The organism is Peribacillus butanolivorans (assembly GCF_001273755.1).
Classification (GTDB): Bacteria; Bacillota; Bacilli; order Bacillales; family DSM-1321; genus Peribacillus; species Peribacillus butanolivorans.
The window spans coordinates 4151171-4266513 of the sequence record NZ_LGYA01000001.1; the positions used below are offsets into that span (position 1 = coordinate 4151171).

At 37.1% G+C, this 115343-nt stretch carries 115 protein-coding genes, 3 pseudogenes and 3 riboswitches (1 of these 121 cut by a window edge); of the genes and pseudogenes, 28 read left to right on the forward strand and 90 right to left on the reverse strand.

What is annotated here, in order from left to right; translation table 11 throughout:
- Positions 1-661: 661 nt before the first annotated feature.
- Positions 662-1150: a hypothetical protein gene (locus AKG34_RS19130; protein ID WP_053347561.1), complete on the reverse strand. Its 489-nt coding sequence runs from the start codon at positions 1148-1150 to the stop codon at positions 662-664.
- Positions 1151-1412: 262 nt separating this feature from the next.
- Between AKG34_RS19130 and AKG34_RS19135 the strand changes: the two genes are divergently transcribed.
- Positions 1413-1805: a thiol-disulfide oxidoreductase DCC family protein gene (locus tag AKG34_RS19135; protein ID WP_053347562.1), complete on the forward strand. Its 393-nt coding sequence runs from the start codon at positions 1413-1415 to the stop codon at positions 1803-1805.
- A gap of 350 nt (positions 1806-2155) precedes the next feature.
- Here AKG34_RS19135 and AKG34_RS19145 read toward each other — a convergent pair whose 3' ends face one another.
- From AKG34_RS19145 to AKG34_RS19155, 3 genes are all read right to left on the reverse strand, one after another.
- A complete protein-coding gene (locus AKG34_RS19145) occupies positions 2156-2317 on the reverse strand; it encodes a YvrJ family protein (RefSeq protein WP_053347564.1) in 162 nt (53 codons plus the stop codon).
- 88 nt (positions 2318-2405) lie between these two features.
- Positions 2406-2624, reverse strand: a complete 219-nt coding sequence (locus tag AKG34_RS19150; RefSeq protein ID WP_053347565.1) for a DUF2922 domain-containing protein — start codon at positions 2622-2624, stop codon at positions 2406-2408.
- Positions 2625-2668: 44 nt separating this feature from the next.
- A complete protein-coding gene (locus tag AKG34_RS19155) occupies positions 2669-2887 on the reverse strand; it encodes a DUF1659 domain-containing protein (RefSeq protein ID WP_053347566.1) in 219 nt (72 codons plus the stop codon).
- Between the two features lie 601 nt (positions 2888-3488).
- Between AKG34_RS19155 and AKG34_RS19160 the strand changes: the two genes are divergently transcribed.
- On the forward strand, positions 3489-4127 hold the full coding sequence (locus tag AKG34_RS19160) for a hypothetical protein (protein WP_053347567.1): 639 nt from the start codon (positions 3489-3491) through the stop codon (positions 4125-4127).
- A gap of 48 nt (positions 4128-4175) precedes the next feature.
- On the opposite strand, the gene AKG34_RS19165 is transcribed toward AKG34_RS19160, so the two are convergent.
- From AKG34_RS19165 to AKG34_RS19175, 3 genes are all read right to left on the reverse strand, one after another.
- Positions 4176-4433, reverse strand: a complete 258-nt coding sequence (locus AKG34_RS19165; protein ID WP_223305450.1) for a sigma-G-dependent sporulation-specific acid-soluble spore protein CsgA — start codon at positions 4431-4433, stop codon at positions 4176-4178.
- 121 nt (positions 4434-4554) lie between these two features.
- The gene (locus AKG34_RS19170; protein WP_053347568.1) at positions 4555-4761 is read right to left on the reverse strand and encodes a helix-turn-helix transcriptional regulator; all 207 of its coding nucleotides are present in this window, start codon (positions 4759-4761) and stop codon (positions 4555-4557) included.
- A 10-nt stretch (positions 4762-4771) separates the two neighbouring features.
- Positions 4772-5275 carry a DUF6773 family protein gene (locus AKG34_RS19175; RefSeq protein WP_053347569.1) on the reverse strand — a complete coding sequence of 168 codons (504 nt, stop codon included), beginning with the start codon at positions 5273-5275 and terminating at the stop codon, positions 4772-4774.
- Positions 5276-5630: 355 nt separating this feature from the next.
- Positions 5631-5734: riboswitch (purine riboswitch) on the forward strand.
- Positions 5735-6076: 342 nt separating this feature from the next.
- Between AKG34_RS19175 and AKG34_RS19180 the strand changes: the two genes are divergently transcribed.
- Complete coding sequence (locus tag AKG34_RS19180; protein WP_053347570.1) at positions 6077-6958, forward strand: 5'-methylthioadenosine/S-adenosylhomocysteine nucleosidase; 882 nt, start codon at positions 6077-6079, stop codon at positions 6956-6958.
- Between the two features lie 395 nt (positions 6959-7353).
- Here AKG34_RS19180 and AKG34_RS19185 read toward each other — a convergent pair whose 3' ends face one another.
- Positions 7354-7692, reverse strand: a complete 339-nt coding sequence (locus tag AKG34_RS19185; RefSeq protein WP_053347571.1) for a hypothetical protein — start codon at positions 7690-7692, stop codon at positions 7354-7356.
- 235 nt (positions 7693-7927) lie between these two features.
- Entirely contained in the window at positions 7928-8284 is a 357-nt protein-coding gene (locus AKG34_RS19190) for a hypothetical protein (protein WP_053347572.1), read from the reverse strand.
- A 230-nt stretch (positions 8285-8514) separates the two neighbouring features.
- On the opposite strand from AKG34_RS19190, the gene AKG34_RS19195 reads away from it, so the two are divergent.
- On the forward strand, positions 8515-8721 hold the full coding sequence (locus AKG34_RS19195; RefSeq protein ID WP_236694973.1) for a hypothetical protein: 207 nt from the start codon (positions 8515-8517) through the stop codon (positions 8719-8721).
- Between the two features lie 31 nt (positions 8722-8752).
- Here AKG34_RS19195 and AKG34_RS29340 read toward each other — a convergent pair whose 3' ends face one another.
- Both AKG34_RS29340 and AKG34_RS19200 read right to left on the reverse strand, forming a co-directional pair.
- Complete coding sequence (locus AKG34_RS29340; protein WP_269083744.1) at positions 8753-8881, reverse strand: hypothetical protein; 129 nt, start codon at positions 8879-8881, stop codon at positions 8753-8755.
- 478 nt (positions 8882-9359) lie between these two features.
- The gene (locus tag AKG34_RS19200; protein ID WP_053347574.1) at positions 9360-10556 is read right to left on the reverse strand and encodes a M14 family zinc carboxypeptidase; all 1197 of its coding nucleotides are present in this window, start codon (positions 10554-10556) and stop codon (positions 9360-9362) included.
- 905 nt (positions 10557-11461) lie between these two features.
- On the opposite strand from AKG34_RS19200, the gene AKG34_RS19205 reads away from it, so the two are divergent.
- A complete protein-coding gene (locus tag AKG34_RS19205) occupies positions 11462-12379 on the forward strand; it encodes an aldo/keto reductase (RefSeq protein ID WP_053347575.1) in 918 nt (305 codons plus the stop codon).
- A gap of 274 nt (positions 12380-12653) precedes the next feature.
- On the opposite strand, the pseudogene AKG34_RS19210 reads toward AKG34_RS19205, so the two are convergent.
- Positions 12654-12874 (reverse strand): annotated as a pseudogene (locus AKG34_RS19210) (ZIP family metal transporter); the annotation flags it as partial.
- A gap of 150 nt (positions 12875-13024) precedes the next feature.
- Between AKG34_RS19210 and AKG34_RS19215 the strand changes: the two are divergent.
- Entirely contained in the window at positions 13025-13438 is a 414-nt protein-coding gene (locus AKG34_RS19215; RefSeq protein WP_053347577.1) for a (deoxy)nucleoside triphosphate pyrophosphohydrolase, read from the forward strand.
- Positions 13439-13443: 5 nt separating this feature from the next.
- Here the strand turns inward: AKG34_RS19215 and AKG34_RS27160 are convergent, their stop codons facing one another.
- The 7 genes from AKG34_RS27160 to AKG34_RS19245 all read right to left on the reverse strand — a co-directional run bounded on the left by AKG34_RS27160 (position 13444) and on the right by AKG34_RS19245 (position 19158).
- Positions 13444-13710, reverse strand: a complete 267-nt coding sequence (locus tag AKG34_RS27160; protein ID WP_083450851.1) for a DUF3427 domain-containing protein — start codon at positions 13708-13710, stop codon at positions 13444-13446.
- Positions 13711-13808: 98 nt separating this feature from the next.
- Positions 13809-14078, reverse strand: coding sequence for an excalibur calcium-binding domain-containing protein (locus tag AKG34_RS19220; protein ID WP_053347578.1), 270 nt, complete (start codon positions 14076-14078; stop codon positions 13809-13811).
- 531 nt (positions 14079-14609) lie between these two features.
- On the reverse strand, positions 14610-15023 hold the full coding sequence (locus AKG34_RS19225; RefSeq protein ID WP_053347579.1) for an SDR family NAD(P)-dependent oxidoreductase: 414 nt from the start codon (positions 15021-15023) through the stop codon (positions 14610-14612).
- Between the two features lie 397 nt (positions 15024-15420).
- Positions 15421-15876, reverse strand: a complete 456-nt coding sequence (locus AKG34_RS19230; RefSeq protein ID WP_053347580.1) for an SMI1/KNR4 family protein — start codon at positions 15874-15876, stop codon at positions 15421-15423.
- Positions 15877-16261: 385 nt separating this feature from the next.
- Positions 16262-16606 carry a hypothetical protein gene (locus AKG34_RS19235; protein WP_053347581.1) on the reverse strand — a complete coding sequence of 115 codons (345 nt, stop codon included), beginning with the start codon at positions 16604-16606 and terminating at the stop codon, positions 16262-16264.
- A gap of 2 nt (positions 16607-16608) precedes the next feature.
- Positions 16609-18342, reverse strand: coding sequence for a T7SS effector LXG polymorphic toxin (locus AKG34_RS19240; RefSeq protein ID WP_053347582.1), 1734 nt, complete (start codon positions 18340-18342; stop codon positions 16609-16611).
- A 303-nt stretch (positions 18343-18645) separates the two neighbouring features.
- Entirely contained in the window at positions 18646-19158 is a 513-nt protein-coding gene (locus AKG34_RS19245) for a helix-turn-helix domain-containing protein (RefSeq protein ID WP_053347583.1), read from the reverse strand.
- 173 nt (positions 19159-19331) lie between these two features.
- Here AKG34_RS19245 and AKG34_RS19250 point away from each other — a divergent pair, with 173 nt between their 5' ends.
- The 3 genes from AKG34_RS19250 (at position 19332) to AKG34_RS28090 (ending at position 21990) form a co-directional block, all read left to right on the forward strand.
- The gene (locus AKG34_RS19250) at positions 19332-20630 is read left to right on the forward strand and encodes an MFS transporter (protein ID WP_053347584.1); all 1299 of its coding nucleotides are present in this window, start codon (positions 19332-19334) and stop codon (positions 20628-20630) included.
- Between the two features lie 34 nt (positions 20631-20664).
- On the forward strand, positions 20665-21648 hold the full coding sequence (locus tag AKG34_RS19255; RefSeq protein ID WP_053347585.1) for an ornithine cyclodeaminase family protein: 984 nt from the start codon (positions 20665-20667) through the stop codon (positions 21646-21648).
- A gap of 174 nt (positions 21649-21822) precedes the next feature.
- Entirely contained in the window at positions 21823-21990 is a 168-nt protein-coding gene (locus AKG34_RS28090; RefSeq protein WP_161804954.1) for a hypothetical protein, read from the forward strand.
- 13 nt (positions 21991-22003) lie between these two features.
- On the opposite strand, the gene AKG34_RS19265 is transcribed toward AKG34_RS28090, so the two are convergent.
- The 8 genes from AKG34_RS19265 to AKG34_RS19300 form a co-directional block, all read right to left on the reverse strand.
- Positions 22004-22459, reverse strand: coding sequence for an SRPBCC family protein (locus AKG34_RS19265; RefSeq protein ID WP_053347587.1), 456 nt, complete (start codon positions 22457-22459; stop codon positions 22004-22006).
- A gap of 174 nt (positions 22460-22633) precedes the next feature.
- Complete coding sequence (locus AKG34_RS19270; protein WP_053347588.1) at positions 22634-25804, reverse strand: ATP-binding cassette domain-containing protein; 3171 nt, start codon at positions 25802-25804, stop codon at positions 22634-22636.
- Between the two features lie 270 nt (positions 25805-26074).
- Positions 26075-26209 (reverse strand): small, acid-soluble spore protein L, encoded by a 135-nt coding sequence (gene sspL, locus AKG34_RS19275; RefSeq protein ID WP_053347589.1) that lies wholly within the window; start codon positions 26207-26209, stop codon positions 26075-26077.
- A gap of 182 nt (positions 26210-26391) precedes the next feature.
- Positions 26392-28731 (reverse strand): RNA polymerase recycling motor HelD, encoded by a 2340-nt coding sequence (helD, locus tag AKG34_RS19280; protein WP_053347590.1) that lies wholly within the window; start codon positions 28729-28731, stop codon positions 26392-26394.
- A gap of 924 nt (positions 28732-29655) precedes the next feature.
- On the reverse strand, positions 29656-31197 hold the full coding sequence (locus AKG34_RS19285; RefSeq protein ID WP_053347591.1) for a malate:quinone oxidoreductase: 1542 nt from the start codon (positions 31195-31197) through the stop codon (positions 29656-29658).
- A 765-nt stretch (positions 31198-31962) separates the two neighbouring features.
- Complete coding sequence (locus AKG34_RS19290) at positions 31963-32718, reverse strand: 3-hydroxybutyrate dehydrogenase (RefSeq protein ID WP_053347592.1); 756 nt, start codon at positions 32716-32718, stop codon at positions 31963-31965.
- 38 nt (positions 32719-32756) lie between these two features.
- On the reverse strand, positions 32757-33188 hold the full coding sequence (locus AKG34_RS19295; protein ID WP_053347593.1) for a lipocalin-like domain-containing protein: 432 nt from the start codon (positions 33186-33188) through the stop codon (positions 32757-32759).
- A gap of 110 nt (positions 33189-33298) precedes the next feature.
- Positions 33299-34612: a GntP family permease gene (locus AKG34_RS19300; protein WP_053347594.1), complete on the reverse strand. Its 1314-nt coding sequence runs from the start codon at positions 34610-34612 to the stop codon at positions 33299-33301.
- 429 nt (positions 34613-35041) lie between these two features.
- Here AKG34_RS19300 and AKG34_RS19305 point away from each other — a divergent pair, with 429 nt between their 5' ends.
- Positions 35042-35947, forward strand: a complete 906-nt coding sequence (locus tag AKG34_RS19305; protein ID WP_053347595.1) for a LysR family transcriptional regulator — start codon at positions 35042-35044, stop codon at positions 35945-35947.
- Positions 35948-36000: 53 nt separating this feature from the next.
- Here AKG34_RS19305 and AKG34_RS19310 read toward each other — a convergent pair whose 3' ends face one another.
- From AKG34_RS19310 to AKG34_RS19325, 4 genes are all read right to left on the reverse strand, one after another.
- The gene (locus tag AKG34_RS19310; RefSeq protein ID WP_053347596.1) at positions 36001-36561 is read right to left on the reverse strand and encodes a competence protein ComK; all 561 of its coding nucleotides are present in this window, start codon (positions 36559-36561) and stop codon (positions 36001-36003) included.
- Between the two features lie 849 nt (positions 36562-37410).
- Positions 37411-38289 carry a phosphatidylinositol-specific phospholipase C/glycerophosphodiester phosphodiesterase family protein gene (locus tag AKG34_RS19315; protein ID WP_053347597.1) on the reverse strand — a complete coding sequence of 293 codons (879 nt, stop codon included), beginning with the start codon at positions 38287-38289 and terminating at the stop codon, positions 37411-37413.
- Between the two features lie 227 nt (positions 38290-38516).
- On the reverse strand, positions 38517-38834 hold the full coding sequence (locus AKG34_RS19320) for a protealysin inhibitor emfourin (RefSeq protein WP_053347598.1): 318 nt from the start codon (positions 38832-38834) through the stop codon (positions 38517-38519).
- Between the two features lie 32 nt (positions 38835-38866).
- A complete protein-coding gene (locus tag AKG34_RS19325) occupies positions 38867-39928 on the reverse strand; it encodes a M4 family metallopeptidase (RefSeq protein ID WP_053347599.1) in 1062 nt (353 codons plus the stop codon).
- Between the two features lie 928 nt (positions 39929-40856).
- On the opposite strand from AKG34_RS19325, the gene AKG34_RS19330 reads away from it, so the two are divergent.
- Positions 40857-41381, forward strand: coding sequence for a DUF4309 domain-containing protein (locus tag AKG34_RS19330; RefSeq protein ID WP_236695025.1), 525 nt, complete (start codon positions 40857-40859; stop codon positions 41379-41381).
- Between the two features lie 255 nt (positions 41382-41636).
- Positions 41637-42056 (forward strand): VOC family protein, encoded by a 420-nt coding sequence (locus AKG34_RS19335; RefSeq protein WP_098175535.1) that lies wholly within the window; start codon positions 41637-41639, stop codon positions 42054-42056.
- Positions 42057-42359: 303 nt separating this feature from the next.
- Here the strand turns inward: AKG34_RS19335 and AKG34_RS19340 are convergent, their stop codons facing one another.
- From AKG34_RS19340 to AKG34_RS19400, 13 genes are all read right to left on the reverse strand, one after another.
- A complete protein-coding gene (locus AKG34_RS19340) occupies positions 42360-43559 on the reverse strand; it encodes a phosphoglycerate dehydrogenase (protein WP_053347601.1) in 1200 nt (399 codons plus the stop codon).
- A 172-nt stretch (positions 43560-43731) separates the two neighbouring features.
- A riboswitch (ZMP/ZTP riboswitch) is annotated at positions 43732-43810 on the reverse strand.
- 203 nt (positions 43811-44013) lie between these two features.
- Complete coding sequence (locus tag AKG34_RS19345; protein WP_200964801.1) at positions 44014-45354, reverse strand: sugar porter family MFS transporter; 1341 nt, start codon at positions 45352-45354, stop codon at positions 44014-44016.
- A 27-nt stretch (positions 45355-45381) separates the two neighbouring features.
- Positions 45382-45807, reverse strand: coding sequence for an L-fucose mutarotase (gene fucU, locus AKG34_RS19350; protein ID WP_053347602.1), 426 nt, complete (start codon positions 45805-45807; stop codon positions 45382-45384).
- Positions 45800-46714: a fumarylacetoacetate hydrolase family protein gene (locus tag AKG34_RS19355; RefSeq protein WP_053347603.1), complete on the reverse strand. Its 915-nt coding sequence runs from the start codon at positions 46712-46714 to the stop codon at positions 45800-45802. Before AKG34_RS19355 ends, fucU begins: the two co-directional genes overlap by 8 nt.
- Before the next feature lie 15 nt (positions 46715-46729).
- Positions 46730-47503, reverse strand: coding sequence for an SDR family NAD(P)-dependent oxidoreductase (locus tag AKG34_RS19360; RefSeq protein WP_053347604.1), 774 nt, complete (start codon positions 47501-47503; stop codon positions 46730-46732).
- Complete coding sequence (locus AKG34_RS19365; protein ID WP_053347605.1) at positions 47500-48315, reverse strand: SDR family NAD(P)-dependent oxidoreductase; 816 nt, start codon at positions 48313-48315, stop codon at positions 47500-47502. The genes AKG34_RS19360 and AKG34_RS19365 overlap by 4 nt, the downstream gene beginning before the upstream one ends.
- A gap of 29 nt (positions 48316-48344) precedes the next feature.
- Positions 48345-49508 (reverse strand): UxaA family hydrolase, encoded by a 1164-nt coding sequence (locus tag AKG34_RS19370; protein WP_053347606.1) that lies wholly within the window; start codon positions 49506-49508, stop codon positions 48345-48347.
- A complete protein-coding gene (locus AKG34_RS19375; RefSeq protein ID WP_053347607.1) occupies positions 49505-49834 on the reverse strand; it encodes a UxaA family hydrolase in 330 nt (109 codons plus the stop codon). Before AKG34_RS19375 ends, AKG34_RS19370 begins: the two co-directional genes overlap by 4 nt.
- Positions 49827-50681, reverse strand: a complete 855-nt coding sequence (locus AKG34_RS19380; protein ID WP_053347608.1) for an amidohydrolase family protein — start codon at positions 50679-50681, stop codon at positions 49827-49829. The genes AKG34_RS19375 and AKG34_RS19380 overlap by 8 nt, the downstream gene beginning before the upstream one ends.
- 284 nt (positions 50682-50965) lie before the next feature.
- Entirely contained in the window at positions 50966-51466 is a 501-nt protein-coding gene (locus AKG34_RS19385) for a VOC family protein (RefSeq protein WP_053347609.1), read from the reverse strand.
- Between the two features lie 325 nt (positions 51467-51791).
- Positions 51792-52247 carry a DUF3574 domain-containing protein gene (locus AKG34_RS19390; protein WP_236694975.1) on the reverse strand — a complete coding sequence of 152 codons (456 nt, stop codon included), beginning with the start codon at positions 52245-52247 and terminating at the stop codon, positions 51792-51794.
- A gap of 299 nt (positions 52248-52546) precedes the next feature.
- Positions 52547-53065 carry a DinB family protein gene (locus AKG34_RS19395; RefSeq protein WP_053347610.1) on the reverse strand — a complete coding sequence of 173 codons (519 nt, stop codon included), beginning with the start codon at positions 53063-53065 and terminating at the stop codon, positions 52547-52549.
- A 195-nt stretch (positions 53066-53260) separates the two neighbouring features.
- Positions 53261-53704, reverse strand: a complete 444-nt coding sequence (locus AKG34_RS19400; protein ID WP_053347611.1) for a hypothetical protein — start codon at positions 53702-53704, stop codon at positions 53261-53263.
- A gap of 444 nt (positions 53705-54148) precedes the next feature.
- Positions 54149-54235: riboswitch (cyclic di-GMP riboswitch) on the forward strand.
- An 18-nt stretch (positions 54236-54253) separates the two neighbouring features.
- Here AKG34_RS19400 and AKG34_RS29345 point away from each other — a divergent pair.
- Both AKG34_RS29345 and AKG34_RS19405 read left to right on the forward strand, forming a co-directional pair.
- Complete coding sequence (locus AKG34_RS29345) at positions 54254-54382, forward strand: hypothetical protein (RefSeq protein WP_255264000.1); 129 nt, start codon at positions 54254-54256, stop codon at positions 54380-54382.
- Positions 54383-54685: 303 nt separating this feature from the next.
- Positions 54686-55078 (forward strand): YybH family protein, encoded by a 393-nt coding sequence (locus tag AKG34_RS19405; protein ID WP_053347612.1) that lies wholly within the window; start codon positions 54686-54688, stop codon positions 55076-55078.
- A gap of 123 nt (positions 55079-55201) precedes the next feature.
- Here the strand turns inward: AKG34_RS19405 and AKG34_RS19410 are convergent, their stop codons facing one another.
- The 5 genes from AKG34_RS19410 to AKG34_RS19430 form a co-directional block, all read right to left on the reverse strand.
- The gene (locus AKG34_RS19410; protein ID WP_053347613.1) at positions 55202-56218 is read right to left on the reverse strand and encodes a LacI family DNA-binding transcriptional regulator; all 1017 of its coding nucleotides are present in this window, start codon (positions 56216-56218) and stop codon (positions 55202-55204) included.
- A gap of 157 nt (positions 56219-56375) precedes the next feature.
- On the reverse strand, positions 56376-56792 hold the full coding sequence (locus AKG34_RS19415; protein WP_053347614.1) for a VOC family protein: 417 nt from the start codon (positions 56790-56792) through the stop codon (positions 56376-56378).
- 453 nt (positions 56793-57245) lie between these two features.
- The gene (gene hmpA / locus AKG34_RS19420) at positions 57246-58466 is read right to left on the reverse strand and encodes an NO-inducible flavohemoprotein (RefSeq protein ID WP_053347615.1); all 1221 of its coding nucleotides are present in this window, start codon (positions 58464-58466) and stop codon (positions 57246-57248) included.
- 322 nt (positions 58467-58788) lie between these two features.
- Positions 58789-59772 (reverse strand): ketoacyl-ACP synthase III, encoded by a 984-nt coding sequence (locus tag AKG34_RS19425; protein ID WP_053347616.1) that lies wholly within the window; start codon positions 59770-59772, stop codon positions 58789-58791.
- Between the two features lie 216 nt (positions 59773-59988).
- Positions 59989-60492 (reverse strand): DinB family protein, encoded by a 504-nt coding sequence (locus tag AKG34_RS19430; RefSeq protein WP_053347617.1) that lies wholly within the window; start codon positions 60490-60492, stop codon positions 59989-59991.
- A 177-nt stretch (positions 60493-60669) separates the two neighbouring features.
- Between AKG34_RS19430 and AKG34_RS29350 the strand changes: the two genes are divergently transcribed.
- Positions 60670-60795 (forward strand): hypothetical protein, encoded by a 126-nt coding sequence (locus AKG34_RS29350; RefSeq protein ID WP_255263999.1) that lies wholly within the window; start codon positions 60670-60672, stop codon positions 60793-60795.
- A 367-nt stretch (positions 60796-61162) separates the two neighbouring features.
- On the opposite strand, the gene AKG34_RS19435 is transcribed toward AKG34_RS29350, so the two are convergent.
- The gene (locus AKG34_RS19435) at positions 61163-61702 is read right to left on the reverse strand and encodes a hypothetical protein (RefSeq protein WP_152952316.1); all 540 of its coding nucleotides are present in this window, start codon (positions 61700-61702) and stop codon (positions 61163-61165) included.
- A 369-nt stretch (positions 61703-62071) separates the two neighbouring features.
- Between AKG34_RS19435 and brnQ the strand changes: the two genes are divergently transcribed.
- Positions 62072-63406 carry a branched-chain amino acid transport system II carrier protein gene (gene brnQ / locus AKG34_RS19440; RefSeq protein WP_053347618.1) on the forward strand — a complete coding sequence of 445 codons (1335 nt, stop codon included), beginning with the start codon at positions 62072-62074 and terminating at the stop codon, positions 63404-63406.
- A 199-nt stretch (positions 63407-63605) separates the two neighbouring features.
- Here the strand turns inward: brnQ and AKG34_RS19445 are convergent, their stop codons facing one another.
- From AKG34_RS19445 to AKG34_RS19480, 8 genes are all read right to left on the reverse strand, one after another.
- Positions 63606-65000: an amino acid permease gene (locus AKG34_RS19445; protein ID WP_053347619.1), complete on the reverse strand. Its 1395-nt coding sequence runs from the start codon at positions 64998-65000 to the stop codon at positions 63606-63608.
- A 206-nt stretch (positions 65001-65206) separates the two neighbouring features.
- On the reverse strand, positions 65207-66166 hold the full coding sequence (locus AKG34_RS19450; protein WP_053347620.1) for an L-threonine 3-dehydrogenase: 960 nt from the start codon (positions 66164-66166) through the stop codon (positions 65207-65209).
- 41 nt (positions 66167-66207) lie between these two features.
- On the reverse strand, positions 66208-67398 hold the full coding sequence (locus AKG34_RS19455) for a glycine C-acetyltransferase (protein WP_053347621.1): 1191 nt from the start codon (positions 67396-67398) through the stop codon (positions 66208-66210).
- Positions 67399-67923: 525 nt separating this feature from the next.
- Complete coding sequence (fabZ, locus tag AKG34_RS19460) at positions 67924-68349, reverse strand: 3-hydroxyacyl-ACP dehydratase FabZ (protein WP_053347622.1); 426 nt, start codon at positions 68347-68349, stop codon at positions 67924-67926.
- Positions 68350-68536: 187 nt separating this feature from the next.
- Positions 68537-69166, reverse strand: coding sequence for a LysE family translocator (locus tag AKG34_RS19465; protein WP_053347623.1), 630 nt, complete (start codon positions 69164-69166; stop codon positions 68537-68539).
- Between the two features lie 167 nt (positions 69167-69333).
- Positions 69334-69873 (reverse strand): DUF1697 domain-containing protein, encoded by a 540-nt coding sequence (locus AKG34_RS19470; protein ID WP_053347624.1) that lies wholly within the window; start codon positions 69871-69873, stop codon positions 69334-69336.
- A gap of 84 nt (positions 69874-69957) precedes the next feature.
- Positions 69958-70473, reverse strand: a complete 516-nt coding sequence (locus tag AKG34_RS19475) for a histidine phosphatase family protein (protein ID WP_053347625.1) — start codon at positions 70471-70473, stop codon at positions 69958-69960.
- 108 nt (positions 70474-70581) lie between these two features.
- On the reverse strand, positions 70582-70911 hold the full coding sequence (locus AKG34_RS19480) for a MazG nucleotide pyrophosphohydrolase domain-containing protein (RefSeq protein WP_053347626.1): 330 nt from the start codon (positions 70909-70911) through the stop codon (positions 70582-70584).
- Positions 70912-71008: 97 nt separating this feature from the next.
- Here AKG34_RS19480 and AKG34_RS19485 point away from each other — a divergent pair, with 97 nt between their 5' ends.
- Positions 71009-71590, forward strand: coding sequence for an LOG family protein (locus AKG34_RS19485; protein WP_053347627.1), 582 nt, complete (start codon positions 71009-71011; stop codon positions 71588-71590).
- 336 nt (positions 71591-71926) lie between these two features.
- Here AKG34_RS19485 and AKG34_RS19490 read toward each other — a convergent pair whose 3' ends face one another.
- On the reverse strand, positions 71927-72511 hold the full coding sequence (locus AKG34_RS19490; protein WP_053347628.1) for a LysE family transporter: 585 nt from the start codon (positions 72509-72511) through the stop codon (positions 71927-71929).
- 110 nt (positions 72512-72621) lie between these two features.
- On the opposite strand from AKG34_RS19490, the gene AKG34_RS19495 reads away from it, so the two are divergent.
- Together AKG34_RS19495 and AKG34_RS19500 are read left to right on the forward strand one after the other, a co-directional pair.
- Entirely contained in the window at positions 72622-73176 is a 555-nt protein-coding gene (locus AKG34_RS19495; RefSeq protein WP_053347629.1) for a helix-turn-helix domain-containing protein, read from the forward strand.
- A gap of 309 nt (positions 73177-73485) precedes the next feature.
- Positions 73486-73632: pseudogene (locus AKG34_RS19500) on the forward strand (IS5/IS1182 family transposase); the annotation flags it as partial.
- A 135-nt stretch (positions 73633-73767) separates the two neighbouring features.
- On the opposite strand, the gene AKG34_RS19505 reads toward AKG34_RS19500, so the two are convergent.
- The 3 genes from AKG34_RS19505 to AKG34_RS19515 all read right to left on the reverse strand — a co-directional run bounded on the left by AKG34_RS19505 (position 73768) and on the right by AKG34_RS19515 (position 77391).
- Entirely contained in the window at positions 73768-75534 is a 1767-nt protein-coding gene (locus AKG34_RS19505; protein WP_053347631.1) for a GMC family oxidoreductase, read from the reverse strand.
- Between the two features lie 165 nt (positions 75535-75699).
- Entirely contained in the window at positions 75700-75972 is a 273-nt protein-coding gene (locus AKG34_RS19510) for a hypothetical protein (protein ID WP_053347632.1), read from the reverse strand.
- 183 nt (positions 75973-76155) lie between these two features.
- Positions 76156-77391 carry a chloride channel protein gene (locus AKG34_RS19515; RefSeq protein WP_053347633.1) on the reverse strand — a complete coding sequence of 412 codons (1236 nt, stop codon included), beginning with the start codon at positions 77389-77391 and terminating at the stop codon, positions 76156-76158.
- Positions 77392-77903: 512 nt separating this feature from the next.
- Between AKG34_RS19515 and AKG34_RS19520 the strand changes: the two genes are divergently transcribed.
- The 4 genes from AKG34_RS19520 to AKG34_RS19535 all read left to right on the forward strand — a co-directional run bounded on the left by AKG34_RS19520 (position 77904) and on the right by AKG34_RS19535 (position 84040).
- Positions 77904-79400, forward strand: coding sequence for a helix-turn-helix domain-containing protein (locus tag AKG34_RS19520; protein WP_053347634.1), 1497 nt, complete (start codon positions 77904-77906; stop codon positions 79398-79400).
- Positions 79401-79573: 173 nt separating this feature from the next.
- Positions 79574-80938, forward strand: coding sequence for an MFS transporter (locus AKG34_RS19525; protein WP_053347635.1), 1365 nt, complete (start codon positions 79574-79576; stop codon positions 80936-80938).
- A 130-nt stretch (positions 80939-81068) separates the two neighbouring features.
- Positions 81069-82601 carry a histidine ammonia-lyase gene (gene hutH / locus AKG34_RS19530; RefSeq protein ID WP_053347636.1) on the forward strand — a complete coding sequence of 511 codons (1533 nt, stop codon included), beginning with the start codon at positions 81069-81071 and terminating at the stop codon, positions 82599-82601.
- A gap of 539 nt (positions 82602-83140) precedes the next feature.
- Positions 83141-84040 carry a DMT family transporter gene (locus AKG34_RS19535; RefSeq protein ID WP_053347637.1) on the forward strand — a complete coding sequence of 300 codons (900 nt, stop codon included), beginning with the start codon at positions 83141-83143 and terminating at the stop codon, positions 84038-84040.
- A 158-nt stretch (positions 84041-84198) separates the two neighbouring features.
- Here AKG34_RS19535 and AKG34_RS19540 read toward each other — a convergent pair whose 3' ends face one another.
- From AKG34_RS19540 to AKG34_RS19565, 6 genes are all read right to left on the reverse strand, one after another.
- On the reverse strand, positions 84199-84378 hold the full coding sequence (locus tag AKG34_RS19540; protein ID WP_053347638.1) for a helix-turn-helix domain-containing protein: 180 nt from the start codon (positions 84376-84378) through the stop codon (positions 84199-84201).
- A 209-nt stretch (positions 84379-84587) separates the two neighbouring features.
- A complete protein-coding gene (locus AKG34_RS19545; protein ID WP_053347639.1) occupies positions 84588-84854 on the reverse strand; it encodes a CPCC family cysteine-rich protein in 267 nt (88 codons plus the stop codon).
- Between the two features lie 273 nt (positions 84855-85127).
- Entirely contained in the window at positions 85128-85565 is a 438-nt protein-coding gene (locus AKG34_RS19550; RefSeq protein ID WP_053347640.1) for a hypothetical protein, read from the reverse strand.
- Positions 85566-85867: 302 nt separating this feature from the next.
- Positions 85868-86686, reverse strand: a complete 819-nt coding sequence (locus tag AKG34_RS19555) for a class I SAM-dependent methyltransferase (protein WP_053347641.1) — start codon at positions 86684-86686, stop codon at positions 85868-85870.
- A gap of 147 nt (positions 86687-86833) precedes the next feature.
- Positions 86834-87268 carry a MarR family winged helix-turn-helix transcriptional regulator gene (locus AKG34_RS19560; RefSeq protein WP_053347642.1) on the reverse strand — a complete coding sequence of 145 codons (435 nt, stop codon included), beginning with the start codon at positions 87266-87268 and terminating at the stop codon, positions 86834-86836.
- A gap of 358 nt (positions 87269-87626) precedes the next feature.
- Entirely contained in the window at positions 87627-88049 is a 423-nt protein-coding gene (locus AKG34_RS19565) for a UPF0715 family protein (RefSeq protein WP_083450853.1), read from the reverse strand.
- Positions 88050-88435: 386 nt separating this feature from the next.
- Here AKG34_RS19565 and AKG34_RS19570 point away from each other — a divergent pair, with 386 nt between their 5' ends.
- Both AKG34_RS19570 and AKG34_RS19575 read left to right on the forward strand, forming a co-directional pair.
- The gene (locus tag AKG34_RS19570) at positions 88436-89617 is read left to right on the forward strand and encodes a YhgE/Pip domain-containing protein (RefSeq protein ID WP_053347644.1); all 1182 of its coding nucleotides are present in this window, start codon (positions 88436-88438) and stop codon (positions 89615-89617) included.
- A 46-nt stretch (positions 89618-89663) separates the two neighbouring features.
- A complete protein-coding gene (locus AKG34_RS19575; protein WP_053347645.1) occupies positions 89664-90194 on the forward strand; it encodes a PadR family transcriptional regulator in 531 nt (176 codons plus the stop codon).
- Positions 90195-90693: 499 nt separating this feature from the next.
- Here AKG34_RS19575 and AKG34_RS19580 read toward each other — a convergent pair whose 3' ends face one another.
- From AKG34_RS19580 to AKG34_RS19605, 7 genes and pseudogenes are all read right to left on the reverse strand, one after another.
- Positions 90694-91437, reverse strand: a complete 744-nt coding sequence (locus AKG34_RS19580; protein WP_053347646.1) for an amidohydrolase family protein — start codon at positions 91435-91437, stop codon at positions 90694-90696.
- A gap of 188 nt (positions 91438-91625) precedes the next feature.
- A complete protein-coding gene (locus tag AKG34_RS19585) occupies positions 91626-92129 on the reverse strand; it encodes a DUF2716 domain-containing protein (RefSeq protein WP_053347647.1) in 504 nt (167 codons plus the stop codon).
- Positions 92130-92867: 738 nt separating this feature from the next.
- A complete protein-coding gene (locus AKG34_RS19590) occupies positions 92868-93512 on the reverse strand; it encodes a formylglycine-generating enzyme family protein (RefSeq protein WP_180320483.1) in 645 nt (214 codons plus the stop codon).
- Between the two features lie 432 nt (positions 93513-93944).
- Positions 93945-94085 (reverse strand): hypothetical protein, encoded by a 141-nt coding sequence (locus AKG34_RS28390; protein ID WP_157444055.1) that lies wholly within the window; start codon positions 94083-94085, stop codon positions 93945-93947.
- 457 nt (positions 94086-94542) lie between these two features.
- The gene (locus AKG34_RS19595) at positions 94543-95133 is read right to left on the reverse strand and encodes a hypothetical protein (protein ID WP_053347649.1); all 591 of its coding nucleotides are present in this window, start codon (positions 95131-95133) and stop codon (positions 94543-94545) included.
- Between the two features lie 332 nt (positions 95134-95465).
- Positions 95466-95927, reverse strand: a complete 462-nt coding sequence (locus tag AKG34_RS19600; protein ID WP_053347650.1) for a putative iron-sulfur cluster-binding metallochaperone — start codon at positions 95925-95927, stop codon at positions 95466-95468.
- 207 nt (positions 95928-96134) lie between these two features.
- Positions 96135-96422 (reverse strand): annotated as a pseudogene (locus AKG34_RS19605) (beta-propeller fold lactonase family protein); the annotation flags it as partial.
- A gap of 322 nt (positions 96423-96744) precedes the next feature.
- On the opposite strand from AKG34_RS19605, the gene AKG34_RS19610 reads away from it, so the two are divergent.
- Entirely contained in the window at positions 96745-97542 is a 798-nt protein-coding gene (locus tag AKG34_RS19610) for a Cof-type HAD-IIB family hydrolase (protein WP_053347652.1), read from the forward strand.
- Positions 97543-97801: 259 nt separating this feature from the next.
- Here AKG34_RS19610 and AKG34_RS19615 read toward each other — a convergent pair whose 3' ends face one another.
- From AKG34_RS19615 to AKG34_RS19660, 11 genes are all read right to left on the reverse strand, one after another.
- Positions 97802-98032 carry a hypothetical protein gene (locus tag AKG34_RS19615; RefSeq protein ID WP_053347653.1) on the reverse strand — a complete coding sequence of 77 codons (231 nt, stop codon included), beginning with the start codon at positions 98030-98032 and terminating at the stop codon, positions 97802-97804.
- Between the two features lie 628 nt (positions 98033-98660).
- Positions 98661-99656, reverse strand: coding sequence for a D-cysteate sulfo-lyase (gene cuyA / locus AKG34_RS19620; protein ID WP_053347654.1), 996 nt, complete (start codon positions 99654-99656; stop codon positions 98661-98663).
- A gap of 105 nt (positions 99657-99761) precedes the next feature.
- Positions 99762-100139: a RidA family protein gene (locus AKG34_RS19625; RefSeq protein ID WP_053347655.1), complete on the reverse strand. Its 378-nt coding sequence runs from the start codon at positions 100137-100139 to the stop codon at positions 99762-99764.
- Between the two features lie 97 nt (positions 100140-100236).
- Entirely contained in the window at positions 100237-101715 is a 1479-nt protein-coding gene (locus tag AKG34_RS19630; protein WP_053347656.1) for an amino acid permease, read from the reverse strand.
- A gap of 240 nt (positions 101716-101955) precedes the next feature.
- A complete protein-coding gene (locus AKG34_RS19635) occupies positions 101956-103401 on the reverse strand; it encodes a sigma-54 interaction domain-containing protein (RefSeq protein WP_053347657.1) in 1446 nt (481 codons plus the stop codon).
- Positions 103402-103464: 63 nt separating this feature from the next.
- Complete coding sequence (locus AKG34_RS19640; RefSeq protein ID WP_053347658.1) at positions 103465-104646, reverse strand: MalY/PatB family protein; 1182 nt, start codon at positions 104644-104646, stop codon at positions 103465-103467.
- A 227-nt stretch (positions 104647-104873) separates the two neighbouring features.
- Positions 104874-106307 (reverse strand): MBL fold metallo-hydrolase, encoded by a 1434-nt coding sequence (locus tag AKG34_RS19645; RefSeq protein ID WP_053347659.1) that lies wholly within the window; start codon positions 106305-106307, stop codon positions 104874-104876.
- Between the two features lie 62 nt (positions 106308-106369).
- Complete coding sequence (locus AKG34_RS19650) at positions 106370-107569, reverse strand: FAD/NAD(P)-binding oxidoreductase (RefSeq protein WP_053348172.1); 1200 nt, start codon at positions 107567-107569, stop codon at positions 106370-106372.
- A gap of 42 nt (positions 107570-107611) precedes the next feature.
- Positions 107612-108394 carry a sulfite exporter TauE/SafE family protein gene (locus tag AKG34_RS19655; RefSeq protein WP_053347660.1) on the reverse strand — a complete coding sequence of 261 codons (783 nt, stop codon included), beginning with the start codon at positions 108392-108394 and terminating at the stop codon, positions 107612-107614.
- A gap of 544 nt (positions 108395-108938) precedes the next feature.
- Positions 108939-109079, reverse strand: coding sequence for a hypothetical protein (locus AKG34_RS28095; protein ID WP_161804955.1), 141 nt, complete (start codon positions 109077-109079; stop codon positions 108939-108941).
- A gap of 159 nt (positions 109080-109238) precedes the next feature.
- Entirely contained in the window at positions 109239-109826 is a 588-nt protein-coding gene (locus AKG34_RS19660) for a cysteine dioxygenase family protein (protein ID WP_053347661.1), read from the reverse strand.
- An 871-nt stretch (positions 109827-110697) separates the two neighbouring features.
- Here AKG34_RS19660 and AKG34_RS27675 point away from each other — a divergent pair.
- Positions 110698-110835: an SRPBCC domain-containing protein gene (locus tag AKG34_RS27675; RefSeq protein WP_407946267.1), complete on the forward strand. Its 138-nt coding sequence runs from the start codon at positions 110698-110700 to the stop codon at positions 110833-110835.
- A gap of 226 nt (positions 110836-111061) precedes the next feature.
- Here the strand turns inward: AKG34_RS27675 and AKG34_RS29740 are convergent, their stop codons facing one another.
- The 3 genes from AKG34_RS29740 to AKG34_RS19675 form a co-directional block, all read right to left on the reverse strand.
- On the reverse strand, positions 111062-111166 hold the full coding sequence (locus tag AKG34_RS29740) for an IS3 family transposase (protein WP_152952318.1): 105 nt from the start codon (positions 111164-111166) through the stop codon (positions 111062-111064).
- Positions 111167-111207: 41 nt separating this feature from the next.
- The gene (locus tag AKG34_RS27685; RefSeq protein WP_161804956.1) at positions 111208-111510 is read right to left on the reverse strand and encodes a DDE-type integrase/transposase/recombinase; all 303 of its coding nucleotides are present in this window, start codon (positions 111508-111510) and stop codon (positions 111208-111210) included.
- A gap of 250 nt (positions 111511-111760) precedes the next feature.
- The gene (locus AKG34_RS19675; RefSeq protein WP_053347663.1) at positions 111761-112417 is read right to left on the reverse strand and encodes a DUF2238 domain-containing protein; all 657 of its coding nucleotides are present in this window, start codon (positions 112415-112417) and stop codon (positions 111761-111763) included.
- Positions 112418-113014: 597 nt separating this feature from the next.
- Between AKG34_RS19675 and AKG34_RS19680 the strand changes: the two genes are divergently transcribed.
- Positions 113015-113725, forward strand: a complete 711-nt coding sequence (locus AKG34_RS19680) for a DUF421 domain-containing protein (protein ID WP_053347664.1) — start codon at positions 113015-113017, stop codon at positions 113723-113725.
- Between the two features lie 376 nt (positions 113726-114101).
- Here AKG34_RS19680 and AKG34_RS19685 read toward each other — a convergent pair whose 3' ends face one another.
- Positions 114102-115343 carry the 3' portion of a 6-phospho-beta-glucosidase gene (locus AKG34_RS19685; protein WP_053347665.1) on the reverse strand. The gene runs 186 nt beyond the window's last position, so the window shows 1242 of its 1428 coding nt (coding positions 187-1428); the start codon falls outside the window, past its right edge — the gene reads right to left on this strand; the stop codon is at positions 114102-114104.

Genomic DNA, 115343 nt, shown 5'->3' on the forward strand with positions numbered 1-115343 from the left:
GAATTGAATTAAATAGTGTATAGGACGAATTATCTCTCTGTAGGTCGAATTATTTTGTGTGTAGGACGGATTATTCGATGTAGGACTAATTAATTTGTGTGTAGGACGGATTATCGTAGGACGAATTNTTATCTCCCTGTAGGACGAATTATTTCGTTTGTAAGACGGAATATCCCCTGTAGGACGGAATAATTAGTGTGTAGGACGAATTAGCTCTCTGTAGGACGAATTAATTTGTGTGTAGGACGGATTATCTCCCTGTGAATTAATTTGTGTGTAGGACGGATTATCTCCCTGTAGGACGAATTAATTTGTGTGTAGGACGGATTATTCGATGTAGGACGAATTATTTGGTGTGTAGGACGGATTATCTCCCCGTAGGACGAATTATTTGGTGTGTAGGACGGATTATCTCCCTGTAGGACGAATTATTTGATTTGTGCGTCGAATTATTCCGTTTTAAGTCGATTTGATCCAATCCACCCATCATTCACCATTCACATTAGAGGTTATTGGTCTCATTCTTTATCAAGCAAACAATTCATTCCATGTTTCTTTGCCTGCTTCCTTATCTGCAGAAATCTTTCGTACCTTGTGGTATTTAAATAAGCCCTTTCAAGGTCATTAATGAGTTAATTTAGTTGTTCCTTCAAATAACATTTCATTTCCAAGTATAACTAGCATTATATTCTTCTGGAGTCATTTCTGTTTCTTTGAAAGTAACTGGTTTTTCGTTTGGTAATGTAATAGTCAATTCCGTTTTATCTTCGCTTAATTCTAACGTAAATAATGAAGTTCTATTTTGTTTCTCAACACTATAAAGTACACCAGTAATCTTGTTATCGGTTGGTTCAATTATTTCAAAGTGCCTAATTGTTCCTATGTCATCTTTTGTGATCCTCTGCATTGTAAATGTGCTAATTTCATCTCTTAGAATAACAAGGAACGAACCTTCCGCTACCCAATAGCTATACAAATATTTCCCCAAATACTTCGGTGCATTGTAAGATGGGAGATTACTGGAGGATGTATCTTGCACTTCTGTTTTCTTTTGTATCTGAATCATTTCTTTTTTGATGATTTGTTGTTCGTCGCAAGCAGCAAGGCAACATACCACTAGGAATCCTACAGTCATTTTTTGAAAAAGCAAAGGTTACTCCCCCTAAAAATTACTTCAACCCTTTTGATCATTTAGTAAACAAACCTATTATTTGTAATTATATCGACATTTCCTTTTTTTAACTACTAAAAAAGCTATTCCTTAACCTTAATTACTCCTTATTAAACATGACATAATATAGAAGAGACAGTTAATACCCCAAGCAATGTTCCATACGTCTTCGCCTTACCAAAACGGGTAGTGTATGATAGAAGCATGAGTATGATAACGTCTCTCTTTAGGAGGAATGTTCATGAATACGGTCATTTTATTTGATGGTGAATGCAATTTTTGCGATTCGAGTGTACAGTTCATTATAAAGCGGGATCCGAAAGGGCTTTTTCATTTCGCTTCGCTTCAAAGTGAAGCTGGACAAGAGTTGCTGAAAAAGTACGATGTTCCTGCAAATATTGATAGTATAGTGCTGATCGAAAAGGATAAGGCCTACTATAAATCGACTGCAGCTCTGAGGATTTGCCGTCGCTTACAAGGGGCATGGAAACTGTTTTACGGTTTTACCATCGTTCCAAGCTTCATTCGGAACATCGCTTATGACTTTATTGCCAAGAACCGTTACAAATGGTTTGGGAAAAAAGAAGAAAGCTGTATGCTGCCATCGCCAAGTGTTCGAAAGCGATTTTTATAAAAAAAGAAAAAAGGACGATAAGCTGCCATGGCTTTTCGTCCTTTTCATTTTGCAAAAGTAGAATACCTCCATAAATGATTGGCCGTAGGGTGGGCCATCATTTCGAGTCCTTTGTTTTTTTGCTTGGTAAAGGGTTTGCCAGCTTGGGTCATCTAACTCTTTTAAATAGACTTCATGATGTGGTGCTTGATCATGATACCCTGCTATATTGATTGATTTCCCCATTTCTATGAAAGGTTCATTTTACCTTATATTCCACAGCAGGAGAAACGATAATAGGATTTCCTACAGAGTGTGTCAGCTGAATTGTCTTTTTCTCATTGGTCGATAACATCCATAATGCTCCCTACCTATCCTCTGAACTGACTTTGGAATCCCTCTTGCAAACGATCCGGCAGCTCAACAAGGGTTCCGTTCAATGTATCCAATTTTGTTTCAATCCGATGAAGCAAATAAAGGGTAACAATAATCGGAAATCCGATATCACTGATAAATGGCAGGATTTGATCCACTTTTGTTCACCTCTCTTCTGGTATGGTGAAAAACAGGCTCACCCATTTCAGGACACGTCCTTCAAAGATGAGCCTGCCTGCTGACAAGTTAGATAAGTTCAACATCCTCGACATTACGCTCGACAAGGCGTGCTCCTTTAATACTGACAAAGTCGCCCGATGATGCAACGAAGGCATTCCCCGCAATCATTTGCTCCATTGCCGATTTGACTGTATTCGCATCAACCGGCTCCTTCGGATTTTCAACGGAAATCGTCGCAGACTTTCCTTCCTCTGTTACGAAAATCATTTCCAATACTCTAGCCATTTTGTATCACCTCCTGTTTTTCCAACCTTTTGCTAAAATCCGATTTAGCTTATCAATGAATTCGTATCCACTCGGGTCACTTCACCCATTGGATAATTCTGCACGCTTGCAATCGCTGTAGCTGCCGAAAACAACTGATCCGCCGTCGCCTCAACCTTGATGTTCGAAAATGACCTACGCTTGAAAACAATAGACCCCTTTTCATTTAACCCCGTCTCAAAATCAATCCGTAACGTACTTGATACTGGAATTTGGTTTGCCATGTCGCTCACCTCCTTTCACACTCTATATAAACTTTTACGAGGTGAAAGTAGCATGGTGGTGAAAGTTTTTTTATTTTCTTTGGTAAACGTAAAAAAACTGCCCAAGTATATTACTTGAACAGGTTTATTCAATTTTCTTGAGATAGTCTTTCTTATGTTAAAGGGCACAAAGGTTTATTTATATGAAACAAATTTTTCTGCTGCCATATGCGGCCAGCCGGAGTTACAGAGAAGGCCGCCTTCAATAACTAAATAAGAAAAATCTAATAGGTAGTTTACGAACTAAATATTGATTAGAGTAAATTGTATTTCTACCCTGATATGTGCGGAAAATCCTGTTTAACTATTCCTGACTTCTAGGAGATATATCAGTATTTAATTTTCCTTTAAATCATTTTTTTTATGACTAATCAGCTCGAATTTTTTCATTTTATTTTACCCTAGATTTTAACTCCATCTAACCACCAATAATCCTCTTCCATTAAGCTTCAACCTTAAGAAACCCTAACTTAACGACGAGACAAAATGCATCTGGCTTTAAATGGAATGACAGGTTCGCTTTTTCTGGGAAATAATAATCATGAAAGGATGTGGATGTTGGATGTCTTTAGAATGGTTCGACAGAGTAAGCGGGGAATTACAGGATCATCTTAAATCAATTTGTGAAAAATACGATCGAAATGGCAGTTTGATCGTGGAGCGAGGAGCTAAACATCCACGTATCGAATTTTATACAGAGTTGGATGACAATGAGAGGGATTATTTTTCCACTCTGTTTTTCGATCCGCATAATGAAGAATTTTATATGGAATCCTTTGATCCGGATTTAGGCCAAGTTAGCAAGGTGATCTTATCTGATATTGAAGATATCGTTGATGCTGTCCATGAAAGCTTCCATAACTATTTAGAAGGGGATGGCATCGAATATGAATATGATCTCGATGATGAATATTACGATGAAAATGAACTAACCGAAGAGACTGAGATGTACGAAATCGATGTGGAATGGGAAACGCCTGAAGTGACAGCCTATATTCAAGAAAATGAAGTGGAGGTCACCTATCAATTTGGAGTTGTTCAGGAAACTGGTGATGGAGTGCTAAAACGGATTAACCGCATTCGGACAGCAGATGATGATCTGATAAAAGATGAAACAAACTTTATATTCAGTAAGGAAGAAGCTAGCACAATCATCGCTATGATAGCGAGTCATATGGATTCCCTCAGCGAAATGGATTAATAAAAAAATCTAAAAACCTTGTCCATGTTGATCATGGACAAGGTTTTATTAAACAAGAATAAGTTCGTATACCTCCGATAATTGAGTGACCCGTTCTGTATCACTAGCTTCCTTTGCATGCTCAATTTCCTGAGGCAGAATTCGATTAAGGAGTCTCGACTCTTTGACGGTAAGCTTATTGATGAGTTCTTCTTCAGAATGAAAGTGTCCATCCTTGATTTTATTATAAATTTCCTGCGCTTGGGGATATTGATCCGTATAGTTAGACAATATCTCACGTAAGTAACCAATCGTACGATCCATCATACCATCCCTCTCAACTATTAGGTTAAAGCTAACAAACTGCCTTTATACCTTCCCCCATTTTGTGATGAGAAATTCCTTGTTTTTTTGCCTTGAAATGAAGAAGGGGTATCCAAATCAATGATTAATCTTTTATTTCCTCATCCCAAAACAAATCATTTAACGTACGTGATAATGCTATACAAATACCAATGCACAAACTTAATGAGGGATTATACTTTCCGGATTCAATCAATCCTATCGTTTGTCTGGAAACACCGACAATCTTGGCTAGCTCATCTTGTGACAAATCCTTTTCCACTCTTGCAAGCTTCAGTTTTATATTTTTCAAAGGAACGCACCTACAATTTCTTATTATCTTCGCTATTTTTCATTCCAATTTTCTTCGCTAGCAAGTATATACCACCAAAAAACAGAAGTAAAATCGGCAAGTAGATCATAACCGAAACACACCATACCAATACAAAATACCACAACCCTTGAGAACTGCCATCCGCATAGGATACAGCACTATTCACCCCCATGATCGTAGCGATGATAAGAGCTAAACCAACCGTACCAAAAATGGTCTTCTTGCTCATCTGTGTTTTACTCGTACGGTCATGCATTTCTACTTCATCCCAGAATACGCCTAAGAAAATGGAACGAGCTAAATAATACACCCCTGATGCCAAAAGGATCACCAATTCCAGATATAATTCCCCGCTGCCTACACCATATTTATATATTTTAAAAAGTACGCTCAATAGACAAATGGCCATAATGACATGATACATTTCTTTATAAATTTTATTTCTTACATTCTCGATTCGTTCATCCGTGATTTTTTTAAATACTTTCATCATTAATCATCCTCCATTCACTCTTATTATATGATTTATTTTACATTTTGCAACATATATATTACATTTAACACTGTATAAATTGCAAAGTGTATAAAAAAAGGGACCTATACTTATGTATGGGTCCCTTTTTTAGGGGTTTACTCGTGAGTTTTGAGGATTTACTCGTAAGTTTCGGACTTTTACTCGTGAGTTTTCACCATTTACTCGTGAATTCATCATTTAAACAATACCAAAGCAAAAACCCCATTTTTCCTTTATCCTCCCCTTCCCAAACACGAACATTAAATCATATTCCTAATTTAATATTCACCTTTTTGTTGATTATCTATGATAAGTTTGCTATATTAACAAAGTAATAATCTTAAATATCATTACTCGTATATCCTCAGTAATATGGTCTGAGTGTCTCTACCTGGTTCCCATTGAAAGAACTAGACTACGAGTTAAAGTATTCGGCTGTTCGGCTTTTTTAGCAGCTTATGATTTAGCATTAGCTTCATTTTTGCTTTATCTATACTTTGACTTTTGTAGGTCTAGAAGGTAGAAATCATTCTACAGTTTCTAGACTTTTTTCTTTTGACCAAAACTACGAGGATAACAAACAACAGGGAGGAAAACATAAAGCAACAGTTTTAATAAAGGAAAGAAGCAAAGGAATATGTAGCATTATTAAACCAATTTTTAATATTCGTGTTAAATAATAATAATAATAGTATTGATATGTAGGAAGACATAGCTTTAGCTATTTGGCACTTTTCAATTTTTTATGTTAGAGAAAAACTATCACTAAGGAGAATATTTATGAAAAACAATATGTTAAAAAAATACTCTTTATTAGGCATTATTACTTTACTGTTATTATCAGTAGTTGCAGGTTGTAATTCTACTTCAAAAACTGCAACTGAACAAAAAACTGCTCAAAGGCCTATTATAATTCAAGGTCCAATGCCAATCGAAGCAGAAAATTTCGCAAAAAGATTAGAAAATGTTAAAGAAGAAAAATCAGGAGATTTTGTATTTTACATTGGAACGTTAGACAATTATCCTGTAATAGTTGCAAAAACAGGCAAGGGAATGGAAAACACAGCAGCCGCTACAGCAGTTGCTATTGAAAAATTTAACCCTATAGCAATAATCAATCAAGGAACATCAGGGGGACATGATCCAAGTTTAAACGTTTTTGATATTGTTTTAGGAAAAAGAACGGTAAACATTGGTTCATTAAAAACAGCAGATAAGGCTGAAAACCAAGGAATTGATCCAACTATATGGAAACCTATGGACCTAATGGCTTCTGAAGGAAGTGCAGGAGAAGATCCTAATGCTGAAAAACCCCGTTTCTATGAGGGAGATAAGGATTTACTAGCAGCTGCTAATGCAGTTAAAGATAAATACACTAAGGGTAAGGTTGTCGAGGGTACTATAGGTTCTGCAGACGTTTGGAATAATGAAGTTGATAGAATTAAATGGTTCCATACTAAATACGGTACATCTGTAGAAGAAATGGAAGGTGCCTCCGCAGCACAAATTGCCAAAGCTTATGATGTACCATTCTTGGGTATTAGAGTACTATCTAATAATAAAGTGAATGGTGGTAAATACAACCCAAATACAGCAGCAGCAAATCAAGAATATGTTTATGAAGTAGTTAAAAAATATATCTCTACAATGCCAAGCAAATAATAGCTTTAATTGAATAAAAGAAGAGCACATATTGTACATGACAATATGTGCTCTTCTTTATTTAGGCCAATAGTAGAGTCGTTACGATTATCATAGCTCCACTTATTATTAAATAGCGGGTACTATTCATTTCTTTTTTCTCATCTATTTCAATGGGGGTTTGTCATATATTTTCCTAAAATTCTCTTTCATCCCTGGTAATCACTCCATATTTAGAGCCAATAATTCATGCAATCGATTAAAAGACTCTTGATCTTTAAAAGTTCATGAAGTCTAAGGTTTGCAAATTTACAGGACAATACGATAAAGCGAAGCAAAAAAACACCACAAATATCGATTTGCTTGTCTGCAAAAACGGATTGTGGCTCTACCATGCTAACAATTCCCACTATTTCTTATATTACGGATATATGAGGTTTTCCTTCCTCTTTTTCACTGACCTTTTCAATTTTCTCAACAAACATTTGGAAAACTTTTCTCTTTTCTTCCAGTTCTTTTATTAATCCTTTCAATTCGTTCACTTTTTGTTCAAAAGGTTTATGATAGAGCTCGCGAATGTTTCGAATAATTTCATCATTAATAGTGGATTGTACAACTTGTTTGGTGATATTGAATTTGTAGGAATAAACCTTAAGCTCAAGTTTAACTTCTTCATATTCTTTTTCTATAGCATTTAATAATTCACTAATTTCTTCTTTCCATTCACCTAAAGACTTTTTCACATGTTCCTCCAACTTTACTCCCCCTCTTTCACTGTAAAAAAACTTCTCCATAAAAACTCATTTTACCAATTCTTCATTTCGGTTTCTTTTCTGGTTAATTACTTAACAAATAAATTTTCATTAAAAAAAGATAACAGCACACCCCAGTCTTTAAGAAAATGGAAAATGTTGAAATCCTTTTTATTTAAAATAGTACCTGCCATTTCATTGGGTACATTTGGGGGGATTTTTTATATAGAGGGACACCTTATTCCTCCTTGCTAAATGTTAAGCTGAGGCTATTTAATGTGTAAAGTCTAGCGGTAAAAATGAATAAATCATTGTAGTTATTTTCTACGTACTCTTCTATAATGCTCATCCCTTTTCTAAATCTATCAACTAATAAATGAGTGTAGTTTTCATCCCAGGTAAACCGATTGATTCTCAGAAGTTCATCTGCTAATACTTGAAACTTATACTCCTCAACAAGAAGTTTTAATTGATACACTTTATCTGTATTTAAACAAAAGATATTGTTTTTATTTTCATAATGTTTATGAACAAATTTAATGAAACCTTTTATATTTTTAGCCAACATATTCGCTATTTGCATCTCGAAGTTCATTTCTCCATCTCCTCACTGTCTAAAATCTAATACATTATTATGAAGAGTGTATGTTTTGAGATGATATTTTAACACCAACAATAGGAAAGTAGCAGTTTATGAACTGACCAGTTGAAACTATTTGGAGTTGAAAAAATCGATTCTAAAAAATTTAAAGCTGTGACAAAAAAAAAGAATAAGAATTTAATAGAGTGGATAGACTAATAAAAAAGGAGTGGGAGATTATGGAGATGAAAACTAAAGAAGCAACGAAAGAAATGTGGAGTGAAATTAATGATTGTATAACTCGAATAATTGATGAAAAACATGATTTATCTTTTCAGAAGAAGAGCAATGATAATTATATGAATCTATATATTCAAACAGCCGTATTACACACCTTATTTGGACTTTTAGATGAACTTAGGAAAATTGAAAGGAAATATACCGAATTGTGATGTTTCTTGAAAAGTCATGGCTAAATTTAACTTAATGGTGGATTAGGATAAAAAACTCCCCAAGGGAGCCTTTAATACCAAAACAAAATCCTTTCTTTCCTAATCCACGTTTTCTTTTCGTCCCTATATATACCTCTTTGTTATCCCATCCAAAATCCATTTTAATTTCCTCCCCTTTAATTTATTAAGTGCAGTATATGCTTTTAAACGAAACCAAAAAGGCCCTTATTTTTTCCCTTAAAACCGATGTTTTTGGTAATATCTTATGAACAAAAAAAAGAACCCCTCAACAGAGTTGTGTGAGATTCATGAACATTAGTATTTATTGCTGCCAACTAAACTTTTTTAGGTTTTCCTTTTCCAAACGAACACTCCTTTCTGCATATATTGAATCAATATATTCTAGTGAGGCCTATATATAAATCCAGATCTGCACGAACTCGTTCGGGTTTTTTCGGATAAACTAACCGATTCTCTTTAGAGTTTGCATAGCGATTTCCTGAAACATTTCGTATTGTGCATCTCTAGATGCAAGAAGCTAAGAATCTTCGTTAAGCTGTAAGTACGATAACAAGGGCTGTCTCAAAAGTTCATTTATCTTTTGAGACAGCCCCCTTTAAAATTAGGTTTCAACGTGATTAGATTCCCGGTGTAGATGAACTTTCAGGAATATTTTCATAGTCTGATGGATTAAGATTATGAACCGATCCATCTGTTACACCATTGATAATGCCCATTAGACCCGTTTCAACTGTTTTTACTAGCTGGCCTTTCTTTTTTTGCCCAAAGTTTTGTGTTTGTCCACTAACTTCAAATAGAACCGTACCACTTCCGTTTAAAGCAAACGTTCCTAAAGCAGTACCTGGCAGGTCAATAGATTGATCGTACAATGAAATATTTGTAAACACGGAATTCCCTTTTGCTTGTAGTGCGTTATAAGCAGTAAGTGTCAACTGACGGGAGAAATCATATTTAAAATTATCTGCATACTCTGCATATTTAGCCCCTGCAGGAGTGCTTGGGTTGGCAACAAATTTTCCGGAAATTGACATCGTTACACGATCATCAGTTCCTTCGATATATGGGAACCCTTGGTGATGAAGGTCGATAAAAACATCCACTTTACCGAATTTCGATTTTAACCCTTTATATATGTCACGTACCGTTTGCGATTCAGGTGTAATAAACCAGCCCGGCTTTTCAGATGCCCCCGGGAAGTCTTGAGGCTTTGGTACATAGTTTAGGTTTGGATTAAAGTCACGATTAACATCAAATCCCGGTTTGCTAGCATAGTCGTCTCCAGACCTAGGAGTCGTGTAATAGTTCCAAGCTGGTTTCACATTTGAAAGTTGTGGGAATTTCCCTACAACCTCTGACCATGTCATCTCATTTCCACGACGATCAAGCTCTGAGGCGTCTACGTTCATCATTGGTATAGCAACAATTGTTAATTCATCAAGCATTTTCTTTACCTCAGGTGAGTTACTTTGACCAAGGTTTTCAAGAATGTTCAATAACGCAACAGTTCCTGTTTTTTCATTTCCGTGAATTTCACTTTGAATAAGAACGACTTTGTCACCATGACCGACCGTTACTTTGTGAATGGAACGACCCTGATTTGTTTGTCCAGCCACTTCTACTTTTACTTTCCCCTTACTCACTTGCTCAAGTTGATTTAATTTTTTTACAAGCTCGTCATAATTAAGGAATGCTTCGGTAGAAAGATTCGTTCCACCTGTCGGATTTGGTCCTCGTTCAGCGAAGCTGACATTTGGGCCAAGTAATGCTGCGGCTATTACTGTTGAACTTAAAACCTTTAAAAATTTCTTTTTCACATTCATTCTCCTATTCTAAAAATATTCAATATTCAGATAAATTCCTCGTTTTCCTCATTTTCCCTACTTAATTATTTAAAATACCTAAAAAGGCCTACAAATTTTAGCATCACTCTACATCTTTTTTCACAGAAACCAAAACTATTCGGCATCATTCTACACCCTAATTTCCCGTTATTATAAAGAGACCTTTGTTCCAAAACTCTGAGAAAAAAGAGCAAAAAAATCAAATAATTGTTTTTCTATAGGGGTTTATGCCTGGAGAACTGGCTGGATACTCATACCAGGTTGGTGGTAAGAAAACTGAGGAACTTGAAGAGTTTATCAAAGATTCTAAATAAGCTAGAAAAGAAGCTAGTGAAGCAGCTATCACTCCAGAACTCAAAGAAGTGGTTAAAGATAATTTCGAGTATTTTGACAAGATTATCAATAACGATTACTTCTACAAATCTCGAAATGCTGAAGATCCAAATGACCCGATGTTTGACGAAGTAAAAGAAGATGATTGGGTAACTGAAGAAATCAAAACAGTAATAGTGGTGATTCAGCAACACCCATAACAACACGGTTCCTGTTATATGACTAGATCTTTAGATAGCATGGTCTGTTACTTCTAAATATAACTATCAACTCTAGATATTTTTCGTAAACTTCTATTAAACTTCGTGAGATTTAAAAAGCAACTGCTTGCTGCGTGCAACGGAGGACAAGGTTATTAACAAATTTAGTAAATCTTGAAAACTACTATGATTGTGTGTCACAATCAAAAAGAGATACGCAGATTTACTTGTGATGTTAAGACAGACCTGGGCAACCCGCTGATATGAAAGGTTGAACCATTTCTTCTCTGTAGGTGACGGACACACACACCATGTACTCAATTACAAATAAGGGGGACATAATTAATGAGGACAATGAAACTTGGAAACAGCATATTAGAGGTGCCGGTCGTATCAGTCGGCTGCATGCGAATCAATTCGCTGGACAAAGCGGAGGCTGAGCACTTTGTCCAAACGGCGATGGAAGAGGGTGCGAATTTCTTCGACCATGCTGATATTTATGGCAGTGGCGAATGTGAGGAAATATTCGCGGACGCCATCGGAATGAACGCGGGCATTCGTGAAAAGATCATCCTGCAATCCAAGTGCGGCATACGTAAGGGGATGTTTGACTTTTCCAAAGAACATATCCTCGAATCGGTGGACGCAAGCTTGAAGCGGCTGAATACGGATTATCTGGATATTCTGCTTCTCCACCGTCCGGATACGTTAGTAGAGCCGGAAGAAGTAGCGGAGGCCTTCGATATTCTTGAAAGCTCAGGAAAAGTGCGCCATTTTGGCGTTTCCAACCAGAATCCGATGCAGATCCAGTTGCTGAAGAAGTCAGTGAAACAGACGATTGTTGCAAACCAACTGCAGTTAAGCATTACCAACGCCAACATGATCTCTAGTGGATTTAATGTGAATATGGAAAATGATCTCGCTGTGAACCGGGACGGCAGTGTGCTTGATTATTGCAGACTGAACGATATCACCATTCAGCCTTGGTCACCTTTCCAATACGGATTCTTTGAGGGAGTATTCCTTGGAAACGACAAGTTCCCTGAATTGAATCAAAAGATTAATGAAATTGCGGACAAGTATGAGGTTAGCAACACGACTATCGTCATCGCATGGCTTTTACGCCATCCCGCACACATGCAACCAGTCATCGGTACGATGAATGAAGACCGCCTAAAGGATTGTTGCAAGGCAAGCGATATTCATCTTACACGCGAAGAATGGTATGGTATCTATCGTGAGGCAGGCAATGTGCTGCCTTAAACACGCAGACTAAACTTTATTCTGTGCTATGAAGATCAAATCTAAGCCCCGTCAAGGCCACATAACAAAGCACCCTCAAGTCTTCATTGACCAAAGGGTGCTTTATTTTGACTAGACTTAGCTGAACAATCGATCATTAGAGAATTCCGTGTTCCAGTAATCACTTGGAGCCCACATATCTGGAAACAGTCATCATATGCTCTTATATGACTTAATCCTTGATATCGTTAAAACCAAGTCTTGGTTTGTCCGACACAGGTATGAAACCGTTTTTAATGGCGGCCCCTGCTATAAAACCTATCGACGTTGCCCAGATTCCTCCATCTCGTACCGAATCAACAGGCAATTCATAAGCTGCCGCACCAATCAATACGCCCGTTCCAAATGCCATAATATAGCCAATGTTATTTTTCTTTATCGAATAAAGATGGCAGCAAGGGCACCGAGCAAGACCGCAGAACCCGAAACCCCTCCCCAAAAGACCGCATTACACATCTTTCTCCATCATTTCCTTTTTACGGATAGTACCCAGGTTGTTCTTGGGGTAAAGAGAGGAGGAAGTGTTTAACCTTACTCTGTAATGTATTACACCTCTTAATCATGATATTATTTAATCATAGCAAACCAAACCTATAGGAGGATAACATGGAAAAGCAAGTTAAAGTAGTTGCAGCTGTCATTGAAAATGAAAAAGATGAAATACTATGTGCGTTACGCTCTCCAGAAATGAGCATCCCTAACATGTGGGAGTTCCCAGGTGGAAAAGTAGAAAAAGGCGAAGATATTTTTACAGCTTTAAAAAGAGAGATTAATGAAGAATTGCAATGTAAAGTTGAAACGGAAGCTTCAACATTTAATGATAATACGCATGAATATGAAACCTTCATTATTAACTTACTGTCTATAAAATGTAAGATCATTGAAGGTACCCCAACTGCTAATGAACATTCTAAACTGATATGGTTAAAGCGAGAGAATTTAAGATCTCTAAAATGGGCACCTGCTGACATTCCAGCTGTGGAACAATTAATAAATGAAAAAAATAGTCTTCTAAAATGAGAAGACTATACTCTTTTAGTGAACTCTGTACATAAACTAGCTAGGACATCATTCTCTAATTCCATTGTAACGGTAATCAGCTTTTCCCCTTCATATTCCACCGTGTTACCCTTCCCTATATAGATATAGGGTTCTGTCTTTCCATCCATTTCTTTATACTTCCTAATAAATAAATGTAAATGTATCCCTCTATCCTGGTTGAATACAATATTCTTTCCTCTCTCAGAACCTGGGGCTGTACTATTTGGAGTCTGCCATTGAAAATAAGTTATTACCCCATAGTTCTATTAATAGCAACATTGAATATTAAAAATAAAAAAAGACCCTTCTTTCGAAAGGTCTTTGCAAAAATAACTTAGAAAAACAAGTTTTATCTTTCACAGGCGATCAAGTCTTTATCACGATCGCTTTTTTTATTTGCATCATATAGTGCTTTTGAAACATAAGGTTTGTATTTCGTTTTTCCTCCTTTGTTTTTAACGGAAGATGAACGAGCTACGCCCCCTTTATAATCTTTATTCAATGCCGTACAGTTTTTATAGGTTTTAACCTTTGTTTTTGCACCTGCAACCTCATTTGATCCAAGAGAAAGACCAAAAACTAGTCCTAAAGATAGTAAAATAGTAAATAAATGTTTCATAACATGTAATTCCTTTCCTAAAAATTAACTTTTACTAATCATAATGTATCATTCCATTTTTTACAATAACAATATTTCCACATTAATTATATTTTTATGTATTTATATTAAAATTCAAATACTATTCTGCAGCCAAATCCCGCTCGAAGTAGACATCTTGCATTATAATAAAACTGCATAAGGGAAAACCACCGGGGGCCGGTGGCTTTTTTTATTGGTGGTTGGATATTATAAGGAGTGAAAACAAATAGAGTGTGAAGACGACAAACCGTTTAGCCATGCGAGGCGAAACTATTTATATTTATAATAACGAAGGAATTTATAAAACAAAGTTATCGGGAATAAAGTGAAGAATGGGCCCTAGAGTGGGATGGTAAAATAGTGAATCCTGGTTTAAGTAACATTTCTGATTGGTCAGCCCCTTAGATTTCCCTTTACTAAAAATAGCCAAAGAGCATGATTTCAATAGAGATCATGCTCTTTTTTCTATATTGGGGATAGCCCCAAATAATTACATTCCGTCTGTAACGCTTATTTCTTCACCAGTGATGGCTGCTGCACCGTCACTATGCATACTGCTGTACAATCAATTTCTGATGGTTCTAGTAGTTTGATTCCTAGTTCGGCTAGGATGTGGTGGTTTAGTGCTTCTTCTACTGTTGTTCCATCTTGTTCTACTCGTACTGGCAGTTGTTTTTCGATTAATTCTGTACGTACTAGTCCAGGCATGATTGTGTTACATGTGATGCCATTCAGTGCATTTTCCAGTGCGGTTACTTTCGTAAAGCCACCTTGGCCAAATTTTGCGGCACAATGGGCGGATTTGTATGCATCCGGGTTCTTGCCGTGTGCAGACGAAATATTGATGATTCGTCCTTTTTTGTTTTTGTATGACTGGCACTCCTGCAGGGGTAGCGTTTCTAATTTTTTTATTGATTGGAACATTTCGATTCTATAATGATTTCATTTCAGGCTATGATATTTTAATCGGAGCTATTATTTCAAGTTTGTTGGTTTTTATGATTTCTCAGATTGTTCAACGTTTTGCAAACTAATCCAATTTTTTACAAGTTCCACATTAAAACAACAAGCTGTTCATTTTTTATTAATACCAAGTTAGTGAAATCATTTCACATCATCTAAAGGTTAATTGTGATGTACTTGCCATCCTTTAGGGTTTAGATCATCCTTCATTCTCGCTATATCATCTTCACCTAAGCCAACTTTTCTAAAAAAAATGGATAGTCCCTTTGATTTTCGAAAGGCTCTATCCACTTCTTTTTATATAAAATTATTTCTTTCTTTATAACAAAGCAAGATAAATAACTATTACCATCAGCTTTTACCAATCTTCTTCATCTTCATCCCATTCTTCTTTTGCCAATTCAAGGCGTTCAATAAAATAGTCTAAAAAATTATCAGCAAGCTTTCGACCATAGCCTTCTTGATTATCCCACATTATAACTGGACATTCTCCATCTTTCATTTTATTAGTATCTAGGCAATAGGCAAATTCATCAATATCTTCTATAACTACAATTCCATCTATTAAATCATAATACTTTTGATGATCTTTGGTAGCATCTACTACTGCTGGACCCGTAAAGCCATATCCAATTATCTCCACACCAAACAGTCCACCATAGCCATAATTTCTTAAAAACCACTTGTAACTTTCCGGTAATGAGACCTGTAATTTTTGTTCAGTCTCTTTTACTTTGTCTTCACTTACTCCACCTGTAAAATCATCATCTTCGCCATACTGCTTAATAAATTCCTGTAAAGCTGAATATTTCACCAAAATCACCTACTAATCTTGAGTTTCGTATCGCACGGGCAAGTATGAAGAATACACTAAGGTAATAATCCTTAAAATTCCAAAGCTAATTTATCGGGCATTGATGACTTCATTTAATTTTATGTAAGAAGGCCCTAAATAACCCCTAACACCAAAGGTGCCAAGGGTTTGAAAGATTAACACATTGACATATAATGTTCGCGTTCCCATGGGTGAACTTATGTGGAAATATTCTTCGATCTTATTCACTAAAACACATATATGGCTTCACATAACCTTTATAGTATTACTTTTAAGTTTTTTCGTCTTAAAATCTTTTATGTGGTCAGTTAGTGATTAATTTTTTTTCTTCATTTCAACAAATAATTAAATTAAAAACATAAATTCAATTCTCATTTTTCTTGAATCTTTCTGGAATTTTACTTTTCCATATTAACATAAGTTCTTTAAATTCTTTAGTCTCCATTTCGTTTTCATAAGGCTCTTCATATCTAAAAAAATGTTCAAGTACTGTCATATCTTTTTTTATTAGCACACTTGTGGCATTAAGTTGAATTTCAAACTTTTCGTGTAAACCATTTAATACATTATCAACTATCTCAATATATTCATCTGCTTCTTCCTCTGTAGGGATGTCTTCAATAAAATCAGCGAATAATTTTATTTCATCCGATAATTTTATTCTCAATGTCCCAAAAGGGTCTCTAAAAAACTCGTATAAATATTTCATACTCAACCTCCTTCATAAATTGGATAAGCAGTGGCAACTGATCCGTCTGTTTTAAGATACATATCTATTTGTAATCCAGAAGAAGTTAAACCGGAATATTTATTTTCACCAATTTGCGTTTTGTTTTTAAAAGCCTCATCAATAGCTTTTAATACTTGTACCCGGTCCCATTCTTTTGGGAAAAAACTTGATTTTGCTCTCTTTTCTACTCCATCTATTACCACCTTAGCTCTATATACTCCATTTCTATCAGGCCTTGTTTCTGTACCTGGAACTATTTTACCACCCATCATACTCTCGTGATGATAACCAACAGCTTTCCCACGTCGATTAATCTCTCCATGATAAACATGCCTCATAGTATCTATAGTAAACTTTTTCCCACCATCTCCATTGACTTGAGACTCCACTCTCGCCATAGAAATCAACTGATCCTTCAACCCCACACCATTAATCGTATTATAAGGTACTCCACCTGCCAACGACAGTTGGTTTTTAGGATTGTATGGCAATAGGTTAGGGATAGAGACTAGTTCTTTTGCCTTCGTAACGCCTTTTACTGCAGCAGCTTTTGTAGTGGCTACCCCAGTCTTCGTTACGGCTCCCGCGCCTTTTGTTCCTACTACTGATGTGACGATTGTTCCGAGGGCATAAGTTACCCAATGAGACCGCGAATAGGCATCACCATTTACCATATCCCGTTCATATGAATCAGATATTGCCTTTGAAATATATTTATAGGTTTTTATCGGGTGCATGATTGAATTTGCTACACCTTCAATCGTTTCCCCAGGGTCTGTGACAAGATCCCAAATGCCTGTGACAAAGTCTTTTCCCACATCAAAAAGTCCTACGCCGATTCCCTTTGCAATTTCTGCCGTTTGCTTGGACGATTCTAGCTGCATAACATATTGCTGCTGGGTGGGCGCTAGGTTTTCGTATCCGATTTGCTTGGCGATTTTGAGGAATTCATCTGGATCGGTTACATGATCGAGTTGTGCCTTCAAATCCTTGATCCGGCGATTCTCTGCTTCCTCTTTCTTAACCTTCAGATATTGCGCGGTCTCTTTTTTCCTAACTTCTAGGTTTTTATAGGCTTCACTATTTTTATAAGCTGTTGCATTAAAATAGAGAGGGGATACTTCTCCTCCCCTTGTACTGGATACTTTCAATTGCTCCATGAGTGCCGCCACTGCCGCTTGGTCCGCTTCGGATTTAGCATATTCAGCCGTCCACTTATGGTCGATTTCGTTTACTTTGTTTATCGTTTGGGTCCGTTTCTTTTCAGCTTTCTCCATATTCTCAAAGAACCCATCATCGGAAAAAGGCTCTAACTGAATGATATCATCAATTTCAGCAAATATTTTTTTCAGGTCATTTTTTTGGGCTGTGACCATTTCCTTGGAATTTCGGCTGGCGTTTTCCAGCTCTCCCTCTAAAAAAGGGACCGTGACCTCGGTTTCACTAAGGTTCGCTTCGATTGTATCTCCTTGAATTCCACTTAAAAAGGCAACATGTCGATTGATCAGACGCAGCCAAGTATCCACGACATCGATCTGTGCTTTGTAAAACCCTTTAATGGCCTCTGCGCCTTGACCCTGTAGCTCATCATCCAAATTAACGATACTCTCAAATCCTTTTTTTAATTCCGTGAGCTGTTCTTTTAGGTCTTTATATTGTCCGACACGCGTTTGCATGGCCGAAACTAGTGTTTGAGATTCGTAAATCATAGACATTATTGAAAGTCCTTTCAACTACTTTTCTTTTAAAATATATCAGATTTCTTTTTATGTAATATTTTTATCTACTGTAAAATTATGACTAAATATATTTTAGAAGAGTTTCTTCATTTATTCAAGAATTGAAGGGGTTTTCACTAAACAATTACCCTCAAATACCCAGGATTTAATGTCACACATTTTATAAGGTAAAAAGAAAGGATGGATGAACAGTGAGGAATACCTGTTTACATCCACCCTTTTGTACGACATTTTTCGTTAACTGGTTTACTTGAAAATTTCATTGATTCTTTACTTCCGTTATTTCGACGACACCACCAAAAACCGGACAATTTGACCCGAGAAGTTAAACCAGTAATGGGCTTTTCTAGCATCGAACATGAACGACTGCTGTTCATGGAGTTCTATTCTTTCTCCCTCTATTTCCACTGTTAACTTCCCTTCGATAATGAATAAAAATTCATGTCCGCTATGAGAAAAAGCGCTTCCTTTATTTTCCCCTGGCTTTAACGTGACAAGAATAGGCGAAAAAACAGCATCACGAATGTCGCTGGATAAATTCTGATAATGAAATTGTTCATGATTCGAATCTGAATTTTCTTGGGAGCGGTCCTCAGAAAAAAAGAAACTTGGGCTGACATCTAATGTATCAGCGATTTTTTTTAATGACTCTAATGTGACGCTTGATTTTCCCCGTTCTACTTGTGATAAAAAGCTGATCGAAACGCCTGTTTGTTCGGCCAGACTCTTTAATGTTAGTTTTCGCTCTTTCCTCAATAATCTTAGTTTTTTCCCGATTGAATCAAAAGGCATACAGATGCCCCCTTTTTTACATAATATTTAGCTTCATTATACATGACAAATTTTGATGAATGCCCCGTCATTAATAACTTATTAAAAAAATATTGACAGAAAATTTCTAATTATTTAAAATGAAGGAAATAATAAATTGAAGTGATACTTCAATTTTGAAGAGGTGACTAAAGATGGAAAAGAAACAAATGCGGCGAATATTAATTGCGAGTTTAGTCGGAAGTTCGATTGAGTGGTTTGACTATTTTTTATATGGGACCGTTGCAGCACTCGTGTTTAACCAGTTGTTCTTCGTGAATGAGGATCCGACAATAGGGCTGTTGCTTTCCTATGCATCCTTTGCGTTAGCATTCTTCATCCGCCCTTTTGGTGGAGTGATCTTTAGCCATATTGGCGATCGTATTGGGAGAAAGAAAACACTTGTTTTAACACTTAGTTTAATGGGGGTCGCAACATTTGGGATGGGGCTTCTTCCTACGTATCAAGCCGTTGGCATTTGGGCGCCGATTTTATTAATCACATTGCGCTTAGTTCAAGGTCTAGGAATTGGCGGTGAATGGGGAGGCGCGCTTTTATTGGCCGTTGAATATGCCCCCGCTGAAAAACGGGGCTTGTTCGGAGCTATTCCTCAGATGGGTGTTACTATAGGAATGCTGCTTGGAACCATTGCCTTATCTATTATGACACTGCTTCCTGAAAGCGCATTCATGACTTGGGGATGGCGTTTACCATTCATTTTTAGTGCTTTGCTTGTATTTTTCGGCCTATGGATTCGTAAAGGAATTGATGAAACACCGTCTTTCAAAAAAGTAAAGGAATCAGGAGAAGTTCCAAAGCTACCGATTGTAGAAACTCTTAAGAATTATTGGCGTGAAGTGCTTATCGCCGTGGAAGCCAAAGTGGTAGAAACAGCACCATTTTATATTTTTAGCACATTTGTCGTATCATATGCTACCTCAACTCTCGGTTTCTCACGGACAGCTACATTGACTGCAGTCATGATTGCAACAATTATAACGACGATTTTAATACCATTCATGGGGATGTTATCTGATAAAATTGGCCGCAAAAAGCTGTTTATAGGCGGAACGATTGGGATGGCACTGTTTGCATTCCCTTACTTCTGGATGCTGCAGCAAAAATCGGTACTCTTATTAATCATTGCAACAGTGATAGGCTTAGGGGTTATTTGGGCTCCCATCACAGCTGTTCTTGGAACGATGTTCTCGGAAATTTTCGATGCAAGGATTCGTTATACCGGCATCACGCTTGGATATCAAATCGGGGCAGCTCTGGCAGGAGGAACGGCGCCGCTAGTTGCAACGGCTTTACTTAATAGGTTTAATAACTCCTATGTTCCTGTCGCCATTTATATTATTTTTGCATCTCTCGTGTCATTAGCAGCGATTTGGGCAGTTAAGGAACGTAGCAATCAGAAATTAGATGAAACGCATAATAGTAGAGCCATGTAATCTATGGTTCTTTTACTTTAAGGAGGACAATTGAATGTTGGTTATAAGTGAGAAGGAAATTCAACAATCATATGGAATGAAAGACGCAATATCGGATGTAAAAGCCGTATTACGTGCACATGGTGCTCGAAGAATAGACAACCCTCATCGTACAGTTCTTGATTTCCCTCAACACGAGGCATCAGCACTTTACATGCCAAGCGCTGATTTATCTGAAGAAGTTTCGGCGGTCAAAATTGTTACCATTTTTCCAAAGAATCCTTCAAGGGGGATGGCAACAACACAAGGAGTCATCTTGCTGTCAGATGCAGAAAATGGCGAACATTTAGCATTGTTGAATGCCTCATATTTAACACGTCTCAGAACGGGGGCATTGAGCGGCATTGCCACAGACTTTCTTGCTCGTAAAGACGCCCGGGTTCTCACGATTATTGGAACAGGAGCTATGGGATTTGAACAAGCAATTGGTGTGTTAGCCGTAAGGGACATTGAGCGTATTTTATTAGTAAATCGTACACCAGAGAAAGCGCAGAAATTCGGTGAAAAGCTGCGGGCATTCGGAGTAACCATTCCTTTTGAAGTTTTCGAAGATGTTTCAGCAGCTGTTCGTCAAGCAGATATTATTTGCTGTGCAACCCGCTCGAACGAGCCTGTATTTAACGGGATGGATTTAAAGCCGGGCACACACATTAACGGGGTCGGGTCTTATTTGCCGCATATGAAAGAAGTGGATAATACCACGGTATCACGCGCTGCTAAAATTATCGTCGACGATTTGGCGGGCGTGAAGGATGAAGCAGGAGAACTCATTCATGCAGCCAAGCGGGGAAATTGGTCGTTCAATGATGTTCATGGGGAGCTTTATGAACTTGTTATGCTGACCAAAACAGGCAGGGAAAATGAAGAGGAAATTACCTTCTTTAAATCAGTCGGTGCTGCTTACTTTGACCTCGCTGTGGCAAAAGGTGTTTACTGCCAATCGAAAGAACGGAACATCGGGATGGAGATTGAGGTATAACAGAAGCCAATACATTTTGCTATCGCTGAATGAAATAACAACCCGATTTTTAAAAAAACAGGAGACGTTCAGCATGGACCTAACGCGTTTTTTTGTTTTAGGGATAATCATTTGCCTTAACTTGCAGTAACATTTCACCTTTAAAAAAAGAGACCCTTCTTGCGGAAGGGTCTTTTGAATAATCCTTATCTTTCACAAGCGATCAAGTCTTTATCAGGTCGCTTTTTTTATTGGCATCATATAGTGCCTTTGAAACATGGGCTTGTATTTCAGTCTGAATCCATCTTGAAAAAAGATGGATCATTTTCTATCTGTGTTATTGTGTCGATTGCGGAAGATTGACTTAACAAAATCATTATCTACTTGTTTCTGCTTCAGCTACATTTTTGACACGTTCTAAAAATTCAACTACCACTTTATCGGTAGCAAACAATAAAAATAATTTCACAAACCACTTTAAAGGGCGATTGGTGACTGTATATGTAAAGGAAGTCTTATTATCATTGATTTTATTTAGTTCATAAAAAGCTGTAATTTCAAACATTTTAGCAAGTGTAAAGCCTACTTTTAGCTTTTTCTCATTCGTTGCATTCGAATATTCTAATGTTTCTATATCATACTCTTCTGTTCGTTTTCCTTCTCTATATTTTTGGCGATATACACTTCCAACCACTTCTTCCGTTATTTTAATGGGCTTCTGTTCAACTACTTGAGGCATGATTTGTTGCATATTTTCTACAGAACCATCAAGAAACTTCCAAACCTGTTCAATTGGAGCGTTTATTTCTATTTCTTTTGTCCATTGTTTCAATGAGAATCACCTCTACCTATATTATATTTACTTTACTATGTAAAACCAAATTAACAACTGAACTTATATATTCTTGGGTCCATTTGAATAATCTAGGATCACCTGAGCTTCTAAAAAAAGTCCGCCATTATCGGCGGACTTTTTATCAATAGAGTGCTGCTAAGTCAGTAAAATTTATTTATTCTGTTCAAGGCATTGATAAACCGCCATCATATCTCGTTTGTTCAATTCACGGATCCGAGCGAAAATGGGAATATCGGCAACGGCGTCAGTACGTTCACTTTCAGCCACGGCATCTTTTACTTTTCCCGTCAGCCAGGTCTGCACGTTGATGTCCTCGACGATTGCTTTACGACCTTCATCATCGATGCCACTGGCATGACAACTCACACAGGGTATCGTTAATTTATACACACCGTCATGGATGTTATCTTCTGAAATGACTTTCTTGCCATTACAGAATGGGCATTTATGACTTGCTTTAATTTTATTGATTTGGGTAACGATTTTTTTGTAGCCAAATGCTTCATAGACATAGGTTAGTTTTTTGTATTTGCCATTGGTGAAATATTTATCAATAATGGTTTCTCTTGTTTCGTTAATATTGGCAAAGTCACAGATGGTGATTTGGTTTTTGCTGCTGATTGCTTCGATATTGCCTTTAATGCTGCCCCAGAATGGCAGGGTATTTTGTAAAACCACTTCATACCCGACGAAGCTTGCCAGTTCCAGTTCGAGCATTTTCAACTCAGCTTTTGTTTCCCGAGGAAGGAATGAGACATCATCTGTAAGTGCGATATCGCCGCCCACAATCGTTTTTAGTTTTTCCAGTTCTGGCAGCTTCCCTACAATTTTGATGACTTGATCAATCGGCTGTTGGATGATCTCGCGAATGTCTGTATCACCAAACGTTAGTTTTTTATGATGGTTCAGGACCGTTCCTTGACAGACAGGACAGGCGATCATCTCTTTTGATGCTTTCATCTGCTCTTTAATGATCGATTTCGATATGAACATATAACGTCCAATGATGAAATTGAATCCTTCCCATGTCCTTGATGCCTTGCCTACTTTATCGTAAAAGGACTTTTCCCAATACCCATATAAGAAGGTCTGCTTTTCGGCATCTGTCATCTCATTATAGCTTTTACTAATGTCGTGACCGAGTTCATTCTTGATCTCATCAAACAGGAATTGCAGCTTTGAATGTTGATAAAACTTTAGTACTTCCATCACGTCTGGATGTAATAAGCCATCCCAGAATGGCACGTTTTTGTCTTGAATGACGACATCAAAGTCAAATTTTTCAATGACCCTGCGGCCAGAACAGCTTGGACAATGATTTTCTGCAGAATAGAAATCGAAGCTTCTTGTATCTTTATTGGTCGGATGTGCTGCCACTAGATGGTTGATCATTCCGCCCAATTCATAAAGAAACGTATATTGACTGTACAAGTGCCGTTCAAGATCGATGGCAATCACAGGTGCGATCGTGTCTGACTCGTATTCACCATAAATCACACGAGCAATTGGTGATAAGCTTTTTAAAATGCCGCCCTTATAGACGTTCTCTGCCTTTTTAAAATAGTCCAGATGATTTTCCTGTAAATAATTGATGCCATTTTTTGACCGAAGTGTGGAAGAGATTTGCAATGGCTCCACTCGATCTTCACTGTTTTTGTGTCGATAATGCTCATCATGACTGACAACGTCAAGATGCTGGACAGGCGCAAGCTGTCTTTTACCAAAATCAACGATATAATCTGAGCTTTCCAGCATATAACCATTATGTTCAATCATGATGATGGAGACTGATTCATCCTCCAGGATGACCCTGACACTATCAATGAATTGGTTTAAAATATTTTGCGATAACCCTTTTGAAGGCTCGTCAAAAATAAACAGCGTGTGTGGGTTTCTTGTCTTCGCGAAAAGCTCGGAAACTAAGTGGACACATTGAAATTCACCAGTCGATAGTGTTTGTGTTTTTCTTTCTAACGTCAAATAACCAAGTCCAAGTTTGATCAATAAGCTCAAGCGTTTATGAGCGATGTCTTCCTTTGGCAATTCTTCGATAATATCTTCAATCGAACGCTGAAAGATATCATCAATTTCATCACTGTATTTGGTAAGTTTCTTTTTAATATCAAGAAACGTCGCAACGGTTGATCGACTGGTAATCGATTTGTTTCGGTCCTGCCCGACCATGACCAGCTTATCCTTTGGATACCGCTTCTGAAAATCCTTGGAGATACATTCATTGACAAGTGTAGATTTACCGCAGCCTGACTCACCCGTAAAGGTAACGAGCCTATTATTAGGAATCCGGATTTCTTCCATTTGAATATTACGGCAGTAAAGATCCTGAAATTGATAGTATTCCGTTGGCGTTGCTTCATTTCGTTCCCAGCTGATTGGTTTGGGACGTGGTGATTCCTCAACAATTTTCCCGCCATATTTCCCGCTGCCAGGTCCAAAGAACAATTGTTCATCTGTGCTATCTAACACCGTGTCTGAGTGATCAATGAGCCAAATTTGATTTTTATAACCTAATTGCTTAATCTGTTCTAAAATCTTCAAAAGGGTTTGATGATCAAGACCGACGGAGATCTCATCAATGATGATCACGGTATTTTCACTTGTTGCCATGAATTCGGCCAAATAAAGCCGTGTTAATTCTCCCCCTGAAACTGTCCCCATAATACGATTTAAGCCTAAATAACCAATATTCATATTGATTATATTTTGGAGAATATGCTGTTTAGCTTCACTAATATGTAATGTCTCTGCAAGTGAAAGGATCGTTTCAATGCTTAAGTTGTTAATATCGGAAATAGTATGCGGACGATCTAATAATTCAATGGTATATTGCTCGACTTCTTGATTGTAGCGCTTCCCCTCACACTTTGGACATTCGACATTTTTCGTTGTACCGCGTCCTTTACAAGTGGGGCACCAGCCTAAGGCATTATTAAATGAAAAAACTTCCGGAGAAAGATTGAATTTTTCTGCAAGACAAACACGAATCTCTTTAAACACACCAGTATGTGTGCCAATGGTTGAACGGGGATTGGCTGAAATGGATGATTTGCCGAGAAAAAGGACCAGCGGCATTTCTTCCATCTTGATGGCGCTGAAGTTGGTTTCCATAATATTAGGAAATAAATACTGATATTCAGACTTGGGCAATAAGGAAACGAGACGCTTCTTGGATTCTTCCCCAATGGTTTGACAAAAAGTCGTTTTCCCGGAACCGGATAACCCAGCAATTCCTAATGATTGGTCGTCTGGTAGTGATGAATCTAAATGGTTTATATTGTTCGCTATTAATCGATTTATTTTCATTTGTAACTCCTCTCCATTTTATTAAGCTCAGTCTTTCATATTAGCACAGCGACAAATGTATTTGGTGTTTTTTTAACGGTAGCATCCTTCTATTCTTTCACATTCCACTGCTCCAAAAACGTATGATTCATCGACAAAAATCGTAGACTTAGGATAGGGGTTTTTTCCATAATCAATAAAATGATTAGAGCCTTCTTAGATTATAAAAGCCCCTCTCGATTAAGAGAAGGGCATTCTTTACGAAGTATGACCATATTTTTCCCAATACACTTATTTTGTATTGGACTTTTTTGCCTTGTTTTCAAGCTCACTTTTGGGCTCAGTGGCGAATTCGACATCTTTTCCATGTCCCTGCGGGTTAGCACTTGGTGCGATTTGGCCTCTTCCTGCTGTCTTTTTACTCATTTCCTTCACCTCCAAGTATATTATGTCCGAACTGTTGTAAATTAAAATGGAGGTCGTTTCTTTCTGTGAACGTATCCCTGCAATCAGGAACTTATAAAGTTTTATCCCAATAAAAAACCTGCATAGAACTAAAGTCTACACAGGTTTCAAAAAGCTGTTTTCCATATTTGGGGCCCTCTTTGTTAATCCAATGTCAGAAGTAAACTATCCGTTGCAGCGTTGAACAAGAAAGGACTGGGTTCGCCCACAGTATAAATCTGCAAGTTATGCATAGCCCTGGTACATGCGGTGTAGAACAATCTTCGTAAGCTCTCATCACCGTATGATTGCACAGATGCATCATAAATGATGACAGCATCAAATTCGATGCCTTTAGCCAAATAAGCCGGAATGACAACAACACCCTGTTCATATTCATTTGTGCCTTTCTGTACGAGTTTAATTTCACCGATAGTACTAAGGGCATCGTATGCAGCGGCACTTTCCGCAGCAGATTTACATATTATTGCGATTGTATTATACTCACGACCTTGAAAGTCTTTGACTTTAGACACGATTTTGTCGTGCAATTCATCACGGTTCGACACTTGAGTCAGTACAGGTTTTTCGCCTTCACGGTCGAACGCCTTAATTCGACGGCCTTCAGGAACTAGTTCACGTGTAAATTCTATAATCTGCTTTGTGGATCTGTAGCTTTGAGCCAAGGTTATACTCTCGGTTTCACTTATTCCATATAAACTGGTAAGAGTCTGGAAATCTACCCGTTCGCTGGCATGAGCGAATATTGCCTGGTTAAAGTCACCAAGCACGGTCATCCTTGCAGAAGGAAACAACCTTTTCAAAAACTCGAATTGAAATGGAGAATAATCTTGTGCTTCGTCTACAAGTACGTATTTTATAGAGGTATTTGTCTGAAATCCTAGGATTAGCTCCTTCAGCAGCAAAAATGGAGTCGCGTCTTCGTAATGCAGTTTACCTTCGTCCAGCATTTTTTGCGTTGATAAGCAAATTTCCCTTTCGACAGGTGTTTTACCCTCGTTCCACAGATCGATACGTGTTTGATCGTCAAAAAGTTGCTTGTATATTCCCTTAATGTCGATAAAATGAAGTGCTTTTATCCGTTTTCGTAACGTCTTCAATTTCTTACGAACAATCATGCGCGCGAGCATTTTATTCTCTTTCTCATAATCGTCAAAGGAATCTTCAGTATGGCCGCGTTTTTTCTCTAAGTAGGTGTATACCTTCTGATAGTCTTCTTTGCTAAGATACTCGATTTCCTCCTGGACCCAAGGTTGTTTCAACTCAACCTTTTCCCTTTCATCAAGTAAGTCACATAACCACTCTTTCAACTTTTCAATCCTATTGTGAAAACGTAGGGTGGTGTCTGTGTTATAAAATCTTTCTGAGATTTGTTTGGCGGAGACGAGCATTTCCCCTCGAAACCTTAACCCTTTAAAGATCATTCCAGATAATTCTAGTGATTGACTGTATGTTTTGATTATCTCAAAGAAGCGAATTGAAGCCTTAAATCGGATACTCGCTGTCCTAGTGCTATAGGAAGGATCATCCGCTGCAGTTAACAAAAATTCTAATTGCTCATAAGGGTCCTCAACTTGAAATGAGTCAGTCAGACGATGATCCAAATATTCCTGGAATGTTACCTGCTGCATATTCTCTTCGCCAAGTTCGGGTAGTACATTGGATACGTAGTTATTAAACATTGAGTTAGGAGAGAATAGAATGATTTGATTGGCTTTTAGCCTATCTCGATACTTGTAAAGCAAGTAAGCGATCCGTTGGAGGGCAGCAGATGTCTTACCACTGCCAGCGGCTCCTTGAACAATGAGCAGACGTCCGCGATCGTTCCGGATGATCCTATTTTGCTCCCGTTGAATAGTGGACACAATACTGTGCATATGCTTATCCGTCCCCTTACCAAGCACCTGCTGCAGTATCTCATCTCCAATAGTGAGACTCGTATCGAACATTGATTCGATAACCCCTCCCTTGATGATATATTGCCACTTTTTCTCTAACATCCCCCGAATTATGCCTCCGGGAGTTGAATATTCTACAGGGCCGGGAGGATAGTCATAATAGACACTCGAAATCGGAGCCCTCCAATCGTAGACAATGAAGTTTTCTCCTGTTGTATCAGCAAGAGTGGAGGTCCCAATATAAATATGTTCCGTAAGGGAAGACCCTTCTTCAGTTAAATCAATTCGGCCGAAATAAGGCACTTCCTGCATGCGGCGCAGTGTTGACAACCTCTTGAAGGCATATCTATGTGCGCCTTCGCTTTGTGACAAGTCTTGAGCCTGCTGTCTTAAACCAATGATCGTCTCGAGGTAATCATCGAAAGTATCCATATTAACCTTGAGGTCATCCCAAAAGTGTTTACGGATATTAACAACTTCTTTTCTACGCTGGGAAGTTTCACCTTCTATTTTGCTGATTTGCTTCGTAATTGTTTCTATCACCTCATCCAAACGTTCTTGCTCCTGCCGAATTTCATTGTTCATATCAGACACTCCTTTAAAAAATGAGAAATTAGGGGTTGACTAGAGGTGAGTTTTACCTTATACTTATAGTAAGGGGTAAACTGTTTTTATATATTTATAAATGTGTTTCTATACTAATTTATCACAATCTCTGAATTATATCAATGTATATTGCACATCAGTTGCCATATTAAATCGTCGTTTTTAACTCTAATTTAACATGTAAAGTCAGTAACCAGTTGAGCAAGTAGCTTGACTGGTTATTTTTATGACTATGTACATATTTGAAAGCCTCACTGATTTGCTAGTCACTGATTTCATGGCAGCTGTGACACTCTCATCAACGGCGATTCGTAGCATCCCATGACATAACGGCAGATCCTATCCACCCATACCGATCTTTATAGAGAGGGCTTCTAATTTTTAAAACAAATGTGATTGAAACGGAAGGCGTGAGACTCCTGCGGGAATAGTGCGTCCAAGGGAGACCCCGCAGGCAGCGCCGAGGAGGCTTCCGGACCACCCGCGGAAAGCGAGTGCCTGGAGTGGAAATCAATTATCGAGTTTGTCTACAGCCTAAATCCCCCCTTTATAGAGAGGGCTTGTTTGTTCTGCAGGGTGAGTAAAATACTGAATAATCCAGGATTAAAAAATGGATAGCCCCAAAAAGACTATCCAGCGTCATTCACTCCACTACTCTCTCATTTATATGCTGTTAAAAAATCATTTTACCCTTACCCCAGTTTTGATCAAGGTAGGTGGAATCCCCCCATTTTTTGCTTACCATCACCTGTGATCCGGTTCTCCGTGCCCATTCTAACTGCAAATTCCAAAAAAAGAACCTTCAATCCATATATAGATCGAAGGTTCCATGTTTTATTTTTCATTCATTGCCTTTTCAATCTCTTCATCAAGAAAACATTGTCCTTTGATGAAAAATGTTGCTTAAGCTTTTTGAAGTGACTTTGTTTCTGCATCTAAAGAATTAACTTGGTTCGGCAAGTCTTCGTTTAGTCCAAGCGCCTGCGCTGTTGAAGTAAGAAGTTCGTGGAAAAGCTCTGGGTTCTCCACTAGTGACACCCCATAAGAAGGTATCATTTCTTTTAATTTCGGTTCCCACTCTTTTAGATGTTGCGGGAAGCATTTTCTCATTACTTCAAGCATAACGTGAACAGCGGTAGAAGCACCAGGAGAAGCGCCTAGTAATGCAGCTATCGTGCCATCAGCGTCACTAACCACTTCCGTACCAAATTGAAGTGTTCCTTTGCCGCCTTCAACAGTATCCTTGATAACTTGCACACGTTGGCCAGCTACCACTAAATCCCAATCTTCGCTTTTGGCGTTCGGAACAAACTCACGTAATTCTTCCATGCGCTGTTCTTTCGATAACATAAGTTGCTGGATCAGGTATTTTGTCAATGACATCTCTTTTGCGCCTGCTGCCAACATAGTTACGAGATTATCCGGTTTTACTGAAGTTACCAAATCGAGCATTGAGCCATTTTTCAAAAACTTTGGTGAGAAGCCAGCAAACGGTCCAAATAGCAACGATTTTTTGTTGTTGATATATCTTGTGTCAAGATGCGGAACAGACATTGGCGGAGCACCAACCGAAGCTTTTCCGTATACTTTTCCATGATGCTGCTCTGCAATTTCCGGATTGTTACATACCATGAATATTCCACTTACCGGGAATCCTCCAATATGTTTTCCTTCAGGAATACCGGTTTTTTGCAGTAAATGCAAGCTTCCTCCCCCGGCGCCGATAAAGACGAATTTTGCAGTATGGCGTTCGACAGTACCGCTATCGAGGTTTTTCACTTTCAATTCCCACAATCCGTCGCTAGTACGTTTAATATTATTAACACTATGTTTATAGTTTAAATCGACATTCTTAGTCTTTAAGTGGTCAAACAACAGACGCGTTAAGGCGCCAAAGTTGACATCTGTTCCAGAATCGATTTTTGTTGCTGCTATAGGTTCATTTAAAGTTCTGTCTTTCAACATAACTGGAATCCATTCCATCAGTTTTTCCGGATCATCGGAAAATTCCATTCCTTCAAACAATGGATTGTTTGACATTGCTTCAAAACGTTTTTTCAAAAACTTTACATTTTCTTCCCCATGTACGTAACTCAAATGAGGCAATGGCATGATAAAGTCCTGCGGATTACGTATCAGATTGCTATTTACAAGATAAGACCAGAACTGTCTTGAAAGCTGAAACTGTTCATTAATTTTTATAGCTTTGCTAATATCTACGGATCCATCCGGTTTTTCGACAGTATAGTTAAGCTCGCAAAGTGCAGAATGCCCGGTACCCGCATTATTCCACTCGTTAGAGCTTTCCTCTCCTGCGTCTGCGAGTTTCTCAAACACTGTAATTTTCCAGTCCGGTACTAACTCTTTTAGCAATGTCCCCAAAGTCGCACTCATGACTCCGGCACCAATTAAGATAACGTCTGTTTCAGTTTGTCTGTTACTCATTTTTACCATATCCTTATACCCAAGATTTGCAGAAAGGATGTAGACGCTCCTGCTTAAGCGTCACGGTAAGCCAAGACGCAACCAAGGAACACACCTTTTCTGTATGCATTTTTAACCCTATATAGTATATCACTATTATTTATAGATTTAAATATCAACTATTATATAACACCAAGATCTTTATCCAGCTTCTTGCAAAGGTTAAGGCTTTGGTTTGCCGTTATCAGTGAACCGCCACGCTTCTTAGTTGCACTGTGCTGGATTATTTTAGACATGAAAAATGTTCCCCCTTCTTTTGCAGATATTTCAAAATAACGTCAGATTTTCGAACTCTGGGAATATCCCCCGTTTTAGTTATTTTATTTAATCAAAAATATGCACTTCAAACATTATATAACAGTTTATGACGTAGTTGGATACTTTGTCGTTATATTAGATGAACTTTTTTAACTACCCTTTTTAATAAAAGGAAATCCCGGGTACATTTTCCACAGAAAAGGACAAACATTTAAAAAAGGCAGTCGTATTCAATATGTTATGAGAATCGTAAAAAAATTATCCGCCGTATAGCCATACGGTGAAACGATATATATTTTTACGAACGATGGAATTTATAAAACGATGTTATCGCAAGTAAAGTGAGGAAACGGTACATAGAGTGGGATGGTATTTGTTTAAAGATTCCCATACAAGTAAAGTAACCAAAAAGCATGATTTCCGCGGAAATCATGCTCCTTTATATTTATAGGGGATAAGTCGGTAAAATTAAATCCCGCCTGCAACGCCTATTTCTTCGCCTGTGATGGCTCCTGCACCGTCTGAAGCTAAGAATACAGCTGTAGCACCAATTTCTGAAGGCTCTAGTAAACGTTTGATCCATTGTTTACCTAGGATGTGGTGGTTTAGAGCCTCTTCTACAGTTGTTCCATCTTGTTCTGCAAGTTTTGGTAGTTGTTTTTCGATTAATTCTGTACGTACTGGGCCTGGCTCAATCGTATTACATGTGATACCTTTCAATGCGTTTTCTAATGCTGTTACTTTCGTAAAGCCAACTTGGCCAAATTTAGCAGCACAATAAGCAGATTTATAAGCATCTGGAATTCTTCCGTGAGCTGAGGAAATATTGATAATACGTCCTTTTTTCTGTTTTTGCATAGCTGGTAGTGCATGTTTAGTCAATAAGAATGTTCCTTTTAAAATAACATCATTTACAAGATCCCATTTTTCTACAGGGAAGTCTTCGATTGGAGAAATGAATTGAAGTCCTGCATTATTGACTAATACGTCAACTGTACCACGTTCAGCAATGACTTGTTCGACAGCAGCTTTTACGTTTGGTTCGTCTGCTACGTTTACTTTGTAGCCTTTTGCATTGCCTAGTTTTTCAGCTGCACTTATAGCTGCTTCTTCATTTAAATCAAAGATTGCTACAAAATCTCCATTATTGATGAAAGATTCTGCAATAGCGTATCCAATCCCTTGTGCTGCCCCTGTTACGATTACTGTGCGTTCGTTTGCCATAATCCCTATCTCCCTTTGTTCATATTTTCGATTTAACTTTAATGTTTAGTTACTCGTTTCCAAATAAGTTTGTCTTCTGGATGAAGACCATTGAAAATAACCACTTGGTCTCCCTCAATTTTCGCGATACGAGGCTGAGCCTGATTAAGCCAAGTTGGATTCAAACTGACATCCATATGATGTATTAACTGATGGTTTTCTTCATCTACTTCAAACTGTCCTGAATAGGCCAAATACCCATGCGCAGCTGTAGCCATTTCTTCTAGAGTCCCTGAGTGCAAGTCTCCAGATTGATAAGCAGGACGCCCAGATGCCATGAGTTGAGCTGACATATAGCCATCTGGATTATACATAATGAAACCTTTTGCATCTTTACCCAAAGGATAAATCACGTGTCCATCAGCGTCTTGCGTTTCGTATGAAACCAATGACCATGTACCAACTACTTGATCACGCATTGATTTCTCCATTCTTAATCACCTCCTTAAAATGTGGTAGCCTTCTTACATGTAAGCTTGTCCTGTACTCGTTTTTCGATTTCTTAGTAGTAGATAGACTTTTTATCACTAGATTTTTGTGATCAATAGAACATAATACCAATCACCAATGCGACGATTAGTCCGATTATGTTTGGTAATGTCATGCTATAGAAAGAATATTTAAAGGCATTTTTATGATTCAAGCCTGTTAATGCGAACAATGAAAGAATAGCACCAGCATGTGGTAAGCCTGTAAATACAGATGAAGCAATCGCTGAAATACGGTGCATCGCATCTGGATTCACACCCATAGCTAGATAAGACTGCGCGAATGCCTCCATCGCAATTCCTAGTCCTCCTGATGAAGAACCTGTAATGGCACCAAGTGCGGCTGAAGCGACTGTTAAGCTAATTAATGGGTTACCCGGAATTCCTAAAATGAAATTTGAAATCACTTTAAACCCTGGTGCCATGGTAATCACTACACCAAACGCAACAGTTGTTGCTGTGAAGAAAATAGGCGTGATTGAACCATTCGCACCTAAGCTAAGTGCAGCCTTGTGTGACGGAATGTATTTGTGGAAAAATGCAGCCGATACTATAATTGCTGCCGCCAAGCCAATTAATACGATATTGGCAACCTTCATTGCACTCCCTGTAAAAATAATAATAATTAATATAAGAATCGGTAAAATACTTATAAAGAATGAAGGGATTTTTTCTTTTAAAATGGCTTTACCCTTATCTTCTTGTGCATAAGTAGCAAAAGTTTCACCATTTGCCAAGCTTTTATTCAACGCATACCTTAAATAAAAGATCCCTACTACAATGGCAACAATTGTTGCGGCAATCCCCATTAAAGGAGCTGCAGTTAAAGTAGTGCCTAAGTAAGTCGTTGGGACAACGTTTTGAATCGATGGTGTCCCAGGAAGCATCGTCATCGTAAATGTCCCAATCCCCATAAATACGGGAATAACGACTAAATTCCATCCGATATTTAATTGCTTAAATAAAGGTTTCGCTAATGGAACCACCACAAATAAAACGACAAATAAACTAATACCACCGAAAGTTAAAATAGCGCTGATCGCATAAATTGCAATTAATACGGAAAAGGGTTTTTCTGTACCTGTGATGGATAGTACCTTCTCTGCGATTGCCTGTGCTGCGCCACTTTTCTCTATATACTGTGCTAAAATTGCACCTAATAAAAATACGCCAAAGAAATTTATTAAAAAGCCCGTTAGCCCTGTCATAAATGATGTTTCATTTCCAATTAAAGAAGGAAAGAAATTCATGCCATTCGTCACAATGACGACAATTGAGGCAAGCGGGGCGATAAATACGATGCTAAAACCCTTCATTGCTAGAATGACGATTAGAGCAATCGCAATTAAAATACCGATTGTACCCATAATGTGTTTTCTCCTGTCTCTATCTTTATTTTGTAAGATAAATTCGCATGTAGTGTATATTGCTATAGAGTGACCATTTCAACTCAATAAGAAGTATCATTCATAAAAAAACACCAATGAAAATTTTCATTTGGTTTTCTTTGGATCACTACTTCATTATTTTGTTAAACAGACGAAGATTAAAATTTCCCCTTAACAAGTGCGTGCAGCACCACCGTTTTCAGTTGTTTCATGAACCATACCACTTTCATTTCCCCCTGGACATAAGCATTTGTTACGTTCCCGTTTCCCCATCCCCCTAAATTAAATGCGTTACGAATTGTTTTAAGCAACAACTACTATTCAAATATAATATTTTAAAAAATATAAGTGAAATATATAATAATGATATATTCTATAAATTTTAGTAATAAATAAGGGCGTGATGGTATGGATTTTAAACAAATACAGTATTTTACCGAAGTCGTTAACCAAGGAAGCTTCTCTAAAGCTGCTGAACACTTATTTTTATCACAACCAAACATCAGTAAAACAATAAAAGATTTAGAAAAAGAACTGGATGCTAAGTTGTTAACTAGAACCACAAGGAAGATTGAACTGACCGATACAGGAAAATTACTCTATCATTACGGGCAACGCATTTCCCAATCGATCGAGCATTTTTATGACGAATTAGATGATATTAAGAATAGTAAAAAGGGAAATATAAAAATGGGCATTTTTTCAACGCTTGGAACGGACATTTTCTCTGAACTCATGGCTCTATTTCACATAGAATATCCTCTTATCACTGTCCGATTCGTTGAGGATGGTGCCCTTCATTTAAAAAATACATTACTTAATGGCGAACTAGATTTAGTAGTAATGCCCTTACCCATTGAGGATGAGTTTGAAAGCATTCCATTCATGAAAGGCGATTTACGTCTTGTTGTTCATCAGAACCACCCGCTTGCCAATCAAGAGACCGTATCCTGGGATAATTTAAGAGAAGAAAGTTTCATCATCTTTCGGGAAGGCTACCAAGTTCATGAATTAATCATGCAAGCATGTAAGCTAAACGGCTTTGAACCAAACGTTATTTGCGAAACATCACAGTGGAAATTCATTATGGAAATGGTCTCCTTTAATCAAGGAATAACAATCCTCCCTCAAAGTGACCTAAAGGAAATTGATGTAAGCGAAGGAAAGATCAAAGTTATTCCACTTATCCCCCATATAAATTGGCAAATCGGTATCGCTTGGAAAAAAGACAGCTATATCTCCTACGCTACTAGAACTTGGATCGATTTTATTAAAACCAAGCTTGAAGCCAGCAGAGATCAAACCAAGAGATGAGTCATTTCCAAATGAAAAAGACCACCAATTTGGTGGTCTTCCTCTCATTGATTTTACGATTCATTCCCTTTCACCCTGTAATGAACCTCCCCAGGTTCTTTGCAAAAGGTAATTCCGCTTCCCGGTTCGTAATAAAAGGTCTTTTTGCCCAAAGAGCGTTCTTGAAAGGTCGTATGCAAATAGGATGCTTGGTCCCTTTTGAAGGCGAGCTGATTTTTACTCAAGGATACAGGAAGGCAATGCCCATAGTTGGTATGGACTAAGGTTTCTTTATCGTTCAGTTCCTCTAAGTCACGAATGTGGATGTAGGAAAACCAAACACCTCCGCTTTTTCGGAATGAGCGGGAAGAGAACCAGACCATTCCAAGCTGGGCGTTTATACAGACTGGCAGCCTGTATTTTCCACCAAGCACAGATTTGGCTCCTGCAAGCCCGCCATCAAGATCCAATCCAAAATAATTTAGCGTATTATTCAGGATTTCTTGGCGTGTCTGTGCAACATGGAACGTGTTCTCTCCTTCCACTATAGTGGTCATCTCTATCCCATTTGAATCATACCGTTCCATCATTGCAACGGTTTCCCTATTCATTAAATAATTCTTTCGAATAACCATTCCGTCCCCCCCCCATTTTTGTTGTTTTTCAAAATCACATTTTCCTCACCTCCTAAAAGAAGTGTAAAGCCATCTTACTAGCCTTTCGATTTTGTTTTGTCATTGATTAAAATGAAATAATAGTGGACGCTCTTTTTAGGGTCATTGATGAGTGATAACAAGGAATCATCTTGTTTCCAAGGTGAGGCGATTTTTGATAGCAGTTGGTTGATTGCTTCTTCAGGGGGGATATTATGATGTTTGTAGAGTAGATAAACGTATGAGCAAAGAAGATTCTAATGTTGAGATTTGGACTTGCGAGATTAATATTTTCTTCCCAAATAGGATAAAACTCTTCCCTGAAGTTGTAACTTTCATATCTTGATTTGCCATTCATTTCACCTCTTCGACCATTATCCTTTTTTTTGCTTTTTTTGTAAAACTTCTCTCGTTTTTATCTCTTCCAAATTTCGTTCTCTTTCTGACTAAATTTCAAGTTTAATTGGCTTACTCTTTATAAAATCCTATTAGAAAGTTATAATGATTGATTTCCTCATGGAAACTGTTAGTCAGTTTCAACATATAGTGGTTAATTTGTGTCTATTTATAGAAATAATAAGTAAAACCAAAGCGAAAAGTGAGTAGAGATGCAATTTCGGTGAACATTCGGTGAACATATGATTTGAACGCAAAAAAGCCTATTTTTTGATAGACTTTTTTATTGGTTTCTATTATTTTTTTCCACTCTAAGAATCTTGATATATGTTTTACTTCAAAGAAATATGGCTTAGTTGGCGTCAAAAATAAACCAGATAACTCGCTTCACTAGGATACGGATCGTCTGGTTTATTGATAAAGAATATGAATTGGCTACCACTTAATATGCTGTTTCGTAGGTTGTGGATCATTTTCAAGCAGGTATTGCTGTAAGGCTGGAAGGTCATCTGTGTTTACAAGGTCTACTCCTGCTTTTAGCATCTCATCCCATACAGCTTCACGGTTTGGTAACGCTGCGTCTGGAGTTGCCCAGAAACGAACCATTTGGCCGTTAGCATGCGCCGTTTTGACAACATGATCCAGCTTTTCTCGTTCAGCTTGAGGCATCTTACCAACACCCTGCCATGTAAAATACTTTGTCCAGTTGTCACTGATTACAGGTATGAATTCATTAGGTGCATCAGATCCCAGGTCACTCATTCGGCCATCGAATGTGGCATAACGTACCTTCTGGTTTTCCATTAGCTCACGCGGTCGGTTTCCAGAAATAATGACGGTAACAGCACCTTGGTTTACCTTTGATTTTGAAAATTTTGTAACCATTTTCTTGTATTCTACAAGTTGTTTATCGATTTCTTCATATGTAGCTTTGTCCTCGGATTTAATATCGATCCACAGTAAGAAATCTTGGTCACGATTTTTGTAAACAGAGCCTCTGTTTTGCTTCACTTTTTCTTTTAATGGATCTAAATAAAGGGACTTAAGTGTCCGCTCTGGTTTAACATTGATTTCATCATGGGCTACTAGTAATTCACCGTCTTTTAGCCAGACGTCCGCTTCTACACTTGTGAACCCATGATCCAGTGCATCATAGAGAGGACGTGCATGCTCATAATCATTGTGTGCGTGCGCTTTTGCAATCGGCACTATAACTTTAGGTTCCTTCTTAACCTGTTCAGCGGAAGCATTTGTTGATGAAAAGGGCATAGCAACAGCAACAGCTAAAGACATCGTTAGCCACCATTTATTCATATTCATTTTCCTCCTCTTTATTATTTCACCTCTATCGTAGCTTTTTATTCTGATAAAACAATGGTATTTACAGAACCTTAACGGAATTTGAAAAAAGTGTTTACATGAAATAGTTCTTTTACACAAAAACAAGCGTAACTGAAATGCTCAGTTTCGCTTGTTTTTTAGGTTAATCTAGGTACACCTTTCCTCAATCCACCCTTATTAACTCCAAAATTTGATTAAGGTTATTCTGCCATTTTTATTTCAATGGCCAAATTACGTAAATAATCTAATAAGGGCCGTACTTCCTCTGGAGCTGTTGTGTCAGTAAATGAGAAGGACTGTTTCTTTTTTTCATTTACTATATCCAGCTGATATGAAAACGCGTCCGCTCCTTGAGATTTAGCTCCGACTATTTTACTTAGATGAGGATTAGAAAGATCAGCTGTCTTCATTAAATTCTTTAATTCTTCATTTTTCTCCTGCGGCAATTCATTTGTATCTATTTGAAAATTCAAGTCGAGGTTGGCAAATCCCCCTATGCAGCTAAATTGGATATGCATGTTGAATGAAGCCTCCTATTCATAGAATATAACTACTCAGGCAGTCCAACTGCTTTGAAAGCATCTTCAATTGTTCTTATAGCTGTATCAGTAACTTCTCCACTATCAACAAGTTTTTGTGCTGCCTTGAGAACAATTTGTACGAATTGATTGAAATTCGCCGTTGCAAATAAATTCTGCATCGCATTGAACCAAATCAAAGCTGCTTTGTCCGTTCCGATCTCCATAGATACAAGATAAAAAGCCTTGTTTGGTATCCCACTATTGATATGGACACCATGATTATCTTGCTCTCCTCGATAGAAGTTCTTCATATGATCAGGTTGCATATCTTTCCCCATTAATTTATTATCAAATGCAGTACCTGGAGCTTTCATGGAACGGAGAGCTTGTCCTTTTAGTGTTGGTCCCATTATATCAGCACCGATTAACCAATCCGCCTCTTGTGCTGATTGCTTTAAATGAAATTGTTTGATAGTCACTCCAAACACATCTGAGAGATGTTCATTCAAAGCCCCTGACTGGCCTTCATACTCCAATCCACTGGTGAACTGCGTAACACCATGTGTAAGTTCGTGTCCAATTACATCAAGTGAATTTGCAAAATTGCTAAAAATAACCCCATCGCCGTCACCAAATACCATTTCATCTCCGTCCCAATAGGCATTTGTAAATTTATCCCCATAATGAACGTTCAGAATTAGATCAAGGCCTTCGTTATCTATTGAATTACGGTGTAAAACATCCTTAAAATAGTCACGCACAACTCCACTATAATCATATGCATGGTTAACTACAGAATCCCCACTTGATCGATCTCCTTCTTTCCTAGCCTCATTCTGTCGGAGTTTGGTCCCTCCTTTACAATCATAAACATGGCGAGCAGATTCACCTTTACGTTCTGATCCTGCATCAGTTAAAGCAACAACACCGTTAATATCATATTCTTTCATGATTCTACGTCTGCGCACTTGACGGCTTTTCGCTATACTGATCCGTGCTGCTTCTACTTCATTTTGTGCCAAATTCTCAAGAATGTAGTTAGGTACAATGAAACACTGGCACTTCATTTTCGAACAATCTTTTTTGTGCATATTTGACACCCCTTCATGATTTTTTTTACAAACAGCGCGACTAGTCTTCACCGTAATTCATGGTAATTAGTAGATTATCTGATTCGTTAACATTTGATTTTGCTGCTCTCCTTTTATCTACAACACATTTCTATAGATTACTTTCGCCGTACCTACCTCATTTCCCTCCATTCCATCCTTAGTTCCAGTGTTCTTGTTTTTCGGTTTGATCACTCATTTTCATTTCCTCTTAAAATAAGACTCTTAACTCCCATGAAAATTAAAAAAGCTCAAAATCCAGAAAAAACCACAACAAAATAGACCCAGTAAAAACGCTTTTTAAAAAAGGCTGAGCCTTATGAGTGATCTGATTGAGTTTGGTAAATCGTTAAACAAAAACCTCCAATTATAGCAAATTAAGTAGAGGCTAGCGCGACGACCAAAAAAGGATTAATCTCCCATGAGTGCTACCCATAAAGGGCGCGACAGTCGGTGGTACACCGTGGTCGTCGGAGTCAGACTAACGGATGGGCTCAAAGGCACCATAGTTCAACGACCTTCTTCGCCAGCCATTAAAACATTATCGACCTAGAAACCAATTTTCATTCTCTGTGGTGAAGCGCTGATTTTTGCGCTTCATGGATGGCTAACGGGAGAGTTTAGTTGAAGTGGGAAATTTGGATATTTGCTTACCGTTTTAAATCCGTTTTTGTTGTTACTACTAATAAAAGGGGTAATAATTTTAGCTATTATTTTTCTTTATTTTAATAAGTGATTAACTGGAGCATCAGAAATTTCCGGGGACATCGGTTGAAACAGTATATTCCCTCCTGTAGAGTACTGCTGGATTAACAAAAATTTTCAGTGTTCTTTTTTTTTGAAAAAGACGTATTATATTTAGGGTGATTCGTCAATTCCTGTTTAGAAAGGGTGTTTAATTTTGAAACAAGTGAAAGGTTTCATCCGAAGCTTCACCATTTTAACACTTGCTTTTCTCATGTTTAGCGGAGGGGCAGCTTTTGCTTCTGCTGCTTCAGAATCATCGAAGTCCACGCCAGATCTCTTGATTCGAAAAATCATGGGTTTAGCTTATGAATCCCAACAATCGATTAACAGTGAACCTTTTTCTGTTGGTGATTCGTTGAAAAAAGTAGAAAAAGCCTGGGGTCCACCAGAAGATCTAAGTACCGTTGCAGCCAATTATTGGAGCCGTAATGTTCGATTCCTCTATGACGATTCAACAGGTAGAAAAACGATTACCGGCATTGATGATTTTGATCCTCAGTTGCAAACCATTCATTTATCTGAGTTGAAGGGATTGATTGGTAAACCTGTAAGTGAAGAGGAGCAAGAGGGAATGTACTATGTCACCTATACTGATAACAAAAATTATAAAGTTGTTTTCGTGTTTGAAAGCGCCTGGATTAACCCCGTTCCAAAATTGTATATGTATACGCTTGAATTGGCGGATTAATCATGTAAATAATAAGTAACAATCCACATAAGGAATCGTCTTTGTAATTCATAGGGGACGATTCTTTTACTTAGAGCAAAAAAATCATGTTGTTTAAGACAAGATCGGCACTTATTCTTACGCAACCAACGGGTCAGGTTAAACTCAACAAAAAAAGTGGAAGGTAAATCCAATTAATAGTCTTTTTATGTTAAAGTTGCAATGTGCTAAGAAATAGATTTAATTATGGAACGATATACAGGGAGGAATGGGACAATGGAAAATAAATGGCCAAAAGAAATGAAAGTAGCGCAAATCCGAGTTGCACGTCCTACTGATCAACTAAAAAAGGTTGTAAACTTCTATTGTGAGGGATTAGGCTTGAAAAAAATCGGTTCTTTTGAAGGACACGAGGGATATGACGGTATTATGATTGGGCTTCCCAATTCAAACTATCATTTAGAGTTTACTCAACATAAAGATGGGAGTCCTTGTCCTGCTCCAACAAAGGATAATCTGCTTGTCTTCTATATTCCTGAAAGTAAAACCATTGAAGAAATCACAAATAGATTGAAAGGTATGGGTTATGATTCAGTATCTCCAGAAAATCCATATTGGGAAAAATCAGGTGTTACAATTGAAGATCCAGATGGGTGGAGAATTGTATTAATGAATTCGCCCGGCATAGGAAATTAAAATAATAACTGCAAATAAAAAGTAAGGTTATCTGAGCATGTCACTAAAAGGATTACATCTTTTCCTCATTCAACCAACGGGTGCGATTCTTTAATAGGAATCGCTTTTCTTATACTAACAGGTGCTAGTTCTATAGAAGACCACAATAAGTAGTCTCTTATATTTGTTCAAAAATCAACAGCATTACTGTTTAACAAAGCCTAAGTTAAAAATAGCCTCAACTCCTTAAAGGAATTGAGGCTTGTACTAATATTTATCATTTGAGCAGGAAAGTATGCTTTCTTCCTGTTCCATTAAAGTATGTTAAATAATACGAGTTGTAACGATGCCTGTGATTTGTTTGATTTTTTCCTCTAAACCAGGAATGATATCGCCGTTTACTTCACCGTCAATGTCAATCATCGTATACGCGTATCCCCCACGGCTTCTGTTAACCATGTCAGCGATGTTCAAATTATAGTCTGATATAGCCAGTGTGATCTGCCCAACCATGTTTGGAACGTTTTCGTGGAAAGTTGCCACACGACGCTTTCCTGTATAAGGAAGGGAAGTGTTTGGAAAATTCACTGAGTTTTTGATGTTCCCTGTTTCTAAGAACAATTTCACTTGACGAGCTGCCATAATAGCACAGTTTTCCTCTGATTCTTGCGTAGAGGCACCAAGATGTGGGATTGGAACTACATTTTTCATTTTCAATACATTTTCATTCGGGAAGTCTGTAATAAACCTGCCAACTTTCCCGCTTTCAAGTGCAGCTTCCATATCCGTTTCATTCACAAGCTCACCACGTGAGAAATTCAAAATATGTACGCCCGGTTTCATGATGCTAAATGTTTCTTGGTTAAACATTCCTCTTGTGTCATCAGTTAATGGCACGTGTACAGTAATATAATCAGATTCAGCAAACAACTGTTCAATCGTCATAGCGCGCTGTACATTGCGGGACAAGTTCCAAGCTGTATCGACAGAGATGAACGGGTCAAATCCAATCACATCCATGTCTAAACCTAGTGCATCATTCGCTACAAGCGCACCGATCGCTCCTAAACCGATTACACCAAGAGTTTTTCCCTTGATTTCTTTTCCAACAAATTGTTTCTTTCCTGCTTCTACAAGCTTTGGAACTTGTTCTCCTTCACCCTCTAACGTCTTTGTCCAGGCCACACCGGCAAAAAGGTTACGAGATGAAGCCATTAAAGAGGTTAGTACCATTTCTTTTACAGCGTTAGCGTTAGCACCAGGGGTATTAAAAACAACAATTCCTTGCTCTGTGCATTTGTCGACGGGAATATTATTGACACCCGCTCCGGCCCTTGCGATTGCTTTTAAATTATCGCCTAATTCTAATGCATGCATGTTAAAGCTACGAAGAACAACAGCATCAGGATTTTCACTGTCATTGTCGATAGTAAAGTTATCCTTATTGAATACATTTAACCCGCTTTCAGCAATATTATTTAAGGTTTTGATTGTTTTCAGTTTTTCTAAAATTAATGTGCTCATATTATTTCTCCTCTTTTAATTTATGATAGTTTTTAAATTCCTAAATTAATTAACAAGATGTTAAGCAAGCTACTAATCAAATTTCATAAAAATCTGTGTATTCTCTAATAATGGATTTAAGTCTTCACTATCCTCTCCTAATAAACAGAAAGAGGCAAGGGATAATTTCCCTTACCTCTGCCCAGGCGAACGGCTACGACACTATATGCTCCCTCACGGTTATCCGCGTTTCGCCAGTCACACATAGTCTTTTAAATTAATTATATTTTATCAAATTCTCCATCAACCTTCAACTACAATTTTAAAAGGTTATCCTATTTCAGTTCCTTTGACAGAATTATTTAGTAGAATTCCCCATTACTCAGTCCCCTCAGCAAAAGAATATTCTTCTAATAGATGTTCTTCTGTTAGTTCAATATTTATCTTTAGTTCTTGTATTGGAAGGGTTAAACCCTTAAGCAGGTTTAATAGCTTTTTCCATATCTTGCTGACGCCAGTACTCTTCAATTTCTTCTAAAGTTTTCCCTTTGGTTTCTGGTGTTTTATAGTGAATAAATACGCAAGCAACTATTGATAATACCGCGTATATTAAGAAGACATTATTTCCAATGACACTTAACAATGGCGGGAAAGTATACGAAAAAAGAAAATTCAATGTGTACTGTAAAAATGTAATGACTCCCATTCCGATCGCTCTTGCTTGCAAAGGTAACACTTCAGGTATGAATAGCCAGAATACAGGACCTAGACCGATTCCAAACGCGAATACATATAAAAACACACAAACCATACTAAATATCGTAAAATCTGAAAATAGTGCTAAACCGATTAATGGTAGGACCTGCCCGCCAATACTATAGATTAATAATGTTTTTCTTCCCAGTTTATCAACAATGAATAACGATATTGCCGTGGAAATAACTAAGGCGGTACCTATCCCGAAGTTGGCTATATTCGATCCGCTCCACCCGTTAATTTCCACTCCTTCAAAGATGATTGGAGCAAAGTATACTACAGCATTAATCCCAGTGAAGACCTGAAAAAACGTTAATATGAAGTTCATATTTAGAATCTTTTTATACTGGCCAACTAAATGTTTGAATCCGACAGTTTGCTGTTTTAGTGAATAATTAATATCGCTTATTTCATCTTCCACTTCTTTCTTCGATCCTCTTAGTTTCATTAATACTTTTCTTGCCCGTTCTTCTTTTCCTGCAGTCATTAGCCAACGTGGACTTTCGGGTGAGATTAGCATCCCAATCGTAAAGATTGCAGCAGGAATAATACCTATTCCTAGCATGATTCTCCAAGAACCACTAGCAGAAAAGGAAGCTCCTACAATGTAAGCACTTAAAATTCCGACATTTACACTTAATTGATATAATGCACCAATTAATCCTCTGATTTTAGGTGGAGCTAATTCAACCAGATATATCAACGAACACATATTGGCTATTCCACATCCGATTCCAAGGATAAATCGCGATCCTATTAAAACGCTTACATTAGTAGCGAAGGCACAGCCAATAGACCCAACAATAAACGTAATGCCTGCTCCTATTAAGAGCGATTTCCTTCCTAATACTTTAGATAAGGAGGTTGAAAGAACAATAGCAGGCAATGCTCCTAAAAGAAGGAAACTTACAATCAATCCTTGGCCGGCCGGGCTTAATCCAAATTCCTCGGTAATAAAGGGAATCGCTGGTGAAATGGCACCAGAATCAAAACCATATAAAAGTCCAGCCAAGCCACCAAAAATCGCATAAACATACATAATATTCGGAATTTTTTGCAAATAACTCACTCCTTTTAGATTCACTAATTAAAGTACACCTTTTTTCAATATAAGATTCGCATACTGTGCACGTTCACTTGTAGCGATAATGGCATATGCCGCCTTACTTCTTTCGTAAAAATCCATTCTTTCGATTTTTTCTATTTGGACAGGAAAGTCGCTCGTTTTTTTTATTATATCTTCATAGGTCTGCCAGATTTCAGGGTTTTTTTCATCACCTTGAACAGGATTCATCAGCATGACTGGAAACGTAACATACGTATCTAGTGGAAAAAATTCTAATATGGCCCGTAAAAAATCAGCAACGCCATGTCCATGACCATTGATTATCCGGTTGGAATGACTTGCAGCCGGATAGTTTCCGTCTGCAAGTACAATCTCATCACCGTGCCCCATCTCCATCATAACTTTCATCAATTCTGGAGAAATAATAGGCGGGATTCCTTTAAGCATTAGTCAAAACCTTTTCACTTTCTTGAACAAATTTGTTCGTTAGTGTTCCAAGCTTTTCGATTTCAACAGTGACCACATCTCCTGGCTGAATATAAACGCGCTGATCAGCCGGTAAGCCTAATACGACTCCTTCAGGTGTACCTGTTAAAATAAGATCTCCCGGCTCTAACGTCATGTGCTGGGAAATATAACTTACGATTTCTGCGCAAGAAAAAATCATATCGGAAGTATTAGAGTTTTGTCTTATTTCATTATTTACGTACGTTTTCAAATTAAGGTTGTTTGGATCCCCTACTTCGTCCGCTGTCACTAAGAAAGGTCCTACTGGACTAAAATCATCACAGGTTTTTCCAAGTAGCCACTGCTGTGTTCTCATTTGCAGATCTCTTGCAGACAAATCATTGACTGTACAATAACCAAAAACATGAGAAAGAGCAGCTTCTTGTGTTACGTTTTTTGTCTTTTTGCCAATTACAATTCCCAGTTCAACCTCATAGTCCAGTTCATTCGTTACATTTGGTATAACAATTTCACTTTGATGACCTGTTAACGTATTATCAAATTTGTTAAACAAGATAGGCACTTCAGGATACGGTGCATTGGTTTCATCTGCGTGTCTTCTGTAATTCAATCCGACGCAAATGATTTTATGAGGTTTTGTAACACTAGGACCGTATATAATCCCTTCCTCTTCAATAGCGACTGCACTTCCATTTGTGACAGCTTCATTAACCTTTATTTCAAAATCTTTTAGTTCGGATTGATTGAATTCAATTACTTGCATCACATCTGTTACTATATTGTTCCATTCATTCTTCTTAGCAGTTTCTTCGATATCTATTAAGTTATTCTCAATCTGAACAGCCAATTTCTGATTTTCACCTTTTATAAAAGTAGCTAGTTTCATAGTTTCATTCTCCTTTTATGCATTTTTCCCAAAAACAACTCCGCCATCAATATATAAAGGCGATCCCATCATGAACGTAGACTCATCTGAGGCTAGAAATAGTGCAGCCTTTGCCACATCACTAGGTCTTCCTAATTCTCCGCTTAACTGTCTTTTCTTGATCGTTCCGATTGCGATTTCAGGATCGTCATATGAATTTTTCAAATAATCTTCAACAAATGGAGTTAAGATGGTGCCCGGCAATAAAGCATTTACTCGAATATTATAAGGGGCATAGTCCACTTGCATGGCTTTTGTCAGAGCAAGTACAGCGCCTTTCGTTGCTGAGTATGCGGCACGTTTAACTAGACCCATTTCCGCAGCGCAAGACGACATATTAATGACTACTCCACTTTTTTGTTCCATCATATAAGGAAGCGTGTATTTAGAGGGTAAATAAACCCCCTTCACATTTACACTCATAATTCGGTCCCAGACATCTGGCTCTACTTCGTCTACTCTACCCACATTGCTGATTCCTGCATTGTTGAATAGAATATCTATTTTTTTATACGTCTCAATAATCTGATGTATGGCAGATTGAACCGCTTCAGGATTCGTCACATCTACTTCGTAAAATGCTGCTTTTCCGCCATTTTCTTCTATTTCAGAAACTGTTCCTTGCCCATTTTCAGCATGAATGTCTGTGATGATAACAAATGCGCCTTCTTTTGCAAATAAACGGGCTGATTCCTTGCCGATACCGCTTCCTCCACCAGTGATAACTGCTATCTTGTTGAGTAGTCTCATAATGTTACCTCCTGTTCATGATTCATATGATCTTCAGGCTGTGCCGCTTTAACCGTTAATCCGCCATCTACCATTAACAGATGCCCATTGATTTGCACGGCTTCATCAGAGGCTAAAAAGACAACAGAATCACCAATTTGTTTTTCTGTTCCAAGTCTCTTCATTGGATTCGCTTCAATCTCTTTTGCTAGAATTTGAGGATCTGCCAAATATTCATCACACATATCCGTTGCAACGGTGCTCGGTCCGACTGCATTTACATTAATATTGTATTTTCCTAACTCAATCGCCAAGGCCTTTGTTAAATGCGAAGCTGCTGCTTTTGATGAGATATAATGCGGGATTACTGGACTTGTCACAAGAACACTCGCAGTTGATGTAATATTAATGACTTTTCCATATTTATTTTCGATCATTTTTTTCGCCGCTCTTTGGGTTGTCAAAAAGATCGATTTTACGTTCGTCTGATAGGTATCATCCCATGTTTTTTCTGAAAGACTCAAAAAAGGTTCAAATGGAGCAATACCAGCATTATTCACTAGGATTTCTACCGATCCTAACTCTTTTTCTACTTGGTCTATCATTTGGTCAACTTCTTCTTTCACCCCAACATTTGCTTTCACAACAATCGCTTGAATATGAAACTCTTTTTCTACTTTTTCTTTTAAAGCGTTTGCTTTTTCAAATGAACCGGGTGATGTATAATTGATAGCCACATTAGCGCCTTCTTCAGCTAATCTCATGACAATTGCTGCCCCAATCCCTCGGCTACCACCTGTGACAAGAGCTGTTCGATTTTTTAATTTACTCATATATATAGATCCTCCTTCTCCTATTTGTTTTATAGGCTGATGCTGATTCGGCTGATACTAAATTCTTGATGGCCTAAAATTTCAGCTTTTGTCAGCTCACCTTGTGCTGTTTTAAGAACCGTTTCGAAAATACGATTTCCTGCTTCTTCTGTTGTTTCTTTTCCTTTCATTACAGGACTTGTATCTATATCAATGTTATCGATCATTTTGATGGCAGTATGTTCATTTCCCGTTATTTTGATGACCGGAATAATTGGGTTTCCAGTCGGTGTCCCTCTTCCTGTCGTAAAGCAGACCATATGAACACCAGCGGCAGCCATACCCGATACACACTCGATATCATTCCCTGGTGAATCCATGAAGTAATAGCCGTTCCCTGGAATTTCGTCTGCAAAAGATAATACATCGTTCAAGGGAGCAGTACCTGCTTTACTTATACAGCCAAGAGATTTTTCTTCGATAGTAGACAGGCCTCCCTCTATATTACCCGGGCTTGGATTTCCGCCACGCATATCTGCCCCAATGCGTTCTACTTCTTTTTCAAATTTATTAACATAGGCATATAGCTTATTTGCCACTTCTTCGCTCACAGCTTTTTGAGCGACAATATGTTCAGCCCCGATAATTTCAGTTGTTTCACCCATTACAATGGTTCCGCCCTGATTTAAGAGCTGATCAGCTGTTTTTCCTAAAGCGGGATTGCTGCACAGACCAGATGTAGCATCGGAACCGCCGCATTTCACACCTAGTATTAATTCTGAAATAGGAACATCTACTTGTGGCACTTTTTCGATTTCCTTGAATAAGCTTTTTGCCAATTCAGACCCTTTTTGAATAGCTTTTATCGTTCCGCCTGCATCTTGGATATCAAGCCACTCAACAGGTTTTCCTGTTTCTTCTTCAATTTCTTGTTTCAAAACTTTAGCATCAATAACCTCACAGCCTAAGCTAATTAAAAGAACTGCACCTACATTTGGGTTTTTCCCCATTCCTCCAAGAAGTCTGTGTGTACGTTCCTTGTCATCACCAATCTGGCTGCAGCCATGCTGATGCGGAATAGCTACAGAGTCTGGTACAGCTTGCTGGATTCTATTGGCTACGTGATTTGCACAAATGACAGTAGGGATAATTAACAGATGATTACGTATTCCAAATTTCCCGTTTGAACGACGGTACCCTTTTATCATGCTCATCGTTGTTTCTCCCCTTCCGCCTTATCTCCTCTTCCTCTGATTCCTTCAATATTATGTACATGGACATGTTCACCAGGTTCGATATCAATTGTCGCTGCACCGATTACTTCTCCATATTTGATAACCGTTGCTAATTTTTCAATCGGTTTAATTGCGATTTTATGTCCAAATGGAATCGATTGCTTGGCTGTCAATACCGCTTTTTGGCCATTGATGACGTATAGTAATGTTTCTTCTTCTTCTACATCTTTCAAAAGAGTCGCTACATTATCTTGATCAGACATAACGATGCTCGTAACGTCCTGTTCATAGCCTACCTTACTCATGGCTATCTCCCCTTTCTTTTAATTTGTAAAAGGCTTTCGTATTATTAGAAAATATTTTATCCATTTCCTTATTAGTTAAATTTTCCGGTACATTTCTTTTGATAATCTGCAGTGCGTCATCATAGCTTCCAGCTGATAAACATACAGGCCAATCGCTGCCGAAAAGCAAACGGGATGGACCAAATGTTTGCACAATATGATGAATATATGGCTCAAAATCTTCAGTTTTCCACATAGCTGGATTCGCTTGCGTCATTAAACCCGACATTTTGCACCAAACATTCGGAAACTGTGATAGAGCGTTCATGTCCTCTTTCCACTCGCTTAAATCCCCTTTAGTAATATTCGGTTTAGCCATATGATCTATTACTGTCATTAAGTTCGGAAGCGTTTTCAATAAAGTTAAAATCGATGAAATGTGCTTATTATTAATTAATAAATCTAATGGAAGATTATATCTAATAAGCCATTTTAAATTTTCTATCACTTGCTCTTGTAATATCCAATCACTATTTTCTAAATCCTGGAGCATTGGACGCAAACCAACAATTCCCGGTCGTTTCATTAACGAATCTAGTTGCTTTGGAAAAGCTGGAGAAGATAAGTCTATCCAGCCGACTACACCATAAATCCAGTCATACCGTTCATACAATGATAAAAGAAATAAAGTCTCTTCATATGTAGGAGCAGCTTGGATAAGAACAGTTCCAGCAATACCATGTTTTTCTAATAAGGGATTTAAATCTTCTGGAAGATAATCTTGATAGAGGACTCCCATATCTTTTGAAAGCCAAGAATAGTCAGCTCGGTCAATCTTCCAAAAATGCTGATGAGCATCAATAATCATTTTGACCTCCTCTTGTTACTAGTATGTTACCGGTAACATTAAAATAACAACAATATTTTAAATTGTCAATAAATTAATTGCAACAATATCAAAATAAGGATTTGTTAAACAACACTGTTAATATTTAGAGATAAGAAAAAGGACCTATAGCGAGGATAGTTCAGTGGAACAATCTAAAAAACCTGTATACATTTATACAGGTTTTTAATCAAACTTTTTATTAAATGGTCTTGTAAAGTGACAACAAAGAAATTCATTTTTAATACCTCAAACAACTTGTAACCTTATCCCTCATACGCTTGCTTTAATGTTTTGATGTCAATTTTTTTCATTTGGAGCATTGCATTCATAACTCTTGCTGATTTTTCTGGATCGTGGTCGCTTAGCATCTCAGTTAGGGCCGTAGGAATAATTTGCCATGAAACACCATACTTATCTTTCAGCCAACCGCACACTTGTGCCTTCTCGTCTCCGCCTTCGGAGAGTTTTTCCCAAAAATAGTCCAATTCTACTTGTGACTCGCAATTGACGATAAATGATATTGCCTCTGTAAATTTGAATTGCGGACCGCCATTTAATGCTACGAATTCCTGGCCTTCCAGTTGAAATTCCACGGTCATTACTGTTCCTTCTAATATCCCGTGGATTTCATGCCCCTCTTTTCCATAGTGAGTGATTCTTCCAATCTTGGAATTTTTAAAGATAGAAGCGTAAAACTTCGCTGCCTGTTCAGCTTGTGTATCAAACCACAAGTTTGTTGTGATTTTTTGGATTTTGCTTTTCATGATTTTCTTCTCCATTTCCTAAAAAAAGATTTTTGGCAAGACTATGCTTTGTAGCTTACGAATAAAGAGGCTTAAGATCCAACCCTTTAGCATCAAGTTCATCCCAAGACTTTTTTCCGAAGAATGACCAATCAGAAATTAGCTGAAGTCATACCCTGTTTTGTGACTGTCTTTGTTACATGATTTAGCATAAGATTTTCATTACTTATTTCCATTTTTCAAGGATCTCAGTTTGTTCTATTGGAACTTTCATTTCACCTATAAAATCTTATTCTTGAGGACTAAAAGCCTTGAGATATAAAATCTCTAAGCTTCTTTAAATCGGTTATTCAATAAAGTACATCTTCCCGTTCACTTCAAGAGACACAGATGATTGTTTCATCTCTTCCTTTAGAGACTTGGTATAAGCAACTACTTGATTAATTTTTTTCTTATCCAAGTCTTCTACATAGCTATATACAATCGTTACTTTCTCCTTAACCAATTGATTATCATCAGATAGCCATGATCCTGTACCATCGATGGCTGTTGCTCCTCCAAACATTCTTGAGAATTCTTCTAATGACTTGTTTACATATGGAGTATTATCAATTGGTTGATCAACATTATATGTAGATGGTACGTAAATTTTTACTACGTCTTCAAGGTAGAATTGCCCCTTTAATGCAGAAGATTCTTTCACTTTAGATGTTTCTTGTTGTTCTGTAGCGTACACAGCATTGCCTAAAAAGACAATTAATAGAATCGGGATGATCCAATAAAAGATTTTTTTCCTTTCCATCATTGCCACTCCTTTTTATTCAACAGTTTGGCTAGCAAAACAATGGTGAGTTTTCTATCAATTATTATACATGTAACTATCAGATTATTGTGGAAAATTTTGACTTATATTTCAATTATAGTATTTTTTCTATCATTGAAAAAATAACGATAGAATGTTATTTTCGTTGCAAATAACTAAACGACTTGAATTAGCTGATAATGCGTAATAATAAGTACTTAAACAAGCCTTCGCTTATTGGTTTGTTAATTAACTGGATCACGTTCAAGATGGATAAAAATTCCCCACTCTTTAACATCTTAATCATTCCGTAAATTGCTAAGCAATTGGAAAATCTGCCCCCTATGATGTGATTCATGTTCAATCAAATGATACACAACCCACTCAGGTGTGACATCATATTGTTCAAGTACTCTCGGTTTACGCCAATTCGTTAGGTCCATTGAACGAAAGTGGGAAAGAAATACTTCACGTACCTTATTAAGGCGGTAAACATGTTCTTCTAAACTTTGTCCCTCAATATGGGTTAAAGAGCCCTCCTCAGAACGGCATTCTAACGGAAACAACGAGCGTATTTCAGAATCCCATTCAGTAACAAGAACCTCTTCATATAACCAATCTGCCTCGACCAATGCAATGTGATATAACAGCGAGCCAATCGTTTGTCTTTCATCCATTTTTGTGTCGAGCATCCTTTGGCTGATTCCAGTTAATTCTGTTAAAAGAGTACGGCGAACATCTTCTAAACACCATAGCCACCGGCCAATTTCTTCTTCATATTCTGCTAATCGAGATACCAGTAAAGCTCTTCTCTCCAAACTGATCATCCTCCTCTTATTTAAAGTCTTACATTCTATTAAAAATGGATGTTTCCTTCAATTAAAATGGCATGTTAAATTTTATTGTGGATTTAAGGTAAAATAAATTGAGTAGTTTCTGCGGACGTGTAGACATCACTCTATTATTCCTGTTATATATCGAGAACCAAATATTCTCACTAAAGCCCCCATTTATTAATTTATTTGCACATTTTCTTCAAATTCTATACCTAAGTATTTATAAAGAATAGTTACAGAATTAATTTCAACATCATCTTTTACTGAAAGCCCATATTTAGATTGGAACTCAACATCTTTGATTGCTGTTCCAGTTTCTATCTTTACCGTATCATAGTCTTTAAAAATATAACCTTCATCCATAAATGTATCGGAAAGAACAAAACCTTTTCCCGATTCATCTACTTGTACTTTCGCTATTTCAGGTTTCTCTGCTCCATTTATTCGAATATCAAGCAATTCAATATCTTGAAATCCATCATTTCCCAAAGTGATTACCACTACTTTTTGTTCCAACCCAGTCCCTAATAAATTTGCTTCAAGTTTCGGTTGTGCAAGTACAAAATAAAGTACAACACCAATGATAACTATTAATCCCATAAAAATTCCTGTTCTTTTCACTACAAATCTCCCCTTCAACTACCCTACCCTTTAGTTCAATAACAGACAATGAATTTACTTTATCTATTATAGATGTTTATTCTACAAATATTTCCAAAAACCTTTATCCCAGTGGTATTAGGCACTAAATTTCCGTTTGCGTAACCGCACCACCGAACCTATACTCTTACCCTCGTTATAGAATTTTTTTTCGGTTAAAAACCCGTGTCACGTTATTCAACAATAGGGACAGATTATTGAATAAGGGAAGAAAATTTTTTATCTAAAGGCTGTGTTAAATAAAACTATTAATACCATCATTTTAAATGTTATGGTGAACCTAAAAGGCACTCAACCTCGTTAATTTTCGTTAATTAACTTTAGTTTTTAAAGAATAATAATTACATTTCTACAATTTACGACAACATTAGCACTATCTAGATAGTAATATATAACTATAATAAAATGAGAAAACGGCAAACTAATCGAAAGGTTAGGACGCAAAGCTAACAGGTCTAAGGTCAGATTGACTATGATAGCTGGGCTACCTCTTCAACGGAGGAATAGGTAATGTTACTTCAGACAAATGACAGAGTAGAAGAATTAGATACAGAATGGATTGAACTCATTCAAATGGCTATCAATGTAGAAATACCGTTAGAGGAAATTAGGGGATTTTTATTAGAAGGTAGACAGTAGGCCTATGCTTGCTGTCTGACACATTTTTACACATTAACGCCTTCTTTCTATTTCTTTACTTTATCAAAATAGAAAGAAGCTAATAATTCACCTTTAGCTGTAATAACTAGGATGGTTTGCTACGGTAATTATTTTCATTGCTACCCTATAGGCAGATTGCCCTTCAAAAATGGCTTTATGGTAATGATGTTGATTTTTCTTATTTGTCCAAGAGAAGGATTCCACAACAAGACAGTCGAATATTCTTCACCAAGGGGTAAATTGGAATCCCTATAATTTACCTAGCTTGATAGGAGGGCAAATATGCAAATTCATGAGTTAGAACTTGTAATAAAGAATGCAGACCGAGCAATAAATAATGAGGATTTCGATCAATTAATGGATTTCTATTCAGAGGATGCTACCTTAGTTGTAAAACCTGGAACGTTAGCTAAAGGCAAAGAAGAAATACGTCGGGCATTCGTTGCTATCGCTGATTATTTTAATCATAGTTTAATTGTTAATCAAGAAAAGATGGCAATAATTGAAACAGGTGATACGGCATTAGTTGTAGCAAAAGCCCTTCTGAGTGCCAATCAAAAGACTGATTCGGCATTCTCAATGGAAAGAATGGCTACCTATGTTTTTAAAAAGGATTCGACAGGTACCTGGCGTTGCATAATTGATAATTCTTACGGTGCTGAATTACTTGAATAAGTCATGTACAGATATTTGAATAAATAGAAAAGGCTCACCTTCTATTAGGTTATTAGGTGGTTTTTTCATTTGTGTTAATCTCCACAGCAGACGTTAATAGAGTCAAAAATAAAAAAACTCCTATTATTTTATAGGAGTTCCAGATGATTTTCTGATTACCAATTCAGGCTTTAAATTTATTGTTCGATAATCAGCTGGACCGACTTCATCTACTCTTTCAATCACTAATTGTGTTCCTAAATATCCAAAGTCATAGGCAGGCTGCGAAGATACAGTCAAAAAAGGATCAAAGTCTGAAAATAATTCTAAATCGTCAAAGCAAACGACGGCAATGTCTTCTGGAACTTTAATCTTTTTTTCTCGTAAACTTTTTATAATTTTAATGGCAATGAAATTATTCGCTGCAAAAATCGCTGTTGGACGATCAGCAGGAGAAACATTAACCAAATGAGCGATTCCATTCCATTGCTTTTCTTGTTTATAATGAGTCTCTACTAGGAAAGCGGGATCTATCTTTAAATCATTAATTTTTAACGTTTCAATATACGCCTGATACCGTTCTTTCGAAGTGGAAATCGTAAGTGGGCCATGAACCATTGCTATTCTTTGATGACCATAATCAATTAAATGCTGAAGAAGCAATTTTGTCCCTTCATAGTTATCTCCAAGTACTCTATCACACGAAACATCTTCAATTTGCCTATCTATTAATGTAAATGGAATTCTGTTTTTAATAAGTTTCTTTAAGTTTTTGGTCGATTGATCACCTGTAGGAGCAATAATTACGCCATCTACCCTTTTAGAAATTAATGCATTGATATACTCACTTTCTTTTTCGTAGTTTTCATCTGTATTACATAAAATAAGCTGATATCCCATTTGATTAGCCTTATCCGCAGCGCCTCTTGCAACCTTTGTAAAAAAGGGGTTAGTGATGTCAGTTATGATTAATGAAAGTAACTTGGTTTTTTTAATATTCAAACTTTGAGCAGCTGAATTCGGTATATAGTTTAACTCTTTTATAACAGCTTCTACTTTTTCTCTAGTCTTTTCACTGATATTTCCTTTATTATTAATGACTCTCGATACAGTCATCGGTGATACATTCGCTTTTTTTGCAATATCGTAAATTGTCGTCACTTTTTGTACCCGCCTTTACATTTTCCCTTATATTGTATCATAAGTATAAATTGTTATTTTATACTTCAACAAGCAGGTAATCATGTTGACTCAGGTACGACACTGAACTTCAAAAAAAGACACAGTCCTTAGTGAAGGATTGTGTCTTGAACTAGATTTAATTTTGATTAAATCCGCTTTCATCCATGTAAAATATCTCCCAAAGATGTCCGTCTATATCCTGAAAGCTCCAACCGTACATGAACCCATGATCAATGGCTTCATTAAAGGGCTTTCCTCCAGCATCCAGGGCTTTATTCACGATCTCATCCACTTCTCCCTTACTTTTAACCGATAATGCCACAATAGCTTCCGTACTTTTTGCTGTATCCGGGATTTCTCTCTTGGTAAACGTTTTAAAGTAATCTTCAACCAATAACATGACATATATAGTCTCACTGATAACCACACACGTTGCATTTTCATTGGTCATTTGCTCGTTAAAGTCAAAGCCAACTTTTGTGAAAAATTCTATTGAGGCATTCAAATCTTTAACAGGCAAGTTAACAAAGATCTTTTCTGCTTGAACTCCCATCAAATTCACCCTCACTCGTTTATTTTATGTTCATTACCCTACTATTCGTTGCTTTTTTCGATAATCCTGCTCGCAACAAAAAAAGGAGATACCCAGTACCTCTCATCCTAATGTAATAAGTACAACAAAGGTTTTTCAAGAACCGTTGGCGAACGCTAACCCTTTCTCAGAAAGAGAACGACGAATTTGCCTTTAGTTCCCATACCATGTAGCTGCAAGACCTCTGCTTCACTTAGCTTAGGAAACTGCTCAAGTTACAAGTACCCAGCTCCAGCGAGTGCTCGTTGTGCAGGTTTAGCTAATCCTGTCGGGAGATCGCTTTCGTTATTCTTCATAATCCTTTCTCCTTCTTGTGTTATTAATAAATAGTATTTCCAGACTTCCCTTTGTTCTTATTAGCCATGAAAAAGGACCTTCTATCAAAGACCCTTTTTATTCACAAATTTAGTTTACTTATTTTTCTCCTAAAATAGCGAGTGGACTAAATACTTCATAATGAATATGTTCTTTCGATACACTCCATTTACTTAGGGCCTCATTGATTGCTTCCATAAAAGGAATAGGTCCGCAGAAATAAAAATTAGCTTCTTTTGATGGAACGATAGATTGCAGGAAGTCTAAACCCATGTATCCTTCTTTATCAAAATGTCCAGAGGTTCGATCGGCTTCTGTTGGTGCAGCATAGACTACAAATGATTTTATATGTTGATGATCATTCGCTATTTGTTGCAGATGCTCTTTAAAGGCATGTGTTTGGCTGTTGCTTGTTGCATGGATAAACGTAACCTGACGTTGTGGTTGTTTTTCTATAATGGTATTTAACATGCTAAGCAATGGTGTAATTCCAATACCGCCACTAATTAGAACGACAGGTAAATTTGTGTTATCAAGTTCGAAGTCACCTGCAGGAGCAGAAAATTGCAGCGTATCTCCAACTTGCAGCTGTCTATGTAAATAGTTAGATACAATTCCAGATGGAGCATCTCCATGGGCATCTTCACGTTTAACACTGATTCGGTAGTAATTCTTACCAGGTGAATCCGAAAGACTGTAATGGCGTATATGCGTATATTTCTCGCCAGGAATTTCCGCCTTTAGTGTTAGGTATTGCCCAGCATGATAGGAGGCAATGGGTTTTCCGTCTGTAGGCTTTAGGTAAAAGGAGGTTACCGCATCACTTTCTTTTATCTTTTTATCGATATTGAAGCTTCGGTATCCTTCCCATCCACCAGGCTGATGTTCTGTTTCCTCATAGAGGTTTTTTTCAATATCAATAAAGGCATCTGCAATATAGCCATAGGCCTTTCCCCATGCCTCTATGATTTCATCTGTGGCTGCGTCACCTAATACGTCTTTAACTGCTTGAAGCAACGTTTCACCTACAACCGGATACTGTTCAGGCTTTACCCCTATGGCACGATGTTTCTCAGTAACTCTTTTAATTACAGGTTTTATCGCTTCAAGGTTCGTAATATGTTCACCTGCAGCATAGACCGCATACCCTAAGGCCTCCTGTTGAATGCCTCTTTTTTGGTTCGTTTGGTTAAAAAGGTTATACAAATCAGGAGCTTTTGAAAATAGTAATTCATAAAATCTCTTTCCTATTGGTTTACTATGTTCCTTGAGAACAGGTGCTGTTGACTGAACGATTTCTATGGTCTTAGCATCAAGCATGTTAAATTGTCCTCCTCAAATTTCAGGGATATTTACTGTAAATAGCATTCCCACTAAATATAGGAGTAAACATGATATTTTGGCCCCATTCAACTTATCACTCACCAACCCAAACATCTTACTAAAAGCGGGCTTCCGTCCTTTTTGGAGATTTTGAAATTCCCTTAAGATAATTCAAAGACACCATACCTAATAGTACGATGTCTTTGTTTAGTATCCTTGTTAAATTAAACGGGCTCCATTAGCTCAATAAGAAAATAAACTGCTGATCAGTAGCTCTTGATTTTTAAGTAAAGCACCGGTTAGTTGAAGAAAAAAAGCGTTATAGGGTCCAATTGATAAGCAATCCTGCTTGTGCTAATCCACCACCGAAACCATATAATAAAATCTTCTCACCATTACTGAGCTTTCCTTCACTTACTCCTTTATCTAAAGCTAATGGTATTGATGCTGAGGAAGTATTTCCATACTCCACTAAGCTATATAATGTACGCTCAATTGGAAAACCACTTCTATCACATATTGACTCAATCATTCTTAAATTTGCACTATGCGGAACAAACCAATCAACATCATTCAAATGAAATTCAGTATTTTTCATCACAGTTTGCATTCCTTTTGGAACAGTAGTAACAGCCCATTTATAAACCTCACGTCCATTTTGTACAAGGTTACCACTATTATTTAAGTCTTCACCATTTATACGTGTCGATAGGTTTGTACTATATAAATGTTTTCCGCCTGCTCCTTCCGAATATAAATGTGAAGAAATAAAACTTGGTTGTTGTTCATCATATTCTACAAGAACTGCTCCTCCACCATCTCCAAATAAAATACAAGTGGCTCGATCTTCATAGTCCATAATTTTAGATAAAGTATCAGCTCCAATAACAAGAACTTTCTTGTTTAAACCAGATGTTACTAATCCATTAGCTACATGCAACCCATAAGTAAATCCTGCACAAGCAGCGTTTAAATCAATAGCTCCAGTATTCTTAATACCTAGCTTTGCTTGGACTAAAGAAGCTACACTTGGTGTGTTGAAATCAGGTGAAAAGGTACAGACAATAATCATATCAACATCTTCGACTGATTTATCATACCGTTCCATTAAATCCTTTACAGCTTTATAACTTATATCACTAGTAAACTCTTCTTCATGTGAAATTCTTCGTTCTTTAATACCAGTACGTTTAACAATCCATTCATCATTGGTTTCAATCATTTTTTCTAAGTCCTTATTTGTTAACCTTTTTTCTGGAACATAAGAACCTATCGCAGTAATACGTGCTTTGGATTTGAACATAAAATAGCCACCTCGTGTTATGAATTGCATCAATTTTATAACTGATATTAATACCTGGTACTAATTATAAAGTAAAAAAAATCTTATGCAACTACCCTTAACCTTTAGCCCCATAAGAAAAAGAGTTGCCCACGCCACTCCCTTATTGAAGTAGAGCACTCGTTAGTGAAAGAACTTTTCCAATTAATGAGGATTTTGTGCTTGAGCTACTCTGTTCTAATTGGAATATAGGTAAAGTCCAAAATCTTGCATAACAGAGGTGTGCCCCCTTTGACGCAACATGGTAGCTATATTGCCACGGTGATATGATCCGTGAGTAACAACGTGTAGTACCGATTCAGAAATAGAAGTTTCAAGCAACCCAGCATATGGATTATCCACCACAATCAATTTTTCAAAATCTTTTTGACTGTTCAGAAGTGCTTTGTTTCGCTCAGATAAGTCTAGAAATATTTTTTTCATTTCCTCAATACTTTTCGTTTCCACCTCTTTTCTTAATTGATCCGTAGACCCCATTGCTTCATTCATACTTTTACCTGATATTATGTCAAACCATGCGTAATCTGTGAGATAAATGTGAGACAACACCTTTGATACAGAAGAAAAACCACTTTGAATTTCCTGATGATAAATTTCCTGTGGAAGTTCTTTTAAACGATCAATTATGACTCCATTTGCCCACACGTGGTAGTTGTACATTTTTAATACGGATTGTGTCATATTTATTCCCCTCCATTTTCATAAGTTATTTCGTGTTAAACGATTGATGCCTAAATGTTAAATAATTTTCCGGTAAATTATTTAAGGTAATTATCCCCAACTACTCCTCTTATAGCGAATCATCGAATAATACTCATAAGTTTGTACAAAATACTTATGTTCAAAGGAGGTGTTTATATGCCTAATCTAAATGATAATAAGTTCAAAAAAATTCAATCTGAAAGTCAAAAGCAAGGAAAATCACAAGAAGAATATGCTGCGGAACTTGAAATGAACAAATTGAAAAGTCAAAAAAGGAAGTAACCACACCAAATAATGATCATTGGCAGGAAGTTGTTTCCTGCCTTTAATTTACCTTATTATTGGAATTTATCTTGCAACGTTTAAACTTCAGTATTTCTTAAACTCCCTCAGTTAAATACGATAACGCTCACGAATACTCGTTAATTCGCAGTTTTTTTTAAACCATTTGGAATAGGATTCATAAACGAACCCTGCTCTGTTATTCAAGTAGAGCACCAACTAATTCAACAAGAAATTCAACTGATTATTTTCCTTCTGATAACTAACTAACCGCCCTGTTTGTTACATACAAAAAAGTACATTTCGTCATATCTCTTTAAAGAATGATTGCACCCGTTAGTCGTATATTAATTTTATTTGTACCACTTTACTTATCCCATTCCTTTAAAAGCTCTTGGTCGATTTCTTCAATGATTTCTTCAGCACCATCTTTTTTTACTACCTTTACTTCTATATCTTTGACATCACTGATGGCATACCAAAACCTTCTATCACCTTCGACCTTGATGATTTTCGCTGGTTCATCACCTGCATATATTTCAGAAATAGAATTATCACTAATTGCTCCTGAATAAATGTATGGAACTTGGTTCATTGAAGACCATTTAACAGGTGTATTCCATTCTGCTCCTCTTGTTTGTTTCCATTCCCATTTATCATTTTCTTTTTCAAAGTAAGCAATAAATATTTGTTCCCCTTGTGCATTATTCTCTTTAAATACTGCAATGGCATCATCTTCATGCACCACATTCATTTGCTTATGAACGAGCGAATAAGAATAATCCTTTTCCCCTAAGTGCATTTCATCTATCGATTTGTGAAAGAAATCTTCAAATGTTTGTTCTTTTGAACAACCAATTAAAAATGCTATACAAATTATAAACGAAAAAAATATCTTTATTTTCAATCTTATCCCCCTTTGAAATCGTTCTCTTTAATCTATTTTAACATCAGTTCCTAATACATTCTCTCGCTCAAACTTTCGATATCCATCTAGAAAATCAAGCAAATTACCTCCTATTTTAAATGTTTTATTATTATTGAAAAAAAATTATGCCGCTCTCGGTTATAAAATACTGTCAACTAATTCCTAAATGGAATCAACGTAGACTATCTAGTCAATAGGGTATATAATAAAAATTAAATTTTATATTGAAATATTAAAATTATCTGGTTATAATACGATACGTTCTAATTAATTTTGTTCGTGTTTAATTTTTAGAAAATTTAATATTTTTTAAAAATAGTAAATTTTAGTTATTATGGAGGTTTTAATTTGTCTAATAAAGTACCATCTTCATTTATAGTAGTGATTGGTTTCATGTTATTCGCACTATTCTTTGGGGCAGGAAACTTAATTTTCCCGCCGATGCTTGGTCAATCAGCAGGAATGAATATCTGGACTGCTAATGCCGGGTTTTTAGTAACAGGGGTTGGATTACCGTTACTAGGTGTGTTGGCACTTGGTTTTTCTGGGAAAGATGATTTACAATCATTAGCAAGCCGCGTACATCCTGTGTTTGGGATTGTATTCACAACCGTTCTTTACTTAGCAATCGGTCCATTATTTGCAATGCCTAGAACAGGAAACGTTTCTTTTGAAATAGGTGTAAAACCATTCTTACCCGAAAATGCTGGGCCGCTTCCTTTGCTTATTTTCACAATCATCTTTTTTACAATTACGTGTCTTCTTTCGCTCAATCCCGCGAAAATTGTCGAAATTGTGGGGAAAATATTAACACCTATTAAGTTAACGTTCATCGGAATCCTGGTAGTAGTAGCTTTTGTTAATCCAATTGGGGATTTTCAAGCACCTGCTAAGGACTATACAGTTCAACCATTTTTTAATGGGTTTAGAGAAGGTTATTTAACAATGGATACTCTTGCATCTTTTGTTTTTGGCATCATTATCATTAATGCCATTAAAGAAAAAGGAGCAAAAACAAAAAAACAAATTATGATTGTTTGTGGAAAAGCAACTGGAATTGCTGCCGTTATCCTAGCAACCATTTATACAGCTCTTTCTTACATGGGTGCTTCAAGTGTAGAAAAACTTGGACACTTGGATAATGGAGGTATTATCTTAGCAAAAGTCTCGGATTACTATTTTGGAGCTTATGGTGGGATATTATTAGGATTAATGATTACAGTAGCTTGTATTACAACGAGCGTAGGACTTGTTACATCTTGTTCTTCGTACTTCCATAAACTATTTCCAAAGCTACCTTACAAAACAATTGCTATTTGTTTATCGATTTTTAGTGCAATAGTTGCCAATATTGGACTAACACAGTTAATTGCATTTTCTGTACCTGTAATGACAGCTATTTATCCATTAGCCATTGTATTGATTTTCTTAACATTCCTTCATTCTTTATTTAAAGGGAAGGCTGAAGTTTATCAAGGTAGCTTACTTTTAACTTTTATTGTCAGTTTATTTGATGGATTAAATGGAGCCGGTATACACATTTCATCCATTAATAATTTCTTTAATACAATTCTTCCTTTGTACGAGGTAGGACTAGGGTGGATTATTCCAGCTATTGTTGGAGGATTCATAGGGTATGCCGCTAGCATATTGAAATTCCGTCTTAATCATCAAGTAGATTAATTAATTAAATCATGTATTTAAAAAAGCAGTCTAGGATTAATGCCTAGACTGCTTTTTTATGAATATGGATATAACAAATGATCTCAAATTAGTCGACCACTTTGCATCAGAACTAATCTACGCATTTCATTTCAAAAAAAAGGGCTGCCGTAGCAACCCTGGTTTTGAAGTAAATCAATAATTTATAATCCAAAGTGAATTATAGATTAGCCACTTTATCATCTGTCTGAGCAGCATCTACTGGTATACGTTTGTCTATTCCAAAAGCGTAATAACTAATTACAACGATACCTAGAAAACCAATTCCTACAATAAGCGATATACGTGTTTCATCATTAAACCACATTCCGATTAATACCATAATTAAGAAAGCAATGGTCAAATAGTTTGTAACAGGTGCAAAAGGCATCTTGAATGGATGATTGACCATTTCAGCACTTTTTACTTTTCTGAATTGAATTTGACTAATCAGAATGACAAACCACGGAATCATACCAGGAAGTACACTGGCACTGTATACATGCACAAATAAATTTTCTGGTGCAATATAACTTAAAACAACGCCAATTGCTAACCCAACAATCACACCGAACGTACCGAATAAAGGGACACCACTATTAGATACTTTCGCAAAGAATTTTGGCGCTTGTCCATTTATTCCCAAAGTATAAAGCATACGTCCTGCACTGTAGATACCACTATTGCAGCCTGACATTGCAGCTGTGATTACGACAAAATTAATAATTCCAGCTGCTGCTGTAATACCAACTTTCGCAAAGGTTGCAACAAATGGGCTACCAATTGAACTTAGTTGATCCCACGGGTAAACGGTTACAATAATAAAAATCGCACCGATATAGAAGATTAAAATACGCCAAATGGTACTTTGAATCGCTTTAGTTATCGTGTTTTGCGGATCTTTCGCTTCCCCAGCTGTAATCCCGATTAGTTCTACACCTTGATACGCTGCAACAACTAGTGAAAGAGCAAAGAAGAACCCTTTCCAACCGCCTGTAAATAAACCACCATGTTCCCATAGATTTGATAACCCTATCGCTTCTCCTCCGTTACCAATTCCAAAGAAAATAAGTCCAAATCCTGCAACAATCATTAATATAATTGTTACGATTTTAATCAGTGCAAACCAAAATTCAATTTCACCAAAAGATTTAACAGAAATTAGGTTCGCTGCTCCTAGAATAACCATTGCGATCAAACCTGGAATCCAAGCAGGAAGATCAGGGTACCAATACTGCATGTACGTCCCAACTGCAATAATTTCAGCCATCCCAACAATAACCCACTGGAACCAGTTACTCCATGCAGTCATATACCCTGCTAATGGATGAATATACTTATAACCAAATGTTGCAAATGAACCTGTACTTGGCTCTAAATACAACATTTCCCCCATTGCACGCATAATCAAAAATATAAAAATCCCTGAGATTGCATAAGCTAACATTACGGACGGACCTGTCCATTTGATTGCGCTGGCTGAACCCATAAATAAACCAACACCAATTGTACCGCCCAAAGCAATCATCTGAATATGACGACCTTTCAACTCCCTGTTCAAATCTTTGTTGGCCATTCTAATTCCCCCTACACTACTAGTTGTTGAAATTTGATGCACGGCATATCGACCGATTGTTTAATTTTATACGCCAATAGAAAGCGCTTACTTTTTAATGGCTGTAAAAGGTGCATCACATAACGTTTAAAAAAAATTCAAAACATCTGAATATAGTAACTCGAATAAAAGAGTTTTACAACTCTTTTATTCGGCTAGTAGCTTATTTATGCGGTAACTAAAAGTGACTTTACTCTCAGCTTTATCAGCATATCCCTCGTCATTTTCTCCAAATCATATTCCGCCTTAAATCCCCATTCTTCCTTTGCACAAGTTGAATCTATTGTATTAGGCCAACTGTCGGCAATAGATTGTCTTGCAGGATCGACCTCATAATTCATGACAAATTCCGGAATATGCCTTTTAATCTCGGCTGCAATTTGCTCCGGATCAAAGCTCATAGCAGACACATTGAAAGAATTCCGATGTTTTAATTTTGAGGCATCTGCCTCCATTAATTTAATGATGGCAGCTAAAGCGTCAGGCATATACATCATATCCATATACGTTCCCTCAGCAATGTAAGAAGTATATCTTTTGTTTTTAATCGCTTCATAAAAAATTTCAACTGCATAGTCGGTTGTTCCACCGCCAGGAGGTGTAACATACGAAATCAGTCCCGGGAATCGAAGACCTCTCGTATCAACCCCAAATTTATGATGATAATAATCACATAATAACTCTCCGGATACTTTATTCACTCCGTACATCGTATTCGGTCGTTGAATGATGTCTTGTGGAGTCAAATCTTTAGGCGTGGTTGGACCAAACGCGCCAATAGAACTAGGTGTAAATAATTGGCAATCGAGTTCTCGTGCCGCTTCCAAAGCATTAACCAATCCGCCCATGTTTAAATGCCAGGCTAAAAGAGGCTTCTTTTCAGCTGTTGCTGACAATAATGCAGCTAAATGAATAATCGTATCCACTTCATGTTTTTTTGCCATATTAAACATCGCTTTTTCATCTGTAACATCTAAAATCTCAAATGGACCTGATTGAACAATATCGCTTTCTGTTTTTCGAATATCTGTTGCAATGACATTGTCAAATCCATAAATCTCTCTCATTTTCAGCGTTAGTTCTGAACCAATTTGACCTAAAGCCCCTGTTACTAAGATCTTTTTCATCAAAAATCCCTCCCCTTTTTCACTCTGCAGCAAGCAATTCCTTAAATAATCGACATCTCTTTTCCTACTTTTTCATAAATGGCTAATGCACGATCCAGCATCTCTTTTGTATGAGCAGCTGTCGGCATATTCCGCACTCTTCCTGTTCCCTTTGCAACAGTAGGAAATACGATGGATTTAGCATACACACCTTCTTCATTCAGCCTCTTACTGAATTGCTGTGTTTTTGCTTCATCTCCTATTATGCAAGGCGTAATCGGTGTTTCGCTCTCTCCAATATCAAACCCTAATTCTTTTAGGCCCTTTTTCAAGTAATTGCTGTTTTCCCACAGCTTATTTTGAAGATCTGAGCTATTCATCAAAATATCAATGGCTTCTAAACAAGCTGCAACTGCTCCTGGTGTGACAGCCGTTGAAAATAAAAACGGACGGCTTCTCACTTTTAACCAATCGATTAAATCTTTCTTTCCTGCTACATAGCCTCCTACAACACCAATGGCTTTGGATAATGTTCCAATCTGGAAATCCACCTTATCCGATAACCCAAAATGTTTTACTGTTCCTGCACCATTGCCTAATACACCCGAACCATGCGCATCATCAACATACGTAATTAAATCAAACTCTTCGGCAATCTCCACAATTTCAGGAAGCTTGGCAATATCCCCATCCATCGAGAAAACTCCATCGGTAATGATCATGACTTTGTTATACAATCCGGACTCCTTTGCTTGACGTGCTTTTGTCCGTAAATCGTCCATGTCGGAATGTTTAAAGGGAATGATCTTTGCTTTAGATAATCGACATCCATCAATGATAGAAGCATGATTCAGTTCATCTGAAAGAATGGCATCATGTTTATCCATCACTCCTGAAATCGCTGCCATATTACAATTAAATCCAGATTGGTAAGCAATGGCTGCTTCTGTATGTTTAAATTCGGCAAGCTTTTCTTCTAATTTGACATGAATATCTAATGTTCCGTTGATCGTACGAACCGCACCGGATCCGACACCATATTTTTTCGTTGCTTCAATGCATGCCTCTATTAATCTCTGATCTGTTGCTAAACCTAAATAGTTATTGGATGATAAATTAATTAACTCTCTGCCTGCAATGGTAATTACCGGACCATTTGGACCTTCTACCGGATCAATAACGTTGTAAAGTCCTTTTTCTTTTAAATCTTCCAAATTTTCATTCAAAAATTGATTTAATATTTCACTAGACATTTCATATACCCCCTTATTGATGGTTGGAATAAATGCAGGATTTTTTTATGATTTACCTCTATTCTCAAACATTGCATTTAAGAATATTGAATTTTACTCATTTTCAAGAAAATACATGTGTCCTCTCCAAAAATACACGAAGAAGTAACCTAAATCCTTTTGTACTAATAGTTATAAGAATCATAATAATAGATAAAATTATAGTTGTCCATATTGTGTGGACAAAAAAATTTTGGAATTTTTGTAGCTTTGTAATAAATCCCGCTCAAAAATGCGTTTAAATCGTAGAAAATACGAAGAGAATGCCATCATCAATTTCGTAGTTAAACATGGAGATAGATGTGAAAAATGAATACTAAAGGCAGTTTTCTTGTTTATTAAAGTGAACTTCGAAAGAGCCCTGTTCAGTACATGTGTCATCGCATATGAAATATGTTTTAAAAAAAAGAGTTGACATGAAATTTGTACCTTTCTTAAACAAAAAAAGTCCCCAGAAGGAAACTTTTACCAAAAAAATAATAACTTTTAATCACCAAATGCAAATATTATTTCTGTTTCGCAAACTAATTCCCCATCAACTGTAGCTATACCTTTGCCTTTCCCAATAGGACCTTTTAATCGCCTGATTTCAACTTCAAGAAGGAGTTGGTCTCCTGGTTTTACTTGCTGTTTAAAACGACATTTATCTATACCTGCTAAAAGCCCTAATCGTCCTTGGTTTCCTTCTTTAGTTAACATCACAACTGCACTTACTTGAGCTAATGCCTCTACAATTAATACACCTGGCATAACTGGATAATTGGGGAAGTGCCCGTTAAAAAAATCCTCATTTGCTGTAACATTTTTTATACCAACTGCTCTTTTTCCTTCTTCTAGTTCCAAAATCCTATCCACTAAAAGAAATGGATAACGATGTCTAATTACTTCCTTAATTTTTTGAATATCTAACATCATTAAGGCCCCCATAACAATAATAATATTTTATTACTAACTATTCATTTAATTCTATCATCTGGTATTAATAGTTGGTACTAAAATGATCCTTCTTCAACCTATACTTCCCTTTAATCCATAAGAAAAGGAGCTGCTGATCAGCTCCTAATACTGAAAAAAATCACCCTAGTTGAATAGCTTTAATTTAAGGTGCTTTTGTTTGAAATAGCTTTATTCCTAATCCAATAAAAATGATACCCGTTAATTTATTTAATAAATATTCAATTTTAGAATTATTCCTTAACTTTTTAGTTACATATGAAGAAAAATTAACGACTATTAAACACCAAAAAGTTCCCGTCATAACAAATGAAAGACCTAAAATGATAAAAGGAAAAGGACCATAGGAATTATCTGTTGCAATAAATTGAGGCAGAAAAGAAATAAAAAACAAGGCAACTTTCGGATTAGCAACGTTTGTGATAAAACCTTGCATATATATCTTTTTTATAGATAAATCTTTTGTAGCAGAAAGCTTCATATTTGATGAGGATTGAAATAACATCTTCACTCCAAGATATACTAAGTAAGCTGCCCCTATTATTTTAATAGCAGTAAATAATACAACCGATGTTGTTAAAATAACCGATAAACCAACAGCTGCTAAGAAAGTATGAACTAATGAACCAGTAGAGATACCCAGTACAGAGTATATCCCTGCTTTTCTTCCTTGCGATACACTTTTACTTACTATATACATAGTATCGGTTCCAGGAGTTATATTCATCAGGAATGCTATTAATAAAAAAAGTCCAAAACTCGTAATGCCAAGTATTGTCGTCCCCCCCCTTTTAATTATTAGCTAACTACACTTCACCAAAATCATCCTTATTGAACTTAACTTCCCCTCTAGCTCAATTAGAAAAAGGTTGCAGTAGCCCCCCTGTTAGTAAAGCACTGGTTTGTTGAATAACTTATTTTATCTGAATTTCTTCAAACTACTCATTGCATCGCTTTTACCATGGTTTCAAGCTTTTTGATCGTTTTCCAATTACGTGCTGTGGCTGGAACACCTAACTTTTGAAGCTGTGAAGAAAGCTTGGAATTTCGAACACCTTGACGTAAATATAGATAAACTTCTTTACCCTTTATATAACATTCTTCCATTTCACTTTTAAAGTCGAGTAAATGATTTATACCTTCCATTGAAGGCTCTTTTGCCAAGAGAGAAAGGTGCACACTCTCACCTTCCAATAACAAGTTAACTGGGTATGGACAATTGTTAATAATCTGTTCCAACTCAGTAACCGTTCTCAAGATAACGGTTACTGAAAAACCAAAATAATTTCTAATCTCTTGCTCAATTTGATGTTGTAATTGTTCTGCATTTTCCTCAGACTGAAATACAATATTTCCACTTTGAATATAAGTATTAACTTTATCTAACCCCATATTTGTTAATAAGTTCCTTAATTCTTGCATCTTTATCTTATTGTGTCCACCTACGTTAATCCCTCGCAGAAAGGCGATATAGATAGTCATTTTTGCCCCTCCTTTTTTTCATTTCACATTTGACCTATTTCTAGCATTAACCCCTACCTCCACCAATCTGCCCTTCTAGCTATATTAATTTAAGTGAGATGTACTATTAGTAAATCGGATAAGTTGCACGTTCCTAATATATTCAAGGAGATGAATTCCTGTATTATCAGAATTAAACCATACATTATTATTAACTGTTGGTAATTGCAGAAAACTTTCAATAATTTTAGTTATCATTCCACCGTGTGAAATGATAGCAATTCTATTGAACTCTTTACTGTTTTCTTTAATAAAAGAAAAAATTTGTTCACCACGAACCTTAAATTCTAGTTTACTCTCAGTTTCTTGCTTTTCTATAAGGTCATCTAAGTATTCCACTGGGCAACCGATAGTATTGGATAGAATCTCAGCTGCTTTACTAGCTCTTTTCAAAGTACTACTCCAAATAAAATCTGGTGGAAACTCGTTTAACACACGATTAGACATTTTCTTAACTTGAATGAGACCTTTACTTGTTAATGGTAAATCAGTAGAACCTGTGTAATCCTTCTCTAAAAAGTCATCTTCTGATTCACCGTGACGAATCAATAAAATTTGCATTTAATCACCTCTACTTTATTTATATTCCTATATAAATTCTTCAAGGTACTATATGATTCCTCTTACTGGTTCAACTGCTTAACTTTATCAGGTTACTTAATTATGATTCTATACGCTATTCGCATTAGAATAGCGTTCAGATAGTTTCTTTTTATGGGCATTAAACACTTCTTCTAAAGGGATGTTGTACTTGTTCGCAATCACAATTAAATTACCTAACACATCTCCTAATTCTTCGGTTAACTCCTGTTTATTCTCCTCAAACGAACCACTTACTTCATCTGGTCTATCCCTGCCAATCTCAAGTGAGCGAATAGCCCGTGCGACCTCGCCAGTTTCTTCTGCTAAAAAGCCAATTCGAATAAAAATGTCTAATTCAGACCAGCCCCTTGCTTCATAATAATCTCTTACCCATTGTTGAAATTCAGTTACGTTCATATTAATCCACCTTCCATTTTAATAATTTAAGTTTAACAAAATTCCCATATTTCTGTATGATAAGTAAGGAAGACTACTTAATAGGATGTGATATTAATTGAAGACTCTAGCTGTATTTTGTGGATCAAGTAAAGGAGCATCTAATGTCTATTTAGAAGCTGCAAAAAAACTGGGTAAAGAACTGGCTAAACGTCATATTACACTGGTATATGGGGGAGCATGTGTAGGAATTATGGGGGCAGTTGCAGATTCCGTTTTGGAAGCGGGTGGAAAAGTAATTGGAGTAATGCCTAGTTTTCTAGAAAAAAGAGAAATCTCCCATAAGAACCTAACCGAACTAATTGTAGTGGACTCCATGCATGAAAGAAAAGCAAAAATGGCAGAACTTGCCGATGGTTTTATAGCTTTGCCAGGTGGGCCAGGAACATTAGAAGAGTTCTTTGAGATTTTTACCTGGGCTCAGTTAGGACTTCATCATAAACCTTGTGGACTGTTAAATATTAATCATTATTATGATCCTCTTGTTGCTTTATTTAATCATATGTCAGATGAACAGTTCCTGCATGAAAAATACCGTTCTATGGCGCTGGTAGATGTAGAACCAAATGGCCTACTGGATCAATTTAATACATATGAACCACCAACCGTAAAATCTTTTATTACTGAAAAACAAACCTGATTATTCAAAAAACAATAGGCCCGCACTCTTCTGCCCCTTTAGTTGAAGAAGTAAAAGTCCTGGTTCATATCCAACAGGATTTTTATCAAACTTTATTCAAAGTCCACAAAAAGTCCCTATCAACATAGATAGGGACTTTTATTATTTTGATTTAGCAAACTACGATTCTTTTGGTTTTTTGAAGAGCTGCCTAAATATCCAAAAATGATAATGGGCACTTGGTTTACTTTCCTGTTTGTCAATTCACTTCATATTATAAGAACAATTATCAAAAATCATTTTAGTCATTACAAACTCATTTCACCTTAGTAAGTATAACCTATTATATGACCTGTTTTATTCTACAAGAATCGAAATTGCACTATACACTAATAACAAAGCCATAATTAGATTAAACTGACTTCTATACTTTTTTAGGAACCTTTGAAACAGCGAACCAAACACACTCCAGCTCATAGTACTAAGAAAACCAACAAAAGCTAGAAAAAATGAAAAAAATAGTAAGCTGAAATTTGAAGTATGATATGGAATGATAAAGGTTGATACTGCTGTTATGCCATATAAAATACCTTTCGGATTTACGAATTGTAAAAGCATAGCTGAAAGAAAACGGTTATTTTTATCCCCATCATCGTCTTTAGTATTATTTTTACTACTTATTATTTTGATAGCCAGATACAACATATAGATTGCAGCTAGGAACGTCATAATAAATTCAATTTTCGGAATGAAATTTTTAAGCAAAAGATTAAAATAACTGGACAATATCATGATTACAAAGAAACCTGCACCTACTCCTAAACAAAATCCAAGTGTCTTTTTAAACCCGTATTTGTTAGCGAATAACATTGCCATAATATTATTAGGACCTGGTGTAAAACTAGTAACAAAAACAAATAGCAAAAACGACAATAAAGGCATATTGGGCCCTCCTTCTGTGATGTATGTTATAATGTCTAAAATGAACAATATAACGATTTACTTTTTATTGTACAATACAGACGTTATATTGTATATAAAGGAGTGTATTTATGGAGGAAATAAATCTTATCCTTGCAAAAAACTTAAAAGCCTTTAGAGAAAGTAAAAAATTAAGCCTTGAAAGAGTCGCAGAGCTGACCGGAGTAAGTAAAACAATGATTGGTCAAATTGAAAGAGGAGGATCGAGTCCCACTATTACAACGATCTGGAAAATTGCAAATGGCTTAAAGATCTCTTTTACTTCTCTAATAAATAATCCGCAGCCAGATACAAAAGTTGTTCTAAGAAGTGATATTCAAACATTATCTGAAGACAATGGAAAATATCGAGTCTATCCCTACTTTCCCTTCGAAGATGATAAACGTTTTGAAGTTTATTCAATCGAGATAGAAAAAGGTGGATTCCTAAGTGCTGATTCGCACAGAGAGGGAACTGAAGAGTTCTTAACTGTTTTTGAAGGGGAACTAACTGTACGTGTAAATAACAATGAATACACAGTAAGAAATGGTGATTCTATCAGATTCAAGGCTGACAAACCCCATGACTATCTTAATTCAGGGGAAACATTAACTCGATTAAGTATGATCTTATATTATCCAACTTAAAAAACCCCGTCTTACAAGAACGGGGTTTCAGACTGTAGACAAACTCGATGAAAATCGAGTTTGTCTACAGTTTTTTTGAGGGGTTGTAAAAATTCGAACGTTGATTGGAACGTAGGGCACTCGCTTTCCGCGGGCGGTCAGGGAGCCTCCTCGGCGCCTTTGCGCCTGTGGGGTCTCCCTTGGACACGCTTTTCCCGCAGGAGTCTCGCACCTTCCGTTCCAATCAACTTTGTTTTAACAATTAGAAATAACTTTTGACTACAGTTTTTTTGTTTTAATATAGGAGTATTAAAACTTGAGGGGATGACGATGCTTTCGAAACATAATTCTATTCAGCGGGATCAACTTGAAATGATTACTTTGGATCAACTGGTGCCAGCGAACCATTTGGTTCGTAAAATTGAGGGGGCCATTGACTTTACTTTCATTTATGACTTGGTGAAAGAGATGTATTCTGAGATAGGCCGCCAAAAAGGCGGCCTTTTTATGGCGCTAACGCACCAGTTAGTTGAAGAAGAAGGTGTTATTTTCTACTTAAATAAAATGTAAACCCTCTCTTAGAGTCTATAATCCAAAATTTATTCCCTGGTTTTACTCGTCTGATTCACTTTCTTCGAAATCCTCAAATTCATCATCATCAACTACGATAGGGTGAGGATTATTTTGAATGAATCTTACAGCATTTAAACCGATCATCTGAGCAGGTATTGAAGTGTTACCGTCTGGTAAAATAGGAGCGACAGAAAGATCAGCGACTTTAAGATTTTTGGTACCAAAGACATTTAGGAATTCATCGACAACTCCTTTTTTAATTTTCTTCGCCATCTTACATTGCCCGCCATAATGGAAGAAATTCGAATAAGATGCTTTGACATAATCTCCAAGCTGCTTTCTTTTTTCTGCCTCATCCGTTAAAGTGAAGATTTGCTCCGGAGGGTATACCACTTCATGAATGCCGCTGTTATTTTTTCTAGCCTCTTTAATAATATTGTAAGTGTTGATATATTGATCCACCATGAAATCTAGATCATTCGTATCTGGCTGTAACGGATTGAAGGAAAACGACGGAAGAGCTCCTGGATCGCTATGGGAGGCCATAATTGTCCCCTTACTTCTTGGGTTAAGGTCTATAATGCCAAAACTCATGATATTGGTAGGCTTGGTTAAATCTTGATTCCACGCATTACTAGCTATATCCGAAGCAGGAATAAATAGGGGTGCTGGGGCTCCTATCAGTTGAAGGCGTCGGCCCTCCAAACTATCCTTATGCTCTGCTTTAAAAGCACCTAAGGCAATAGGCTGATTAGGATCGGCTACAGCTATAGGAATTATCTGAGATGTATCCACCCTGACTCCCAGGCCGGCATACGCTTGAGTTTGCAGATTGTAACCAACATTTGGATTTTCAATCAATGGTGTAATCCCTGCGTTAATCAAATCACTGGATTTGCCAATCCCTGATCGTTGAAGGATTACTGAGGAGGAAAATCCTGCCGAAACGATAATACCTTTTCGGGCAAACGTTTTATAAGAAACACCGTCCTTGATATATTCAACTCCGATCGCAATCATCTGCCCTTTCTTTTTCTTAAATAAGATTTTGTTCACCGTTGTTTTAGCGAAAATGACCAACTTTCTCTTTCCAACTCCAAACTCATCTGGATGAAACTCGTTTCCCTGACTAACAATACTCTCATTTAAATATCCTGTTGCGGTCGAAGAACGGGTAGTGGTATTACCAACCTCCTTCTGGTTAAATTGGGATTTGTAAAAAGTACAGTCACGTGCGTCTGTGTTATAGTCCTCAACAATGTCAATGTCCAATACTTTGGCTGTTGCATTTGTCAACGTTTGTATGAGCCCATTCGGAGGAATATGCTGTTGTCTAACAAATATTGGCCCCTTACTTCCCCTTTCGTTCGGGCTTTGTGTTTGTCCAGTAAAGGTTTCATTTTCGATAAACAAAGGACGAATTTGGTTGTAGCTCCATTGGTCGTTATCAACAAGATCAGCCCATTCGTCATACAGCTCTCTACTCCCGCGGACAGAATACATATCGTTAACTTCTGAGCTTCCACCAATGGCCCGCCCATTAACCGTAATAAGCTGCCGTAGAATGGATGACTCTATTCTGGATAGAAGGTTAGAGGCAAACTTATTATCACTGGCCAAAATAATGGCATCTAAAATATTCGGGGTGCTTAACTGAGCAGTCATATTTGTTCCAGGCTCAAACACAAGTACGGAAGTTTTTCGGTCATCCGTTAATTTCTTAGCGACTACCCCACCTGCCGTTCCAGCTCCTATGACAATATAATCAAATATATTGAATTTATCAGTACCAGGTCTTATACCCATACGTATCTATCTCCTTTCATTAAATTAGTTTATGTTCATAGAAGTCCGAGGTAATGGGGTATAATCTATTTTTCATAAATTGTGTCTTATCGCACTATCCTGCTCCTTTAGCTCCATAAGAAAAAGAGCTGCCGAAGCAACTCCCTTATTGAAGTAAAGCATCCATTAGTTCATTAATATGTCTATCCCCATTCCACAAAACATTATAGTTAGTATGAACCAAAATATATAATCTCTTTTTTTAACAATGTAGTTTTCAATTCCTGTTAGAAGGATGATTATGCCTGCAATTAATCTTAAAATTCCAGAGTGAATATAATCTATACTGTCATAAGTTTGGAAATATAATATTATTGCAAATATTATCAATACCCATTGTATAAACAGAATAGGTTTATTTCTGTCATCCCAAAATTCTTTTCTCAAAAAAGAACGCATTATTTTATCTCCTCAATCTAAATCAAAGTCTACTCGTATTATAAATTGTAATAAACTAACCTTCCCCTTTAGTTCCATAAAAAAAAAGAGCTGTCAAAGCAACTCCCTTTATTGAAGTAAAGCACCTGTTAGCTAAGTACTGTTCTTCACAAACATCTAACTTCCCAGCGTCTCCAACTAAAATTAAGCAGTTATTTTTTGCGGAAATTTTTTACTTATTTTACTTAACCAAATAAATAAAACCACAATGATTAATATAACCGGGGCTAACTCTTTTGGGAAAAATAGCATTAGAGACAGCCCTACTAATAAAGGTGTCTTTAAAATAGCAATCGAAGCACTACTACCTACAACAGCTACAATAAAGAGCATATCTAGTTGTGGAAAAAAAGTCGCGATAGCGTAGCCTTGTAAAATGGAAGCAAATATAACTGGTAAAATACTCCCACCAATCCAACCTGACTTTAAACAAAACTCCATAAAAATCAGTTTTAAAACAGAACCCAAAATTAAAGTAGCAATCGAAAGTGTCGGTACTAAACTAGGTAAATCTCGCATAGAAAGCTGGCCGGAAAAAAGTAGATTAGGAGCGATTAAAGACATCATACCAATACCAATACCACCGATAACAGCACTTAAAATAATTTTATTGTTCAATTTAGAAAAGAATTTATTCATTGCTCTTTCCATTAGTTCATAAAGTTTACTAAAAAAAATACCAAACAATACAAAAGGAATAAAAAGAAACAATTCATCCAATCCCCAACTAGTTTCCCCTAACTTTGTCACAAAAGGGGGTTGTTCTGATATTTTAATTAAATACATAAAGGTCACCATACCGTTAACGATAAATAACATATATAATAATTTCTTAAATAAAAGCAGTTTTTTCTCTTGAGGAGCCCGATCAGGATCATAGGGAATAAGGTAGTTATGAGGTAAAGCTAATTTTTTTAGTCTAATTAACCAAGATTCCTTTTTCCATTCGTTGTAGGAAAAATAAAAGTAACGCATTTTATCTCCCTGCCATACCGATAACGCAATAACAGAACTTAATATGGCTGCTGCAGGACCTACACTTGCACCAAAGATTAAAATTAAAAAAGCAATTAAAAAATTGAGACATACATATGAATAGTCAATTCTTTGAGTTGTTTTTAATTCAACAATAGAATCAGAAGCTGTTTTAGGTAGATTCCCCCACTTATACCTGCTAACACCTACTAAAACACCACCAAAAATACATAAAAATAATGTATAAATGGAGGGTACTTTTAATTTATTGGATATGTCAGTCCATAAAAAATCTGTCAAGCCATTAACTAAAATTAAAAAAACAGAAGAAATAAAACCGATTATCCCACTTAGAATTAAGCCATAAACAAGTAATCTGATTATTTTAATATACTTCTCAGTCAAAATAAAATTCACCACTTTATATATATATTAAGACTCTCTCTTGTTGCATTAAGTAACTATATTCATTTGAAATACTAATAATTTTAATTATGTCGAAATAATTATACTAGACTTTACAATGAAAGGGTTACTTTAATGTGTTCTCTTTTCGGAGAGAACACATTAAATTTCAAGTGAAATAACACTTCAATTAGCAGCTTCATTGGAGTGCTATTTTTGTTTTATCTCATAAACTTATCTATTAGAAGTAATTTTGTTATTCAACTAGCCTGCCCGTGGGACATGATCTGAAAATTTTAGAGAAAGATATTGACATCCTATTAGCTGGTATCGTTTCATTAAGTAGCGTGTGCGTTAATGGATGTAAAATTCATACATAAGTTGTTTAGAATTTCATCATAATCAGTTTTTTTGCACCAGAACCCTTAATCTGATAGACACTGTAGTGATGAAAATAAGCTTGGTTTGGCGATAATTAATAAGAAAAAATCTATTATTAAGGGAGTACCTGTATGGTTAAATTGTTAATTGCTGATCGCGATCAAAATGAACGAACAGGGATTGGCTGGCTAGTTTCTTCGTTTTCGATTCCATTTGATCACATTCTATTAGCAGGCTCAGTATCTGAGGTATTTCATCTAATAGAGGCCGAAGTACCAGATGTTGTTTGCATTGAACTCGATATGATTCCAAAGGATGCGTGGGACAGCTTTAAGGAGCTGACCAAACGGTACATACAAAAGGTCATTGTCATGACGGCTGAAGCCACATTTGAACGTGCGCTTCAAGGCATCGAGCTTCATGCCTATGATCTATGGGTAAAACCTCAGTCGCCTGACCATATCAAACGAGTATTAACCCAGTGCTGCAAGGCCGTTTCAAAAACTGAGGAGAAACAAGAGCCATCGGCTCAAATTGAGGTTCCTTCCGTATCTTACAGTTCTCTATTCGTGCATCAAGAAACGTTAGGCGCCAATTTCCGATTAATGCTGATGCAGTTGGAAAATTCGAAGAAACAACCTATACTGCTATCTTTTTTACAAGAATATCCATTTAAGAACCGACCGGTTGTCTTGCCGCTAAGCGACATGATCGTTTCTGTTTTTTCATTCGATAACCAGCAGCCACAGCCACTTAAACAATTAAAGCACATAGGCAATCGGATTCTAACCGAATGGGAAGAGCAGTTTTCGGAGCCCATGTCACTAGTTTTATATGATACTAATGACCCGTTGCTTTCGTTAAATGAAAAATATCTTCATGCGAAGCAAGCGCTAGAAATTCGTTTTTTCAAAGGGTATCGGCAGCTTTCGGTCATTGAGGATAAGGTGAACTGGGTTATGATCGATCCGTTTTTAACCCCGTCTGAACAGCGCGAATGGATTGACATGCTGAACGAAGGTGACAGGGACAAAATTAAGCAGTGGATGTATAAAGAATTTTTGAATAAGGCAGATCCCTATCCCGAGCCAGGTTTATTGCGAACCCGGTTAACAAGCTTATTAGCCCAAGTCCGACGCTTCATGAAGTCATTTTACCTTGATGAAGGGATGCTTGAGAGACGTTATCATCAAGTATTTGAATCCATCCTATACAATCCGATTCTATATCGGATCGTCCAGGAGTTATTGCTGTTTTTATATGAAGTTCTTGATCGGGCAAATAACAATCAAGAAAACGCTCGTACAGATGTGATAGAGCAGGCCATCCGGTACATTGAGGAGAATTTTACTAACCCTAAGCTAAGGCTTGAGGACGTTGCGAACCAAGTAAACAGAAGCGCAGCGTATTTTAGCTCGCTCTTAACAAAAAAACAAGGAAGCTCGTTCCGACAGCTATTAACAAAGACACGGATAAACGAAGCGCAGCGTCTATTGATAGATACAAAACTCTCGATTCAAGATGTAGCAGATAAAACAGGATTTATAAATGCAAATTACTTTAGCAAAATTTTCAAGGAAAAAACCGGTACAACCCCTCGTTCATTTAGAAATCGTAAAAAAGTATAGAAATCTAAAATAATTATAGTTTTCAAATGTAAGCGTTTTACATTACACTTTAAATTCGAAAAAAATTAGAAAAATTCAAAAAATAGACGTCTGTTTTCAATCGCTTTCCTTCTCTAAACTAGAGAAGTAGGAAGTGTCCCAAAAATCAAATATTGAAAAGGGGAAAGACGCTTATGACCGAACAAAAATTTAAGATGGATGACGCTCCACTTAACAAGTTCCATATGAAAATTACAGCGCTTACTTTTGGCTCTAATTTCTCTGATGGGTATGCTCTTGGGATTATTGGAGTGGCTCTTACACTCCTTAGCCCACAAATGGAACTCAATTCGATGTGGGTAGGACTAATTGGAAGTTCTGCTTTGGTCGGGCTCTTTTTCGGTAGTCTAGTACTTGGAGGGTTATCTGACCGCATAGGCAGACAGAAAATATACCTGCTTAACTTCTTATTGGTCACTATAGCTTCGTTGCTGCAACTATTTGTGGATGGTCCCGTAGAGTTGTTAATTTTGCGGTTACTGATAGGGTTTGCTCTCGGAGGCGATTATGCAGTCGGATCGACTTTACTTGCCGAGTTCTCGCCTAGAAAGTATAGGGGGTTCTTACTGGCTTCTCTAAATGTGCTCTGGACGGTAGGTTACGTCTCTGCAACCATTGTCGGATATTATTTAGGACAAGCTGGTCCGGAATCATGGCGTTGGATGCTTGCTAGTGCTGCAATCCCTGCATTCATTGTGCTGATACTGCGAATCGGAACGCCTGAATCCCCACAATGGCTCATCAGCATGGGACGTATTGATGAAGCACGCCATATCGTAAAGAAGTATATCGGGCCGAATGCGGAAATCGACGAAACTGTTATGGAGACTCAAAATAAAAATGGCTTTCGTGCTCTTTTTAACAAAAAATTCCGGAAGCGAACAGCTTTTGGAAGTCTATTTTATGTCTGTATTGTCATTCCGTACTTTGCCATCTACACATTCCTACCGTCTATCTTAAATAGTATGGGTTTAGCAGAAAACTTCACTGTAGACTTGTGGTTAAACATATTCCTAATCTTGGGTTCGATTGCTGGTCTTTGGCTTATGGAGAAATTTTCTCGCAGAGGTTTCACGATTAGTACGTTTGCAATCCTGACCGTCTGCTTGCTTATGCTTAGCATTTTTCACGAACCTAAACTTTTAGTAATTCCGATTTTTCTGGCTTTTACTTTTATATTATCAGCAAATTCAAATCTTACGCTAACATATCCGGCCGAACTTTTCCCAACCGAAATTCGCGCATCTGGGATTGGTTTTGTGACAGCGTTCAGCCGAATTGGTTCTGCTATCGGGACATTCCTCCTGCCCCTTAGTATGAACACTATAGGGTTGGATGCCTCGATGATTGGAATGACGGCTATTCTGTTAATTGGAACTATCATTTCGATTGCCTGGGCACCGGAGACAAAGTCACTCTCTTTAAGTGAGGCAAGTAATCCTTTTAATGAAGCAAGTAATTCAAACTTAACCCCCTTGAACCATAAGAAGATTAATTGACATGAAAAAAGGAATACCTCTCCAATTCTCGAAAGAGAGGTCTCGTTGCGAAATTTTACTAATCCAAAGGCTTAAACATTATAAAAGTTAATGTTTTGTCAAGCTGCACAATATAGGAGATGAGTTTATTATGAAAACACTAGAAAAAGTAATGATAACTGAAGATGATTTTAGTATCGGGGATTTGATTTCAGTAGCAAGGCATCATGCCCCTTTGGAGCTGTCTATGAGTGTAAAGAAAAGGATTAGCCAAGGAAGGGATATAGTCGAGCGTTTTGTCGAGGAGGAGCGAGTCATATACGGAATTACGACCGGAGTAGGTGAGAATTCAAAAATAAAAATTTCAGCCTCTGATTCGAGAGAATTGCAAAAAAATATAATTATGAGTCACGCTTGCGGTATGGGCGATCCGTTGGAGAAGGAAATAGTAAGGGCAATTATGGTGATGATGATCAAAAATTTATCCCTTGGTTATTCTGGAGTAAGACTTGAAACGGTAGAGAGATTAGCAGAGATGGTGAATAAAGATGTCATACCATTCGTCCCTCGAGAAGGTTCCCTAGGTTACTTAAATCATCAGGCACATATCAGTTTGGTCCTTTTGGGGATGGGTGAGGCCTATAATCAGGGCGTACTAACAGATGGCGAGACGGCTTTGAAGAAGGCCGGAATCAAGCCAATCGAACTGCATGAAAAGGAAGGGCTTTCTTTGATTAATGGCACGGTAGATATGACTGCAATTGGCGCTCTAGCTGTTTATGATGCCATTAATGTTCTTAAGGCGGCAGACATTGTTTCGATAATCAGTTTTGAGGCGCTGAAAGGAACATACTATGCCTTTGATCCCAAAATTAGTCAAGTAAAACGTCATCCTGGACAAAAAAAGACAACTGATAATATTCATAAGCTGATAGAAAACAGTGAGATCACGGAAAAATATAAAGATTACCGCACACAAGATGCTCTTAGTATTAGGTCCATTCCACAAGTGCATGGAGCTTGTAAAGACGCTGTTGATTACGTTCGGACGATTGTGGAGAGAGAAATGAATTCAGCCTCAGATAATCCGTTGGTGTTTGATGATCAAGAGGGTGCAAGAGCGATATCCTCTTCCAATTGTCATGGAGAAGCGATAGCCTTAGCCATGGACTTTCTGGCAATCTCTCTATCTGAATTGGCCAATATTTCTGAACGAAGGATTTTTAGACTCGTCTCGCCTCAGTATAGCGAGCTGCCACCGTATTTAATCGAGCAAAGTGGGCTTAACTCGGGCTATATGATTCCGCAATATGTCGCGGCGTCATTGGTTTCTAATAATAAGGTTTATTCACATCCGTCGTCTGTGGATTCCATTCCGACAACCGGGGGACAGGAAGATCATGTAAGCATGGGGACATCTGCAGCTTTAAAGGCACTGAAAGTAATCGCCAATACTGAAAAAGTGATTGGGATCGAATGGATGTGCAGCTGCCAGGGGATTGAATTCCATCAGCCGTTACAGCCTGGAACAGGAACGGCTGCAGCCTGCGATTTGTTTAGAAAATATGTGCCTCGCCTTGAGCAGGACAGAATTTTATACAAAGACATGCGTACAGCTGCGGAACTGGTTCATTCAGCAGAAATTGTAAAGCATGTAGAAGCAAAAATCGGTCCTTTGCAGTAGCTTTGAAACAAAGTTTGATCAAACTAATATAAGAAACCTTGATAAATGAATAAATAGAAAGGGCATGTTTTGAAAAAAGATTAATCAAAACATGCCCTTATAATATTTAATTGGATCATTCTTTTATAAAAAAGATTGATTATTTTTGTGTTCCTTAATGAACTAACGCACCCGTTAGTTCATTAAAGCTAGTTTTTTATTTGTGATTATTTAATTTGCGAAGAAGTAAGCCGCAGTGTTGGAAGAACAAAAGAGGAAGAGGAATATATTTTCAATGAAGTTTTATCCCCAATGTTAGTAGGAGGATTTACAACAGTGACAATCGCTTCTGTTTTCATTGCAGGAATTGTTATGAGTACGCTTTAATCAAAGAAGTGGCCATCTAGAGGGTAATAAATAAGCTTGCAGGCCGAAAGTTCCAGAGTGATGGAACATTTGGTACAGTATTACCTTTTATATTTCTTAATATGCTGCGTTTTCTTGGCTACAACTATATGACAATGTTGATTAATTAAAAAATTTGATTGGAGGTAGAAGATATGAATAAGAAGGGTTTTTTGATAGCAGCCATCGCAATCATTTTATGGGGATCTTCATTTGCCGCTATTCGTGCAAGTTTACTTGGAGGTTATTCTGCAGGACATTTAGTACTCATTCGTTTTCTTATAGCTTCTGGAGTTTTTATCCTTTACGCTCTGTGGCCTAGCACCCAATTCCGGTTACCGAAAAAAGAGGATATTATTAGAATATTAATTCTTGGATGGATTGGTATAAGTGTCTATCAGTTAGGCGTAACATATGGAGAAGAAACAGTTTCAGCGGGTACTGCCGCTATGCTAATTGCATCAGCACCAGTTTTTACCGCGGTAATAGCTGTTCTAGTATTAAAGGAGCGTCTAAGTTTCTTTGGATGGGTTGGTTTAGTCATTGGGTTCCTTGGCATCTTTCTTATTACATTGGGAACTGCAGGTTCAACCTTTAACATCTCAAAAGGGGCCTTTTTAGTATTAATCGCCTCTGTTGCAACATCAGTTTTTTTTGTTTTTCAAAAACCGCTTTTGAATCGTTATACACCAATTGAGTTGACGGCTTATTTTACTTGGGCTGGTACCTTACCATTTTTCATATTCTTTCCAGGGCTCTTTCAAGGTATTCAAGAGGCTACAATGGTAGCAAATTTATCAGCATTATATATCGGTATTTTTCCAGGAGCCGTCGCTTATGTTACTTGGGCAATTGCTCTCTCATTAGGTAAAGCGAGTTCTGTTACCAGCATGATGTATATTGAACCAGTATTTGCTATTATCGTTGCCTGGATATGGCTTCAAGAACTGCCAAGTACTCTGTCCATAATTGGAGGAATTGTTGCTATTTCGAGTGTTGTTATTGTCAACGTGTTAGGTAGAAGGAGCAGTCCAGTGCTAGAAAAAAGTGCTTAGTGTAGGAAAATTAGCATTTTCTCTTCTAGAAAATGTCTTAGCGTATAATAATCCGCGAAATGTCGGCGCTACCCCAATAAGGGGTACCAGTGTCTCATATGACTTGTCTCAAAAGTCTTATCGTTGTTAAATCATTCATTTTTAACCCTATAAATAGCTTAGCGTTGTAAATCCGCATTTTCGGGACTGGACCCCTCCTTAACCATTCTGTAAATAGTAGCCCTGGGGATCCCTGTCATTTTCACAATATCATTAACGCTCATTCTGTTTGTTTCCCGGTTATTAAATAGCTTAACAGCTTGCCTTATTTTCTTTTCGTCTTGTCCTGGCCGTCCCATGTGCTTACCTTCTGTAGGGATTGATCAAAAGGTCCTCCTGAACCCCCATATTAGCGTAAATAAAAAGAATTCATTTTGAAAAAAATGATCAAAATGGATTTTTTTCTAGTGATCCTTAATGAACTAACGCACCCGTTAGTGCCATAAGAAAAAGCTGCCGCAGCAACCTCCCTTATTGAAGTAAAGACCCGTTAGCTTAAAAACTTTCTCTAAATAAACGGTTTCCAATTAGGGTCTTTTATATCTTTCTCATTTGGCTTTCTTACAAACTCAATACAGCCTTCTTCGCATGCCCCAAACTTAGCGAAGTTTTTTTGTGCTTGGCTTAATGAAACTTCATTAGCCCCGCCTTCGTAATCAGGGTCTCGAAATTGAACACCGTCATCTTCCCAAAAGCATATTTTGCAAATTGCATATGTATCGGTTGGTTCTTCATCTAATGTTTTATATCCACAGCAAGGACAAGTATATTTCATACAATCACCTCGATACTTTTTATGAATTTTACCATGCTTTCTTGTTCAACTAAACTGCCCCATTAGTGCCATAAGAAAACGGCTGCCTCAGCAACCTGCCTTATTGAAGTAAAGCACCCATTAGTTTAAGTACAATTCTTCACAATCTGCTTCGTAAGTCAAAAAAGCAAAAGGCGATGCCCTAATTCAAGCATCGCAACCGTAAATTGAATAAACGTTTATACTCTTGATACCGAAATGATTCAAATACACTGTCTGAGGGATAATTTAAACTCATAAAAACTTTTTTTCAATTTCATTAAAAAAACCTTCGGATATTAGTTCAAAATCTTTCGCATACAATTTAATTTCATCTCCAACTTTATACTTTAAAACTGACTTAGCTGGTTCATACTTGATTGTTTTATCGGATCCCATTTTACTGTTGTTATTCATTATTGAATCACACAAAATTCTAACTTCATTCAATGGATTGCCATCCTTCTTTTCTAACCCCCTCATTCTATGTAAAAAATAATCGTTTAAGGCTAAAAGCATGTTATTAAAGAAGTTGGGTTCAAACATTTCAATTGCAGAATTAAGTTTCGCATTATCAGACCCACCTTGTTCTTTCGATGTTGTAACCAAGTCTTTATATGTTGAAAGCAGTAAATTAATTTTTTCTCGGCATTCATCTATATATTGTTGAGAATAGTTTTTCACAGCAAGCATATTTTCCATCCCTTCAACGTTTATAATAAATATTTTACAACATTTCCCTTATGAACAATTATAACCCATTTAATGAAAACATATTGCTTTTCTGTTCCTTTAGTCGATTAAGGAAACGGAGAAATATCCTCGAAGGTAACGCACCATATAGTTTAAGTGAAATACTTCACAAATTATCTGGTATAGTGAAAATATTAAAAGGCTGTCTAGTATTTTCGACATTTGATATCGTAATTCCTTGAAGGGGTTACTTGTGAAGTAGCGAAAGCTTTAGACCTATTAGAATAAGGCTAGATTCGACATTACTTTCTCTCGAAACGCAAATGAACAAACTTCATCATCTTTAATAAATCTACAGCCCTCACCATTACACGAGTTCCACTTTCCCACTTCTTGCTTGCGGGTATACCTTTGAAGTACGATTCGCAGGATAATACCTTGATTTTTGACGACCAGCCTTCAAATACTTTTGGATTGTTGACATAGAAATACATTTTTGCGCCCTTGTTCCCCGTTTTTTCCACCGTACGATTTGAAGTCTTTAACGCAAATTTTGATTCCGCATCGAAGTACAACTCCCCGCCTGGAAAGCGAAGCCCCATTTCCTGAAATATTCCTTTGAGTTCACTCTCCTGAAAATAGTAGAAAACACCGGCAGATACAAAAAGTATGCCGTCTTCCTCATTAAAAATCACATCATCAAACCACGAAACATCAAAAAATGATTTGGCAACGCTGATATTCCTCGGAGAGTCTGCGATAAGAGTTTTGCGGAAAGCTATCGCATCTGGTAAATCAAGGTTGTACCAGTTAAGTGTGCCATTATCAACTCTTGAAAATGTAGTATCAAGTCCCGCGCCGATGTTTACAATAGTGGCCCGAGGATGTTTTTCTATAAAAGCTCGGATGGTATCGTCAACTTTTTTTGCTCGGACTATATAGCTTATGCCTCCGTACTCTCCAAATGTATTGGATATTTCGGTAAAATTAAAATCACAACCTGCAATGATCTCTATCGCTTCCTTGTCGTACAAAATTTCTGGATTCTTCTCACTGGCAGTGGCGCGTCCCCAAAGAGGTATTAGCATTGTACCTTGAACAGATTGTAAATTTAATGACATATTTATCTTTCCTCCTTATTTTAAGCTATCATTACGAATTCTTCATACAGAAGCGATTTCGCCGAATTAATTAATAGAAGGAATAATTGAGCCGATAATAACTCCTAGACTTATCATTGAAGGCACGCTCACGTTCAGTCATATATATCAATCCTCCATTTTTTTAAGCAGGTAATTCACTTTATGCAAAGCGTATTGAAGATCCAGTTGCTCTTCACTATCTAACTTGGATAGGTCATTGACGAAGTTCTGATAAATTTTCGTCCATTTTTCTTGTTGTGAAGTTTTTCCTTTCTCTGTTAACTCAATTACAAACGACCTCTTATCATTCTTATTTTGACTCTTAGTAATGTAACCCTGATCAAATAAGCGCTTAAGCAAGTCTGTCATTTGCTGTTTGGGTACATCTAGGCCTTCACTTATTTGTTTGATAGTCCGGGGATTATGATTCATAAATACGAATTCTAAGATTTGGTTCTGTAAATGCGTTAAGTTACTAGATTTTTGATTCATTCGCTGAAAACTCTTAAACAAATTAGGGATTAACTCGATATATTCTTTACTAACCTGTTGAATAGTCATTGATTACCTCCTAATATAGTAATGTATTATATACCAAATTGATTAATAAACAAACTTTTTTTCGTATTTAGTAAATAAATCATTTACTAAATGTTGATTTTTTTGTATAAAAAACTTATGAAAATACAACTGCACTTTTTGTCCAATAAAAAAGAACTGACTAATATCAGTTCACGAGTTCTTGTACACGTTAGCTCTAAAGGAAATTCAAAATCGTTTAACAACCGTTGTTTAGTATTATACTTCCTCAAACAGTATTATTTATTGAAATCGTTCCTTATTAAACTAACTGCCCCTTTAGTTGCATAAAGAAAAAACTGCCTTAAAGACAGCTCCGACCTTCAGCTAACGCACCACGTTAGCTAATTTTCTTTTGTAAGAAGACAGAGTCCCAAAACCAATAAATAGCTGCTGCTGCAAAACTTAAACCGTAATATAGTTGGGTTTTAACTAAATATGTAGGTTCCCTTTCAAATAATATTCCATTAAACAAAATTACTGCTACAAAAGAAAGTACCGTGTAAATTAAAAGATAAAATACATTAAATTTTCTCGGACGTTTATTACATGTAATTTGCAATGGTACTGCAAAAAGTAAGTAAGGTATGACAACATAAAAAGAATAAATAATAACAGGCAATGGCCGCAACCAAGAGATTTCTCCACTAAAAAGAATTATAGAAACAGAAAAAGAGATACAAGAAAAGAATAGACAAAAGAAATAATACGGTATTACGTCGCTAAGTTCAGATACTTTTTCGCTTAATTTCCCAATCCCCAATTTTACTCAACCTTCCAAAATGATAGGTATATTTATTCCATTTTAACATAATTCTTCAACTAACCTGCCCCTATAGTTGCATAAGAGTTACTGTTGCTCCTTTTTGGGTGATCATGGTCATATACGGCAGTTAGAGAAGGGTTTTTGGCATACAAGGTTGCCGAAGGAATTCAAGTTACAAATGATCTCCCTAATAGTTACCCCCAACAAAGTAGAAGATTTGACGTCCTGCTTTGTTGGGGGTTTTTTCCTCTGCATAAAATTTTTCAATTGACTTATTGAAAAAAATAAAATAGAATTCAAAGTACTTCTTTTAAACTACTCTAACTTGAGTACTTTGAATAAAGCAACACGTTAAAATTAACTCAAAAGGATGGATTCAACAGATGAAATTTACTAAATTCTTAAAAACAAGAGGGGCAACTGCGGCAATCTTTATGGGGATTTTCTATGCTGTTGCCATGCTAGGCATCTTCTTGCCTGGGTATACAGCCATTCCAGGAAATGTCGATAAATTACCTATCGCTATCATCAATGATGATGCCGGTAAAAATGGTGCGATGATTGCCGAAAAGTTACAAGAAAATTTACCCTTTAAAGAAATCGAGACGGATATAACCAATAAACAAGCCTTAAAAGATTTAGAGAAAAATGATTTGGCATTAGTCGTACACATCCCAAAAACCTTCTCTGCGAATATGCAAAAAGGTGAAGCGTCATCAAGCATTGACTTTACAATCAATGAGGCAGGGGCAACAGTCGTTTCTTCTACCATGAATGCTATCGTAACTGAAATTAACAAGCAGTTAAGCACACAATTCTCACAACAAACAGCCCAGGGCGTATTGATGAACTTTAATGTACCAGAAAAGCAAGCCGCTGAATTAGCGGAAAAGATTGAGAAATCCTATGTCGGAAATGTAGTTACAATCAACGAAATACCAGATGGTATGAATAATAATATGCTGCCAATGTTCTTAACAATGGCCGGTTATGTTGGGGCGATGATTGGAGCGATGCAATTAGTAGGTACATTTAAAGCCAGTCGAGGAAAAGCAAGTAAAACACGTTTATTCATTTATGTGCAATTAGCTGCGTTATTGATTGCAGTTATTTCATCACTCGTTGCTGTAGGTGTAGCGTATTTAATTGACAAGCCAAGCGGTGACCTATTCTTCAGTATAGTAGGTCAACAAATTTTAAACTATATGGTATGTTTTAATTTCACAGCGATTTTAATCTTCTTATTAGGTGAAGGCGGCATGATTTTAAACTTACCGATTTTATTAATTCAAACAATAGCAAATGGTGCCACTATCACACGTGATATGATGTATTTACCATATGAATGGATGAGCCACATTTCACCAATGTATTACTCGGTGCAAGCGTACTTTGCAAACCTATATGGCAGCATTAGTCCAAGTCCGTATATTTGGTCAATGGTTGCGGTTGGTGCTGTTTCGATGTTAATTAATATGGCTATTGTCGCATTTATTCAAAAACCAATGCCAGGACAGGTTTCTGAAACAGAAGTTGAAAAGAATGCGGCTGAAATCACAGCTTAGGTTTTGCTACAATAAGGAGATAATACTTCTTAAAGGAGCGTAGGAAATGTCTATTCAAATTTTTATATTGAGCAAGCTGATGGAAGATAAAAATTATCCTTATAAATTAAAAAAGCAGCTTTCAGAACCCATTCCGTTGGATCGCCTAGGCGGGTTAACTGAAAGTAAACTGTACTACCATTTTGAATCATTAGTAAAACAAGGTTTAGTCGAGCCAGTTGAAGTGATAAAAGAAGAACATCGGCCTGATAAGCAGGTATTTGCGATTACGGCTAAGGGTCGCGAAGAACTACCAAATAAAATCTATAAATTATTTGAAAGTGCGGATGAAATTAAGGATATGATTGTTGGTTTAGCCAACATCAAGTATGTAGACCGGGATAAAGTAGTAGATATATTGAAAAAAAAAGTAAAGTCCATCAAGGCTATTTGGGAGCAGCTTGAGAATTTCGAGCCAGACCCTAAAGGCAACGAGAATATTCGTGAATTTTTGGATGGTTATTTTTCGACCAGAACAGATCACACAATATATTGGTTTGAAGAGTTAATTAGAAGGATTAAGACTAATGAATTATAAGTTTACTCAAGAGCAGGATTTTTGGCAGGAGTTCCATACTTTAGATCAAAAAGTAATTAGAGGTTCACAAAATGAATAATGTATATGTCATTACTGGTGGTTCAGGTGGAATGGGCAAAGTGATTGCTGAATTAGTTGGTAAAAAAGGAACACTATTATTAGCTGATATAAATAAAGAACGACTAGAGTAAGCAAAACAAGAATTAGCAGTCGCAGGGGTTACTGAATTATAGATGAATTAAACACCTTTGTTAACCCATTGAAAATTAAAAATTTTAAAGAGCCTTACTAACATTCTTTGTAGTAAGGCTCTTAGTTTTCTATTCATAATTAAATTGTTTCCCTATATGATTACAAAAGATTAAATTAAGTTTTCCCATCATGAAGTTTAATAAAATGGAGTGCCTAGGCGCTTTTCCCTTTAGCTCCATAAGAAAAAAAGAGTTTACGTGTACTCACTCACCAACTTTAAATTTTCATTCTAAATCTTAAGGCTGAATTACTTAAAATACCATTTTAACGCATTCGTGTACAATATATTATCGGATGCTTTTTCATCAAATAGACGCTGAATCAATTCAATGTCTGCATACTCAAAAGGTCTTTTCGCCCTTGTAGATGGCAAATCTGTTCCGAACATAAGAGCGTCTGGATTAATATCATAAATAGAGTGTAAGGCATTCTCAATATTCAATTCTACACGACCAAAACCAGTTGCTTTAACTCGAATGCCTTTATCCACCAGCCTTAATAAATGAGGTAATCCTTCTTCAGATAATCCTAAATGGTCAATTGATATGGCAGGTAATTTTTCAATAGTAGATGCAATTTCGGGTAACTCTTTTGCATCAATATAAAGTTCGCTATGCCACCCTACTAAATCATAAACTCTCCTTGCAAAGTAATCGAGCTTCGATAAATCTTCTGAACCACCTCGTTTTATATTAAAACGTAATGCTTTTACCCCATTTTTATTTAAACTTATAATCTCTTCGCCCGTCACAGTAAAAGGTAATTGCGTAACGCCACAAAATGTTGAACCCATTTGTTTAAGTGCCTTCAATAAATATTCTTGGTCAAACCCTTGGAATGACCCAGATACAATCGCTCCACCTAATACATTCAAATCAGCAGTTTCATTTTGATAATCTTCTACAACATAGCTGGGTGGCAAATATCCTTGGTTTTCGATGATTGGAAAATCAAAATCAATAATATGAAAATGCGCATCAAAAATTCTCATTTCAAATCCCCTTTCTTTTCTTTAACATATCAATTATGGTACATAAATAAAATTGCGGGTTATTAATACAGATTCATAAGTTTATCTTATTGCACTACCCTGCCCCTTTAGTTCCGTAAGAAAAAGGATGCCGCAGCATCCTCCCTTATTGAAGTAAAGCACCACCTGTTAGTTCAACAAGGTTTACATTATCCCTGACGTAATATTTTTTGAAACATTTTTGGTTGATGTTTTTCAAAAACCTTTATCAATTCTTTTCCAAAAATAGTTATGGTTCTTTCCCAAGGGTGTCCTAATAATCCCCATTCAAAATTCTTATGAATAAAAAAGTAATAATCACCGTTTGGAAAAATAGGTACTGTCCATTCATCAAATTCACTTTTCGGAAACTCCAAACGGGGGTTTATCCAATAACCTGGATGTTGCCAATCTAACGCATACATATATTCATTTTTCTGTGTGAGTTCTTGAAAGACAAGCAATGATTTTTCCTCTAGGTCATTATAAATCTCATCATAAGTATCTAAATCTACGGACACATTTAAATACTTGGATACATCATAAGTGATAAATGGATTTGGCACTTCAAAAGATGGAAAGTCTGACATACCTGGTTCAAATTTAAATGCATCATATATCCTATCCCATACCTCTTTATATTCTAATGTAGATAATTCAATCCAATTTCCCATTTGAATAGCCACCTTTACGATGCTTTTAATGAGGATTCTTATATCATTTCTTGTTCAACTAACCTGCCCCGTTAATCCCATAAGAAAAAGGCTGCCACAGCAACCCATGTTTTTGAAGTAAAGCACCCGTTAGTTCATTAAGAAAGTCTAGGAATCTCCTCATTCCAAGAACAAAATAGATAAAATTAAATAAAATGCATCCCATTAAAAAGGGGTTACATTAATAAATCTTAGCATATATAATTCTAAGTTTGTGTTGTAAGAGAAAGATAGAGGATCTAGCCAGGGAGGATTTTATTCATATAATTTCAGATGCAATAATAATGAGATCTACTTCCTATTCCAAGATAAAAATGGCAATAGAAAATCTAAGCTCTGAAGGATGGTTCAGGGAGCTATATGAGGAGGCCCAGTATACTAAGGTTATTTGGCATAATGGGGTCCTCTCAACAAAACTACGCTAAGAGAATTTTGGGAAGAAAAAAGCCGGTTTTCCATACGCTAAGGGGGTACGACCGAGATACGTGGAAAAATGGGTCACGTGCTGGATATATTGATCCCAGATGTGATCTTTTTCTGTTTTAATGAGGGCTTAAATAAAAAATAAAAAAAGCAGATTTTCCTACGTGGAAAGAGCCCTTTTTTTGGATTTCATCTCATTAAACAAAGACGTGTAGCCAGTCACTGTTATCCGTTGGTTATGCTGTAAAACCTCGAAAGTTGACTTGTTTGTTGAAGTTAAAAAGACTGGGCAAGACGGAATCCAAGGTCGTCTATACAAAATGACGGATGGCTACGACGACGACACGAAGCCCCACAACCCCTGGCCTCTTCAGCCCAGCTACCCCCTCGAAAAATTCGGTAGGAGCCGTACACTTGTTCATCATATAAATCCCAACACCACTCCCAAACATTCCCTAACATATCATACAGACCCCATGCATTCGGTTCCTTTCTTCCTACTTCATGGATCTTGCCACCTGAATTTTCGTTATACCAGGCAATCTTATCAAGATCTCCGTATCTATAACCAGTAGTCCCTGCTTTACATGCATATTGCCACTCTGCTTCTGAAGGAAGTCGATAGCCGTTTGATTCCCAATCACAAATAACGTTTTCACCATCATTACTTATAGAATAACACTCTTTCAGTCCAGCTTTCTGTGAAAGTAGATTACAAAAAGAAATTGCATCATTCCAAGAAATATTCACAACCGGTTTTAGATCTCCGTCAAAAGTATTAGGTGATTTATTTGTAATAGCATAGTATAGACCCATAGTTACAGGATACCGGGCAAGAAGAAACGGTCTTATTTCAGCTTTCCATTTGCTTTTTATTCTATCGTCTCTTAATTCTATTTCTCCCCCTGGAATTTTTACCATTGGATAGTCAATGTAACTCTTTATTTTATTAGACACACTACCTTCCTCCTAATGATCTTGATTTTATAGTCTGATAACCTTATTTCATCTTTTTTTAATCCTAATCTCATTATTTCAACTCCTTTAACTATTAAATTCACTCATTCACTAAGAAATTCCTTCTTAAACTAACCTTCTAGTTCATTAAGGAAAACCAATATCAAGTATTGATTTCGGTTTATCATTTTTATAAACGATTAAACTTTATTTAAATCGGTACATCTTTTTTTAAAACAGTACGACTTTATTTTAAAACTACAACTAAATAAAAATAAACTCTTAAACACATGACAAAACCCCACCTGTTTCCATTTAGCAACTGGTGGGGTTTCTATTTGGCTTCTACATCTACATCAACCGGGAGGTCCATCTTGTGCAATCACGCCCTTTCATTTAAACGGCTAATTTACTGTATTCATCCAACTGATCTTTGGTTAAATTTTTGATGAAGTGGTCGAAGTTGATCGACTCCATTTCATACCTTTCACAAATCTTTAAATAACTTTCATAGGCTTTATCATAAATGTTCATCATCTTGATTCCTCCTTCTGTTATATAACAATAAATTTAACTTATAAATAATATATAACAACGTCATTTTATTGTCAATATAATTTTCTGAAAATTCTAAATAACCATTCTTCCCTTTAGTATTTCCCCCATTGTTCTTCGCTAACCGTCTACTTTAAAAAAAACCTGACACTGCTCTTTAATTGGATAATTTGCCTTCAATGGGTAAAGTAGTTTTATGAATGCCCCCCTTGTGTAGCTTTAAAATAAAGTTTGCTTAAATTAACGCTTTTAACCTGGATAAAAAAACAAAAATGAAGAGCATGTTTTGAAAAAAGATTAATCAAAACATGCCCTTATTAATTGGATTTATTCTTTTATAAAAAAGATTGATCATTATTGTATTCCTTAATGAATGAACTAACGCACCAGTTAGTTTATTAAGAAAAGCAATTCTTATTAAAGAATCGCGCCCGTTAGCTTAATAAGAAAGGTTATCTTCTTCTCTCATTTTAATTAGAAAGATTCCTAACCATATAAATCCACCACAAGTTATTGCTGAGCCCAAAACTGAAATTATCGGTTCTGCATTTCCTGCCACGCTACCTATTGCGAAAACTACATTCCCTATAACAAGCAAGGAACCTCCCCATCGAGGCAATATTCTAACTAAGATTGTTGAGATACCTAAACATAGCATTCCAACAACAAACATCAACGGCCCAACTATCAGAATGATTCTTGGAACACCTTCATTAAAAACTGAACTAACATTAACTCCAGATGCACTGGCAATTTCCACATAGACGACGGCAGAAACAATAATAGTTCCAACTGTACTAAGAACCATCCCTAATAACCCTAATGTTCCGTTTTTTCGTCCTTGCGAATCATAAATTCCTATAAAAGCAAAAACAGCTATTATGTGAGCGATAAAAACCAGACTTTGCCCTAAAACTGTGCCATAATCCGAACCAGCAATAAAGTTTAATACATGTGCAATAAACAGGAATAGCCCCGTTAAGATAGCTGCAACTCCACCACCAAATTTGAATCCGTGAGATGAAACCATTTTTCTCCCCCACCTTATAGAATATTGTTCTATCACAAACAAATAATACCAAGTCCCTCCAACTTACGTATATAATTCCTCATATTAAACTTTTGTGAATTTGTAAATGAGCAGGCTTTTTCAACAATATGGCCCTATTGTTGAACAAAGATTAAACAGCACTCTTCAATTATCCTGCCCCGATAGTGCCATAAGAAAAAGGCTGCCTCAGCAACCTTCCTTATTGAAGTAAAGCACCCGTTAGCTCATTAAGCAAAAAAGCCACCAAATGGCAGCCCCGGATCTCAACTAACGCACCTGTTAGTGAAATATTGTATGTTACACTTTTTTTGCTAAGAAAGGCTTTTTATATAGTTCGTAACATTCCCCAAACAGCAACTTCCTTGAGGATTGTTTACCTCGCACCCACATCGATTTTCTTTTATATTTTTACGAATGTGTTCAATAGGTTTAGGACTAAGTTCTTGTTTTATATATTCCTTAATTTTCTCTTTTGTCCAACCAAAACAATAGCAAACAGGCACAATAGAGGATTTATCTTTTTGATGAACAGAAACCTTAATTTCTGACGTTAGATACATTTTTTTACCTGTATCAAAATAGACAACATTACATCCTTCTGTTGAACAAAAATAATGAGTTAAACCTGCATTCAAAGAGTCTAATACTGATGGTTTTAGCATTGATTTTAACGTAATTATTTTTACATTTTTCCCTTTTACATTACAAGACGGACACAAATCAGAACCACTATTTTCGGAAACTTGTTCTTTTGTTGCACAACAATCAGACATATTCAATGCCCTCCCTTCGAATGTCCTAATATGAAAATTATAACATTCCTACTTCAACTAACCTGCCCCGTTACTTTAAGTACAATGCTTCACAATTCATGCTGAAAATTATGTTGTCTCATAACAAAAGCCGCCATTATGTCGGCAGCCTTGTTTTTAAAAATCCCTTTATTTTTTATTCCACCAAATATAGTGAACTTAATAAAATCAAAGAATAGCTAATCCTTGCGATCCAAGGTAAGGAAAGTTAGTCCAAGCAGCAACCTGCAATCTAACCAGACTTCCATCACCTTGAATAGTAAATACGGAGACTGTACCCTGGTTTCCGTTAAGGGTGTAAAAATGCCGTCCATCTTTACTCACTCCAACATCCATCGGCAGTCCTGGAGCTGTACCTGGCGGTGTACTGGTAATATGCCTTACCACCGAAAGTGATCCATTGGGATCGATTCGGTAAGTGGAGATGGTGCCGCTTAAGGTATTGGTAATGTATGCAAGTGTGTAGAGATAATAAAGTTATTTAATTTTAAAAGCTTAAACAAGCATAACCTCGTTCTAAATTTAGGACGGGGTTAAAAATATAGTTGTTTAATTTTTAATGTAAGATACTTCACTACACTAAAAAATACAACAATAAAGTTGTATAAAAATCTAAGTTTTATTCAACAATAGCACCCGTTAATGGAATAATATTTTTATCTTGCAAAGAACCGTCCCTTACTTCCCAATAAACTTTATTAAATCTGTACACTGAGTTTACAAGACTTTAATAGTCAGATGATATGATTGGTTTACCAACGATGAGGAGGCAGTATAAATGAATGTGCGTGCAATATTTATTGATATGGATGGTACACTACTAAAGGCCTCAAACAACATTTCCCGCCGAAATATGGAAGCCATTTATAGGCTCATTAATCAGGGAGTCAAGGTTTTTCTAGCTACTGGTCGACACTATGAAGTAACCGCTCCCTACCATAAAGAAATTGGATTACAAACTCCAATGATCTGTTTGAATGGTGCCGCTATTCACGATGCAGAGACAGGAAGAGCTATGCAAATGAAAACCGTCCGACTGAACGAAGAACGATTCCACCAGCTGACCGCTGAAAATTCTTGTAATGTTATTATCCATACAGCAAATGGGCTTTATTGTAAGGAAACAAATGAAGAAATCGATTATTGGACAAAAGTTGGGCAAATTCCGCCACGTTATATTGGAGATTTAAGACAGGCAAATTATCAAGATGTTCTTAAATATAGTGTTCGAACAGGTGCACCAAGACCTGAATTATCCGCTTTGTTTAAAAAGGAAGCAGAGGTCATCAATTGGAATGACGGGTTTGAAATGGTTGCTCCTAATGTTTCCAAATGGTCTGCTATAAAAAACTTACTTCACGCATTTCGAATTAGTCCAAGCGAAGTCGTAGCCATTGGAGACGGACCCAATGATATAGAGATGCTTCGTCATGTCGGTACTGGCGTGGCAATGGGGAACGCTAGCGAAGAGGTTAAAGCAGCAGCTGATTTTGTTACAGGACACCACGAAAATGATGGATTGGCTGAGTTTATAGAAACTTATCTTCATAAATCATATAAATCATATGTGATTTAGAGGTATTTTAAAATAACTTTTTTTTATCATCAGATAGTGTATCTTCATTTGAACATTTTCATTTATGTTGGTTTTTAACAGTATCAACTGTTCTGGGATTGCCAATTACTCCTAATTATCAATATTCGCACCCTTTAATTCAATAAAAAAATAACCTCTATTAGCTGGTGTAGTAAAAAAGCATTTCTTCTTATTGAAGTTATGCACCCGTTAGCTGAATAAGCATATATCTGTTGTAACGTTAAAAATCATTATTAAGTTATCGAAGCCCATCTTCTTCTAAACCCGCCAAATAAGCATTTGTAAAAAAATCGAGAAAATATGAATTTTCCTCAAAATATCTTTTGAATCCCTCTAACACATCCTCTTGAAATTTTTTATCCCCAAACCAAATTGGCATAGCACCTAAATCATCAACAAATTGTTTTAGTACCATATGGAAAGTATCATCAGAAAAAGCTTCTCTCTTTAATAATAATACTTGTTTCAACTACACCAATAATAATTTAAATTTCTTTTATCAATCCCATATCCAAAAAAGAACTACCCCAGCTATAAAAAGAATAGGGAATATAATGATTAATACTCCTATCGTTGCAAATTCACTACCCACACTTATTCTATAGAGAGTAACGACTATCCCGAAAATAAAGGGGCTATTACGAACATTGTAGTTATCCCCCAAATGCTGTACTTCAATCTACAAACAATCAGACTTAATTATAAATTATCAAAATCCATAATAAACGAAATAGAGTTGATTCTACTGTATTGTAGAATCAACTCTATTTTTAATTTCTGACTAATCAACATTAAAATCTGACATAGACTTTATAAAAAGTTTGATCATTTTTTCTATGCACTTACAAATCTATTTATTTATATGACTCATAGCTTGTCCATTAAAGACCTAAAATATTAAAACGCTTAAACAAGTTTTTTCAAACATAAAATACTGCTTTTAAACTGAATCAGCAAGCTGCTAATAAAAAGAATCAACTATTTGGAATGGCTGCATAAAACCAAACTCTATAATAAATATAGACTTCTTTCAATAAATGCAATCTTAACACCAGAACCGGATATTACCTTTCACATCTTTCTTTTTGTTTTAAATTTCAATAAAAGAGAGAAGTATTGGCATATAGCGATGAGGCGCCGCCAGAGTGTACAAATAGTATATTATCATCCGGCTTAAAGGTGCCTTTTTGTATTAAATCAATGAGTCCCGCTGCCGCTTTACCCGTATATACCGGATCTAATAAAATCCCTTCTGTTCTTGCCATGAGTTTGACAGCTTCCACCATTTCTGGCGTAGGTAAAGCATAACCAGGTCCGACATACTCATCAAAACACATAACAGCCTCACGAGGGATTGAATTTGGAATGCCGATGTGTGTTGAAGTTTCTTTAACAAGCTGAAAAACTTTCTCTTCTTGTTCAGCTTTTCCTCTGCTTACGTTTATTCCAATTACCGATATTCCACTTTGATTTCCATGAAATCCGGTCACCAAACCAGCATGCATTCCCCCACTGCCGCTTACACAAACGACTGACTTCATATCGATTCCTTGATTAAATGACTGTGCCAAAATTTCCTGAGCGCAAGCAGCATATCCCGTTGCACCAATCACATTGGATCCCCCGACTGGTATTATGTAAGGTCGATTCCCTTTCTCCGTTACCTCATTAGCTACTTTCTGCATTTCTTGCATTAAGTCCGCTCCATTAGGCACAATTTTGATTTCTTCAGCGCCCAATAAATGATATAAAAAATAGTTACCGTTAAAATCTGGCTCAGGACTTTCTGAAAGTCCTTCTTCCAACACAAGGATGCACTTCATTTTCTCTTTAACTGCAGCAGCTAGTGTTAAGCGGCAATGATTTGATTGAATGCCTCCACATGTAATTAACGTATCCGCACCTTTTTCCATTGCATCGGCAACAAGGAACTCTAGTTTTCTTGTTTTATTTCCCCCAGCCGTCAGACCCAGTAAATCATCTCGTTTAAGATAAATGGATGGGCCCCCAAGAAATTCAGAAAAATGATGTAATTTCTCAATAGGTGTATCGGTTGGTGTATATCGCCGTCTAGGGAATTGTGCTAAATTCATATTAAATCTCCTCCATATTTCTCTGTTTAAGACTAACCATATGTAAATTAAAGAAAAGAGAATATCATTCTAACATTCTCTTTTCAATTATTATTATTATTATTATTAAATCATAGCAATGGCTTCGATTTCAATCATAGCATCTTTAGGCAAACGAGCAACTTCAATCGCACTTCTAGCTGGATAATTATCTGTAAAAAATTCTCCATATACATGATTCATCGCGGCAAAGTGACTCATATCACTTAAAAAAACCGTTGTTTTTATTACCTGCTGTAAGCTTGCTCCCGCCGCTTCCACAACCTTCTTAAGATTCTCCAATGACACCCTTGTTTGCTCCTCAATATTATCAGGCATTTCTCCAGTTTCAGGATAAATTGGAAGCTGCCCTGAAGTATACACTACATTTCCTACTTTAATGGCTTGTGAATAAGGACCGATAGCCTTGGGGGCTTCTTTGGTCATGATTGTTTCTTTTAACATATAAAACACCTCTTTTTTTTTTGTAATCCTATTTATACGGAATTGAATTTAATTTCCCTTTGAATAAAACGCTTACATTCAATTACAGCCTTACCTCTTATTCTTTGCGCTCAAAATCACACTCCATAAGCGGAACTATTTTTGTTTTCTTAATGATTTTATAACCAAGCCAGAGAAGCAAGAAAATAGGAAGACCAATGTACGTCGCTATAATTTCTGCCCAGCTAATTTGATGTCCAGAAAAAAGAGTCTGCCCAAAAATGAAAACCACAAAAAATAACAGCGTGATTACCGGGCCCAACGGGTACCATTTGGCTTTAAACGGCAATTCATTTAGATCTCTGCCTTGGGCTACATAGGCCTTACGGAAGCGGTAATGACTAACGGCAATCCCGAACCATTTGATAAATCCGGTAAGGGCTGAAGCATTTACCAACCAAATAAACACTGAACCATTTCCAAAAAGGGAAGCCAAAAAAGAGGCAAGTCCTATAATAGCAGTTGTACAAAGGGCCAACATGGGAATTCCCTTTCTGTTAAGCCTAGCAAAGATTCGTGGTGCCTTTCCTTCTTTCGCCAGTGCCCATAGCATACGTGAAGAAGCATACATTGCTGAATTTGCTGCTGATAAAACAGATGTAAGCAGCACGGCATTCATGACGGAAGCGGCAAATGCCAACCCAGCTCTCTGAAGAACAAGCGTGAAGGGGCTGATAGATACATTTTGAACACCAGATTTAAGCAGGTTTGGATCCGTATAAGGGATAATCAAACCGATAACAAAAATCGTCAACACGTAGAAAATAAGGATTCGCCAGAAGATTGACCGAATCGCTTTCGGTACATTTTTCGATGGATTTTCGGTTTCACCGGCTGCCGTCGCAATAACCTCAGTTCCCTGGAACGCAAAGCCCGCGATGAGCACTACACTAAAGATAGATACAAGCCCGCCATTGAAAGGAGCATCTCCATGGGTAAAGTTACTGAACCCAACCGCATGTCCTCCCATAATTCCAAAAATCATGGCAACCCCAATAACGAGAAATACGATGATCGAGATGACCTTAATGCCGGCAAACCAGTATTCACTTTCCCCATATGCCTTGACTGATAAGACATTTAAGATTAGCAACAAGCCCAGAAATAGTGCGCTCCACAAGATAGAAGGTGAGTCCGGAAACCAATACTTCATAATAAGAGTAGAGGCCACCAAATCTGCAGGAACCGTTATAGCGGTTGTATACCAATAGTTCCAACCTAACGCAAAGCCTAACGCAGGATCAATATACTTTGAGGCATAGATATCAAAGGCCCCCGGGACCGGTAAGAAGGCCGATAGCTCTCCTAAACTATTCATAACAAAATAGACCATGATTCCTACAAGTATGTATGCTGCAAGCGCTCCTCCCGGCCCCGCAGTGCTAATCGTCGATCCACTGGATACAAACAATCCAGTTCCAATAGCGCCACCAATAGCCATCATCGTTAAATGTCTGGGTTTCAGCTTCCTTTGTAAGGATGCTTCAGAAGTTCTCTTTTCTTGTACGCTACTTACCTCTGCTTCTAATTTCCCCATAGTATATCCCCCCTAATTGCTCATTGTTCAAATACAATTTGTATGCAAGGCTCATCTGGCTGTTCTTAAGAAAAATCTCTTTATTGATTATTTCTAGAACTTTCAGTCAATTTTTAAAATACCTCTACCTTCTGCTTTTGTCCTCACCCCTCTCAAATTCAGGCGGAAAAAATGATATGAGCACTCTCTCTTTAATTTCAAGTAACTTAATTGAGTAAAATAGAAATTTTTTATATGAAGTTAACATAATTTATATTTTTCCAACTTGCGATAAAGAGTAGACAAACTAATCTGTAGTTCCCGGGCAATTTGTTCTTTATCATGCCGATATTTTTCAGCTAAGAAATAGCTCTGGATTACGTCTTTTTCATATTCTGAAATCATTTGTTCTAAACTTAATCCGCTACTCTCCACAGTGAGATGATCCTGTTGAAATAGATAGTCAGGTAAATCATGGAAGGATACAATATCTGATTCAGCCATATTTGTCATATATTCTACGGCGTTTTCCAACTGCCGTATATTCCCCGGCCAATCATAACGTATAAGCCATCGCTCCAGCATTGGGTCCAGTCTCAATGGGTGCCTTTGCACGATCTTACAATGTTTATGCATGAAATGTTCAAGATACAAAGCGATATCATCACGCCGCTCTCGCAAGGGTTTGGTATGGAGAGGGATGACATTGAGACGATAATATAAATCCTCGCGAAAAGTGCCGTTTCGCACCATTTCCTCCAGGTTTTGGTGAGTGGCTGCAATCACCCGTACATTAATCTCGATTGCTTTTTTTCCACCGATTCTTTCAATCTCTCTTTCTTGTAAAACCCGTAATAACTTTGGCTGCAAGAAAAGCGGCATATCTCCAATTTCATCAAGAAAAATGGTTCCGTTGTGCGCTAATTCGAATTTCCCCATTTTCCCATTCCGACTTGAGCCGGTAAATGATCCGCCCTCATAACCAAACAACTCACTTTCCAACAAGCTTTCAGGTATGGCAGCGCAATTAACTGCTACAAATGAATGCATCCGGCGTTTGCTTTCAAAATGAATCGCTTTGGCTAATAATTCCTTCCCCGTACCGCTATCTCCCCTAATCAGGACAGTGGATGGGCTGTTTATAATCCGTCTTGCTTTTTTAATAACATCTTGAAGCCCGGAATCTTTACCAAGAATGTTTTCAAAAGTAATAGATTTCGGGGGGATCGGGATATCTTCTTGAATTTGGCAACCCGGTTCTTTATCAGGGTCCAGCATTGCTAATTTATTGACTAACAATGTACTAACATTGCGTAAAAACTGGATCAGATTCTCTGATTCTATAATCATTTTCTCCTTTTGTTCATGGGAAAAACCAATCATGCCGATGACGCCAACTGGTTTGTCTTGCTTTACAATAGGAAACCCGATGGTAGCGAGTTCTTTGCATTGATTTACGAATTTACAACTCCTACACTGCGACTCATCTTTTTTCACATCATAAACCACTCCAGGCTCCCCTGTTTCCAATATCATTCTGAAAAAGGAGCCTTCCGGAGCCGTTTTGCCAATGAGATCTTTATAGTAACCAGTTCCGCTAATACGAACGCCCTTTTCATCAAGCACGGTTATATCCAGACCAAGGATTCCTGCTGTGTTCTCAGCGTAATCTTGAATAAACTGCTGCATGCCGGTAAAGCCTGCCATATTATCCTCCTCTGCTATTGTGCTATATGAAATAATAAAATAAATTTATTATAAAATAAATTCTTACACTTTGCACAAAGAGGAGACAGCTTTTTCTATGGCACCCAAAGCATTTTTCAACATCGAACGCGGGCAAGCGATATTAAGTCGCATAAACCCTTCACCTTCCATACCAAAAATGTGCCCCTCATTCATTGCAACCCTTGCTTCTTGCAACATAAATTGATCCATTTCTTTAACCGAAAACCCTAATTCCCGGCAATCCAGCCATACAAGGTATGTGCCTTCCGGCTGGATGACTTTGATTTGAGGGATGTTTTTGCTGAAGTAACTCAGAGTGAACTCCAAATTCTCCTGCAAATATTCAAGGAGCTGATCGAGCCATTCTTCTCCGTGTCGGTAAGCAGCCTCTAACGCAACAACGCCAAATATGTTCGGCGAACCAATGGATAATGTATTAAGTTCTCGATCATACCTATCGCGCAGTTGCTGATTTGGAATAATGATACTTGACGTCTGTACACCCATCAGGTTAAAAGTTTTGCTTGGCGCAATGCAAGTAAGAGAATGATTCGCAAACTCTTCTGATATAGAGGCAAAAGGAATATGAGTATGTGTCTTATAAACAAAGTCAGAATGAATTTCGTCTGCCACAACGAGAATGTTATGCTTCATACAAATCTGTCCCAATCTCGTCAATTCTTCTTTGCTCCATACCCTTCCGATTGGGTTATGAGGACTACACAAAATCAACATTTTTACCGTTGAATCTATCTTTGCCTCTAAATCTTCGAAATCTATGGAATAATGCCCATTTTCAAGCTTAAGCGGGTTGTTTACAATTTCACGGCCGTTCGCTTGGATCACCCGGGCAAAATGATGGTATACAGGAGGTTGGATAATTATTTTGTCACCCGCCTGCGTGAAGGACTGAATCGCCAACGATAGGGCTGGAATCACTCCTGGGCTGTGGGTAATCCATTCTTTCTCAATGGACCATCGATGTCTTCTTTTTAGCCAACCAACAATGGATTCCATATACGAGTCCGGTCTAAGCGTGTAGCCATATACACCATGCTCCACACGTTGTTTTAATGCTTCGATGATAGGTTGTGGAGACTGAAAATCCATATCGGCCACCCACATCGGTATAACATCCTTTACGCCAAAATGATTTTCTAGATCATCCCACTTTTCGCAAGCTGTACCCAGTCGACAGATTTCTTGGTCAAAATTATATTTCATCGAGTATCTCTCCTTCTTATGTTTGTTTGCACTATGCCTCATTACTAATTTATATAAGCAATTGTCATGCCAACTCATTTCACTTATAAAATCTCCTTATTTTTATAGAGGTTCTTGGTTGAATCCCCTAATGCCGCGGTCATTATTTAAAAACCCTTTCATCCTAAGCATTACTACATTTGCAATTATGGTAAGTATTTTCGCATAGATGATAAAATTCAAAGATTTCATTTAGCATCTCTGGTGGGTCGTAACTTCTTCTGTTTATTCCATTCCTCATAACCACCTACAAGGCTTTGTACTTCTTTAAAACCATGAACTTGTAGAAGGCTTGCAGCGATGGCTGATCTTCCGCCGGTTTTACAATAAACCAAAATTGGTTTATCATGCGGAATTTTGTGTGCCTGTTCCTGTAAATGACCAAGCATCACATGCTTCGCCTGCGGAATATGGCCTTCCTCCCATTCGCCCGAGCTTCGGACATCAAGCACATATATGCGTTCTGTTTGAATAGAGCCATCTATCTGGTCCATTGTCACTTCTTCATACTTCATAACACGTGAATCAGATTCTCCTTCCTGCTCAATGATATATGGTTCCATTGTTGCAACGACGCGATCCAAACCAATGGACTGGAGATCATTTATCATATCTGCCACATCAGCATTGCATGCCAGAAGATATATAGGTCGGTCATAATCCAACAGCCATCCCGCCCAAGTTACAAATGATTTGTTATAAGGGATATTAATTACCCCTCGTATATGCTTGGTGGCAAATTCACTGGCCGAACGTGTATCAATGACAATTCCCTGTTCCGTCCATTCCTGCACAATATCTATTGAAACCTCCATACAAAGTGGTGCTGCTATACTTCGAATTTGCTGCGATCCCTCTTTATTCAACCGCTTCATCATTGAAAAATAAGGGGGTGCCTCCGGCTGTCCAGCCAACAGCGCTTCTATAAAGCGATCCTCATTATCATATTGCAGTGCCCAATTTGTCCGTTTTTCATATCCAATGGTTGACGACGGGATTGCACCTAGCGCTTTTCCACAGGCACTGCCCGCTCCATGCCCCGGCCATACTTGCAGATAGTCAGGAAGGTTTTTAAACTGCTGTAAAGACCGATACATCATGCGTGCCATTTTTTCCGAGGACCCGTGCACCCCTGCGGCTTTTTCTAATAAGTCGGGACGCCCCACATCACCGACAAATACAAAATCTCCGGTAAATATGCCGAGTGGATCCTTGGTAGATGCACCCCCATCTGTTACGAGCAGCGATATATGTTCAGGTGTGTGTCCTGGTGTATGTACCACCTCAAAATTGATATTTCCAATGGAAAATACATCTCCATTTCTTAGAAAGCAGTGTTGATATTCAGTTGCGTACTCATATTTCCAGTCCGCCCCTCCTTCATCAGACAAATACAATGTGGCCCCAAGCCTTGAAGCTAGCTCCTTTGAACCAGACAAAAAATCCGCATGGATGTGTGTTTCCGTTACACCCACGATCCGCACACCATGTGCTCTTGCCGCTTTTAAGTAAGCTTCTATATTACGTGACGGATCAACAATGATCGCTTCGCCAGTAGCCTGACATCCCACAAGGTATGAAGCTTGAGCCAGTTTCTCATCATAAAAATACTTGAGTAGCATAAATCATCCTCCTTTTAAGGGCCTTGCTTACTTTTGTTTTGTTATGCCTATCAGAAATGTTTTTACATCATACCTTTAAGCATCCCGTTCCAATACATAACGGGAAGCAAGTTTTTCTTCAATACATACATACTGAACCTCTCACGGGATTGATCGATAGGAAAAGTTTCTTGCGGCTGTAAATCATAATTGAATTCAGCCAGTATAAGCCGCCCGTATCCAGTAACAAGTGGACATGATGTATAGCCGTCATATTTATGAACCATTTGTTTGGCACGCATCCGATGAAGTAAATTTTGCACAAGCACGGGCGCTTGTTTGCGAATTGCAGCTCCTGTTTTTGAAGTAGGCAAGTTTGTGCAATCCCCTATGCCAAATATATTGTCAAAGTGTTCATGCTGCAGCGTATATTTATCTACATTCAGCCAACCATTACTAGCTGCGAGGGAACTATTCTTGATAAAATCAGGGGCGCTCATCGGTGGTACCACATGAATCATGTCATATTGCATATCCACACGCTCTTTTGTGTTCAGATTTTCAAATGTCGCTCGTTTCTTGTCACCATCAATTTCAATGAGATGATGCATAAAACATGTCTCGATTTCTTTCCGTTCAATTATTTTATTTAGTGCCTGTTCATATTTTTTTACATTGAATATGGATGGGCTGCCTGAAACAAAAATAACCGAAGATTGCGGGCGAACTCCTGATTTTCTGAAATAATCTTCTGCCAAATACATAATTTTTTGAGGAGCTCCACCGCATTTTACCGGCGTGTTCGGATTGGTAAAAATGGAAGTTCCCCCCTTGAAGTTTCTGATCGCCTCCCAAGTGCTATCAACATAATCATAAGAGTAATTACTACATACCCCATTCTTTCCAATACTCTCTTTTAACCCCTTGATTTCATGCCAGTTAATTTGAATCCCGGCAGCCACAACTAGATATTCGTAGTACAGTTTCTTTCCGGATGCTGTTACAACAGCATTTTCATCTGGCTGAAATGTGGTTATCGCATCCTGTACCCACACGGCTCCGCTCGGAATAACGGATGCTTCCTCCCTTTGTGTCACAGTTTTGTCAGCTTCGCCAGCTCCCACAAGTGTCCATAATGGCTGATAATAATGTTTCGTCGCAGGGTCAATGATGGCAATGTTTCCGCTCAGAGTGCGAGATTCACGCAGGAGACGGGCTGCAACCGTAATTCCGGCACTGCCCCCTCCTACAATCAAAACTTTGTAATGTGTCTCATTCTTCATCTTTGCCATTCTAATCTCCTCATCTCATTTTTATTAAGTAGCTCACCAATCTAACGCTTCAGCATTAATGATTAGCATGTAAATGGCGACAAACATAACAACACCGGAAAATACATAATGGAGCGTACGCTGCTGTTTGCTTAAGCGCACTGCCAGCCAAGCTCCGACTGTTCCGCCGACAACTCCCCCTCCAACAAATGCGAACACAATCCACCAGTTTACAAGGCCAGATAAGCTATAGCTTATAGCTGTCATAAGCCCAAATGTGCCCACAGATACCAGAGAAGATCCAATTGCTGCAATCATTGGCATCCTTGTTACAAAAATTAAACCGGGAACAATCAAAAATCCGCCGCCAATCCCGAAAAAACCGGATAACAGCCCCACTAGAATGGCCATGGTGATCAACAGTGGAAGCTTCACTTGATTTTGAAAATCATCTGCCTGACTCTTCGTTTTCTTTGGCATAACCATTTTTACAGCTATGACGATCATCAAAATGGCAAAAAGAAATAACAACTGTTTACCAGGTACCAACTTTCCGATAATCGATCCCGTATAAGCACCTAGTGCACCAGATAGGGCAAAAGTAATCGCCGATTTCCATTGCACATGGCCGGCTCGTGCATGTGGAATAAGGTTTGCATAGGCATTTATAGCAACGGCTGACGCTGTCGTGCCAATTACCACATGCGGATCTTTCATACCAACAACGTAAAGCAAAAGTGGAACAGCAAGTATTGATCCACCTCCGCCGAGCAAACCAAGTACGAATCCGACAATAGTTCCTGAAAAAATGGAGAGGAGCACTTGAATCGTTGTCATTCTTTTCTGAGACTCTCACCAACAAAGCAGAGTAGACGGTGATTTATCTCCTCCCTCCTTTCTCTATTTACTTATCATTTATATAAGCAAAAACCATGCCAACTAATTTCTCCTGTAAAACCGCTTGGTTTGCGCACCCCACTCTATGGAAATTCCCAATTTTGCTATCAATATATATAAAAAGCCTTTATCATCAGGTTTAAATTCTTCCTAGGACTAGGAACTATTTTTGCATCTGTGATAAACTCTTCAAGCTATTTCTATAAAGTGTTTCAACTAACATATCTGTTACCAAAATTTTTTTTTAGATTTCGTATAACTGAAATAGCGTACAGGAACTTATTAATGTGTTACCTCTGATATGGATAGCTCCATATACCCATCAAACTAATATTTCGAAGTACCTTCAAAACAACAATTTTATTCTCTACATTCATTTATGGGAATTCAGTCCAATTTAACTTAATGGCGATGTAGTACCTCTGGATATTTAGTGAGATTTCTATTAATTGCTTTGTGTTTTCTATCATTTTAAAGTTGTTAGTTAGCCTTGTATGCTAGGTTTACTTGTTTTTACAATCATTTTTAAAAACGAACCCTCTGGAATCGGCTTTCCGATCAGACCTTGATAGTAACCGGTTCCACTAATCCAGGTTCTATGCTTATCCAGTATCGTCACATCCAAACCCAATACTTCTACTAAACCCTTGGTGCATGAGTCAACGAACTTCTAGATATAGTTTAAATTTGCCATGTTCCCCTCCTGTTTCGTAGCAAAAATTCTTTCAAGGGATTATTTATATTACAAGAGAAGCTATTTTGAGGAATCAATTTCCATATAAACTTAGATTAGTTCAGGAGTATACCCTACATTGTAATCATGGGCTGAAAAAATACCTTCTTTTTGTAAAGGCTTAAATACCCGAAACTTGCGGAGTTGTTTTCCATAAACATGGATGGTTATCGCTGTTTGATCGCCCTCCGTTTCAAGGATGTGACAATCCGCTGGGGGCAGAAGTTTGCAAGTCATTTGCTGATTTACAATCAATGTATCAGTTTGTTGAAGTTTTACTAAATTTTCTGAAATCTCTCCCACTCGAAGATAGTTCTTCAACTTGATCTTTCCAGCCACAACCCCTTCAGCTCCCCAAGTACCATCGTGATCATGGAGTGAAGTTTTCTGCCCCGGCTTCCAGACAAGTGCCATGATCTCAAAACGATCATGCGGATCGCAGTAAAGGGAATGACGGGCATATCCTTCCGAGCTGGGCTTTCGCTTTTCGGGAGGGAACCAGGATGTGGTACGAAGCAGCTCACCGAGTAAACGCTCTGCCTCTTCCACCCGAACGGCATTACTCTCAGTTTTCTCGATTACCCATGTCATATCTCGAATAAAGTCGATCAGTGTATAGTCCTTCGTTTGTTTTGTCATGATACAATGTCCTCCTATTATGGATAATTTCTTTAATGTTTTTGCTTTCATATAACTATTTAGCAAAAAACAAGCCACCGATAAAAAAACACAGGAACGCTAACTATATTCCGCTCTTTTACCTGATATTATTGAAATCTTGGGAAAACCTTTCCATAACCACTATCGAAAACCTTGGTTAATTCTTTAATAAGAGAAATCTTTATCTCAGGTTTGAAAAACAATTCACTAATACCAAGGAAGAAAAAGACCTTATGCAAAGGTCTCTATTACACTATAGATTCAATTCTTTACATGACCGAGCGATAAGTTCAAAAAGCTGGTCCTGATCAGTTAACTCAACAAAGGAAAATGCGATTCGAAGATCCGTCTTGGCAAGGGAGATCGTCGCCACTTGGACAAGCAATATTCATACGCTTGAAACCCTCCCCCCTGGCCAAAAAGATATCCTTCGTTTTTCGCGATTTTCGCATTGTGCAGCATAAAGCGTCCAATTCTTGAACTGTAAGTCAGTCCTAAATCCCTACAATCTAGCCGTACTAAATATGTGCCTTCCGGTTTCACCACTTTTATTTGTGGTATGAACTGTTCAAAGTAATTTTTCGTGTACTCCAAGTTTTTTTGCAGATACTCCCTCAGCTGATCCAGTCATCCCTCTCCAAATAGATATACGCTTTCCAAAGCTACCACCCCTAATGGATTGGGTAATTCAATCTAGAGACTATTAATCTCACGATTATACATTTCCCTTTGCTCCCTATTGGGAATAATGGTGCTAGAGGTTGCATCCCGGCTCTACTTGAGTTTCAGTATTGGATTTATTGGGAAGCATTGCCGATATCTTTTTGGATAGGCGCCCTCCACATGGACATTGAAGCAAGAGGATGGAACAACCTACTTACATCTTGAACAAACAGGATTCGAAAAAGAAGACCAAGCGTTCAATGGTGCGAAACATGGTTGGACGAGAATGGGCGAAGAACTTAAAAAAGTGTTAGAGGAAATGTAAGACCAAACCTCTGAACCTGTTTTTTTATTAAGCTAACGTATAGGAAAAAGCAAACGGCTCAGTATAGGACTGATGCGTTTGCTTTTTTAGTAAAAATATTGATACAAAACACATTACAAATTCAGATGCAATTTTGATTACAATTTCGGATTTTGCAATAGGATACGGAACCCGTCCTCTTTTATGAACATAGATTTCAAGAAAAGACAATATAATAGGGGTACCCCTAATAGTAGATATAAACTTCTACGGCTTGAATCAATTCTTTTTCTGTTTTAAAATCATTTAGGTGCAACATCTCCAATTTAACATGGGAGAAGAACGATTCCACACAGGCATTATCATGGCAGTTTCCTTTACGAGAGTGGCTGCCTATGATACCAAGCTGTTGAAGTCGTCGATTGTAGCATGGGATGTGTATTGGAAGCCTTGATCCGAATGGAGAATGGCCCTGTACACATCCCTTTTTTGGATTAAACCATCTAAAGTGTCTACTACAAGTTTGAGGTCGTTACGGTTGGAGATTTTCCATGAAACAATCTCGTTGTTATAGATGTCTTGTCCAACGGATAAATAACGGAATCCATCTTTAAAAGGCAAGTAAGTGATGTCTGTCACGAGCACCTCATTTTCATATCGGCCTTGAAATTCGCGATTTGAGACATTTGGGTACACGATAGGAGGTTTCCCCTAAAAGAAGTGTCGCTTCTTTCGAATAATAGACTATATACCAAGGTCCCGCATTAAGCGATACACCTTTTTATAGTTAACGAAGAGAACCTCCCTCCTTCAGAGCGATTTTCATGATCATTAGCTGCATAAATTTTCACGGCAAAAACGCTCGTTAATGGTATATCCCTTTTATATCATTTGAGGAGGGCTTTTTCTATTTGCACGCATTTGTAATACATTCTGATAATTTACTTCAATCACTTTTAGATTGACTTTTCCTCGACTCTCTTATTAATTCTTTTTTTAACAGCTGGTTATGTAGTTTTGAAAAAAAGAGTAACGCAAGAATCGAACCAACCAAGGCAAACGACATATCCCATTGTGCATCCCAAATATCACCTTGCATACCTAAAAAGTTTTTAACCACTTTTCCTCCTTTTGTTATTTTAGTACTTAACCATTCGATGATTTCGTACAGGGAAGCGATCGCAAGCGCGATACTTATAGTGAAGGAAAATAACCAAGGGCCTTTGGTTATTGGAGTTTTTCGTAATAATATTTCTCTTATTACAATCGCAAACAAACCCTTAAGAAAATGTCCAAATCGATCGTAGTCGTTTCGATTTAAATTTAAAACATCTTTTATCCAATTAAAAAGGGGTACTTTTGAGTATGTGTAATGGCCGCCGACAAACATCAAAATCATTAGAATGGCAATAATGATATAAGAGAGAGTAGTAAGGCGAAGTTTACTGTATGTTGCAATTACGATGATTAGTCCGACAATGGCAGGACTAACCTCCAATGCCCAGTTCAAGTATCCTGCTGGATTTATAACTGACCATATAAAAACTGCTGTAACAACCAAAAGTAAAAATAGATGAATCGTTGTACTTTTATCTCTTATCACTTTTTTCACTCCTATAGGGGGTTGTTTTTAGCGCCGACCTAACAATAGTTCATAACTTTTTGTGTTCTTCAGAAAGCCGTTCATAACTTTGCTTCTTACTATAACAACTTAGAAACTCTCTTGTATGTAATGTTCTCTATTAAAAATCATAGGATTTCATTTTCCTTGTCTCATTCATAAACACCCCATTGATTTCTGGAATTCATTATTTTAATTCTTAGCCATTAGCATTTTCTCCTATATATATACCTGGTAAGTTAAACCTAATGTATAGTATGCGTTCTATTTGGTTTAAACTGTGTGTGATCACCTCTTAAAGCAAAAAAAGACCGTTCATCTTTGTACGGTTGCACCGAAAAGATTAATTTTTTATGTCACTATAAACCTTACTTAACATAAAGTGCGCTATCTATCGGAACCAATAATTCTGGTTCCTATTTAGATACCAAATCATGATTTCTTGAACCGAGTATTCTAAATAGATTCCTTTGGATAGGATTTCTAGTTGTATGCAAAAAAACGGATGTTTATAAAAAAAGAACCTGACTATAATGATATAAGAAATAAAGAAATAGTTGACTCATCTGGAGGAAGAATATGCCTGATTATATTGAAATCATCCTTCGTACGTTCGGAGCATTTTTTATTTTGATAATTACTACCCGTTTTTTGGGTAAACAAACTCTAGCTCAAATGACCTATTTTGATTTTGTTATAGCTATCACAATGGGTGCAATTGTAGCGAATTTAGCGTTTAATACTCATATTAAAGCCTACCATCTCTTGCTTTCTTTCGGTATCTTTGTTGGTATAACTTTTCTTATTGCCTATATGTGCTTAAAAAGCCAAAAGGCTCGTAAGTTTTTTGCTGGAGATCCAACCATTGTCATTCAGAATGGAAAAATATTAGAACATAACATGAAAAAGATGCGTTATACCTTAGATTACTTAAATCAAGAACTACGAGAAAAAAATGCATTTGATATTGAAGAGGTTCTTTTTGCTATTCTTGAAATCAACGGAACATTAACTTTATTGAAAAAGCCTCAGTATCGTACCGTGACAAGACAAGATTTATGGATCGCGTCCAGTCCAGAATACAGGCTTCCTATTGAATTAATTATGGATGGAAAAATCATTGATAAAAATTTGAAGGAGAATAAAATTACTCTCTCGTGGCTAGAGAAAGAGTTAAAGAAGCGCAATTTGTGGGTAAACGACGTGACCTATGGAGTTTTAGGTGCAAATGGACAACTTTACCTTGATACATATAATGACCATTTGCAGTCTCCAATTGATCAAGAATGAGACGATTTTTATCTTTTAGGGATACCGCCAATGGCGGTACCTCCATTGCCATCAAGTTAAAGTTTTGTAGTACCCCAGAACGAAATTTTGGACTTTCTTGTAACTTCTAAGTTCAATTTATCGTTTTGAGGGTGACCGATTTTCTTGGCTTGATGGGTAGTATGTGGCTGAACCGCAATAAGAGAGGTTGCTGCAGCAACCTTTTTCTTACGTAACAAACTGGGCAGGATAGTTCAAAGTTGTGTTATTGGTTTAACTGTTTTACTATTTTTTAGATGAAAAAGCCGATGATTCTTTAGAGTGAATCATCGGCTTCTATTAGGGGTTTATCTGACGGACTAGAGCAGAAACCCTGTGACTAAGCCATCTACACTAGTTAATCTAAATCTTCGCCATTCGTGGAAATAACTTTTTTATACCAATAAAAGCTCTTCTTTTTACTTCTTTTTAATGTTCCATTTCCTTTATTGTCCTGGTCAACATAAATAAATCCATACCGCTTGTCCATCTCGCCAGATCCAGCACTCACTAAATCTATAGGTGCCCATGTTGTATATCCTAAAATATCTACCCCATCAACCTGAATCGCATCTTTCATCGCTTGGATGTGTTCTCTTAAATAATCAATTCTATAATCGTCTTCCACATAACCATTTTTGTCCACTTCATCCTTTGCCCCTAACCCATTTTCTACAATAAATAATGGCTTCTCATAACGATCGTAGACATGATTTAGAGTAATTCTTAGCCCCAATGGATCGATGGGCCATCCCCATTGGCTGTACTCCAAATAAGGATTTTTGGTGGATGCAAATAAATTTCCTTCTGCATTATCTCCCTCATCGCCATCTGTTCTTACACAGCGACTGTTATAATAAGAAAGGGAAATAAAATCTACTGTATATTTTGCGAGGAGCTCTTCATCCCCCTTCTCCATTATTGGCATCGTCCCATTACGTTCCATTTCTTTTAGAGCATAGTTTGGATATTTTCCTCTTGCTTGTACATCAACAAAGAAATAATTTTCCCGATCTAATTTTGTTGCTTCCCAAACATCATTTGGATTACAACTATAAGGATATACACTCCCTGCCGCAAACATACAACCGACTACATTATTTTCATCTATTTCACGAGCCATTTTAGTTGCCTTGGCACTTGCAATAAGTTCATGGTGTGCAGCTTGATATTTTATCTTTTCTTCATTCTCACCTTCTTCAAAATAAATTCCCGCCCCCATGAATGGCGCATGTAAAATCATATTAATCTCATTAAATGTTAACCAGTATTTAACTAAACCCTTATATCTTTTAAAAATAACTTGGCATAGTTGTACATAGAAATCAATCATTTTACGGTTACTCCAGCCACCGTATTCTTTAATCAGGTGCATCGGACAATCAAAGTGAGTAATGGTTACGAGTGGCTCTATATTATATTTACGGCATTCTTTAAATAAACTTTCATAAAATTGAAGTCCCGCTTCATTTGGTTTTTCTTCATCACCTAATGGAAAGATTCTACTCCAAGCAATACTCATTCGATAAACCTTAAAGCCCATTTCAGCAAATAGTTGAATATCTTCCTTGAAATGATGGTACATATCAATACCTTTTTT

Excerpts from the sequence above, each read along its gene's own strand:
- AKG34_RS19135 (WP_053347562.1), top strand. The coding sequence starts at position 1,413 with ATGAATACGGTCATTTTATTTGATGGTGAATGCAATTTTTGCGATTCG.
- AKG34_RS19150 (WP_053347565.1), bottom strand. The coding sequence starts at position 2,624 with ATGGCTAGAGTATTGGAAATGATTTTCGTAACAGAGGAAGGAAAGTCT.
- AKG34_RS19155 (WP_053347566.1), bottom strand. The coding sequence starts at position 2,887 with ATGGCAAACCAAATTCCAGTATCAAGTACGTTACGGATTGATTTTGAG.
- AKG34_RS19160 (WP_053347567.1), top strand. The coding sequence starts at position 3,489 with ATGTCTTTAGAATGGTTCGACAGAGTAAGCGGGGAATTACAGGATCAT.
- AKG34_RS19165 (WP_223305450.1), bottom strand. The coding sequence starts at position 4,433 with ATGATGGATCGTACGATTGGTTACTTACGTGAGATATTGTCTAACTAT.
- AKG34_RS19175 (WP_053347569.1), bottom strand. The coding sequence starts at position 5,275 with ATGATGAAAGTATTTAAAAAAATCACGGATGAACGAATCGAGAATGTA.
- AKG34_RS19180 (WP_053347570.1), top strand. The coding sequence starts at position 6,077 with ATGAAAAACAATATGTTAAAAAAATACTCTTTATTAGGCATTATTACT.
- AKG34_RS19190 (WP_053347572.1), bottom strand. The coding sequence starts at position 8,284 with ATGAACTTCGAGATGCAAATAGCGAATATGTTGGCTAAAAATATAAAA.
- AKG34_RS19195 (WP_236694973.1), top strand. The coding sequence starts at position 8,515 with ATGAAAACTAAAGAAGCAACGAAAGAAATGTGGAGTGAAATTAATGAT.
- AKG34_RS29340 (WP_269083744.1), bottom strand. The coding sequence starts at position 8,881 with ATGGATTTTGGATGGGATAACAAAGAGGTATATATAGGGACGAAAAGA.
- AKG34_RS19205 (WP_053347575.1), top strand. The coding sequence starts at position 11,462 with ATGAGGACAATGAAACTTGGAAACAGCATATTAGAGGTGCCGGTCGTA.
- AKG34_RS19215 (WP_053347577.1), top strand. The coding sequence starts at position 13,025 with ATGGAAAAGCAAGTTAAAGTAGTTGCAGCTGTCATTGAAAATGAAAAA.
- AKG34_RS19220 (WP_053347578.1), bottom strand. The coding sequence starts at position 14,078 with ATGAAACATTTATTTACTATTTTACTATCTTTAGGACTAGTTTTTGGT.
- AKG34_RS19225 (WP_053347579.1), bottom strand. The coding sequence starts at position 15,023 with ATGTTCCAATCAATAAAAAAATTAGAAACGCTACCCCTGCAGGAGTGC.
- AKG34_RS19235 (WP_053347581.1), bottom strand. The coding sequence starts at position 16,606 with ATGAAATATTTATACGAGTTTTTTAGAGACCCTTTTGGGACATTGAGA.
- AKG34_RS19240 (WP_053347582.1), bottom strand. The coding sequence starts at position 18,342 with ATGTCTATGATTTACGAATCTCAAACACTAGTTTCGGCCATGCAAACG.
- AKG34_RS19245 (WP_053347583.1), bottom strand. The coding sequence starts at position 19,158 with ATGCCTTTTGATTCAATCGGGAAAAAACTAAGATTATTGAGGAAAGAG.
- AKG34_RS19250 (WP_053347584.1), top strand. The coding sequence starts at position 19,332 with ATGGAAAAGAAACAAATGCGGCGAATATTAATTGCGAGTTTAGTCGGA.
- AKG34_RS19255 (WP_053347585.1), top strand. The coding sequence starts at position 20,665 with ATGTTGGTTATAAGTGAGAAGGAAATTCAACAATCATATGGAATGAAA.
- AKG34_RS19270 (WP_053347588.1), bottom strand. The coding sequence starts at position 25,804 with ATGAAAATAAATCGATTAATAGCGAACAATATAAACCATTTAGATTCA.
- sspL (WP_053347589.1), bottom strand. The coding sequence starts at position 26,209 with ATGAGTAAAAAGACAGCAGGAAGAGGCCAAATCGCACCAAGTGCTAAC.
- helD (WP_053347590.1), bottom strand. The coding sequence starts at position 28,731 with ATGAACAATGAAATTCGGCAGGAGCAAGAACGTTTGGATGAGGTGATA.
- AKG34_RS19285 (WP_053347591.1), bottom strand. The coding sequence starts at position 31,197 with ATGAGTAACAGACAAACTGAAACAGACGTTATCTTAATTGGTGCCGGA.
- AKG34_RS19290 (WP_053347592.1), bottom strand. The coding sequence starts at position 32,718 with ATGGCAAACGAACGCACAGTAATCGTAACAGGGGCAGCACAAGGGATT.
- AKG34_RS19295 (WP_053347593.1), bottom strand. The coding sequence starts at position 33,188 with ATGGAGAAATCAATGCGTGATCAAGTAGTTGGTACATGGTCATTGGTT.
- AKG34_RS19300 (WP_053347594.1), bottom strand. The coding sequence starts at position 34,612 with ATGGGTACAATCGGTATTTTAATTGCGATTGCTCTAATCGTCATTCTA.
- AKG34_RS19305 (WP_053347595.1), top strand. The coding sequence starts at position 35,042 with ATGGATTTTAAACAAATACAGTATTTTACCGAAGTCGTTAACCAAGGA.
- AKG34_RS19310 (WP_053347596.1), bottom strand. The coding sequence starts at position 36,561 with ATGGTTATTCGAAAGAATTATTTAATGAATAGGGAAACCGTTGCAATG.
- AKG34_RS19315 (WP_053347597.1), bottom strand. The coding sequence starts at position 38,289 with ATGAATAAATGGTGGCTAACGATGTCTTTAGCTGTTGCTGTTGCTATG.
- AKG34_RS19320 (WP_053347598.1), bottom strand. The coding sequence starts at position 38,834 with ATGCATATCCAATTTAGCTGCATAGGGGGATTTGCCAACCTCGACTTG.
- AKG34_RS19325 (WP_053347599.1), bottom strand. The coding sequence starts at position 39,928 with ATGCACAAAAAAGATTGTTCGAAAATGAAGTGCCAGTGTTTCATTGTA.
- AKG34_RS19335 (WP_098175535.1), top strand. The coding sequence starts at position 41,637 with ATGGAAAATAAATGGCCAAAAGAAATGAAAGTAGCGCAAATCCGAGTT.
- AKG34_RS19340 (WP_053347601.1), bottom strand. The coding sequence starts at position 43,559 with ATGAGCACATTAATTTTAGAAAAACTGAAAACAATCAAAACCTTAAAT.
- fucU (WP_053347602.1), bottom strand. The coding sequence starts at position 45,807 with ATGCTTAAAGGAATCCCGCCTATTATTTCTCCAGAATTGATGAAAGTT.
- AKG34_RS19355 (WP_053347603.1), bottom strand. The coding sequence starts at position 46,714 with ATGAAACTAGCTACTTTTATAAAAGGTGAAAATCAGAAATTGGCTGTT.
- AKG34_RS19360 (WP_053347604.1), bottom strand. The coding sequence starts at position 47,503 with ATGAGACTACTCAACAAGATAGCAGTTATCACTGGTGGAGGAAGCGGT.
- AKG34_RS19365 (WP_053347605.1), bottom strand. The coding sequence starts at position 48,315 with ATGAGTAAATTAAAAAATCGAACAGCTCTTGTCACAGGTGGTAGCCGA.
- AKG34_RS19370 (WP_053347606.1), bottom strand. The coding sequence starts at position 49,508 with ATGAGCATGATAAAAGGGTACCGTCGTTCAAACGGGAAATTTGGAATA.
- AKG34_RS19375 (WP_053347607.1), bottom strand. The coding sequence starts at position 49,834 with ATGAGTAAGGTAGGCTATGAACAGGACGTTACGAGCATCGTTATGTCT.
- AKG34_RS19380 (WP_053347608.1), bottom strand. The coding sequence starts at position 50,681 with ATGATTATTGATGCTCATCAGCATTTTTGGAAGATTGACCGAGCTGAC.
- AKG34_RS19385 (WP_053347609.1), bottom strand. The coding sequence starts at position 51,466 with ATGAAAAGCAAAATCCAAAAAATCACAACAAACTTGTGGTTTGATACA.
- AKG34_RS19390 (WP_236694975.1), bottom strand. The coding sequence starts at position 52,247 with ATGGAAAGGAAAAAAATCTTTTATTGGATCATCCCGATTCTATTAATT.
- AKG34_RS29345 (WP_255264000.1), top strand. The coding sequence starts at position 54,254 with ATGTTACTTCAGACAAATGACAGAGTAGAAGAATTAGATACAGAATGG.
- AKG34_RS19405 (WP_053347612.1), top strand. The coding sequence starts at position 54,686 with ATGCAAATTCATGAGTTAGAACTTGTAATAAAGAATGCAGACCGAGCA.
- AKG34_RS19415 (WP_053347614.1), bottom strand. The coding sequence starts at position 56,792 with ATGGGAGTTCAAGCAGAAAAGATCTTTGTTAACTTGCCTGTTAAAGAT.
- hmpA (WP_053347615.1), bottom strand. The coding sequence starts at position 58,466 with ATGCTTGATGCTAAGACCATAGAAATCGTTCAGTCAACAGCACCTGTT.
- AKG34_RS19425 (WP_053347616.1), bottom strand. The coding sequence starts at position 59,772 with ATGTTCAAATCCAAAGCACGTATTACTGCGATAGGTTCTTATGTTCCA.
- AKG34_RS19430 (WP_053347617.1), bottom strand. The coding sequence starts at position 60,492 with ATGACACAATCCGTATTAAAAATGTACAACTACCACGTGTGGGCAAAT.
- AKG34_RS29350 (WP_255263999.1), top strand. The coding sequence starts at position 60,670 with ATGCCTAATCTAAATGATAATAAGTTCAAAAAAATTCAATCTGAAAGT.
- AKG34_RS19445 (WP_053347619.1), bottom strand. The coding sequence starts at position 65,000 with ATGGCCAACAAAGATTTGAACAGGGAGTTGAAAGGTCGTCATATTCAG.
- AKG34_RS19450 (WP_053347620.1), bottom strand. The coding sequence starts at position 66,166 with ATGAAAAAGATCTTAGTAACAGGGGCTTTAGGTCAAATTGGTTCAGAA.
- AKG34_RS19455 (WP_053347621.1), bottom strand. The coding sequence starts at position 67,398 with ATGTCTAGTGAAATATTAAATCAATTTTTGAATGAAAATTTGGAAGAT.
- fabZ (WP_053347622.1), bottom strand. The coding sequence starts at position 68,349 with ATGTTAGATATTCAAAAAATTAAGGAAGTAATTAGACATCGTTATCCA.
- AKG34_RS19470 (WP_053347624.1), bottom strand. The coding sequence starts at position 69,873 with ATGACTATCTATATCGCCTTTCTGCGAGGGATTAACGTAGGTGGACAC.
- AKG34_RS19475 (WP_053347625.1), bottom strand. The coding sequence starts at position 70,473 with ATGCAAATTTTATTGATTCGTCACGGTGAATCAGAAGATGACTTTTTA.
- AKG34_RS19480 (WP_053347626.1), bottom strand. The coding sequence starts at position 70,911 with ATGAACGTAACTGAATTTCAACAATGGGTAAGAGATTATTATGAAGCA.
- AKG34_RS19490 (WP_053347628.1), bottom strand. The coding sequence starts at position 72,511 with ATGCCTTTATTGTCGTTTTTGCTATTTGTTTTTGTTACTAGTTTTACA.
- AKG34_RS19495 (WP_053347629.1), top strand. The coding sequence starts at position 72,622 with ATGGAGGAAATAAATCTTATCCTTGCAAAAAACTTAAAAGCCTTTAGA.
- AKG34_RS19505 (WP_053347631.1), bottom strand. The coding sequence starts at position 75,534 with ATGGGTATAAGACCTGGTACTGATAAATTCAATATATTTGATTATATT.
- AKG34_RS19510 (WP_053347632.1), bottom strand. The coding sequence starts at position 75,972 with ATGCGTTCTTTTTTGAGAAAAGAATTTTGGGATGACAGAAATAAACCT.
- AKG34_RS19520 (WP_053347634.1), top strand. The coding sequence starts at position 77,904 with ATGGTTAAATTGTTAATTGCTGATCGCGATCAAAATGAACGAACAGGG.
- AKG34_RS19525 (WP_053347635.1), top strand. The coding sequence starts at position 79,574 with ATGACCGAACAAAAATTTAAGATGGATGACGCTCCACTTAACAAGTTC.
- hutH (WP_053347636.1), top strand. The coding sequence starts at position 81,069 with ATGAAAACACTAGAAAAAGTAATGATAACTGAAGATGATTTTAGTATC.
- AKG34_RS19535 (WP_053347637.1), top strand. The coding sequence starts at position 83,141 with ATGAATAAGAAGGGTTTTTTGATAGCAGCCATCGCAATCATTTTATGG.
- AKG34_RS19540 (WP_053347638.1), bottom strand. The coding sequence starts at position 84,378 with ATGGGACGGCCAGGACAAGACGAAAAGAAAATAAGGCAAGCTGTTAAG.
- AKG34_RS19545 (WP_053347639.1), bottom strand. The coding sequence starts at position 84,854 with ATGAAATATACTTGTCCTTGCTGTGGATATAAAACATTAGATGAAGAA.
- AKG34_RS19550 (WP_053347640.1), bottom strand. The coding sequence starts at position 85,565 with ATGCTTGCTGTGAAAAACTATTCTCAACAATATATAGATGAATGCCGA.
- AKG34_RS19555 (WP_053347641.1), bottom strand. The coding sequence starts at position 86,686 with ATGTCATTAAATTTACAATCTGTTCAAGGTACAATGCTAATACCTCTT.
- AKG34_RS19560 (WP_053347642.1), bottom strand. The coding sequence starts at position 87,268 with ATGACTATTCAACAGGTTAGTAAAGAATATATCGAGTTAATCCCTAAT.
- AKG34_RS19570 (WP_053347644.1), top strand. The coding sequence starts at position 88,436 with ATGAAATTTACTAAATTCTTAAAAACAAGAGGGGCAACTGCGGCAATC.
- AKG34_RS19575 (WP_053347645.1), top strand. The coding sequence starts at position 89,664 with ATGTCTATTCAAATTTTTATATTGAGCAAGCTGATGGAAGATAAAAAT.
- AKG34_RS19580 (WP_053347646.1), bottom strand. The coding sequence starts at position 91,437 with ATGAGAATTTTTGATGCGCATTTTCATATTATTGATTTTGATTTTCCA.
- AKG34_RS19585 (WP_053347647.1), bottom strand. The coding sequence starts at position 92,129 with ATGGGAAATTGGATTGAATTATCTACATTAGAATATAAAGAGGTATGG.
- AKG34_RS19590 (WP_180320483.1), bottom strand. The coding sequence starts at position 93,512 with ATGGTAAAAATTCCAGGGGGAGAAATAGAATTAAGAGACGATAGAATA.
- AKG34_RS28390 (WP_157444055.1), bottom strand. The coding sequence starts at position 94,085 with ATGATGAACATTTATGATAAAGCCTATGAAAGTTATTTAAAGATTTGT.
- AKG34_RS19595 (WP_053347649.1), bottom strand. The coding sequence starts at position 95,133 with ATGGTTTCATCTCACGGATTCAAATTTGGTGGTGGAGTTGCAGCTATC.
- AKG34_RS19600 (WP_053347650.1), bottom strand. The coding sequence starts at position 95,927 with ATGTCTGATTGTTGTGCAACAAAAGAACAAGTTTCCGAAAATAGTGGT.
- AKG34_RS19610 (WP_053347652.1), top strand. The coding sequence starts at position 96,745 with ATGAATGTGCGTGCAATATTTATTGATATGGATGGTACACTACTAAAG.
- cuyA (WP_053347654.1), bottom strand. The coding sequence starts at position 99,656 with ATGAATTTAGCACAATTCCCTAGACGGCGATATACACCAACCGATACA.
- AKG34_RS19625 (WP_053347655.1), bottom strand. The coding sequence starts at position 100,139 with ATGTTAAAAGAAACAATCATGACCAAAGAAGCCCCCAAGGCTATCGGT.
- AKG34_RS19630 (WP_053347656.1), bottom strand. The coding sequence starts at position 101,715 with ATGGGGAAATTAGAAGCAGAGGTAAGTAGCGTACAAGAAAAGAGAACT.
- AKG34_RS19635 (WP_053347657.1), bottom strand. The coding sequence starts at position 103,401 with ATGGCAGGCTTTACCGGCATGCAGCAGTTTATTCAAGATTACGCTGAG.
- AKG34_RS19640 (WP_053347658.1), bottom strand. The coding sequence starts at position 104,646 with ATGAAATATAATTTTGACCAAGAAATCTGTCGACTGGGTACAGCTTGC.
- AKG34_RS19645 (WP_053347659.1), bottom strand. The coding sequence starts at position 106,307 with ATGCTACTCAAGTATTTTTATGATGAGAAACTGGCTCAAGCTTCATAC.
- AKG34_RS19650 (WP_053348172.1), bottom strand. The coding sequence starts at position 107,569 with ATGAAGAATGAGACACATTACAAAGTTTTGATTGTAGGAGGGGGCAGT.
- AKG34_RS19655 (WP_053347660.1), bottom strand. The coding sequence starts at position 108,394 with ATGACAACGATTCAAGTGCTCCTCTCCATTTTTTCAGGAACTATTGTC.
- AKG34_RS19660 (WP_053347661.1), bottom strand. The coding sequence starts at position 109,826 with ATGACAAAACAAACGAAGGACTATACACTGATCGACTTTATTCGAGAT.
- AKG34_RS19680 (WP_053347664.1), top strand. The coding sequence starts at position 113,015 with ATGCCTGATTATATTGAAATCATCCTTCGTACGTTCGGAGCATTTTTT.